The organism is Nocardia sp. NPDC058519 (assembly GCF_042719755.1).
GTDB lineage: Bacteria > Actinomycetota > Actinomycetes > Mycobacteriales > Mycobacteriaceae > Nocardia.
This window is the reverse complement of the sequence record NZ_JBHXNK010000011.1, coordinates 56,023-171,365: the sequence shown is the minus strand read 5'-3', so window position 1 is coordinate 171,365 and position 115,343 is coordinate 56,023. Positions and strand designations below refer to the sequence as shown.

Annotated in this window: 75 protein-coding genes, 1 tRNA gene and 1 pseudogene (2 of these 77 only partly in view); 32 read left to right on the top strand and 45 right to left on the bottom strand. The window is 67.9% G+C overall.

Annotation, left to right across the window (positions count from 1 at the left end):
* Positions 1-67 carry the end of an inositol monophosphatase family protein gene (locus ACFWPK_RS15475; protein WP_378915889.1) on the top strand. 728 nt of this gene lie to the left of the window's left edge, so the window shows 67 of its 795 coding nt (coding positions 729-795); the start codon falls outside the window, past its left edge; its stop codon occupies positions 65-67.
* 177 nt (positions 68-244) lie between these two features.
* Here the strand turns inward: ACFWPK_RS15475 and ACFWPK_RS15470 are convergent, their stop codons facing one another.
* The 4 genes from ACFWPK_RS15470 to rplN are packed head-to-tail and all read right to left on the bottom strand — an operon-like array spanning position 245 to position 1,688.
* Entirely contained in the window at positions 245-430 is a 186-nt protein-coding gene (locus tag ACFWPK_RS15470) for a type Z 30S ribosomal protein S14 (protein WP_056818387.1), read from the bottom strand.
* A 4-nt stretch (positions 431-434) separates the two neighbouring features.
* Positions 435-998, bottom strand: coding sequence for a 50S ribosomal protein L5 (rplE, locus tag ACFWPK_RS15465; RefSeq protein WP_056818389.1), 564 nt, complete (start codon positions 996-998; stop codon positions 435-437).
* 1 nt (position 999) lies between these two features.
* Positions 1,000-1,317, bottom strand: coding sequence for a 50S ribosomal protein L24 (gene rplX / locus ACFWPK_RS15460; RefSeq protein ID WP_056818391.1), 318 nt, complete (start codon positions 1,315-1,317; stop codon positions 1,000-1,002).
* 2 nt (positions 1,318-1,319) lie between these two features.
* Positions 1,320-1,688, bottom strand: a complete 369-nt coding sequence (gene rplN / locus ACFWPK_RS15455) for a 50S ribosomal protein L14 (protein WP_056818394.1) — start codon at positions 1,686-1,688, stop codon at positions 1,320-1,322.
* A gap of 303 nt (positions 1,689-1,991) precedes the next feature.
* On the opposite strand from rplN, the gene ACFWPK_RS15450 reads away from it, so the two are divergent.
* The 8 genes from ACFWPK_RS15450 (at position 1,992) to ACFWPK_RS15415 (ending at position 17,391) form a co-directional block, all read left to right on the top strand.
* Positions 1,992-4,025: a M13 family metallopeptidase gene (locus ACFWPK_RS15450; protein WP_378915887.1), complete on the top strand. Its 2,034-nt coding sequence runs from the start codon at positions 1,992-1,994 to the stop codon at positions 4,023-4,025.
* 81 nt (positions 4,026-4,106) lie between these two features.
* The gene (locus ACFWPK_RS15445) at positions 4,107-5,084 is read left to right on the top strand and encodes an ABC transporter substrate-binding protein (RefSeq protein WP_378915885.1); all 978 of its coding nucleotides are present in this window, start codon (positions 4,107-4,109) and stop codon (positions 5,082-5,084) included.
* 38 nt (positions 5,085-5,122) lie between these two features.
* The gene (locus tag ACFWPK_RS15440) at positions 5,123-6,472 is read left to right on the top strand and encodes a SagB family peptide dehydrogenase (protein WP_378915883.1); all 1,350 of its coding nucleotides are present in this window, start codon (positions 5,123-5,125) and stop codon (positions 6,470-6,472) included.
* 108 nt (positions 6,473-6,580) lie between these two features.
* Complete coding sequence (locus ACFWPK_RS15435; RefSeq protein WP_378915881.1) at positions 6,581-8,041, top strand: phospholipase D-like domain-containing protein; 1,461 nt, start codon at positions 6,581-6,583, stop codon at positions 8,039-8,041.
* A 156-nt stretch (positions 8,042-8,197) separates the two neighbouring features.
* A complete protein-coding gene (locus ACFWPK_RS15430; RefSeq protein WP_378915878.1) occupies positions 8,198-8,713 on the top strand; it encodes a YbaB/EbfC family DNA-binding protein in 516 nt (171 codons plus the stop codon).
* Positions 8,714-8,831: 118 nt separating this feature from the next.
* Entirely contained in the window at positions 8,832-9,029 is a 198-nt protein-coding gene (locus ACFWPK_RS15425) for a hypothetical protein (RefSeq protein WP_378915876.1), read from the top strand.
* On the top strand, positions 9,030-16,283 hold the full coding sequence (locus ACFWPK_RS15420) for a toxin glutamine deamidase domain-containing protein (protein ID WP_378915874.1): 7,254 nt from the start codon (positions 9,030-9,032) through the stop codon (positions 16,281-16,283).
* A 10-nt stretch (positions 16,284-16,293) separates the two neighbouring features.
* Entirely contained in the window at positions 16,294-17,391 is a 1,098-nt protein-coding gene (locus ACFWPK_RS15415) for a hypothetical protein (protein WP_378915872.1), read from the top strand.
* Between the two features lie 184 nt (positions 17,392-17,575).
* Here ACFWPK_RS15415 and ACFWPK_RS15410 read toward each other — a convergent pair whose 3' ends face one another.
* Positions 17,576-17,749, bottom strand: a complete 174-nt coding sequence (locus ACFWPK_RS15410; RefSeq protein ID WP_378915870.1) for a hypothetical protein — start codon at positions 17,747-17,749, stop codon at positions 17,576-17,578.
* Here ACFWPK_RS15410 and ACFWPK_RS15405 point away from each other — a divergent pair.
* Positions 17,666-17,980, top strand: a complete 315-nt coding sequence (locus ACFWPK_RS15405; RefSeq protein ID WP_378915914.1) for an ESX secretion-associated protein EspG — start codon at positions 17,666-17,668, stop codon at positions 17,978-17,980. The genes ACFWPK_RS15410 and ACFWPK_RS15405 overlap by 84 nt on opposite strands.
* A gap of 129 nt (positions 17,981-18,109) precedes the next feature.
* Here the strand turns inward: ACFWPK_RS15405 and ACFWPK_RS15400 are convergent, their stop codons facing one another.
* The 3 genes from ACFWPK_RS15400 to ACFWPK_RS15390 all read right to left on the bottom strand — a co-directional run bounded on the left by ACFWPK_RS15400 (position 18,110) and on the right by ACFWPK_RS15390 (position 19,249).
* The gene (locus ACFWPK_RS15400; protein ID WP_378915868.1) at positions 18,110-18,517 is read right to left on the bottom strand and encodes a PIN domain-containing protein; all 408 of its coding nucleotides are present in this window, start codon (positions 18,515-18,517) and stop codon (positions 18,110-18,112) included.
* Positions 18,514-18,783, bottom strand: a complete 270-nt coding sequence (locus ACFWPK_RS15395; RefSeq protein WP_378915865.1) for a hypothetical protein — start codon at positions 18,781-18,783, stop codon at positions 18,514-18,516. The genes ACFWPK_RS15400 and ACFWPK_RS15395 overlap by 4 nt, the downstream gene beginning before the upstream one ends.
* A 64-nt stretch (positions 18,784-18,847) precedes the next feature.
* Entirely contained in the window at positions 18,848-19,249 is a 402-nt protein-coding gene (locus tag ACFWPK_RS15390) for a MerR family transcriptional regulator (protein ID WP_378915863.1), read from the bottom strand.
* Positions 19,250-19,298: 49 nt separating this feature from the next.
* Here ACFWPK_RS15390 and ACFWPK_RS15385 point away from each other — a divergent pair, with 49 nt between their 5' ends.
* On the top strand, positions 19,299-20,177 hold the full coding sequence (locus tag ACFWPK_RS15385) for an NAD(P)-dependent oxidoreductase (RefSeq protein ID WP_378915861.1): 879 nt from the start codon (positions 19,299-19,301) through the stop codon (positions 20,175-20,177).
* 12 nt (positions 20,178-20,189) lie between these two features.
* On the opposite strand, the gene ACFWPK_RS15380 is transcribed toward ACFWPK_RS15385, so the two are convergent.
* The 5 genes from ACFWPK_RS15380 to ACFWPK_RS15360 are packed head-to-tail and all read right to left on the bottom strand — an operon-like array spanning position 20,190 to position 35,065.
* On the bottom strand, positions 20,190-24,752 hold the full coding sequence (locus ACFWPK_RS15380) for an amino acid adenylation domain-containing protein (protein WP_378915859.1): 4,563 nt from the start codon (positions 24,750-24,752) through the stop codon (positions 20,190-20,192).
* Positions 24,753-24,795: 43 nt separating this feature from the next.
* A complete protein-coding gene (locus ACFWPK_RS15375; protein ID WP_378915856.1) occupies positions 24,796-29,895 on the bottom strand; it encodes an amino acid adenylation domain-containing protein in 5,100 nt (1,699 codons plus the stop codon).
* A 13-nt stretch (positions 29,896-29,908) separates the two neighbouring features.
* On the bottom strand, positions 29,909-33,010 hold the full coding sequence (nbtC, locus tag ACFWPK_RS15370) for a nocobactin polyketide synthase NbtC (RefSeq protein ID WP_378915854.1): 3,102 nt from the start codon (positions 33,008-33,010) through the stop codon (positions 29,909-29,911).
* The gene (locus ACFWPK_RS15365; RefSeq protein ID WP_378915851.1) at positions 33,003-34,316 is read right to left on the bottom strand and encodes a polyketide synthase; all 1,314 of its coding nucleotides are present in this window, start codon (positions 34,314-34,316) and stop codon (positions 33,003-33,005) included. The genes nbtC and ACFWPK_RS15365 overlap by 8 nt, the downstream gene beginning before the upstream one ends.
* A complete protein-coding gene (locus ACFWPK_RS15360; RefSeq protein ID WP_378915849.1) occupies positions 34,313-35,065 on the bottom strand; it encodes a thioesterase II family protein in 753 nt (250 codons plus the stop codon). Before ACFWPK_RS15360 ends, ACFWPK_RS15365 begins: the two co-directional genes overlap by 4 nt.
* A 256-nt stretch (positions 35,066-35,321) precedes the next feature.
* On the opposite strand from ACFWPK_RS15360, the gene ACFWPK_RS15355 reads away from it, so the two are divergent.
* The gene (locus ACFWPK_RS15355) at positions 35,322-35,984 is read left to right on the top strand and encodes a GNAT family N-acetyltransferase (RefSeq protein ID WP_378915912.1); all 663 of its coding nucleotides are present in this window, start codon (positions 35,322-35,324) and stop codon (positions 35,982-35,984) included.
* A gap of 70 nt (positions 35,985-36,054) precedes the next feature.
* Here ACFWPK_RS15355 and ACFWPK_RS15350 read toward each other — a convergent pair whose 3' ends face one another.
* Positions 36,055-37,326 (bottom strand): SidA/IucD/PvdA family monooxygenase, encoded by a 1,272-nt coding sequence (locus ACFWPK_RS15350; RefSeq protein WP_378915847.1) that lies wholly within the window; start codon positions 37,324-37,326, stop codon positions 36,055-36,057.
* 103 nt (positions 37,327-37,429) lie between these two features.
* Here ACFWPK_RS15350 and ACFWPK_RS15345 point away from each other — a divergent pair, with 103 nt between their 5' ends.
* The 3 genes from ACFWPK_RS15345 to ACFWPK_RS15335 all read left to right on the top strand — a co-directional run bounded on the left by ACFWPK_RS15345 (position 37,430) and on the right by ACFWPK_RS15335 (position 39,972).
* Positions 37,430-38,137: a siderophore-interacting protein gene (locus ACFWPK_RS15345; RefSeq protein WP_378915846.1), complete on the top strand. Its 708-nt coding sequence runs from the start codon at positions 37,430-37,432 to the stop codon at positions 38,135-38,137.
* Positions 38,138-38,266: 129 nt separating this feature from the next.
* On the top strand, positions 38,267-38,686 hold the full coding sequence (locus ACFWPK_RS15340; RefSeq protein WP_378915844.1) for a TIGR03667 family PPOX class F420-dependent oxidoreductase: 420 nt from the start codon (positions 38,267-38,269) through the stop codon (positions 38,684-38,686).
* 74 nt (positions 38,687-38,760) lie between these two features.
* Positions 38,761-39,972 carry a pyridoxal phosphate-dependent aminotransferase gene (locus ACFWPK_RS15335; RefSeq protein WP_378915841.1) on the top strand — a complete coding sequence of 404 codons (1,212 nt, stop codon included), beginning with the start codon at positions 38,761-38,763 and terminating at the stop codon, positions 39,970-39,972.
* A 159-nt stretch (positions 39,973-40,131) separates the two neighbouring features.
* Here the strand turns inward: ACFWPK_RS15335 and ACFWPK_RS15330 are convergent, their stop codons facing one another.
* Positions 40,132-40,971, bottom strand: coding sequence for an NmrA family NAD(P)-binding protein (locus ACFWPK_RS15330; protein ID WP_378915838.1), 840 nt, complete (start codon positions 40,969-40,971; stop codon positions 40,132-40,134).
* A complete protein-coding gene (locus tag ACFWPK_RS15325) occupies positions 40,968-41,393 on the bottom strand; it encodes a nuclear transport factor 2 family protein (protein WP_378915836.1) in 426 nt (141 codons plus the stop codon). The genes ACFWPK_RS15330 and ACFWPK_RS15325 overlap by 4 nt, the downstream gene beginning before the upstream one ends.
* An 89-nt stretch (positions 41,394-41,482) precedes the next feature.
* On the opposite strand from ACFWPK_RS15325, the gene ACFWPK_RS15320 reads away from it, so the two are divergent.
* Positions 41,483-42,091, top strand: coding sequence for a TetR/AcrR family transcriptional regulator (locus ACFWPK_RS15320; RefSeq protein WP_378915835.1), 609 nt, complete (start codon positions 41,483-41,485; stop codon positions 42,089-42,091).
* A gap of 101 nt (positions 42,092-42,192) precedes the next feature.
* On the opposite strand, the gene ACFWPK_RS15315 is transcribed toward ACFWPK_RS15320, so the two are convergent.
* Together ACFWPK_RS15315 and ACFWPK_RS15310 are read right to left on the bottom strand one after the other, a co-directional pair.
* Positions 42,193-43,929, bottom strand: coding sequence for an ABC transporter ATP-binding protein (locus tag ACFWPK_RS15315; protein WP_378915833.1), 1,737 nt, complete (start codon positions 43,927-43,929; stop codon positions 42,193-42,195).
* Positions 43,926-45,758: an ABC transporter ATP-binding protein gene (locus ACFWPK_RS15310; RefSeq protein WP_378915830.1), complete on the bottom strand. Its 1,833-nt coding sequence runs from the start codon at positions 45,756-45,758 to the stop codon at positions 43,926-43,928. Before ACFWPK_RS15310 ends, ACFWPK_RS15315 begins: the two co-directional genes overlap by 4 nt.
* A gap of 181 nt (positions 45,759-45,939) precedes the next feature.
* Between ACFWPK_RS15310 and ACFWPK_RS15305 the strand changes: the two genes are divergently transcribed.
* The 5 genes from ACFWPK_RS15305 to ACFWPK_RS15285 all read left to right on the top strand — a co-directional run bounded on the left by ACFWPK_RS15305 (position 45,940) and on the right by ACFWPK_RS15285 (position 50,715).
* Positions 45,940-46,131 (top strand): hypothetical protein, encoded by a 192-nt coding sequence (locus tag ACFWPK_RS15305; protein ID WP_056818457.1) that lies wholly within the window; start codon positions 45,940-45,942, stop codon positions 46,129-46,131.
* Between the two features lie 35 nt (positions 46,132-46,166).
* Complete coding sequence (locus ACFWPK_RS15300) at positions 46,167-46,742, top strand: putative glycolipid-binding domain-containing protein (protein WP_378915828.1); 576 nt, start codon at positions 46,167-46,169, stop codon at positions 46,740-46,742.
* A 45-nt stretch (positions 46,743-46,787) separates the two neighbouring features.
* Positions 46,788-47,729, top strand: a complete 942-nt coding sequence (locus tag ACFWPK_RS15295) for an RluA family pseudouridine synthase (protein WP_378915826.1) — start codon at positions 46,788-46,790, stop codon at positions 47,727-47,729.
* Between the two features lie 128 nt (positions 47,730-47,857).
* Positions 47,858-48,592 carry a type II CAAX prenyl endopeptidase Rce1 family protein gene (locus tag ACFWPK_RS15290; RefSeq protein WP_378915823.1) on the top strand — a complete coding sequence of 245 codons (735 nt, stop codon included), beginning with the start codon at positions 47,858-47,860 and terminating at the stop codon, positions 48,590-48,592.
* Between the two features lie 182 nt (positions 48,593-48,774).
* A complete protein-coding gene (locus ACFWPK_RS15285; RefSeq protein WP_378915821.1) occupies positions 48,775-50,715 on the top strand; it encodes a hypothetical protein in 1,941 nt (646 codons plus the stop codon).
* 12 nt (positions 50,716-50,727) lie between these two features.
* Here ACFWPK_RS15285 and ACFWPK_RS15280 read toward each other — a convergent pair whose 3' ends face one another.
* From ACFWPK_RS15280 to rpsJ, 12 genes are all read right to left on the bottom strand, one after another.
* Complete coding sequence (locus ACFWPK_RS15280; protein WP_378915819.1) at positions 50,728-51,930, bottom strand: MFS transporter; 1,203 nt, start codon at positions 51,928-51,930, stop codon at positions 50,728-50,730.
* Positions 51,931-52,053: 123 nt separating this feature from the next.
* Positions 52,054-52,323, bottom strand: a complete 270-nt coding sequence (rpsQ, locus tag ACFWPK_RS15275; RefSeq protein WP_056818470.1) for a 30S ribosomal protein S17 — start codon at positions 52,321-52,323, stop codon at positions 52,054-52,056.
* Entirely contained in the window at positions 52,320-52,559 is a 240-nt protein-coding gene (gene rpmC, locus ACFWPK_RS15270) for a 50S ribosomal protein L29 (RefSeq protein ID WP_378598401.1), read from the bottom strand. Before rpmC ends, rpsQ begins: the two co-directional genes overlap by 4 nt.
* Positions 52,559-52,975, bottom strand: a complete 417-nt coding sequence (gene rplP, locus ACFWPK_RS15265) for a 50S ribosomal protein L16 (RefSeq protein WP_056818475.1) — start codon at positions 52,973-52,975, stop codon at positions 52,559-52,561. The genes rpmC and rplP overlap by 1 nt, the downstream gene beginning before the upstream one ends.
* A gap of 3 nt (positions 52,976-52,978) precedes the next feature.
* Positions 52,979-53,773, bottom strand: coding sequence for a 30S ribosomal protein S3 (gene rpsC / locus ACFWPK_RS15260; RefSeq protein ID WP_266296840.1), 795 nt, complete (start codon positions 53,771-53,773; stop codon positions 52,979-52,981).
* On the bottom strand, positions 53,774-54,175 hold the full coding sequence (rplV, locus tag ACFWPK_RS15255) for a 50S ribosomal protein L22 (protein ID WP_067448312.1): 402 nt from the start codon (positions 54,173-54,175) through the stop codon (positions 53,774-53,776).
* Positions 54,172-54,453, bottom strand: a complete 282-nt coding sequence (gene rpsS, locus ACFWPK_RS15250; RefSeq protein WP_056818481.1) for a 30S ribosomal protein S19 — start codon at positions 54,451-54,453, stop codon at positions 54,172-54,174. The genes rplV and rpsS overlap by 4 nt, the downstream gene beginning before the upstream one ends.
* Positions 54,454-54,467: 14 nt before the next feature.
* On the bottom strand, positions 54,468-55,304 hold the full coding sequence (gene rplB / locus ACFWPK_RS15245; RefSeq protein ID WP_378915816.1) for a 50S ribosomal protein L2: 837 nt from the start codon (positions 55,302-55,304) through the stop codon (positions 54,468-54,470).
* Positions 55,305-55,336: 32 nt separating this feature from the next.
* Positions 55,337-55,642: a 50S ribosomal protein L23 gene (gene rplW / locus ACFWPK_RS15240; protein ID WP_067448314.1), complete on the bottom strand. Its 306-nt coding sequence runs from the start codon at positions 55,640-55,642 to the stop codon at positions 55,337-55,339.
* Positions 55,639-56,313: a 50S ribosomal protein L4 gene (rplD, locus tag ACFWPK_RS15235; RefSeq protein WP_101464455.1), complete on the bottom strand. Its 675-nt coding sequence runs from the start codon at positions 56,311-56,313 to the stop codon at positions 55,639-55,641. The genes rplW and rplD overlap by 4 nt, the downstream gene beginning before the upstream one ends.
* Complete coding sequence (gene rplC, locus ACFWPK_RS15230; RefSeq protein WP_378915814.1) at positions 56,310-56,975, bottom strand: 50S ribosomal protein L3; 666 nt, start codon at positions 56,973-56,975, stop codon at positions 56,310-56,312. The genes rplD and rplC overlap by 4 nt, the downstream gene beginning before the upstream one ends.
* Positions 56,976-56,992: 17 nt before the next feature.
* A complete protein-coding gene (gene rpsJ / locus ACFWPK_RS15225; protein ID WP_040804197.1) occupies positions 56,993-57,298 on the bottom strand; it encodes a 30S ribosomal protein S10 in 306 nt (101 codons plus the stop codon).
* Positions 57,299-57,854: 556 nt separating this feature from the next.
* Between rpsJ and ACFWPK_RS15220 the strand changes: the two genes are divergently transcribed.
* The 5 genes from ACFWPK_RS15220 (at position 57,855) to ACFWPK_RS15200 (ending at position 61,718) form a co-directional block, all read left to right on the top strand.
* Entirely contained in the window at positions 57,855-58,331 is a 477-nt protein-coding gene (locus ACFWPK_RS15220; RefSeq protein WP_378915813.1) for a hotdog fold domain-containing protein, read from the top strand.
* Between the two features lie 70 nt (positions 58,332-58,401).
* On the top strand, positions 58,402-58,962 hold the full coding sequence (locus ACFWPK_RS15215) for a Uma2 family endonuclease (protein ID WP_378915812.1): 561 nt from the start codon (positions 58,402-58,404) through the stop codon (positions 58,960-58,962).
* A gap of 68 nt (positions 58,963-59,030) precedes the next feature.
* Entirely contained in the window at positions 59,031-59,231 is a 201-nt protein-coding gene (locus ACFWPK_RS15210; protein WP_378915810.1) for a DUF4162 domain-containing protein, read from the top strand.
* Positions 59,228-60,457, top strand: a complete 1,230-nt coding sequence (locus ACFWPK_RS15205; protein ID WP_378915808.1) for an ABC transporter permease — start codon at positions 59,228-59,230, stop codon at positions 60,455-60,457. The genes ACFWPK_RS15210 and ACFWPK_RS15205 overlap by 4 nt, the downstream gene beginning before the upstream one ends.
* A gap of 76 nt (positions 60,458-60,533) precedes the next feature.
* Positions 60,534-61,718: a lycopene cyclase family protein gene (locus ACFWPK_RS15200; protein WP_378915806.1), complete on the top strand. Its 1,185-nt coding sequence runs from the start codon at positions 60,534-60,536 to the stop codon at positions 61,716-61,718.
* A 56-nt stretch (positions 61,719-61,774) separates the two neighbouring features.
* Here ACFWPK_RS15200 and ACFWPK_RS15195 read toward each other — a convergent pair whose 3' ends face one another.
* Genes ACFWPK_RS15195 through ACFWPK_RS15185 form a run of 3 tightly spaced genes read right to left on the bottom strand, consistent with a single transcriptional unit; the run spans position 61,775 to position 64,427 of the window.
* Positions 61,775-62,620 carry an ABC transporter permease gene (locus tag ACFWPK_RS15195; protein ID WP_378915804.1) on the bottom strand — a complete coding sequence of 282 codons (846 nt, stop codon included), beginning with the start codon at positions 62,618-62,620 and terminating at the stop codon, positions 61,775-61,777.
* Positions 62,617-63,426 carry an ABC transporter permease gene (locus tag ACFWPK_RS15190; RefSeq protein ID WP_378915801.1) on the bottom strand — a complete coding sequence of 270 codons (810 nt, stop codon included), beginning with the start codon at positions 63,424-63,426 and terminating at the stop codon, positions 62,617-62,619. The genes ACFWPK_RS15195 and ACFWPK_RS15190 overlap by 4 nt, the downstream gene beginning before the upstream one ends.
* Positions 63,426-64,427: an ATP-binding cassette domain-containing protein gene (locus ACFWPK_RS15185; RefSeq protein WP_378915798.1), complete on the bottom strand. Its 1,002-nt coding sequence runs from the start codon at positions 64,425-64,427 to the stop codon at positions 63,426-63,428. The genes ACFWPK_RS15190 and ACFWPK_RS15185 overlap by 1 nt, the downstream gene beginning before the upstream one ends.
* Positions 64,428-64,742: 315 nt before the next feature.
* On the opposite strand from ACFWPK_RS15185, the gene ACFWPK_RS15180 reads away from it, so the two are divergent.
* The gene (locus tag ACFWPK_RS15180; protein ID WP_378915795.1) at positions 64,743-66,254 is read left to right on the top strand and encodes an aldehyde dehydrogenase family protein; all 1,512 of its coding nucleotides are present in this window, start codon (positions 64,743-64,745) and stop codon (positions 66,252-66,254) included.
* Positions 66,255-66,258: 4 nt separating this feature from the next.
* On the opposite strand, the gene ACFWPK_RS15175 is transcribed toward ACFWPK_RS15180, so the two are convergent.
* From ACFWPK_RS15175 to ACFWPK_RS15140, 8 genes and pseudogenes are all read right to left on the bottom strand, one after another.
* On the bottom strand, positions 66,259-67,497 hold the full coding sequence (locus ACFWPK_RS15175) for a TetR/AcrR family transcriptional regulator (protein WP_378915793.1): 1,239 nt from the start codon (positions 67,495-67,497) through the stop codon (positions 66,259-66,261).
* A 145-nt stretch (positions 67,498-67,642) separates the two neighbouring features.
* Entirely contained in the window at positions 67,643-68,665 is a 1,023-nt protein-coding gene (locus tag ACFWPK_RS15170) for an alpha/beta hydrolase (protein ID WP_378915909.1), read from the bottom strand.
* A gap of 244 nt (positions 68,666-68,909) precedes the next feature.
* The gene (locus tag ACFWPK_RS15165) at positions 68,910-85,880 is read right to left on the bottom strand and encodes an amino acid adenylation domain-containing protein (RefSeq protein ID WP_378915791.1); all 16,971 of its coding nucleotides are present in this window, start codon (positions 85,878-85,880) and stop codon (positions 68,910-68,912) included.
* A complete protein-coding gene (locus ACFWPK_RS15160) occupies positions 85,826-85,951 on the bottom strand; it encodes a hypothetical protein (protein WP_378915915.1) in 126 nt (41 codons plus the stop codon). The genes ACFWPK_RS15165 and ACFWPK_RS15160 overlap by 55 nt, the downstream gene beginning before the upstream one ends.
* Positions 85,952-93,406: an amino acid adenylation domain-containing protein gene (locus tag ACFWPK_RS15155; RefSeq protein WP_378915788.1), complete on the bottom strand. Its 7,455-nt coding sequence runs from the start codon at positions 93,404-93,406 to the stop codon at positions 85,952-85,954.
* Positions 93,407-93,547: 141 nt separating this feature from the next.
* A pseudogene (locus ACFWPK_RS15150) lies at positions 93,548-99,358 on the bottom strand (amino acid adenylation domain-containing protein); the annotation flags it as partial.
* Positions 99,359-99,454: 96 nt separating this feature from the next.
* Entirely contained in the window at positions 99,455-106,828 is a 7,374-nt protein-coding gene (locus ACFWPK_RS15145; RefSeq protein WP_378915786.1) for an amino acid adenylation domain-containing protein, read from the bottom strand.
* A gap of 235 nt (positions 106,829-107,063) precedes the next feature.
* Positions 107,064-107,930 carry a M23 family metallopeptidase gene (locus tag ACFWPK_RS15140; RefSeq protein ID WP_378915784.1) on the bottom strand — a complete coding sequence of 289 codons (867 nt, stop codon included), beginning with the start codon at positions 107,928-107,930 and terminating at the stop codon, positions 107,064-107,066.
* A 267-nt stretch (positions 107,931-108,197) separates the two neighbouring features.
* Here ACFWPK_RS15140 and ACFWPK_RS15135 point away from each other — a divergent pair, with 267 nt between their 5' ends.
* Together ACFWPK_RS15135 and ACFWPK_RS15130 are read left to right on the top strand one after the other, a co-directional pair.
* Positions 108,198-109,244 (top strand): NAD(P)H-dependent flavin oxidoreductase, encoded by a 1,047-nt coding sequence (locus ACFWPK_RS15135; RefSeq protein ID WP_378915782.1) that lies wholly within the window; start codon positions 108,198-108,200, stop codon positions 109,242-109,244.
* Between the two features lie 71 nt (positions 109,245-109,315).
* Positions 109,316-109,708, top strand: a complete 393-nt coding sequence (locus ACFWPK_RS15130; RefSeq protein WP_378915780.1) for an SCO5389 family protein — start codon at positions 109,316-109,318, stop codon at positions 109,706-109,708.
* A gap of 51 nt (positions 109,709-109,759) precedes the next feature.
* On the opposite strand, the gene ACFWPK_RS15125 is transcribed toward ACFWPK_RS15130, so the two are convergent.
* Complete coding sequence (locus ACFWPK_RS15125) at positions 109,760-111,394, bottom strand: long-chain fatty acid--CoA ligase (protein ID WP_378915778.1); 1,635 nt, start codon at positions 111,392-111,394, stop codon at positions 109,760-109,762.
* Between the two features lie 110 nt (positions 111,395-111,504).
* Positions 111,505-111,885 carry an ArsR/SmtB family transcription factor gene (locus ACFWPK_RS15120; RefSeq protein ID WP_378915775.1) on the bottom strand — a complete coding sequence of 127 codons (381 nt, stop codon included), beginning with the start codon at positions 111,883-111,885 and terminating at the stop codon, positions 111,505-111,507.
* A 52-nt stretch (positions 111,886-111,937) separates the two neighbouring features.
* Here ACFWPK_RS15120 and ACFWPK_RS15115 point away from each other — a divergent pair, with 52 nt between their 5' ends.
* The 3 genes from ACFWPK_RS15115 to ACFWPK_RS15105 all read left to right on the top strand — a co-directional run bounded on the left by ACFWPK_RS15115 (position 111,938) and on the right by ACFWPK_RS15105 (position 114,193).
* Complete coding sequence (locus ACFWPK_RS15115) at positions 111,938-113,077, top strand: acyl-CoA dehydrogenase family protein (protein WP_378915773.1); 1,140 nt, start codon at positions 111,938-111,940, stop codon at positions 113,075-113,077.
* Between the two features lie 186 nt (positions 113,078-113,263).
* Positions 113,264-114,043 (top strand): DUF1542 domain-containing protein, encoded by a 780-nt coding sequence (locus ACFWPK_RS15110; protein WP_378915771.1) that lies wholly within the window; start codon positions 113,264-113,266, stop codon positions 114,041-114,043.
* 74 nt (positions 114,044-114,117) lie between these two features.
* A tRNA-Arg gene (locus ACFWPK_RS15105) sits at positions 114,118-114,193 on the top strand.
* A 309-nt stretch (positions 114,194-114,502) separates the two neighbouring features.
* Here the strand turns inward: ACFWPK_RS15105 and ACFWPK_RS15100 are convergent.
* Both ACFWPK_RS15100 and ACFWPK_RS15095 read right to left on the bottom strand, forming a co-directional pair.
* Complete coding sequence (locus ACFWPK_RS15100; RefSeq protein WP_378915770.1) at positions 114,503-114,679, bottom strand: hypothetical protein; 177 nt, start codon at positions 114,677-114,679, stop codon at positions 114,503-114,505.
* A 226-nt stretch (positions 114,680-114,905) separates the two neighbouring features.
* Positions 114,906-115,343 carry the 3' portion of a pentapeptide repeat-containing protein gene (locus ACFWPK_RS15095; protein ID WP_378915768.1) on the bottom strand. 225 nt of this gene lie beyond the right edge of the window, so the window shows 438 of its 663 coding nt (coding positions 226-663); its start codon lies off the right edge, out of view — the gene reads right to left on this strand; the stop codon is at positions 114,906-114,908.

Genomic DNA, 115,343 nt, shown 5'->3' with positions numbered 1-115,343 from the left:
TATTGGATGTGCGAGTTCCGCGCTCGCACTTGTGATCGCCGATCTGTTCGCACAACGATCCGCCTGACGCTCTCACCGCTGAGCTTCGCCGAACTCGATCACGTCGGACGACGTGAACTGGGACGCGAGCACGCCAGGTCGATGATCGACGACCTCTGAACGCGCGAAGGCACGGACTCCCATCGGAAGTCCGTGCCTTCGTACGATATTCGCCTAGGCGGGTGCGCTCACGAGGAGCGCAAGCTCACCAGGAGCTCTTGTGCACGCCCGGGAGCTCACCGCGGTGCGCCATTTCGCGGACGCAGATACGGCACAGGCCGAACTTGCGGTAGACCGCGTGCGGGCGACCGCAACGCTGGCAGCGGGTGTAGGCGCGGACGGCGAACTTAGGCTTGGCCTCCGCCTTGATGCGCAGTGCTTTCTTAGCCATGTGCTCAGTTCTCCTTGAACGGGAAGCCGAGGTGCTTCAGCAGCGCGCGGCCTTCTTCGTTGTTGGTCGCGGTGGTGACCACGGTGATGTCCATACCGCGCGGGCGGTCGATGGAATCCACGTCGATCTCGTGGAACATCGACTGCTCGCTGAGGCCGAACGTGTAGTTGCCGTTGCCGTCGAACTGCTTCGGCGACAGGCCGCGGAAGTCGCGGATACGGGGCAGCGCGATGGACACGAGACGGTCCAGGAACTCCCACATACGGTCGCCACGAAGGGTGACCTTCGCGCCGATCGGCATGCCCTCACGCAGCTTGAACTGCGCGATCGACTTGGTGGCCTTACGGATTTCGGGCTTCTGGCCGGTGATCAGCTCGAGGTCCTTGACGGCACCGTTGATCAGCTTCGCGTCACGGGCGGCGTCGCCGACACCCATGTTCACGACGACCTTGACGACGCCGGGGATCTGCATCACGTTGGCGTATTCGAACTCGCCGTTCAGCGCGTCCTTGATCTCGGCGCGGTAGCGCGCCTTCAGCCGGGGCTGAGTCTGCTCAGAGGTGGTCATGTCAGATGTCCTTCCCGTTTTTACGGGAGATCCGGACGCGCTTGCCGGACTCTTCGTCGGTGCGGTAGCCGACGCGAGTCGGGTTACCGTCGGAGTCGACGACCATCACGTTGGAAACCTGGATGGGGGCTTCCTGGGTGACGATGCCACCCGAGGACGCGCCACGCTGGTTCGCGGAGTCCGCAACGTGCTTCTTGATGCGGTTCACGCCTTCGACGAGAACCTTGCCGGTCGCCGGGAAGGCCTGAATGACCTTGCCCTTGGCGCCCTTGTCCTTGCCCGAAATGACGAGCACGGTGTCACCCTTGTGCACCTTCATAGTCAGAGCACCTCCGGGGCCAGCGAAACGATCTTCATGAAGCGCTTGTCACGCAGCTCGCGGCCGACCGGGCCGAAGATGCGGGTGCCACGAGGGTCGTTGTCCGGCTTGATCAGCACGGCAGCGTTCTCGTCGAACTTGATGTAGGAACCGTCCGGACGACGACGCTCCTTGGTCGTGCGAACGACGACAGCCTTGACGACGTCGCCCTTCTTCACGTTGGCGCCGGGGATGGCGTCCTTCACGGTGGCGACGATGATGTCACCGATACCGGCATAGCGACGCGACGAGCCACCGAGCACGCGGATGCAAAGGATTTCCTTCGCTCCGGTGTTGTCGGCGACGCGCAGTCGCGACTCCTGCTGAATCACTTCAGCACCTCCTGGACCTGGATGTATACGTACGCCGGATTGCCGACCCGACGCACATGGTCAGTTACCCACCGGACGCGCGCCTGCCAGCGGAAATACCTTCCACTGGGGGTTCACTGCCGGATTGCGAGGGCATAGCTCCCGCAGGCAACCGTTCTAGTGTAGGTGAACCCCCAGGGCGAATCGAATCGGGGTCGACCTGCGTCGCTACCCCGCCGAAGACAGCGTCGCGCCGGTAGCCTGTGCGAGCTGGATCGCAACAAGCATCGGGGTGCGGGCATCGCATCGGGGAAGGAACAATCTGTGACATCGTCCGGTCGTCCGTCGTTGGATCGTCGCGCATTCCTGATCGCCATGGGCCTGGTCCCGGTGGCCGCAGCGCTGGCGTCGTGTTCCTCCGACGCTCCCGAAGTGCAGCTCACCGGCGTCGACCTGGGCGGCGGCGACCCCACCATCCGCCCGCAGGACGACCTGTACCGCCATGTCAACGGCACCTGGCTGCGCGATTACCAGCTCCCGCCCGACAAGGCCTCGGTCGGCGCGATCACCGATGCCAACGACCGGACACTGGACCAGCTGCGCGCGATCATCGAGGGCATTTCCGATCCCGAGCACGGCACTGAGGCGCAGCAGATCAAGGATCTCTACGACGCGCGCCTGAACCTCGATGAGATCGAACGCCTCGGTATCACGCCCTTGACCGGCCTGTTCGCCGCGATCGACAAGGCGGCGGGCAAGCCCGAGCTGGCGAGGGTGATGGCCGAGGCGCCGATCGCCGGGCTGATCGGGATGGGTATCAGCATCGACCGCAAGAACTCCAAGGCCTATATCCCCAGCGTCGGCCAGTCCGGGCTCATCCTGAGCGAGCAGTACTACCGCAAGCCCGAGTTCGCCGCCCAGCTCGTGGCCTATCAGACCTACCTCCAGCAGCTGGCCGCCGGCCTCGGCCTTGCCGATCCGGCCGGGTTGGCGCAGCGGATGCTCGATCTGGAGAAGCGGATCGCCGCCGCGCACTGGGACAGCGTGCGCCTGCGCAATACCGACGCCACCTACAACCTGATGAGCTGGCAGGAACTCACCGCGCTCGGCCCGCAGTTCGACTGGGATCCGTGGCTGGCCGGGATGACCGATCGGCCCAAGTCGCTGTTCGACAAGATGGTGGTCGGTCAGCCGTCGTTCGTCACCGCGGCCGCGCAGCTGTGGGCCGAGGTCGACATCGCCCAGTGGCGCGACTACCTCAAGATGCACGTGGCCGATTCCTATGCCCGCTTCCTGCCCAAGCCCATCGCCGACGCGCGCTTCGAGTTCTTCGGCCGGGTGATGAGCGGGCTGGAGGAGAAGCCGGAGATGTGGCGCTCCGCGGTGGGTGTGGTCGACAGCAACCTCGGCGAACCGCTCGGAAAACTGTACGTGGACAAGCACTTCCCGCCCGCGGCCAAGGAGCGCGCGCTGGAGATGGTCGCCGACCTCACCGCCGCCTACCGCGACAACTTCACCAATTCGACCTGGATGACCCAGCCCACCCGCGAGGCCTCGATCGCCAAGCTGGACAAGATCGCCACCCAGATCGGCTACCCGGACAAGTGGGTCGACTACTCGTCGGTGCAGATCACACGCGGCAAACTGATCGAATCCCTGTTGGCCATCAACGCTTTCGAGTCCAAGCGCGCGTTCGCGCGCCTCGGCACCGAGGTGGACAAGATGGAGTGGAGCATGTCGCCGCAGACGGTGAATGCCTACTACAGCCCCACCACCAACCAGATCGTCTTCCCGGCCGCCTATCTGCAGCCCCCGTTCTTCGACAAGGACGCCCAGGCCGCGGTCAACTACGGCGCGGTGGGTTCCACGATCGGCCACGAGATCGGGCACGGCTTCGACGACCAGGGCTCCAAGTACGACGGCGACGGCAACCGTCGCGACTGGTGGACGCCCGAGGATCTCGCGGCGTTCGGCGCCAAGACCCAGCAGATCATCGCCCAGTACGACGTGCTCGTTCCGGAGGGCGCGCCCGAGGGCCAGCACGTGAACGGCGCGCTGACCGTCGGCGAGAATCTGGCCGACCTGCGCGGCCTGCAGATCGCGCTGGCCGCCTATCAGAAGGTGGCCCAGCGGTCCGGCGAGCAGCCCGACTTCCGGAGCATGTTCTTCTCGTGGGCGCGGCAGTGGCGCGACAAGCAGACCGAGGAGGCGACCCTGCAGGGTTTGCAGGACACCCACTCCCCCAACGAGTTCCGCTGCAACCAGGTGGTTCGCAATATCGCCGAGTTCTACACCACCTTCGAGGTGAAGGAAGGCGACAAGCTGTTCATGCCACAGGACCAGCGCGTCGCGCTCTAGGGGCACAGCTTCCCTCCGAAAAGCGACGTAGGTTAGCCTAGGCTGACTTACGCTGGAACTTGCTCTACGGAGGGTGCACCCATGACGACTGTTCGGACTTCGCGCGGCTGGCGGCGCGCGGCGGTTGCCGCGCTCGCCGGTGCCCTCGCCTTTGGCGTGGTCGCCTGCGGTTCCACCGAGGACGAGGCCGCATCGGGCGAAGCGGTGACCATCACCCACGCCCGCGGCGAGACCACCGTCCCCGGTACCCCGAAGAAGATCGTGGCGCTGGGCAACCAGTGGCTCGACAGCTCGCTGGCGCTCGGCGTGGTCCCGGTCGGCTACATCGACAACGTCTCCGCGGTGTCCAAGAGCACCCCGCCGTGGACGCCGGAGTCCCTGAAGACCGCCACCGCCCTCAACACCACCGGCAATATCGCCGAGCAGGTCGCGGCGCTCGAGCCGGACCTGATCCTGGTCGACCCGTTCATCGCCGATCAGAAGACCTACGACGATCTGTCCAAGGTCGCCCCGACCCTGCCCGCACTGACCAAGGACGCCGTCACCCCGTGGCAGGACCAGGTCACCGTGCTGGGCAAGGTGCTGCACAAGGAGTCCGACGCGAGCGCGGTGATCAAGAAGGTCGACGACAAGGTCGCCGCCATCGCGACCGCCAACCCCGGCCTGAAGGGCAAGACCTTCGCCAGCACCTGGCTCGCGAGCCCCGCGCAGCTGATGGTGCTGACCGACCCCAACGACGGTTCGGCCAAGGTGTTCACCGCACTCGGCATGGGCATCCCGGCCAACCTCACCGCACTGCCCGCCAACCAGGGCCGCCTTGCGCTGTCGCCGGAGAAGGTCGACGAGCTCACCGCCGACCTGCTGCTGGCCGGTTACTCCCCCGGCCTCGACGAGAAGTACCGGCAGCTGCCGGGTTACGCCGATCTGCCGTCGGTGCGCAAGGGTTCGGTCGTGTTCCTGACCACGCAGGAGATCAGCGCGATCAACCAGCCGAGCGCGCTGTCGGTGCCGTACATGCTGGATAAGCTCGAGCCCGCCTTCGCCGCCGCCGCGAAATAGGTTCTGCCCAGACCGGTTCTACCCCCGAGGATTTCACCGTGCTCGCCTCCGCTTACCCCGCCCAGACTCGCTTCGCCCTGCGTGCGGGCGTCACCTGCCTCACGACTCCCGCCGGCGCGGTGCTGCTGAACCCGCCGCGCAACGAGAAGCTGACCGGTCTGGGCGCGGGGGCGCTGCGGGCGCTGAAAACCCTGAACCAGGGCCCGGCGACCGCGGCGGAGATGGCGACCGCGGCGGCGGGCGACGACATCACCGCCCTGATGCGCAAGCTCACCGACGGCGGCTGGCTATCGGTGACAGTCCGCGACGGCGGCCGCGACCTCTACAGCATCCGGCCCTTCGCCGACCCCGCCCCGCGCCCCGCGGTGGCCTTGCCCACCTGGTCGGCGACCCTGTCGAAATTCGCTGTCCTGCACCGCGACAACCAGGGCTTCGTGCTCGAACACCCCCAGTCGTGGTGCGACCTGCGCATCCACGACCCCCGCCTGCTCGCCCTGCTCGACGGCCCGCTCGCCGCCGATTCCCCGGTCCCCGCCGCCGTGAAGACCCAGTTCATGGCCGACCTGCAGTGGTGCGGTTTCCTGGTCGACGGCGACGAGGAGGAGCGCGAGTTCACCACCCGCTCCTGGAACACCCCCGACCTGTGGTTCCACCGCCGCAGCACCCTCGGCGCCCGCACGGTGACCTGGGACGACTTCGGCCCCACCCGCTGGGCCGACGGCCAGTTCCCCGAATTACCTTTGCGCCGTGCGTCATTCGACGGCGAGCCGGTCGCCTTGGCGAAGCCGGACCTGGTGTCGCTGCGGGTATCGGATCCGAGCCTGGCCGCCACCATCGAAGACCGCGTCTCCACCCGCGCCTTCGACGACGCCGCCCCCATCACCTCGGTTCAATTGGGCGAGTTGCTGTTCCGCACCGCCCGCACCCGAGACGACGGCTCCCGCCCCTACCCCTCCGGCGGCGGCGCCTACGAACTCGAGATCTACCCCGTGGTGCGCAATGTGGCAGGCCTGGAAAACGGCATGTACCACTACGATTCGACCGACCACGCCCTGCGCCCGGTCGCCCCCACCGACGCCCCCGCCGTCCAGAAGCTCCTCAAATCCACCTCGGCGACCCTGGCGGGCGGCGCGCAACCCCAAGTCCTGCTGCTGGTTTCGGCCCGCGCAGGCCGCGTCATGTGGAGCTACGAACAGGTCGCCTACGCCAACATCCTCAAGCACGTCGGCGTCCTCATGCAGACCGTCTACCTGACCGCCACCGCCATGAACCTCGGCGTCGTCGCCCAGGGCTTCAGCGACACCTCCGCCTTCGCCGCGGCCACCGGCCTCGACGAACTCGAAGAGTGCAACGTCGGCAGCATCATCGTGGGCTCAACGGCCCGCTGATCCGGCCATCGCATCGAGTACCGGCCGGCCGATCCTCCGGACTCGTGACCTCTCACGCGACCGTTTCGAGAACGGTCGGCAGGCGCGCCCCGTGAGTAACCTGTCGGGGTGAGTGGCGGCGATGAGATCGTGGTGGCGGGGCAGACGTGCTGGCGGATCGAACAGGCGAATCGAGTACGCCCGATCGTCGACGCTGCTGACTATTTCCGGACCGCCAAGGCGGCGATGCTGGGTGCGCGGCATCAGATCATGTTGATCGGGTGGGATTTCGACAGCCGAATCGAACTCGAGCGCGGCGATCCCACGGTGCCGGGGCCCAACCGGCTCGGGGACTTCCTGGCCTGGCTGGTGCAGCGGACACCCGGACTCGACGTGTATCTGCTCAAGTGGAACATCGGCATGCTCTATGGGCTGCAACGCGGGATGGTGCCGATCAGCATCACCAACTGGCTGACCGAACAGCGACTGCATCTGATGGCGGATTCGCGGCATCCGGTGGGCTCCGCGCAGCACGAGAAGATCGTGGTGATCGACGACGCGTTCGCGTTCTGCGGTGGCATCGACATGACGGCGCAGCGGTGGGACACGCGTGAACATCCCGCCCACGATGCGCGGCGTCGTGACCCCGGGGAGCGTGAGCACGGACCCTGGCACGATGTGACCACCGCCGTGGAGGGGCCGGTGGCGCGGGCGCTGGGTGAACTCTCACGAGAACGGTGGGTGAGCGCCGGTGGTTCGCCGGTGGAACCGACGCAAGGCGAGGTCGGGGAGATCTGGCCGGACTTCCTTGTGCCGACCTTCACCGATGTGCGGGTCGCCATCGCGCGCAGCAGGCCGGAATACGGGGACTGCACGGAAGTAAGGGAAGTCGAAGCCTGCTATCTGCGGCTGATTCGGTGCGCGCGTTCGCTGATCTACATCGAAACCCAGTACCTGGCGTCGCGGGTGATCGTGGAGGCGATCATCGAGCGACTCGCCGACCCGGATTGCCCGGAGATCGTGCTCGTGTTGCCACGCAATGCCGGCGGGTGGCTCGAACAGAAGGCGATGGACGGTGCACGGCAGCGGCTACTGCGGCTGCTCTGGCATGCCGATGCGCATCAACGATTCCGCGTCTACTACCCGGTGGCCGAAGACGGTAGCCCGATCTATGTGCATGCCAAGGTATTCGTGATGGACGACCGGGTATTGCGGATCGGGTCGTCGAACCTGAACAACCGGTCGATGGGGTTCGACTCGGAATGCGATCTGGTGATCGACCGGGAATTGCAGGGACACGACGTGGCACCGGAGATCCGGCAGTTGCGTACGGATCTGGTTGCCGAGCATCTGGGCTGCCGAGTCGAGGATATCGGGGACGGCTCGTTGATCGAGGTCATCGAGCGGTTGCGCGGCGAGACAGGCCGGACTTTGACGCCGTTCGACCGCGAGGAGATCGCCGAGGAGGAGAGCATCTTCGCCGACAGTGAATTGCTCGACCCGGAAGGCCGGGCCGAAGCTGGGCCGACATGGGCGAAAAAACTGCGGCGTAAGGCGAAGGGACGTCTGGCCGGTGGCGCCGACCGCTGAGCCCCACCTCCGACGGCGGACATCTCGGCCGGAGTCGAATACTTCGGCTTCGTGAAGATCCACACCCACGCACGAGACGTACATCACATCATGCAACCCCCAGCGCCTCCCGCGCGTCCAATCTATCGACGTGCATTCCGACAGATCGAGGATCTCATGAACGACGACTGGTCGACGCCGACGCGGGCTTCCAACGATGCGTTGCGCGCGCAGATCGATTCGATGCTGGATACCTATACCGCCGAGAAATCGGCGCTGCTCGATGCTCAGTCCCAGGCCACCCAGCTCGTCACCGTCTGGTCGGCGGACAGCTTGGTCCGCGCCTCCGGCACCATCGCGGGGATCTCGGAGGTCCACATCGAGCCGGATGCCTTCAAACGATCGACCCCGGAATCCCTCGGCCGATCGGTGACCGAGGCGATCGCCCAGGTGGCCGCGCAAGCCGCCCAGACCCAACAGCAAGCGCTCGCCCCACTGGCGGACATGAGCTCGAACATGCCGGACCTGCCCGATCTGATCCCGGGCGCCCCCAGCATGAAAGACCTCGTCGCCCAGCTGACCCCGCCACCGCCACCGGCCCCCGAACCGGTCACGGACGCACGCCACCGCCTCGTCGATGACACCGACGACGACGAGGGCGAATACTTCCGCAACCGTGGATACCTCCGATGAGCTCGCTGAAGGCCGACCCGCAAGCGCTGCGCGGCACCCAGCCGTCGTTCACCTCGGTCGCCGACACGATCACCACCGGCGCCCAGAAGCTGGCGGCGGTGATCGCGGCGGAGGGTGAGTGTGGGGTAACGACGAGATCGGCGAGTCGTTCGCCAAGAACTACACCCCCGGCGTCGAGCCCGGCCAGAAGGCGGTGACCGGCCTGGCGACGGTGATGACCAAGCTGGGCGAGAACATGGTCACCGTCGCCGAAGCGCTGCAGGCCCAGGACACCACACGTGCCGGTGAGATCGACAAGGCCACGGGGTCGCTGTAAATGGGCATCGAGATCCCCGACGAGCTGGCCTGGGTAGCCAAATACATTCTCGGCGCGGGTGATTGGCCAGAAGGCGACGAAACAGCCATGCGCCGGGTCGCCGATGGGTGGACCGCCATGGCGAGCACCCTCGATACCGTCGACGACAATGCCGCACTCGCGCTGAACGCCGCTCTGACAGCGCTGTCGGAAGGCGAAACCCACACCGCCATCACCACTTTCCGCGACAAACTGCTGTCGGGCGACGAAGCGACCTTCGCCGCGGTCCGCAAGTGGTGCGAAAAACAGGCCGAGCTACTCGAAGACGGCGCCAACGACATCGAACACACCAAACTGGTGATCATCGCGACGATGATCATCGCCGCGGTGGAGATCGGTGCGGCGATCGCGACCTCGTGGACAGGTGTCGGCGCCGTAGCCGGTGTGGCCGCCCGGGTGGCCGCCCAAGTGGCGGTGCGCGTAGCGATCAAACAGCTCATCGCCCGCATGCTCACCCGCGGTGCCGCGAAAGCCGCAGCCCGATTGGCCCTGCGTGGCGCCGCATTCGAAGCACTGGAGGAGGGCGGCACCGACCTCGGCGCACGCTTGATCCAGGTAGCGAAGGGCGACCGTTCGGCCGACAAATTCGGCTGGACCGACCTCGGCCTTGCCACCTTCGGCGGCGCGGTCGGCGGCGCGGCGGGCGGGCTACTCGGCGGCGGCACCGGCGCACTAGGCGATGTCGCGTCCTCGACGGCAGGCAAACTCGCAGGCAAGGTCGTCGGCGGCACCGTCACCGAACTGGGCGCCGACCTCTCCGCCCAAGTCGCTACAGCCGGAGTAGGCGCGGCCTTCCTCGGCCGGGAATTCGAACTGGATGTGGGCGTAGACACCTTCACCAGCGCGGGAGCAGGTGGCGTCCAGAGCGCGCTGGAATCCAGCAGTCACGGCGGAAACAGCACGGCCCCCACCGTTCCCGATGTCGGCACCGACGTTCCCGGCGCCACCACGCCCGCGGGGACCGATACCCCCTCCGGTGATCAGAGCCCGAACGGATCCGGCAACAACACCCCGAACGCACCGACGAGTCCGAACAGCGGCGACACCGGCGGGTCGACGAACCCAGCATCCACGGCTCCTACCGGGGACGGTGCGACTCCGCAAGGCGAAAACACCCAAGCACCAGGCGAATCCGCACCCACAAACCCGAATGACAACGGCGCAACTCCGCCCGCTGGTGACTCGGCACCGTCGAACCCGAACAGCAACGGATCCACCGGAACCCCCGACGCCGGGGAAACCTCACCCTCGTCCAACGGATCCCCCTCCGCCGGAGACCCGACGCCGTCCAGCCCGAACGACAACGGGTCCAACCCGACCCCGCCGACCGGCGACACCACACCATCGAACCCGGGCAGCGACACCCCCACCGGAACGCCCCAGACCGGCGACTCGCCGTCGACCCCGAACAGCAGCGCCCCGGCCGAAACACCATCGACCGGCGACACCTCGCCCTCGGACAATCCCGCGAACACATCGCCCACCGGCGAGACCACACCCAACCCGACCGGCTTATCACTGCACCTCCCGAACCAGGATTCGTCGCCCCAGCCGAACGCCCCCACCGACAACAGCCCGAATACCACTACCGGACAACAGAACCCGACTCCGAGCGACAACGGGCAATCGAACACCACACCGGCGAATCCTCAACCCACACCCGCACCGACAGCACCCACCGCCCCGACCACCACACCCGACTCGACCACCCAACAACCGACCACATCACCCCCCGCTGCAACCACTACCCAGGAGTCGACCCCTCAGCAATCGCCGACCTCGACTCCCGCCGCAACAACCACTTCGCCGACCCCCACCACCACACCGACGAACAACCCCACCCACTCCGACACAACCCGTCCGTCCTCCACGGACACATCGACAGCGACCGCCACCACAACCACGGCTCCCCCAACTCAAACCGCGAACGCCACAACAACACCCACCACGTCAACCCCGCCTCCCACCGCCACACCGACATCCACGCCGGCACCCCCGATCAACCAAACCCCGACGTCAGCACCGTCATCCGTCAGACCGGCGACATCAGCTCCGGCAGCCACCGGATCCCCGAACATCCCGCACTCGGCCTCATCGACGACACCGTCACCTGCCGGGCCCTCGAGCACCCCCGCAACTACTCCGAACCAAGCCAGTGCACCGGCAACCATCCCGCCATCGTCATCGCCGCCTCAACAGCAGCCTCTCGGCACCAGTCCCACTGCGCCGAACTCACCGAACACCCATCAACTATTCGGTCCCAACCCCACACCGACCAGCAGTCCCAACACACCGAACACCACCAACCAGCCGCCGCGAAATCAAGCTCGCGAACTTCGGGAATCGCTGCGCAATCTGCCATCTCAGGACGGCCGCACCACCGCGGTCGACGCCAATCGGAGCCCATTCGTCCAGCGTCCACCGGCCTACCGAATCCGCCGCTTCCACCTCGGTGGCAACCAATGGGTTGCCGTCGCCACGATCCGCGCCCACATCCCTGACGCCCACTCGATGTCGCCCAGCGAACTGCGCCAAGCGGTGGAGAGCATCCAGGCAACCGTCGACGCGACGTTCAACAACGGCAGTCGTCTGCTCAGCGGTGACCAATTCCTGGTCGACGTGGAATTCACCACCGATCCGGCGACCGCCGACACAACCCTGGCTCCCGATCAGCCATCCAGCACCGCCAACGCGCTCCGCGATCACATGGGCTTGTTCCCCGCCGCGCCCGGCCAGACCCTGAGTCCGAACGATCTTCGCGAGATCAGCAACGACATCGCCCGCGCGAATACACCTGCGCGTTTCAGCGACCCCGCCGATTCCAGGGTGATCGATCATCGCGAACTCGCCGATGTCGAGGATCCCGCGCATCAGGCTCGGGTCGAAGACTCCCTCCGCGCGGGTAACAGCTTTATCCAGGGCGCAGACCCACGTACCCACCCGTACGGGCAATTGACCAACGATGGCGGACGCACCGTTCCCGGCCGCGGCAACAACTGCCTCGACTGCTCGCTGTCTGCCTTGTCATCGTTCTACGGCCTTCCTCGAGTGTCCGCACCCCGGTGGCCCGACCAATTGCCGAATGGTCAGCCGGACAACGTGTCAGGAGAGTGGAACGGACGCAACCGTGCCGCAGCATGCCTGGGCGCGAACTGGGCGTCGTATTCTGGAATGCCGATTCCGGACCAATACCAGGCCTTGCACAACTACATCGCCGGCCTCGGCCCTGGTTCTGCGGCAATGGTCGGAACCAGGTGGCATGCGCGTGATCAGAACGGCAACAAGCTCTACAACAACGACGGCTCACCGGTGTTCCGCGGCGGTCACGCCACAGTGATCGTCTTCCCACCGGGAGCAACAGGCCCGGTGTGGTGGGATCCGCAGTCCGGGCAGACATTCGACGCTCCACCGGCATACCTGACCAACGACTCGGCGGCGTTGGAGTGCATACCCATCGACGCAAACGGAGGATCGCCCCATGGCGGAACCAGTACCCACCAGGGAACAGGCCAGACATTTGCTGGCCCAAGTGTTCGGTCCGAGCCAGGAGTACAGCATCCTGGAGGGCAAACACGGCTGGATATGTCAGCCGATGCTGTCGCCGGAGGAGGACGCCCAGCGGGGAATGGGCTTGGGGAACTACGTGATCAACAAACTTACGGGGGTGATCACGGCGCACTCGAGCATGGCGATGCCGGTGATCGCGGAGGAATTCGACGCGGCGACGGAAGCGGGCCTACCGCCCCAGGGCTACCAGGTGTATCCGAAACAGCGCCGAATTCACCTGACACGCAGGTTCGAGGACCAGAACACGATCGTGTACCGAGTACACCTGACCTTCTTGGAGAGCCCGGACGATCCGGGGATAACCCAGGAAGTCGAGATCACCAAGAATCCGATCCGTCACCGGCCGACCGACCGAGTGTCAGCGGTCGCGACGTCGTGGGCGTACGAACAGAGCCGGAACACGGGGACATGGCCCGCGGAGGGGACGATCGAGCAGTAGGCGATCGACCGAGCGACTCCACGGCGCCGACGTCGCAGTCATCAGTCAACCAGGCCCAGACTTCGCCACCTGCGCCAACCAACACACCGCCGTCGACCCCTGGGACATCACCGGTTCCCGCCGACAGCACAACACCCGCTTCTCACCAGTCGTCCACTCCGACACAATCAACCCCGACCCCGCAGCAGGTAGACAACGCCAACCAGGCACGCACAGCCCGCGAGAACCTGCGTTCGCAGCACCCTGACGGAGGAGTGCGCCCGGTCACCAACCCACAAGGTGGCCGCGAGGGCAGCGTGGAGTCAGCAGCGCAACGGCACGTGGCCGACAATGGAGACATTCGAGGTGTAGGAATAACGAGCGTCCCGGACACCAACCCGTCGACCTCATCTCCCACAACTTCCACACCACCGTCGACCCCACCATCTGCGCCAGCAGGCCCGTCGAGCCTCCCGGCACCCCCTCCGAGCCCAGACACCACACCGACGCCGCAGTCACCTTCTACATCGCTCACGCCGGAGTCAACTGCACCTTCACCTGCCGGTGGATCACCGTATATCGAGGCTGGTGGCGCCAGGCGACCTCGCAATGCCTACGACACCGAGGCGCAGGATGCCTGGGCCAACAACGCTTACGACCACATCCGCAGTACCGATGCCGACCTCGACGGTATGGTCGCCGGACTCGCTGATGTGCCAAGGCATGACGGCTCGGTGGGATTCGGCAGGGCCGAACTCGAGCGCATCAAAAACCACCTCTTCAGGGAAGAGCACCCGCTATCGATCACCGACGATGACGGTAAGGACATCGGGATCGAATATCGACGATACGACGCATATGCCGATATCGCCGAAGCTTGGATGCGGATGTCCCTCGGCCGAGCAACCCCCGACGACATCGTCCTGCTAGAGCATGAGCTGGCCGAAGCGCAATATTATGAAAGCCATCCCGGGGCGCCGTATCAGGAAGCTCACCAGTTCGCCAATCTGAGCTTCAACTGGGAAGCGATGCAGCACTCTCATACTGGCGAGAACATCGATGAATGGAGTTCAGTCTATGGCAATGTATCTGGTGTTCCGGCTGGAGTCGGAGACCGACCAGGAAGTGACGTACCGGTTCGGCGGGGCGGATCACAATCTCAATCGGTCCCTGACAATCAACAAGGCGGACTACTCGGTGAAGGTCGCGGACGGGAAGGAGGACGCGATGGCAGTGAGAACAGCAGGCACCGCGATGACTCGTCACCGTCAGGACGGAGTCTGGATCAAGGCGGGCAACTTCCAAGCCTGAACAACCCCCCGCCGCGCCAATCCGGCGGTCACAACAGCGCCGGAAATCAACCGCCGAACTCACCGCCGAACGCCGCTGGCCCCTCGCCGGACTCGGCGCCGCCTCAACGTCCAGCTGTTCCGGCTGCTGCTGACAGCACAGCCGTTACCCCGGTACAACAGGGCCCGATTGCGGCGCCGCCGCGCACACAACAAACCGCAGTTCCCCAACCGGCGGACAGGCGTTCCCACGAAGTCCACCGGGCTGACATCGCCGCGTCTATCGAGGACCCGAGTCCACCACGAACCCCGCCGACCAGTGATTCGAATAACCCGTCGTCCGCGCCGCGCTCGCCACAAGACCTCGAGAACGCCGCGAGGTCCAGGAGCGCGCGCGAACGGATCCGCGCCAGCGCCACTACGGGGAACGGATCTACTCAAATCAGAAATCAGAACAGTGGCAGGTCATTTCAAGTCCGCCGCGTACCTGACTTCTTCGGACAACCACTAACTCTCCTCCGTATCGCCGTTCACTTCAGCGGAAGCGCGTCGCTGAACCCACACACCATCAGAGAACTGAGCGAACGCGCTCAGTTGGCAACGGACCTCGCCTTCAACGGCGGCCACCAGTTCATCAACGGTGAGTGGGTCATGGTCGACCTCGTCCCGGTCGACAATCCGGCTGACGCCGACATGCAGGTGCGGGTGGACGACTCCGGGGCGCCCGGGACCACTCATCCGGACGCAGACATACCCGCCATTACCTCACGGTTGCGTGAGCAGCTCGGCCTTGAACCGACCACTGACACTCTGTCAGCCAGCGATCTTCGGCAGGTCAGCAGCGACATTGATCGGGCTGCCTTTGCCGCTTCGACTGCCCCACCGTGGCAGGCCAATTCGTTTGTCAGCAATACGGATTTCGCAACGAACAGCCGAAGCGCACCCCCGGTAGCTTCATTGCCGAACAACAGTGGACGGCCCCCTCATCGACCCGACTTCCGCGCGCCAGAATCGAATACGCCCACGCGGCCGAACACGCCACCGGCGCCATCTTTCACAAGCCCGACCAGCGCCCCGTTCAGTACAGCAGCGCCACATTCCGAGTCGCAACCACCGCGGGATTATCAGTCATGGGGCGCACCTAATCCCAACCACAGACCGTCCCGATCCAGCGGCCCGCGACCGTCTTGGCGCAGACTACTCGGATTACCTTCGCGTGCCCCTGCTGTAAACACACCCGCTTCCGCTCCATCCAGGAACACACCCGTTCCACCTCCACACCGACCGTCCGCGCTTCCTACAACGACCCCTGCTGTAAACACACCCGCCCCCGCTCCATCCAGGAACACACCCGCTCCAACTCCACACCGACCGCCCGCCATTCCTACAACGCCCGACAACAGTCGACAAGAACGAGCCGAGGATGAATTCGGAGCGACGGCGTACCGCGCAGGACCTCCGTTCCAAACGCAAGACATGCATCATCAATATGTTGGCGAACATCTTCCCGGAAATACGGTGTGGGAAACTCCGCCCTCGAACGTTGAGTATCTCGACGAGCAAGCGCGTCGTCCGTTCCGCATCGAGATTCGAGATGGGATCCTATACAACTCGAACGGCCAACGGTTCGACACCACTGTAGGTCGTTCATCATGGGGCATCTCCGGGCGCGCAATCTTCGTGATGGATCAGAATGGCAATCTCTACGCCGCGCTGGAACATGCCCCTGGCCGATTCAATCATTCAAGTTTCCTAGCCGGCTCACCCGTAGCCGCTGCCGGCGAACTTGTTGTAATCAATGGGGTGATACAGACGCTCAGCGACTCGAGTGGACATTACCGACCAGAACGGGGTCATACATTGCAGGCCATCGACCATATCCGCAGGCTGGGGATCCAGCTCACCACCGACCAAATCCGGCTCGAAGCATCGCGGCACTGAAGGGATTCTGATGGATTATTGGAATGGAATAGTTCAGAGAATCTTCTATCGAATTCAGTTCGAACCAGATTTGAATGAGGAATTAGCATCACGTATTGCCAATGCATTGTTGGTCGAACCGATCGAAACCCTGACCGCAGCCGAGGAATACACCGCCCTGGCCGACGGCCTTCGCCGGCAGGCGCCGTTGCCAAGCCTTGTTCCGATGCGCCAACCACCAACTGAGTTACGCAACTTCCTACTGCGAGTCGTCGAAGGCATGGACTCGATGCGACCGTGGCCGACACCCCCGTACGTTGAATTGCCAGTCGATGACCTGTCCAATTTTCAAAACTTCCGACCCATTGCCCGACTTGCACTGTCGGTCAATGAGGTCGAAGGTAGGATTTCTCGGATATTCAATCGCGATAGTGAGGATGGCCCGTTCTTACTGCTGCGCCTTAATTCTGGCGCCACTGTCGGATTCTTCTCGCCCTACTGGGAAGGAAGCGACGACGTCCTGGTCGCAAGTGGAAGCGCGGACCGCGACCCCGTGGAAGTTCTCCGAGAGCTGACCGACACCGATCGATTGGAACCGGAGATAATTTTCCATATCGACAGCAATGATGCACCGCCTTCGCCGCTTTCAACCCGCTACGAGACGACACCAATTCTGCCGCCATTCCGGGGAGAGCATCTCGCAGGAAATGATGTCTGGGAAGGAAAGCAGGTTGAATATCTCGACGACAACAAGCGCAGAGATTTTCGACTATTCGGCTACAATGGCTTGCTGCACAACAGCAAGGGCGACTTGTTCGACACCGCCTCAGCGCAAACTTTGTGGACCCCCCAGGGCGGTCGAGCAATCTTTGCAATGGACAAGGACGGCTATCTGTACTCGGCGCCATACCATATCATCGGCGAATTCCATCATTCGAGCTTCTTGGCCGGCGAGCCCGTCGCCGGCGCAGGCGAAATTGCAGCTAGCCAGGGAAAGATCGTGCTGATCAGCGATCACAGCACCCACTACCAGCCGGCACGAAAATACACCCGGCAGGTAGTCGATAGTTTACGCCGACAAGGTGTCGCTGTCGCCGACAATCAAATCGAGTACCACTACGCAGACTAAGCAGAAGTGGCACGGTGGGCCCGCCGATCCGCTCGGACAGGGCGACTTTCGTGGATTTCAACGAACTCGGATGATGCTGCGGGAATTCGGTGGTGCTCCAGCCGTCGCCATGCTGGTCGACCAGCGGATCACGGTGAGGGCCGCGATGACGATATCTGTGAGGTGGAGCGAGTTGGTGCGTTGCTCACGCGGCGGCATAAAGGACCTCGGCGTCGGCGAGGATGTCATCGCGAATCGACGGCGGATAGTTGCGTAGGGTCGGGTTGGGCGCAGGCTGGAGAGCGACCTCGACACCGCCACCTACGCGCGGCACCCCACGCGCCTGTCCCCCGTCGAACAGACGCAACGATTCTTCCACCGCCCCCGCACCAGTACCGGCGAAATCACCGTCTACCCCGGCTACCAGGTGGACTCGCGCCCCACCACCGACGGCAAACCCTTTCTCTGGCTGGACTATCCGAACGACGGCCGCTACCTCATCCAGCACCGCGACGCCGACAACTTCACCGTCATCCCCGGCCCACCCACCGAACTCCAGCACCGCCTGTCCAAGCACATCGCGATGTTCACCGAACGAAGGCGCGGATAACATCGGCCAGAAACAGGTATCAGCGGTGTTACTAACATCAGCGATACCGAGTTCTGAGCCGCATCGGCGCGACACCGAGGGCGACGTCGGCACTCGCGCTACCTGCGCAGGCCATCGTCGCGATGATCGCTATACGTCGACGATCAGGACGCGATCTCCGCAGAGTCGCTCCCAATCATCACGGTCGGATGTGAGAACGACTGGCGGTCCAGGGCTGCGCAGCGCCATCGCCGCCACCAGCGAGTCGATCGCGTATTTGTGTCCGTGTAAACCGCCTGCCTCACGCAGCAGACGCACCGCATCGAGCGAATCAGCCTGGGTTACCTCCTCGACTCGCAGCCGCGAAAGCAACCAGCTCAGCCTGCCCATGTCCGTCTTTCCATGAACGGCTTCGACGATAGTCAGCACCGATACCCGTACAGGAATGCTGTTCCGCCTGGCTGCTTCGATGCGAGCGGTGAGCGGTCTGTCATGCCGCAGCAACAGCGACAGAGCCTCGGAATCCAGGACTACCGACCGAACATTCCGTTCCGTCACGCGGCTCCCTGTTCGGAGCCCTTGGCGCCGTGTCCGAAAAGCTCCTCAGCTGCGGCTTGCACCTCCGCATCGGTGAGCGGCTCGTGGCTCGACTCGAAGTCCGAGACGATCTCCCCGAGCCCGTCCATCTCGAGTTGGTGCCGCACCGCTTCGGCGACATACGCCGAGAGGCCGCGCTTGCCCGTCCGGTCGCGGACCGCGGACAGGAGATCCGATGGCATCGACACCGAGACGTTGGTGGTGGCGCCGGGACGAGCGGTAGTCATAGCCAAATTGTACTACATGAACTATTACACCTCGACCCGCCTCGACGGTGTCGCCATAAATTGTTCAGGCTGGAACTGGTTCGGTTCCGTCGAAGGGTGGGTAGGTGTCGCTGGTTGTGCGTTCGGCGGCGGCGATGTAGACGGTGAGTGCTTCTCGGGATCGGGTGAGGCGGTCGATTTGGTCGTCGAGGCGGTGGAGGCGGGTTCGCATGGCGGAGAGCAGTTCTGGGCAGGCGGGCAGGGTGGGGGTTTCGCCTTCCGCGCAGGGTAGGAGGTAGGCGATGTCGTCGGAGGACAGGCCTGCGCCGAGTAGGTGGCGGATCTGTTGCACGCGGAGCAGGGCGGTTTCGTCGTATTCGCGGTAGCCGTTGGGGCTGCGGTCAGCGGCCATCAGGCCCTGGGCCTCGTAGTAGCGCAGTTGGTGGGCGTTGACGCCCGTGCGGGTACTCAGTTCACCGATTCGCATCGCAACCTCACTTGACCTTCATACCGGTATCAACGTTGATGATGCTGCCATGAACAACGCAACCGAAACATCTGTGACCGTCATCGGGCTCGGGCTCATGGGTCAGTCGCTCGCCGGCGCGTTTCTCGCCGCCGGACATCCCACCACCGTATGGAATCGGACGTCTACCAAGGCCGACCGGCTGATCGCCGAGGGTGCGCGGCTCGCGCCGACCATCGGTGACGCGCTGCGGGCAGGCTCGATCACCATCATCTGCGTCACCGACTACCCGGCCGTGCGTGAACTGTTCGGCACCAACGATGTCGAGGGCACGACCTTGCTCAACCTGACTTCGGGCGACTCGGCGCAGGCCCGCGAGACCGCCCGCTGGTTCGCGCAGCGCGGCGCCAACTACCTGAACGGCGCGATCATGGCCATCCCCCAGGCGATCGGAACCCCCGACGCGGTGATTCTGCACAGCGGTCCACAGGCGTACTCCGGCGCCCACCGGTCAACGCTCGAGGCGCTGGGCACCGTCACCTATCTCGGCGCCGACCACGGCCTCGCCTCCCTGTACGACGTGGCGGGCCTGACCATGATGTGGAGCATCCTCAACGCCTGGCTCCAGGGCACCGCGATGCTCAGAACCGCCGGTGTCGACGCCGCGACGTTCGCCCCGTTCGCGCAGCTGATGGCGACCGGAGTGGCCACTTGGCTGCCCGGTTATGCCGAGCAGATCGACAGCGGATCGTTCCCCGCCGAGGTGGCGGCCCTGGAGACCGACGCGCGAACGATGGCCCACCTGATCGAGGAGTGCGAGGCGCTCGGCGTCAACGCCGAACTCCCGAAGCTGATGAAGGCGATGGCGGACCGGTCGATCGCCGCGGGGCACGGCGGGGAGCAGTATCCCGTGCTGATCGAAGAGTTCGCCAAGCCACACCATGGCTGACAACACCGCGCGCTAGCGGTCGAGCACCTCGGCGAGGGTGGTGATCGCCAGCTCCCAGAGTTCGGCGAAGCGGGCAGCCTGGGCTTCCGTGAAGAGAGCGGTGCTCCAGCGGAAGTTCGTGGTGAGGGCGGAGCCTTCGGGAGTGGCGCCGATGCCCGCGATGACGTCTACCGCGTAGCGCAGGGGAAGGTCTGGTTCCGGGTCGAGTGGGAGCGCGGTGTCGTGTTCGCCGACGAGCAGCGACCAGGGGTCGGTCTCGTTGCCGCTCAGGTCGATTCGGCCGAGGTAGTTGAATTCGACCTGCGGTTCGGCGGCGGTGCGGAGTTCCTCGGCACGGTTGACGTAGCGGAGGAGACCGTAATCGAGTCCCTGGTTAGGGATTTCGCGCAGGTGGGTCGCGACCGAATCGACCAGGGTTCGGGCGGCAGCCGGGTCCGATTGTGCGCGTGAGACATCCACCGCGTTGTCGCCGACGCCGAGGCGGACGGGGAAGACGCTGGTGAACCAGCCGAGGGTGTTGGCCGTGTCGGTGCCGAGGGTGGTGTCGGCGCGGCCATGGCCTTCCATGGCGATCAATGCGCCTGCGGCCGGGTCGTTTCCGTTCTCGGCGTGGAGCGAGGCCATGGTCATGGTGAGGGCGGTGAGAAGGAATTCGCGGACGCCCTCGTCCTTGCCGACGCGGTTGAGGAGACGCTCGGTGACCGCGACCGGAGTCGCTACCGTGCTCACGCGCAGGCTGGACCAGGTGTCGGTGGCCGGTGCGGGGTGCCGGGAGCCGAGTGCGGCGTCGGGCTCGCGGACCTGTGTGGTCCAGTAGTCGCGCTGGGCAAGGGCTTCCGGCTCGGACGCGCGCTGCCACATGGCCTCGGACCACTGCCGGTACGAGGTGAACTCGGGCAGCATCTTCGGCGTCACGCCCGCTTGGATCTGCTGCCAGGCGGCGGCCAGCGCGTCGAGCATGATGTGCCAGGACACGACGTCGACCGCGAGGTGGTGCACGCTGAGCAGCAGGATGTCACGATCCGCGAACCACACGGCCCGCACCATGTCACCGCCGCGCGGGTCGATCGCGTCATTGGCGATCCGCGCGTATTCCGTGATGGCCGTGTCGAGTTCGGCGCCGCTGAGGCCTCGCGGCGCTTCGATGACGACGTCGGCGGCGTTCGCGGCACCGGGCGCGCGCGTGAGCATGCGCGGGCCGTCCGGCGTATCGGTGAGCACCGCACGCAGGGTGTCGTGCCCGTCGAGCAGTGCTTGCAGCGTGGCTTCCAGTGCGGCCCGGTCGATTCCGGCGGGCAGGCGAAGCAGCGCGGCCTGGGTGAAGCGGCGGTAGTTGCCGTATTCGTACATCCAGGAGACCACCGGCAGCGGCGGGATCACACCGTAGGCGTCGGCGCCGGATTGCGCGGCGGCGGCCGGTGCGTCATCGACGGCGGCGGCGAGTTCACGAATAGTCGGGCAGGCCAGCACCATTCGTGGATTGAGAGCGAGGCCGCGGCGGCGGGCCTTGTTGACGAGCGAGATCGCGACGATGCTGTCGACGCCGAGTTCGTAGAAGTCGGCGTCGATACCGGGTGCGCGACCGTCGAAGAGTTCGGCGAAGAGCTCGCTGAGCGCGATCTCCGTGGGTGTCACGGCGGCCGCGTTGTTGTCGGCGGCCGACAGCGACTGCTCGGCGAGCTCGTTCAGCGCGTGGCTGTCGAGCTTGCCGTTGACGTTCACCGGCAGCTGCTCCATCACGACGATGCGCGCGGGAATCATGTACGCGGGCAAGCGTTGTGCGAGGTCGGCGCGCACCCGGCTGACGATCACCGCGCGACCGGCCTTGCCGACGACGAAGCCGACCAGCGACGCACCACCCGCACGGCGCACCACAGTCACCGCGGCGGTGTCGATATCGGCGGAGCGCCGCAGCGCGGTCTCGATCTCGCCGACCTCGATGCGATAGCCGCGCACCTTCACCTGGGCGTCGGCGCGGCCGAGGTAGCCGAAACGGCCACCGGGAAGCCTGCGCACGAGGTCACCGGTGCGGTACATGCGCTCGCCGGGGCGCGTCGGGTCGGCGACGAAACGGTCCGCCGTGATGGCCGGTTTGCCGAGGTAGCCGCGCGCGAGCTGCACGCCGGACAGGTAGAGCTCGCCGACGATGCCGCGCGGGACCGGTCGCAGCCGGGAGTCGAGCACGTAGCCGACCATGCCGCCGTTGGCGGTGCCGATCGTCGGGATTTCCGAGGTGGCGACGGGTGCGACCACGGCTTCGACGGTCGTCTCGGTGGGGCCGTAGCAGTTGTACACAGCCGTCCCCGGCAGGGCGCGCAGTCGCGCCCACAGCGCGGTGTCGATGGCCTCGCCGCCGAGAGCGAGCACCGGCAGTGCGCGGTCGAGCAGGCCCGCTGCCGCCAGCTGCGCGAGCATCGACGGGGTGGTGTCGATCATGTCGATGTCGAATTCGGCCATCCCGGAGACGATTCGGTGCGCGTCGCGCATCTCCTCGGCATCGAACAGGTGCAGGGCCTGGCCGGCGAAGAAGCCGACCATCGGCTGCCAGGAAGCATCGAAGCCGAGCGACCAGGCGTGCGCGATCCGCAGGGGGCGGCCGAGCTCGGCCATCGCCGGGCGGTAGAAGCGCTCCAGGTGATCGGCGAAATATCCCGCCAGCGCGGCGTTCGTGCCGACGACGCCCTTGGGTTCGCCGGTCGAACCGGAGGTGAAGATGATGTAGGCGCTGTGGTCGAGTTCGCGGTGGACCGCGGGTGCCTGCGCGGGGCGGGCGGCGATCCGGTCTACGACAGCGGGAGCGTCCAGCGTCAGCATCTGGACAGGCGTCACGATGTCGCCGTCCACAGACAGTGCGTCGAGGTTCGTACCGTCGAGCAGTGCGCGGTCCTCGCTGAGGACCACGGCCAGCGTCGGGTTGGATTGGCGCAGAATCGACTCGATACGGCTCGCGGGCAGCGAGATGTCCACCGGCACGTAGGCGGCGCCCGCGGCGAACGTCGCCAGAATGGCGATGATCGACCGAGTGCCACGCGGAAGCATCAGGGCGACGACAGTTTCCGGGCCGACGCCGTGGGCGACGAACTCACCCGCCATCCGGCAAGCCTCGTCGTGCAGCGCCCGGTAGGTGAAGACCTCGCCCTTGGTTGTGGTGAGCGCGATCGCGTCCGGTGCCGCCGCGGCCTGCTGCTCGAACAGTTCCCATGGCGTCGCCGTCGGCGCGGCCGCGATATCCGTTGCGGCGCTCTGGAGTTCGGCGTGCTCGGCCTCGGTGAGCAGGTCGATCGCCTCGGTGGTCGCGGTGGCGTCGAGGGTCGGCAGGGTGCGCAGGACGGTCAGCATGCGCGCGCCGAGGTCGGCGGGGTCGAGGTGACCGAGGAGGGCGGGAATCGCTTCGACCAGGACGAGGAGTTCGCCGTCGCTCAGGTGGGAGACCACCGTGAGCGGGTAGTGGGCGAGGCTTTCCATCTCGATCGGACGGAACCGGGCGCCGTCGGGGGCGGTGACCGTCTGGATGGCGTCGTCGATGGGGGCGTTCTCGAAGACGAACAGGGTGTCGAACAGGGCACCATGGCCCGCCGCGCGCTGCAGCGTCGAAAGGCTGAGGTAGCCGATATCACGCATGGTGGCCGAATCACGTTGCAGACGTGCGCATTGCGCGACGACCGGTTCGGCGGAATCGAGGCGGTGCACGACGGGGACGGTGTTGATGAACAGCCCGACCATGCCTTCGACGCCCGTGAGCTTCTCGGGGCGGCCGGAGATGGTGGTGCCGTAGACGACATCGCGGCGGTCGGCGACGCGGCCGAGCAGCAGCGTCCAGGCGAACTGGACAGCGGTGTTCAGCGTCATCCCGTTGGTGCGCGCCCACTGCTGTAGTTGCGCGGTCTCGGAGGTGGACAACCGGAGTCGCGTGGTCTGCGGAACGGCGGAGCCGCGCTCGCCGGTGCCGTCGGCCAGCACCAGCGGTGCGCTCACCTGCTGCAGGTACTCGGCCCAGCGGCGGGCCGCGGCGTCGTGGTCCTGGGCACCGAGCCAGCCGATGTAGTCACGGTAGGGACGAGGCGCAGGCAGCCCGTCGAGGGTGCCGCCCGCCCGGTAGACGGCGAGCAGTTCGGTGAAGAACACCGCGACCGCCCAGCCGTCCATGAGGATGTGATGGGCGGTCAGGATCATCCGCCTGCGCGGCTCGGGCGCATCGGTGACGTCGAGCAGCAGCACCCGCAGCGCGGGACCGCGACTCAGCGCGAACGGGACGCGGCGCTCGGATTCGGCGATCGAGTCGAATTCCGTGGAGAGCGCGTCCCGTTCGACCCACGGCAGTTCCGCGCGCGACGGGATGATCTGCACCGGCTTGGGCACATCGGTGTCCCAGAACGCGGCACGCAGGTTCGGATGACGGTCCAGCATGGCCTGCGCACTGCGGTGGAGCAGGTCGGTGTCGAGCGGGCCGTCGATATCGACCACGAATTGCATCGTGTACAGGTCGATCTCGGTGCCCGTCAGCCGGGACAGGGAGAACAGCCCCTCCTGCAGCGGGCTCAGCGCGAGTACGTCTTCGATCTGCGGCGCACTCATGCTGCGTCCCGTCCTAACTGCTCGTTCATACCGACGTTCGTGCTCATCCCTGTGCGGACCAGGAGGCGGTCAGCGCGGACAGGGCGTCGGCTTCCAGGCCCGACGCGCTCATCGGCGCGTGCGAAACCTGTTCTGGCTCATCGGCTTGCGTCGCCCCACCGGCGGCGGCGTCGACGGCGGCGGCCAATTCGGTGATGGTGGCGCATTCGAAGACCATCTGCGGCGACAGCGGCAGCCCGAGGGCATCGGCGCGGGCCGACCACTGGATGGAGATGACGCTGTCACCACCGAGGGCGAAGAAGTTGTCCTCGCCGACGACCTCGTCGATTTCCAGCAGTTCCTCGATCAGTGCGATCAGAGTGCGCTCGGTGCCGGAGTCGGTCGCCGCACCGGTGGCGACGACCCCAGCCGCGATCGGGGCGGGCGGGGCCAGCAGTCGCTCGAGATCCGCGGCAGGCAGCACCCGCAGGTCGGCGACCGGCAGGTCGGGTGTCTCGGCGAAGGCACGCAGGGTGGCGGCGAGCGCGTCGGCGATCAGCGCGGCCGTGGCCGGGTCGTACAGATCGGCATTCACCACGACGCGGACATCCATGCCGCCGTCGGCGGTCACGTTCAGGCTCAGGTTCAGATCCAGGAACGAGACGTCGAAGTCGGCGGGCAGCACGGTGACAGTCGTTTCGCCTGCGGAGGCGAACGGCAACGTGGCCGGCGCCCAATCGGCACCACGGAAGTGGATCATGCTCTGGAACAGCGGGTTCCGCGCCCGTGAGCGACGCGGGTTGAGCGCTTCGACCAGTCGCTCGATCGGCAGCTCCTGGTGGGCATTGGCGTCGAGCACCACATTGCGCGCCCGAATCACGGTGTCGCGCAGGGTCGGTGCGTTCGACAGGTCGTTGCGCAGCACGACCATGTTGGCGAACAACCCGATCAGGGTGGTCGTCGCCGGATCGGTGCGCGCCGCGACGGGCGTGCCGAGGGTGATGTCGGTGCCACCGCCGAGTGCGTGCAGCAGGGTGGCGACCGCGGCCTGGCAGACCATGAATTCGGTGGCGCCGCTGCGGATCGCGAGCGATTCCAGTCCGGAGCGAACGGCGGCGGGCAAGGAGAAGCTCACCACTTCACCGCGCTTGCCGAGCACCGGCGGACGCTGCCGATCGTGGGCGACCGCGATCTCCTCGGGGACGTCGGCGAGCGCGGCACGCCAGTAGTCGATCTGGTCGGTGGCGAACTCGCTCGGCGCGGCCTGGTCGAACAGTTCACGCTGCCACAGCGCGTAGTCGGCGAACTGGACCGGCAGCGCCGCCCAGCTCGGGGCGCCGCCCTGCTCGCTGCGAGCCCGGTAGGCGGTGGTGAGGTCGTCGAGCAGCACGCCGAAGGACGCGTGGTCGGCGACGATGTGGTGCACCAGCAGCGAGAGCACGTGGGTGTCGGCGTCTAGCACGAGCAGTTCGGCGCGGATCAGCGGCTCACCGTCGAGGGTGAAGTGGTAGCAGGCGATCTCGGCGAGGGCCTCGGTGAGCTGGTCGGCGGCGACCTCGCGAACCGGCAGCGGGACCGGCGTGGCGGGGTGCACCACCTGGTAGGGCACGCCATCGTGTTCGGGGAAGGTGGTGCGCAGCGACTCGTGCCTGGCGAGGATGTCATCGAGCGCGGCGCGCAGGGCCGCGATGTCGAGTGCGCCGTCGAAGCGCATGGTCAGCGGCAGGTTGCCGACCGAGCCCGCACCCTCCATCCGGTACTGGAACCACATCGCCAGCTGCGAGTACGACAGCGGAATGCGCTCGCCACGCGGGCGCCCACCGATCGCGGGACGGCTGGACCGCCCCGGTTCGGCGGCCGCGGTATCCGCGGTCGCGGTCGTGCTCTCGGTAGCGGGGGCGTCATCGAAATCGTTGTCGACGGCGTCGAGGTCGATGTCGAATTCGGCCAGGAAGCGGGCGACGAGGTTGGCGGCGAGCGCGGCGGGGGTCGGGCTGTCGAAGACGACGCGCACGTCCAGCTCGATGCCGAACTCCGCGCGGACCTGGGCGACCAGGCGGGCCGCGAGCAGCGAGTGGCCGCCGAGCTCGAAGAAGGAGTCTTCGGCGCCGACCTCGTCGAGGTCGAACAGGGCGCCGAACAGGGCGCAGACCTTGTGTTCGGTGGCGGTGGCCGGAGCGCGGTGGGTGCGCACGGCGGCGGAGGTGGCGGCGGGCAGCGCGCGCTTGTCGAGCTTGCCGTTCACGGTGAGCGGGATCTCGCTGATCACCGCGAAACCGCTGGGCACCATGTATTCCGGCAGCGCGTTCGCCGCGAAGGCGTGCACCTGCTCGAGGTCGACTGAATCACCGGCGGGTACCACGTAGGCGGCCAGCAGCGCGCCGATCGCCGGATCCTCGGTCACCACGACGACGCAGTGCGCCACGTCGGGGTGCGCGGCGATCGCGGCCTCGACCTCGCCGAGTTCGATGCGGAATCCACGCACCTTCACCTGCTCGTCGGCGCGACCGACGAACTCGAGCTCACCGAAGCTGTTGCGGCGCACCAGGTCACCGGAGCGATACATGCGCGCGCCCGCCGCGGGGCCGGCCTCGGCCTCGGCGAACGGGTCGGCGACGAATCGCTGCGCGCTCAGCGCGGGACGGTCGAGATAGCCGCGGGCGAGCTGATCGCCACCGAGGTAGAGCTCACCGACGACACCGTCGGGCACCAGCTGCAGCGCCTCGTCGAGGACGTAGGTGTAGACGTTGCGGTTGGGGATGCCGATCGGCACCACACCGGTGCCCTGGGGCCCCGCGACCGGCATATGGGTCGAACAGACCACCGCCTCGGTCGGTCCGTAGTGATTGCGGAGTTCGGCCTCGAGAGTGTTGAAGAACCGGTCGGCGACCTCACCGGGCAGCGCCTCGCCACCGACGGGAATCTGGCGCAGCGACTGCCATTCGCTGATCTCGGGCAGCAGCAGGAACGTGCTCAGCATCGACGGCACCATGTGCAGCACGGTCACCTGACGGCGACTGATGAGGTCGGCGACATAGCGGATATCGCGGAAAGCGTTGGGCTTGGGCACGATCAGCTGCGCGCCGACGGTGAGGGTGATCGCGATATCGACCAGCGAGGCGTCGAAGCTGACCGACGACGACTGCATCAGGCGGTCGGCGGCGGTCATGTTCCAGTCGGCGGTGAAGCAGACGATGTGTTCGGCGATCGCGTTGTGCGGCACCGGAACACCCTTGGGCTTGCCGGTGGAACCGGAGGTGTAGATGACATAGGCGAGGTTCGCGGGCAGCAGCGGACGCACACGCTCGGCGTCGGTGGGTGCGGTCGCGGGCAGCTGCGCCGCCATCTCCTCCGCGGCGGCCAATTCGACCGCACCGAGCAATAATCGAGGCTTCGCGTCCTGCACCAGGTACTCGATGCGATCGTCCGGGTAGGCCGGGTCGATCGGCAGGTAGGCGCCACCTGCCTTCAACACCGCGAGCACCGCGACGATGAATTCCACCGAGATGCCGAAGCGAAGGCCGACGAGATCTTCGGTACCGATGCCCTGCCCGATCAGCCAGTGCGCCAGGCGATTCGCTCGGGCGTGCAGCGCGGCGTAGGTCAGCTCGGTGTCGTCGGAGAGCAGGGCGAGCGCGTCGGGGGTGGCGGCCGCGGCTGATTCCAGCAGGGTGACAAGGGTTTTCGCGGGTTCGTCGACGAGAACGCCGTGCGAGCGGTCGAGCAGCACCGCGCGGTCGGCCGCACCGAGCATGTCAAGGTTGGCGAGTCTGCGCCGCGGTTCGCGCAACGCGCTGTCGAGGAGCTGACCGAAGTGCGCGAGCAGCTGGTCGATGAGGGCTTCGGCGAGCACATCGGTCTGGTACTCGGCCTCCACCACCGCGGTGCCGTCGGCCTCGAGCACGATGGCAAGTGCCAGCGGCACCTGCGCGCTCGCCGCACCGAGTTCGAGCTGGGTGGAGGTGACGCCGTCGATGGCGAAACCGTCGGCGCTCTTGCGCACCGAGAAACCGAGGCGGACCAGCTGGTCCAAGCCGTCGCGACCGGCCACCCGATCCGGGTTCGCTTCGCGGACAACACGATCTATGCCCACGCCGCGGTGGGCGAAGGCGCCGGTGCAGGTGTCGCGCACCGAGGCGACGAGCTGGGCGAAGTCGGCCTGGGCGCCCATGGTGGCGCGCAGCAGCAGGGTGTTGCCGAAGTAGCCGATGAGCTGTTCGGTGCCCGCGGGACGGTCGGTCACCGGGATGGAGACGAGGAAGTCGTCGGCGGCGGTGTAGCGGTGGATCAGGGCGTCGAAACCGGCGAGCAGCACCATGAACGGGGTCGCGGCCTGCTCACGCGCGAACTGTTCGGTGCGGGTGACGAGCTCTGCCGGGAGACGGTGGGTGCGACGCTGGGCGTTGCGGCCAGGGGATGCCGAGGCGGAGCCGGGCAGTTCGAGGGGTTCGGGCAGCGGGCGCAGCGCGGCACGCCAGAAGTCGACGTCGGCTTCGGCCGGTTCGGCGGTGGGAGCGATCGCGGCGAACTGGACGGTGTCGAGCCCGGACGGCGCGGCCGAGCTTCGGTAGGCGGCGTTCAGCTCCGCGAAGAACACGGCCCAGGAGTCGTCGTCCCAGCAGATGTGGTGGATGGTGAAGAGCACGATGTGCTCGTCGGCGGCGGTGCGGATCAGGGTCGCGCGCAGCGGGAGTTCGGTGCCGAGGGCGAAGGGGCGGCCGAACTCGCGCTGAGCCAGCACCTCCACCCGCAGGTCACGGCCTGATTCCGCGATATCGGTGAGGTCGTGGGTCGACCAATCGGCGCGTGCGTCCTCGGTGAACACCTGGAACGGAGAGCCGTCGGCATCCGCGCCGTAGGTGGTGCGGAGGATGTCGTGGCGAGCGACGACCGTGTCGAACGCGGCGTGCAGGCGGTCGGCGTCGAGCGGGCCGGAGAGGCGGTAGGCGACGCAGATATTCAGGGCGGTGTCGTCGGCGTCGCGGGTCTGCAGGAACCACATGCGGCGCTGGCCGGGGGTCAGCGCGCGCCGCTCCCCCGCCGGGATCCGTGGTACCGCGACGGGTTCGGCGTGCACAACCGACATGCCGCGTTCGCGCAGCTTCTGCTGGAGCAGCAGTTTGCGGCGATCCGCGACAGACAGGGTGGCTTCGGTGTCAGACATGTTCTTCGGCCCCTCAGCCCTGGTTGGTGTTCTGTGCCATGAGCAGCACGACATCGTCGAGCGATGCGCCGCCGAGAATCGCCGCGACCGGCAGATCGCGATCCAGCTCCGCCTTCACGCGCTTGCGGAAGTCCAAGGCCTGCAAGGAATCGAGGCCGAGCGCGACCAACGGCATGGTGGCGTCGATGGATTCGGCGCTGTCGCCGCCGATCACCTTGAGCAGCTCGGTGCGCATGCGCAGGTCGAGCGGGAAGCTGTCGGTGGATACGACTGGCGCTTGAGCGGCGGCCGGAACCACACTCACCACGTCGGCGGGCGCCTGTGTCACCTGTGGTGCGGGCGTGGCGGATTCGAGCCCGGTGAGCACGCTGGCCTGGCCGAACGCTCCGAGCACCTCGCGCAGGAAGTCCCAGTCGGCGGCGATGATCATGCCGTCGCGAACCGGTGTGGCGAGCCCGGCCTCGATCGCGTCGGCGGGCACCATCGGGAACACACCGGCCTCTTCGACCCGGGCGAACCCGGCATCGTCGAGCGGACCGGCCACACTCCACAGACCCCACTGCAGGCTCGCGGCGGCGATGCCACGGGCGCGGAGCCTGCGGGCCGCCACGTCGAGCATGCGGTTGGTCATCGCGTACAGGACCTGCCCGCGTCCGCCCAGCGTCGCCGCCATCGACGAGCACAGCAGGACCCGGCAGTCCACGGTCAGCGGGACCGCGTCGATCAGGTTGTCCAGGCCGCGCAGCTTCGCCGCGGCGGCGGTGCGCACGGCGTCCTCGGTGATCTGCGCGAGTTCGGCGTCCACGTAGTTGACCGCGGCGTGAATCACCAGATCCACGGGGCGATCAGCGATCTCGGCACCGAAGGCCGCCGCGGCGTCGACGTCGCTGACATCGCAGGACCGGACCACGATCTCGGTCGCACCGATACCGCGCAGCCGGGCCAGTTCCGGTGCCAGCGCATCGGTTTCGCCACTGCGGCTCAGCAGCGTGATCCGGCCCGCGCCCGTGCGCGCCAAGTGATCGGCGAAGCGCAGACCCAGCTGACCGGTACCGCCGACGATCACCACATGATCGAGCTCTGTTCCCAGCGAACCGGTTTCGCTGGTCGTATCGACGACCAGCCGCTTCACGAACAGCTTGCCCGCCCGCAGCGCCAGCTCGGCCTCGCCGCTGGAGTGCACCGCACCGACGATCTTGGCGGCCTGCGCGGGAGCGGATTCGTTCGCGGCGAGATCGAGATGGCGGAAGTGGATGCCCGGGTGTTCGATTCCGACACTGCGGAATCCGGCGCTGACGCCCGACTGGAACAGCCCGGGAATCGGGTCACCGTCGTGCACGGTCTCGCCGCCGGCGGTGAGCAGCCAGCACTCGCCGCCCGGTCGCAGCGCGGCCAGCGCAGGCGCCCATGCGCGTTCGGCATAGAACTCGACCAGCGCGTCGACAGCACCGGCGCTGTTGTCGGAGTGGCTCGCCGGCAGCAGCACGATCACGGCATCGGCCGGGAGTTCGTCGTGCCCACCGGCACCGGCGACGCGGGCCTCGGCGCCGTGCCGGTCCGCCGCGGTGAGCAACGCGGCGGCCAGCTCGGAGCATTCGCCGGTGTGATCGACGATGAGCAGGTTGCGCGGTGCGGTCAGCGCGCGGCGTTGCAGCGGCGTCCACTGTTCCACCAGCCGTTGGGGTTTCGGCGTGGTGACCACGAGTTCGGCGGGAGTCTCGTTGGTGCCGAGCGGGGCCCAGAGACGCTTGGGGCTGGTGACGGTGTGCGGGAAATCGCGCAGCGGGAGCGCGACGGTGTCGTCGACGCGCAGCGCGTCCCAGCGGTAGTCGATGTCGAGGACCGCGACCTGGGCGAGACTGCGGGTGAACTCGGACAGGCCGTCCGCGGTCCGCAGCGAGGTGCCGAGGACACGGAAATCGCGGGCGGGCAGGCCGGGCCGGTTCGGGACAAGGCCGAGGTTCTCCTGGATGGCCAGTTGCAGCACGGGGTGTTCGGCGACCTCGATCAGCAGGTCGACACCGTCACTGCCCGCGCTCACCACGGCCCGGTCGAACCGGACGCGGTTGCGCAGGTTCCAGTACCAGTACTCCTCCTGCTTGAGGTCGGGCGTGATCATCTCGCCGAGAGTCGCTCCGTAGCAAGGGATCTCGGAGGCGGTGAAGTTCGGTGCGCTCATCTCGTCACCGAGGAAGCCTTCGAACTCGGTCCGTACCTCGGCGACGATGGAGGTGTGTGCCGGGAAGGCGACCCGGATCTCCCGCGCGAACTGGCCGCGCGCGGTGGCCGCGGCCACCAGATCGACAACGGCGCCGCGTTCACCGGAGATGGCGATGATGTGCGGCGAGTTGACGACCGCGAGTTCGGCCCACCCCGAGTGCCGCGCCATCAGCGCTTCCACACTTTCGCGGTCCATCCCGAAGACCGCCATCGAATAGCCGCGCGGGGACAGCCGGTCCGCGAGCAGGGCGCGATGGGTCACCGCGAGCACCGAATCGCGCAGCGTCATCACACCGGAGACCGCGCCCGCGGCGAGCTCGCCCTGGCTGTGGCCGACGGTCGCGTGCGGGTCGACACCCGCCGCTCGCCACAGCGCGGCCAGGCCCGTCATGTGGAACATCAACGCGGGCTGCACTTCCCACACCGTGTCCTCGTACTGCCCCTCGTGGCCGAGCAGGTAGTGCAGCGGCTGGGAATGCCCGAAGCGTTCGGCATGGATGGCGGCACACTCGTCGACGACGGCGCGGTAGGCGGCCGACAGCTCGTAGAACACCGCGCCCATGCCGGGCCGCTGGCTGCCCTGACCAGGGAAGACGAAGCCGATCTTGCGGGCGCTCGCGGCGGTGTCGCCACGGACCACCGAGGGGTGGTCGGTATCGGAAACGATCGCGTCGAGCGCGGCCAACAGGTCGGCCCGCGCTGTCGCCAGCACCAGCACACGACGACGGCGCGGCACACGCGTGCGGAACAGCATGTCCGCCAGGCGTTCCGCGGTGACCTCTGGATGCTCGACGAGGTAATCACGCACGGCGGCGGCCTCGGCGCGCAGTCCATCGACACTGTCGGAGGACAGCAGGACGGGAACGCGGCCGTCCGGCAAGCGGTACTCAGCCATGGTTGGTCTCCTCCAGCACCGGCAGGCCGACGATGGCGTGCGCATTGGTTCCCGCGACACCGAACGAGGACACCGCGGCGTAGCGCAGGCCGTCCGCGCGTGGCGCCCAGTCGGTGAGTTCGGCGGCGAGCCGCAAACTGGTTGCTTCCCAGTCGATATCGGTGGTGGGCGCGTCGGCCCACAGGCTCGGTGCGATGGTGCCGTGCGCGCCGCACAGCACCACCTTGATCAGCCCGAGCATCCCCGAAGCCGCCTGGGCGTGCCCGGTGTTGGACTTCACCGAACCCAGCAGCGGGGCGTCGACGCGGTCAGGATTGCCGTATGTCGCTGCCAGCGCGGTCAATTCGAGTGGATCGCCGACGGCGGTGCCGGTGCCGTGACCTTCGATCAGGCCGATGTCGTCGGCGCTGACCCCGGCCGCGGCGACGGTGTCCTCGATCAGGCGCTGCTGAGCGCTCGCGCTGGGTACCGCGATCGGCGCGCCCGCGCCGTTGTGGTTGACCCGCGAACCGAGCAGCTGACCATAGATCCGGTGGCCCAGGGCCTTCGCCCGTGATTCCCGTTCCAGCACAATGACTCCCGCGCCTTCGGCCCACAGCGTCCCGGTCGGGTCGGCGGCGTAGGAACGGCAGTGGCCGTCGGTGGCGAGGGCGTTGTTCTTGGAGAACTCGTAGAACGCGCCGGGCGAACCCATCACGCACACCCCGCCCGCGAGCGCCCAGTTGCACTCGCCCGCGCGGATCGCCGAGGCCGCCTGATGCACGGCGGTCAGCGACGACGCGCACGCGGTATCCACGCTGATCGAGGGACCGATCAGGCCGAGCCCGTGCGAGATCCGCCCGGCCACCGCACCGAGCGCGGTGCCGGTCGCGCGATAGCCGCTGTACTCGTTCACCGAACCCACCCGCGGCCCGTACTCGACCGTGGAGACACCCATCCACACACCGGCCGAATCACCGTCCAGCGCACCGGGATTGATGCCCGCGTGCTCGAGCGCACGCCAGGCCACCCGCATGGCCACCCGCTGCTGCGGATCCATGGCCACCGCTTCGCGCGGGGTGATGCCGAAGAACTGCGCGTCGAACTCGGTCGCGCCGTCGAGGAAGCCGCCCGCGTCGCGGACCGGCGCCCAGCCCTCCAGCCTGCCGAGGGCGAACAGTTCGTCGAGCGGCCAGTCACGGTCGCGCGGGAAGGGGCCGATCAGCTCACGTCCGGACGCGAGGGCAGACCAGAAATCGGGCAGGTTGTCGATGCCGCCGGGGGCTTCTACACCCATCCCGACGATCACGATGGGATCAGAGTTCATCGCGCGAGCGCCTGGCCGACGAGCGCCTCGGCGATGCCGTCGATGTTCTCGTCGATGTAGAAGTGGCCGCCCGCGAACAGGTTGACCTCGATCTCGGCGGTGGTGTTCTGCTCCCAGCCGTAGAGATCGCGCGGGCCGACGAACGGGTCGTCGTCACCACCGAGCACCAGCACGGGCGTCGCGACAGCCACGTCGGGGCCGCAGGAATAGGCGTCGAAGGCGCGGTAGTCGGCCTTCAGCACCGGCAGCGCCATCCGCATCACTTCACGGCTGGCCATCACGTCGGCGCCGGTGCCGTTGAGCGCGGCCATGTGGTCGAGCAATTCGTCATCCTCGGTGGGATGGCCAGGGAGCTCGGCGATTCGGTGCGGTGCGGCGGCCGCGGAGACCACCAGCAAACGCACGGACAACCCCGCGGCCTCCGCCAAACGGATGAACTCGAACGCGACGATGGAGCCCATGCTGTGGCCGAAGACGGTCAGCGGTGCGCCGGTGTTGTGCGCGGAGTCGCGGAAGGCTTCGAAGGCACCGGCGGCCAGCTCGGGCAGGGTCTGTGCGGCGGCTTCGCGCGCACGGTCCTGACGGCCGGGGTATTGCACGATCACGGTGTCGAAATCGGCGGCCATACGCTTGGCGAATACCCGGTAGGCCGAGGCGCCGGCACCCGCGTGCGGGAAGACGATCAGCGGCGGTAGGGAATCGGTCCTGGGGGCCTGAAATTGCCTGATCCAGCCGAGTTCTCTTGCCATGTCGCTCTCCCTCACCGGCCGCGCAAAGCTACGCGGCCGTTTCGCACTATCCAACGCCGCGCTCACGCACGGGCCCGCCCGGCGCAGTCGTCCGGGACCGGGGCGAATCCTGTTGTACCCGAATCCGACCCGAATCGGAGACGGCCCGGCTATTACCGGGCGATCGGTCGGGCAACAGTAACACCCAGCCATTAGTATAGGCTAGCCTTACCAATCGAGGTGACCAAGGTTACGATTGAAACGGAGCACGAGCAAGATGAACCCCGCCGGGACCCCCACCGCGCTACCCCGCGAGCAGACCGATCTGCCCGCCGAGGTGGCCGCCACGCCCGCGCCCGTGCTGCCCGTCTTCGCGGCACCGTTCAGCTTGCGCCTGGCCGATCCCGACGGCACCGACCCCGAACTGCTCGCCGAATGGATGGCCCGCCCGCACCTGCTCGAATCGTGGGAACAGGACTGGGACGCCGAGCGCCGCCGCGAGAACTTCCGCGTTCAGCTGGCCGGAACCTATTCCCGCCCTTGCATTCTCAGCCTGGACTTCGCCGTGCTCGGCGAGCCCGAACACGGTGTCCGCGATATCGCGTACCTGGAGTTCTATCGCGCCGCCAAGGATGAGGTCGGCCGTTTCTACGACAGCGACCCCGGCGATATCGGCTTCCACATCGCCACCGCCGACACCGCGGTGATCGGCAAGGGCATCATGTCGGCCTGGATCTCCACCATGACCACCGCCGTCTTCGCGGCCGATCCCGATTGCCGACGCGTTCTCGGCGATCCCGACCACCGCAACGTGGCGATCGGGCGCAGTCTGGCCAAGGCCGGGTTCCAGCTGATCGGCGAGATCGATGTCCGCCCCGATCGGCGGATCGCCTTGCATTACGTTCCACGCACTCCGGACGATGTGGTCGCGCCGCGCTGAGCACAAGAATCTGAGCAAAAGAGCCCCTTCCCGTCGAGTTCTCGACTGGAAGGGGCTCTTTCGTGCGAGCTCAGCGAGCGACAGCGGTGGCCCGTGCCCGAGCGGGCACCGTCTGTAGCACCCGGTCCGAGAGTTCGCCGAGGCAACTGAGATTCGGGAATCCCGGTCCCTGCGCCATCGCGGCCATGTTCGGGAGATAGAGCTTCCCGCCGAGCCCGGTGACGGCCAGGTCGTAGCCGATCGACGATTCGATCCGCGACTGCGTCAACGCTCCGCCGACGGCGAGTTCGAGCAGATCCGCGGTCCGCTGATCGAACATCTCGAGGAACCACAGCGGCTGACCACCGGTGGCATCCACCACCAGATCGAAGTTGTGCACCTGATCGGCCCGCAACTCGTTGCTCAGCGTCAACGCCAGCGATTCACCCTGCGGCGCGACCTTGGTGACCCGGCCCTGCAAGTGGTGAACGCGGTTGTCGCCCAGCAGGCTTTCCTGCACGCGCACCGAGAACACCCCGCGGTCGGTGCGCCGGATCACGTCGCGGCGTTCCTGAATACTCAGCGCCGCCCACTTCACGGGATCGCTGAACAGCGAGTTCTCGAAGAAGCTCTCGCCGCGGGTGTAGAGGGTGGCCAGCGGGGAGATCACCGAGATGGTGAGCATCTCGTGGCGAACCAGCTCGTCCAGCGCCGAGCCGCCGGTCTCGCCGCCACCGATCACCGCGGCGCGCGAGGCGGCGGGCAGCGTGCGTTTGCCCGCCCGGTCCCAGAATTCGGCGATGCTGAGCACGCGTGGATGATCGAGGAGCGCGCGGCTGCTGCGGCCGGGGCCGGTGATCATCAGGCCGTCGGCGGTCAGCTCGCTGCGGGCGCCGTCGGCGTCGACCACGTCGACCTGCCACTGCTCACCATCGCCGTGACTGATTCGCTCCACGCGCCCGAGCACCAGCTCGAGGTCGATGGACTTCGCCACCCACTGTAAGTACTTGGCCCACACATGGTGCTGCGGGCTCGGCCTGCCGCGGTCGATCCACTCGGCGTAGGTGCCGTGTTCGATCAGGAACGTGGTCCAGCTGAAAGCGGCCATCGCATGGTCGATGTCGCGGTTACGGCCGCGCGCCCAGGTGGAGTGGTACGGGAAACCGACGTCCTTCTCCGGGCTGGTGCCGAGACGGTGCTGCCCGTCGGTCCAGCCGCCGGTGGGTAGCCAGTTACCGCCGACCGCATGCGCCTCGACCACGACAACGCGCGGAGCGGGCATCCCGAGCGAGCGCAGAACGTGCGATTTAGTCGCCACCGCAAGGGCTTTCGGCCCCGCACCGACTACCAGGAGGGTTTCCACCGGTTCGTTCTCCGCTCTCTTACGCACAACCTATATTTGCATAGGCTTACCTTATTAAACCACCGGGGCGGACAAACAAGTGTCGTTAGGCTAACCTAACGACATGGGTAAGGGATTGAATGGTCTGATAACCAAGGCCTGGGGCGGCGCCGACTACCAGCTGACGGTGACGTCCAACGAGCAGATCACCGACAAGTTCATCCGCATCGGCTTCACCGCGGGCGGCCTGCTCGCCGACCACCCGGTGCATCCGACCCAGTGGATCCGCCTGTGGATTCCCGACGCGACCAGCGACAAGCTGCACCACCGCGGCTACACACTGGTCGACCAGAACCCCGACGCAGACACGATGAGCATCGACTTCGCCCTGCACAACGGTCCGGCGGCCGACTGGGCCCGCCGCGCGAAGCCGGGCGACCTGCTCGACGCCACCGTGCTCGGTTCGGACTTCCAGCTCCCCGAGCAGACACCCAGCGAGTACGTGATCTTCGGCGACACCGCCTCGCTGCCCGCCATCAACTCGTTGCTCGACGCCATCGGCGACACCCCCGCGCGCGTCTGGCTGGAATGGCAGTACGAGTCCGACCAGGCCATCCCGGTCAGCAACAAGCCCCACCACACCCTCACCTGGCTCCAGCGCGTCGACGACGGCCGCCTGCTGCGCGAGGCCGCACAGGAGATCACCTGCGTTCCAGGGACTTATGGCTGGGTCACCTGCGACGGGCACACCACCCGCTCGATCGTGAAGACCCTCAAGACCCAGCACGCCCTGCCCAAGACCTCGATCAAGGCGCAGGCCTACTGGAAGTAACAGTTCCCCCGGATGAATCCGGGGGCCACACGGACCGGTTCCGTGGTAGGCCGCGAGGCGGGTAGCGGCGCGGCTGGATTTCGGTAAGGGTGGAGGCGGAAGTTGTCCCCTGCCTGCGAGGAGAACACCGTGTCCATTCTCGATGCCGCCACCCCCTTCGGCGAAGAGGTCGGCAAGCGGCTGGCCGTGGAATCCGTTATCTGGCTGACTACCGTCGGCGCGAACACCACGCCTCAGCCGAATCCGGTGTGGTTCCACTGGGAGAACGACGAGTTCCTGATCTTCACCATGCCAGAGGCGAAGAGACTGCGGCATATCGCCGAGAATCCGCGGGTGTCGCTGAACTTCAACAGCACCGACTCCGGCGGTGAGGTGGCGGTCTTCACCGGCACAGCCCGAGTGGGCGAAGCACCGACCGAGGCCGAAATCGCCCACTATGTACGCAAATACACCAAGGGCTTCGTCAGTATCAAGATGACCGAATCGGAATTCTTCGAGGCCTACTCGGTGCCGATCCGCGTCACCCCGGAGCGACTGCGCGGCTTCTGAACTGCCGCGGTAGGGGTGCCGGATCCCGGCGAGTACTGTGGCGAGCTCCGTCCGTATCACGGTGGGGAGCCGACATGCAGTTCAAACAGTCGAGCAAGCTCGCGAACGTTTCCTATGAAATCCGCGGCCCGATAGCCGAGCACGCCGCTCGGCTGGAGGTCGAGGGACACCGGGTGGTCAAGCTCAATACCGGTAACCCGATGCAATTCGGGTTCGACGCACCGTCGGAGCTGCTGCGCGACATCATCGCCAACCTGCCGATGTCGGCGGGCTACGCGACCTCGAAGGGATTGCTGCCCGCCCGGCGCGCGGTGGTGCAGTACTACGAGGGCCGCGGGGTGGACGACCTCGATATCGAGAACGTCTTCCTCGGCAACGGCGCCTCCGAGCTCATCATGATGGCGATGACCGCGCTGATCGAGAACGGCGACGAAGTCCTCGTCCCCGCACCGGACTTCCCGCTGTGGACCGCCGCGGTGCATCTCAACGGCGGCAAAGCGGTGCACTACCTGTGCGATGAGGGCGCCGACTGGTATCCCGACATCGCCGATATCGCGGCCAAGATCACCGACCGCACGCGGGCCATCGTGATCATCAACCCGAACAACCCGACCGGTGCGGTGTATCCGACCGAGGTGCTCGAGCAGATGCTCGAGCTGGCCCGTCAGCACAATCTGATCGTGTGCTCCGACGAGATCTACGACAAGATCCTCTACGACGACGTCACCCACACCGTCACCGCCTCGCTCGCACCCGACCTGCTGTGTCTGACGTTCAACGGTTTGTCCAAGGCCTACCGGCTCGCCGGTTTCCGGTCCGGCTGGCTCACCGTGTCCGGGCCGACCCGTCATGCCGAGAGCTACCTCGAAGGCCTGACGATGCTGTCCGGGTTGCGGCTGTGCGCGAATGTGCCCGCGCAGCAAGCCGTTCAGGCAGCGCTGGGCGGGCACCAGAGCATTCACGAACTCACCCTGCCCGGTGGGCGACTACTCGAACAGCGCGATCGCGCCTGGACTGCCCTCAACGCGATTCCGGGTGTGTCGTGCGTGAAGCCCAAGGGCGCGCTGTACGCGTTCCCCAAACTCGACCGTGCGACCTATGGGATCGACAACGACGAGAAGTTCGTGCTGGATCTCTTGCTGGCGACCAAGATTCACGTGGTGCAGGGCACCGGCTTCAACTGGCCCTCGCCCGACCACTTCCGCATCGTCACCCTGCCGCAGGCCGATGAGCTCGACCAGATCATCGGCCGGATCGGCGAATTCCTCTCGACCTACCACCAGTAATACGCCCCTGAGCGGTACGACCGCCATCGCCAGGGCTGCCGTGTGCGGACCAATCGGAGTCTTGCATCAGATGAAATTGCAATCAGATGTACGGAAGGAGACGCCGCGGGCGGCGAACCCGGCGATCATCGACTGCCACCAGCGTCTACATCAGCTGCTTCATCGCATTTCCCTTTCGCAGAGGGCTCGGAAGGCCCGCGCGGGCTGACCGGTGAGGCGCTGGACATCGTCGGTGACGCGGTCCTCCGCCCCTTCGGCAATGGCACGGTCCATGCCGGCCAACATCACGGCGAACTCCACCGGTACCAGAGCCGTGAGGCGTTCGCGAAACTGGTCGTAGGACAAACGGCGGTGGGTCACGGGCCGACCGGTGACCTCGGTGACGATCGAGGCGATGTCGTCGTAGCTGAGGGTCTCAGGTCCGGTGAGGACGAGGTCGGTGTTGGGGGCTTGCCAGTTGGTCAGGGCGTGGGCGGCGACGGCCGCGATGTCCTCGGCGTCGACGAAGCCGACCCGGCCGCTGTCGGTCGCGGTCCAGATAATGCCGTCTTCATGGATGCTGAGCGCGTGGGCGTGTGTGCCGGTGAAGTTCTGCATGAACCACGAGGGCCGCAGCACCGCCCACTGTTCGAACAGATCGGGCAGAGCCTGGTGCACCGTTCCCACTCCAGGGCCGCCCTTGGGTATGGCCGAGGAACTCAGCAGCACCGCGCGGTGCACGCCGCCGGTGCGGGCCTGCTGGAGGAAAGGCAGCATGACTGCCGCCGGGTCGGGCTCGCCCACGGGCGGTATGAGATAGACGCGGTCGACGCCATCGAGGGCGGCAGTGTGGGTAGCGGGGTCGTACCAGTCGAAGAGGACCGGCTCAGCGCCGGGGACCGCGGTGGCTTGACGGCTGGCCGCTTTGACACGATGACCGGCGGCTGTCAGCTGCGCTGTGGTGCGGCTGCCGGTGGTGCCGGTGGCGCCGATGACCAAAGTGGTGCCGGTGGTTGTCATCGGCTGCTTCCGGTGAAGTCGGTGCTGGGTTCAAGGACGGCGAGGGGGTTCCAGTAGTCACGGTAGGAGGTGATGCGCCCGTCCTGAACCGTGACGACGGCGATGTAGGTCATGTCGAAGGGAGCGTCGGTCTGCACCAGACGGCCGACACCGCGCATCTCGACCACGATGGTCTCCGGATCGGTGGTCTGGTGGATCCGTAGGTCAGGGAAGTCGTGCACATCGATGTGATCGGGGTAGTTGCGCATGTAGGCCGCGATGGCCTCCTTGCCCTCCAGCCGCTCAGGCCAGCCCGGTGCGGCGAAGGGGAACTCCATGATGCCGCCCTCGGCCCACAGGCTTACCCACCCGGCGATGTTCTTGTCCAGTAGCAGCCTCAGGCTGTGGCGGTAGAGATCCGCCGGAGAAGTCGGTGCGGACATTTGGTCTCCTTCCATCGCATAGAATGCGGACCTAAGGTCCGCTTTTGACAATACGGACCCGGGGTCCGTTTTGCAAATGGAGGAATCGCATGCCCGAGCACAAGATCCGCAAGGACGCCGCCCGTAACCGGAATGCCGTCCTCGCGGCCGCCGACACTCTCTTCGCCCGTGGCGAGAGCCCCGACGACATCACCATGGCCGACATCGCAGCAGCGGCGGGCGTCGGCAAGGGCACGCTCTTCCGGGCTTTCGGCGACCGTGCCGGGCTGCTCCGCGCGCTGTACGAGGCACGACTCGAACCGATCAGGAAAGCCATCGAATCCGGACCACCACCCTTGGGGCCCGCCACCCCACCGCACCAGCGCGTGCCCGCCCTGCTCGACGCTGTCTTGTGTTTCAAACTCGACAACCGGCGCCTCGCGCTTGCCCTGGAGGAAAGCGGGAGCAGCAGCCCGTATCAGGCCGAGCATTACGTACGGTGGCACGGCTTGGTCCAAGCCGTACTGGAGCAGATCCCCGGCCTGACCGACAGCGACTTCACCGCCCACGCCATGCTCGCCGCCACCCGCGCCGACCTCGTCGAGCAATTGGCCGGACAAGAGCGCATGACGCGCGAAAGGATGCGGACGCAGCTGGCGAACTTCGCCAACAGGGTCCTGGTCTCCGACTCACAACAGGGGTTGGTCGCCGAGCCCTGATCGAGAATCGGGCGGCCAGAACATGACCACGGTCAACCCACAGCCAGTGGCTGTTCCCCGGCCGCCTCGGCGGTGTCGCAACACCGCCAAGGTTCCCGTAGTCAGGCGGGGACGGGCTCCAGGCGCCAGCCCGTTGCCCGTTCGCGCTCGTTCCAGAAGGCGGCGTAGCGGCCGTTCAGGGCGAGAAGCTCCGCGTGCGTACCGCGTTCGGAGATGCGGCCCTTGTCCAGGAACAGGATCTGGTCGGCGTGGGCGATCGTCGAGAGACGGTGCGCGACGACGAGAACCGTTTTGTCCCTGGTGAGTTCGTGGATTCCACGGACCACGACGGCTTCGCTGTGCGGGTCGAGCGCGCTGGTCGCCTCGTCGAGCAGCACGATCGGGGCGTCCTTGAGCAGGGCGCGCGCGATCGAGACCCGTTGACGCTCACCGCCGGACAGCGAGGTGCCACCTTCGCCGACCGTGGTGTCGAAACCGTCGGGCAGCCGCTCGACGATCTCGTCGACCCTGGCGGCTTCGGCCGCGCGCCGCAGGTCGTCGTCGTCCGCGTCGGGTTTGCCGATGCGGATGTTGTCGGCGACCGAGCGGTTGAACAGGTATACGTTCTGGAAAACCAGGGCGAGCTGGTCGAGCAGGGTGTCCGAAGGCTGCTGACGCACATCGTGTTCGCCGACCGACACCACGCCGGAGTCCACGTCGTAGAAGCGGGCGGCGAGGCGGAGCAGGGTGGTCTTGCCGGAGCCGCTCGGTCCGACGATGGCGGTGGTGGTGCCTGCCGGGACCGTGAAGGTCAGGTCGGACAGGACCGGTTCGTCGGCGCGGTAACCGAAGCTCACCTCGTCGAAGACCACCGCGGGCGCACCGGGCGTGACCGGCTCGGTGGGACTCGGCAGGGGCGATTCGGCCAGCAGGTCGGTGATGCGATCCGCGGCCGCGGCGGCCGAGCGCAGGGCGGTGCCCAGCTGGGCGGCCTGGTTCACCGGTTCGATGAAGCGCGCGCTCACCGCGATCAGCGCGATCGCGGCGGCGGCCGAGACCGAACCGTCGGTCACCTGCACGACCGCGATGTAGGCCAGCACCAGGAACACGGCCTGGACGAACAGCGCGAAGACGATCAGGCCGGGCACCGTCGCGACCATCATCTTCAGCACGGCCGAACGTTGCTGCACCAGTGCGGAATCCAGCTTCTTGTTCCCGGCGCCGACGGCACCGAAGGCCCGCAGCACCGGCTGTGCCTGCGCGAATTCGACTACCCGCGAATCGGCTTCGGCCGCGGCGGTGTGCAGGCGCGCGTCGGCGCCGGTGTAGGCGCGGTTCGCGAGATTGTTCACCAGGTAGAGCACCGGCGCGGCGAGCAACATCGCCACCCCGATCCGCCAGTCGATGAACAGCATGCCGATCGCGACGACCAGCGGCACGATGATGCCGGTGAGCACCTTGGCGAGCAGGTAGGCGATCAGGCCCTGCATCTCGCGGACCTGCTCGACCATCACGCGGGAGAGCGGGCCCGCGTCGCGGTCTTCGAACCAGCCCAGCGGCAACGCGTTCAGCTGATCGCCGAGGCGGGTCTGCAGACCACGCTGCATGCCGAGACCGATGCGCAGACCGATCACGGCCTGCGCGAAACCGAACACCACCACGCCGGCCACGGCGGCGGTCATCCCCAGCGCCCACAGCCAGGCACCGTTCAGGTTGTCACCGAACAGCGCTTCCAGCACGGGGACCAGCAGCAGGTAGGCGATCGCCTGGAAGAACGCCTGGAGCACGATAACGGCGAGCAGGCGCGGGATCAGCGGGGCGAACTCGTCGGGGACGAGGCGGAAAACCTTGCGAATCATCGTGTTTCCTCCACCAGGGCCAGCGTGCCGAGCGCGGCTTCGTTGATCTCCCACAGCTGCTGGTACAGCCCGCTCGCGGCCCGCAACTCGGGGTGCGTGCCCTGTTCGACGATGGCGCCGTTGTCCAGCACCAGGATTCGGTCCACACCGGTGATGGTGTGCAGGCGGTGCGCGATCACCAGGACTGTGCGTCCGGCGACCAGGGCCGCCAGCGCGTCCTGGACCGCGGCCTCGGATTCGGGATCGGCGAAGGCGGTGGCCTCGTCGAGGACGAGCACCGGGGTGTCGGCCAGCAGGGCGCGGGCGATCGAAAGGCGCTGTGCCTCACCGCCGGACAGAGTGGCGTCGACACCGATCTCGGAGTCGTAGCCGCGGGGCAGCGCCAGGATCCGATCGTGGATCTGGGCGGCCCTGGTGGCGCGCTCGATGGCTTCTTGATCGGCGTCGGGACTGGCCAGCAGGAGGTTCTCGCGGATCGAACCGCGGATCAGGCGGACATCCTGGAAGACGAATCCGACGGTGCGGTACAGCTCTTCGCTGGTGAACTCGCGAATATCGCGGCCGTCGATGGTGATTCGGCCCGCGCCGACGTCGTAGAAGCGGGGCAGCAGTTTCGCCAGTGTCGACTTGCCGGAACCACTCGGGCCGACCAGGGCGGTGATCGTGCCGGGAGTCAGTTCGAGGTCGATGCCGCGCAGCACGTCATGGCCGGTGCGGTAGGCGAATTCCACGCCTTCGAAGCGGACGATCCCGGTCTGGGCGGTGGCTTCGGTCGCGACGGTTTCCAGTTCCGGTGTCTGCATCAGTTCGTGCAGACGCAGCGCCGCGGCACCACCGGCGCGCAGGGCCTGCGAACCGTAGCCGAGGCCGAGCAGCGAACTGCCGATACCCAGCCCTACCAGCAGGAACGGCAACATGTCCAGCGGATCCACCCAGCCGAGGCCGACTCCGGCGAGCCCGCCGAGGACCACCACCAGCATGACGAACACCGGCATCACCACGATGTCGGAGGCCGACTGCACGCGGATGATCGGCATCTTCATCCGATGCGCGGCCTTGACCTGACCGTCGACGGCGTCCTGGAACTCCTTGTGCGCCTTGCCCGCCTGACCGAACGCCCGCACCACCTGGATGCCGTCGACGAACTCGATGGTCGCCTCGACGGTGCGGCGCTCCCAGCGGGTGTAGACCGCGAGGCGGTCGCGGCCGTCGCGGTCCATGATCTTGCCGAACAGGACGAAGTAGGCGATCAGCGGAATCAGCAGCACCAGGGTGAGCCGCCAGTCGACGGTGAACAGGTAGCCGAGGGTCACCAGCGGCACCACCAGTGCGCCGACGAACTCGAGCCGCGCGTGCGCGACCAGGTAGTGCAGGGCCTCGACGTCGTCGCGCAGGTAGTTCTTGACCTCGCCGGAGCTGCGCTCGCCGAACCAGCCGAGCGGTACCCGGGTGAGCTTGCTCGCGAGCAGTCGGCGCAGGGTGAGCTGGTAGCCGGCATCGACCGCGTGCGACCACGTCAGCGCGACGGCCTGCAGCAGCGCCCGCGCCACGAGCACGATCACGGCCGCGCCGAACAGCCACCACACACGGTCGGTGTCGACCGGGGTGTTCAGCAGTTCACGGCAGGCCGCCACGATCAGCAGGAACGGGACCACCGAGCAGACCGACGCCACGGCCACGATCAGGCTCGCCACCGTGAGCATGCCCGATACCGGTGCCAGAATCTCCTTGCGCGCCTGCGCTTCCCGCTGCTTCTGCGCTTTCGCTGCCGCCTTGGGCAGCCGGTTCCCCGACTCCGCCCCCGGCGGCGGCGCTACCTGCACCGTCATATCGTTCTCGCCTCTCGACCTGTCCGCGGCAACTCCGCCAAAGGTAGGTTAGCCTAAGTTGAGCGGTTGTGGCCGACCGGGGAAGGTTGCGTGAACTGCCAGTCAACCCGTCGGCAATTCGCTTTTTCGGGCGTAATTTCCTCCGTACCTCTTGATCTCGTGTAGCGGTGGGAGAACGAAAATGTTTGTCACGTCAATCATTTCAGCAATTGCCGACTGCCATTCCGATCCTGGAAAGCTGTCGCCTGAACAAGCGCATCGGGCGATGCAGATACATCTGGAATGCAGCGTCGACCTGTGCCGGGTCCGACGGCGTGCGCGCCAAGTCCTCGTCGAAGCGAAACTGATGGTGCTCGATCAGCGGGCGGGCTAGCGATTGGTCAGTGGAATCGGGGGAATGCGTTTCTCATGTTCACTCCCCTGCCACCTTCGGCTGCCTGGTTACATCGCGACGCGCGCACCGGATTCGAAGTGACGTATTTCCACGATGATGCGCGCGGAGTTGTCATCGAGGGGTGTGCGACGGCGGTCGAGGACGGGATCGTCTGGGCGATCGACTATCGGCTGCGCCTCGACGGGAGCTGGCATACGCGGTCGGCACAGATCGTCGGGCGATATCCCGAAGGCAGGCGAGCGGTGAACGTGCAGTCCGACGGGTCGGGGCGCTGGCAGGTCGACGGCGCGCCCGCGCCCGAACTCGACGGGTGTCTCGATATCGATCTCGAGGCGTCGGCGTTCACCAATGCCTTGCCGGTGCATCGCCTCGGGCTCGCTGTCGGTGACGCCGCCGACGCGCCAGCGGTCTATCTGCGGGCCGCCGACCTCACGGCGGCCCGATTACCGCAGCACTATCGCCGAATCGCCGATGGGGGCGGTCAGCGCTACGACTACACCGCTCCCGACTTCGACTTCCAGGCCACCCTGGACTACGACGAAGCGGGTCTGATCGTCGACTACCCGGGACTCGCGACGCGCGCCGCCTGAACCCCACGGCGGATCGCGATCACCGGACAGACCACACTTGGTCCTATGCGACGTAGGCAGCAGCCGCCGCTGCCGAAACGGCACGGCTTGGATCCCGCCCGACTCCGGCTCCCGGAGGACGGGCAGTGGGTGACCGTGCGCGACCATCTCGTCGAACGGTTGCCCCGGGTGGATCCGGCCAGAATCGACGCGATGCTGGTGGCGGGCGAGATCGTGGATCTGGCGGGTCCGCTGGCACCGGACGCGCCGTTCGTGCCGGGCAGTGCCGTGTGGTTCCACCGCGATCTGCCCACCGAGACCGAGGTGCCCTTCGAGATCGGCATCGTGCACCGCGACGACGACATCCTCGTGATCGACAAGCCGCACTTCCTCGCGACGATCCCGCGTGGCCAGCACATCTTGCAGACCGCGCTTGTGCGGTTGCGCAACGAGCTCGAACTGCCCGACCTGATCCCGGCGCACCGACTGGACCGGGTCACCGCGGGCCTGCTGCTGTTCGTGGTGAATCCGGCGCGCCGCGGGGCCTATCAGACGATGTTCCACCGCAAGACCGTGCGCAAGGAGTACGAGGCCATCGCGCCCCACGATCCCGCGCTCGAGCTGCCGCGGATCGTGCGCAGCCGGATCATCAAAGAGAAGCAGGTCCTCGCCGCTTTCGAGGTGGACGGTGAGCCCAATGCAGAGACCGAGGTGGAGCTGGTCGAGCACCGCGACGGCCTCGGGCGCTATCGCCTTCGCCCGCACACCGGGCGAACCCATCAGCTGCGGCTGCATATGAACGGGCTCGGCGTGCCGATTCTCGGCGACGATTTCTATCCGGTGATCACCGATAAATCGGTCGACGATTACACCCGGCCGTTGCAATTGCTGGCGGCTTCGCTCGAATTCACGGATCCGATCAGCGCGGTGCCACGGCGGTTCGAGACCCGGCGCACACTGCAGGCGTGGACCGATATGGCCGGATGGTCCGGATCGGCTGTCGAGTAGCTCACACGGCGATGAATCCTGCTCGATCTTGGTGGGCGTACTCCGGGCCGCTCAACGCTGGGGTCGGTGGGTTGTCCCGCATTCACCGGACCGTTTTCATTTCGTGATATTTCCGTACACTCGGTCGGGTGCCCGTACCCGCCATCGCCGATTCCCGGCCGAAGCTGCATGCCTACATCGATATCGCGGTGGTTGTCGTCGTGCTGGCAGGCACCAATCTGATCGCGCATTTCACGACAGCCTGGGCCAACATCGTCATCGTCCCCATCGCCGCCTTCGCGCTCTTGGCGCTGATGCGCAAACGCGGACTCGGCTGGTCCGAACTCGGACTCTCACCGAGGCACTGGAAGCGCGGCACGGTGTACGCGCTCGGCGCGGTCGGGATCGTGCTGACCGCGGTCGCGATCGGCGCTCTCCTACCGCTCACCAGGCCGTTCTTCCTCGCCGATCGGTACGCGACGATTTCCGGCGCCCTGATCGCGTCGATGATCGTCATCCCGTTGCAGACGGTGATTCCCGAAGAACTCGCCTTCCGCGGCGTACTGCACGGCACCCTCGATCGGGTCCTCGGCGTCCGTGGGCTCTTCGCGGCCGGATCGCTGATGTTCGGCCTCTGGCACATCGCCTCCTCGTTCGGCCTGACCTCCGGTAACAAGGGCCTGGCCGGCATCGTCGGTGGCGGCCTGCTCGGCCAGCTCGCCGGAATCGCCCTCGCCGTCGCCGCAACCGCCGCCGCCGGCGTCGTGTTCACCTGGTTGCGCCGCCGCAGCGGCAGTCTGCTCGCCCCGATCGCCCTGCACTGGTCGCTCAACGGGGCGGGCGCGCTCGCGGCGGCCCTCGTCTGGCACACCGCCCTGCGCTGAACCGGCGCGCCGAAAAACGGCTGCTCCGCGACGATTCCGAATTCCGAATTCCGGCGTGTCGCTGCCGGGAATTCGGCGGAATCGACCCGTTGTCGTTGACCGGGGCACGGTCGGCGTTTACGCTCTCTGGCAATCACACATATGTTCGATAGTCCATATGTTCGAGTGGCGGAAGGCGCGATATGTCCGACGATCGGTTGAGCGAGAATGCCGCGATCGCGCCGAACACCGAGATCACCGCGCTCGCCCAGCAGGTCGCGACGGCCCGCGACAAGCTCCCCCTGCAACACGACACCGCCCTCTACGACGCCCTCTCCGACGACGAGATCCGCGCGGAACGCGAGCTGGCCGAATGGATCCGGGCCCAGCGCCGTAAACAGCGGCGCCGCGCCATCGTCGACGAACTCGCCGCCGACCAGCGCGACCGGCGCACCGGCACGCTCATCCGCCGCACCGACGAAGCCGACGCGCGCTGGCATCGCAAGGCATTGGCCGCCCGACGGCGGGTCTCCAGTGCCGATGCCCGGCTCGCGCAGCTGTATCGGCGGGCGGAGTGGTCATCGCGCGCGCTGATCGCCGTCGTCATCCTCGGGATGGTGTGGGCGGGCGTCAACGTGCAGCACAACCTCGTGCCCAGCGGTGACATGAGCGACCCGCTCTACTGGCTCAGCTTCGGCATCGAGGCGATGATCTCGATCCCGATCATCGTCATCATGATCGCCGCCACCACCGCCGCCCGCTGGGGCCGCGAACTCGAACGCGGCAAGGTACTCGTGTTCGAACTCGCCCTGCTCGGCACCACCGTCGCCCTCAACGCGGGCCCCCACCTGGCCTCCGGATCCTTCGGTCGCGCAGCCGAATTCGCCATCGCCCCGGTGATGGTGGGTGTGGTGATCTGGCTGCACGCCTGGGTGTCGGCACGGTACGCGATATTGATCGAGAGCGCCTCGGTGGAATTGCCAGGGGACACGAGCTACTCCCCCGCCGAGCGGATGATGTCGCCGACTCTGACGCCGACATCGGAAGGTGCGCTTCACGGTATCGAGACCCTCGGGCGCACACCGATGAACGGCGTCGCACCACACGCGACTGGTCAGCTCCACGCTTCGTCAGCCGCTACGGAATCGACAGAGCAGCAGATGGCCGCCACGGGTCCTGTCAACGGCAAGATCGGTGAACCCGTCTCCCCCGCAGCCGAATTGGATAGCGAGACTGTCGCCCCGCCCGCGGAAACGACCGCAGTGCGTCACGAAACAGCTGCCCAGCCGGTCGCTTCGGAGCCCGCCCAGACCGTGGATCCGCTGGTCGCCGAGGCCGAACGAATCGCCGCGGCGGCGGCCGAGCGCAGCTACCCGCACGGACTTCGCCGCCCCTCCACCGACAAGCCGAACGCCCCCGGCACTCTCGAACTCATCCACAAGGCGGCCGCCGACCATCGCCGCAACGGCACCGAGCACGCCACCCGAACCAACGGTGCCGCCTCGACCTTGCGGCGAATACCGGTCACCACCGCCACGCAGTCCACCGCGGGCGAAGCGACCGGCACCGACCCGGTTCCCGAGGCGACGATGCACGCCGGCACCGTCGCCCGTGACCCTGATGGCGACACTCCACCGATCACCGATCCGGTAGCGGTGCACAACGATCCACAGCCTCCCGCCGCGGAGCCGGAGCAGCTGACGCTCACCGCCGAACCCACCGAGCAACCGCCGGTCCTGCCGACAGAGCCCGCCCAGATCGAACCTGTGGCAACCGAGCGGGCAGCGGCGAAACCCGCACCGAGCCCGACCCCCGAGCCGGTCCGCGTTGCCCCCGACCCCATCCCGGCCGCACCCGAGCCGGTCGACGTGGACGTCACCCTCGACGAAGACGACGAAGACCTCCCGTCCCCCGACGACTTCGACTTCGACGAAGACACCGAGGTCCGTGCCCTGGCACGCCAGATCGCCCACCGCAGCCCCCTGCGCCTGACCCTCGAGCAGATCGAAGAGATCCTCGAGCTCACCGACCAATCCTGGTCGGCCCGCAGCATCGGCAGCGAAGTCGGCGTCCCCAGCAGCACTGTCACCAACATCGTCGAATTCGCCCACAAGATCCGCCAGCCCTACGCCTTCACCGGCTGACCACGGATACCGCTATCGCACAGTCGGATCCACGACCGTTGCCGATCCCGCGACAACCTTCGTAGCGCCCCGCCATCCGATCCACACGGCGAATCCCGCCCCCACCGCGATACCGAACAGGCCGGCAACCCCGAAACCGACTCTGGCACCGCCGATCTCGATCATCGCCCCGCCGAGCACGCTGCCGAACGCACCACCAAGCGTCATCGCCGCACCGTGCCAACCGATCGCTTCTCCACGACCGCCCTCGGGAACGATGCGGCTCAACTGATCGATCGCCGCGGTCAGCGCAGGCGCGCACAGCAGACCGGCGATGAATCCGGTGATACCGAGCGTCAGCGGTCCGGTCGCGATCGCCAGGGGCACCGTCACCACGCCGAGCGCGATCAACAATCTGTCGGCGGGAATCGGACGGCGCAGCGCACCGTAGACCAGACCGCCCACCAACGAGCCGAGCCCCCACACCGCCAGGATCACCCCGAGCCACTGCTGGGCGCCGAAGCCGCGCACCGCCGAGACGAAGGTGAGCTCCGAGGCCGACAGCACGCAGATCGCCGCGGCGGCGACACCACACAGCGCGACGAAATCGGCGCGGAACCAGGCGCGACGAGCAACGCGCTCGACTCCGCTCGCACCGGAGTCCGAGCGCAGCAACGGGTTCCACAGCCACAGCACGACACCGGCGAACACCATGCACATCTGCGCGCCGAACAGCGCGGCGGTCGTCGACCAGTACACCGCGGCGGCCACCCCGAGGACCGGACCGATCATGAACGCCGTCTCGACCGACACCGACTCCAGGGCCAGCGCGGGCTGACGCTGCCGTTCCGTCGTCGCGGCGATGATCGCCAGCCGCACCACACTGAACACCGGCACGTCGTAGAGCCCGGACACCCCCGCGAGGATCAACAGCGGCAGATATCCGGCAAAGGGCGCGATCGACCAGCACACGACGCCGAGCACGATCGCGGGAGCGACGGTGGCCCGCAACCCGTATCGGTCGAGCATCTGCCCACGCCACGGCCCACTCACCGAGACACAGACCGTCACCACCATCGCCAGCGATCCCGCCTGCAACCACGACCCGTGCAGCGTCTCGACCACATGGAGGGCGAGCAGGACCGCCCCGGCGAAATGCGGAATCCGCACCAAGACACCGAGCAACAAGATGTTGCGCACCGCCCCGATCGACAGCACGTCGCGATAGGCCCGCATCGACAAAGCGTGGCAGCCGCGATCCCGCACCGCCACCGAATTTCACCGGCAACGACGAAGGCCCGCCTCCCAGCAGGGAAACGGGCCTTCGTAGCAACGATCTCGATGGATCGAGGAGGGACCTTACTTGGCCTTCTCCAGGACCTCGACCAGACGCCAGCGCTTGGTGGCCGACAGCGGACGGGTCTCCATCAGCTGAACGTGGTCGCCGACGTGGGCGATCTCGTTCTCGTCATGCGCCTTCACCTTGGAGGTGGTGCGAATGATCTTGCCGTAGAGCTTGTGCCGGTGACGGTCTTCCAGCTCGACGACGATCGTCTTGTTCATCTTGTCCGAGACGACGTAGCCGCTACGAACCTTGCGGCTGTTGCGCTCTTCGGTGTTCTCGCTCATGCCGCATCTCCCTTGCCAGCCGGTGCCGTGGCCAGCCCGAGCTCGCGCTCACGCATGACCGTGTAGATGCGCGCGATCTCGTGACGAACGACGCGCAGTCGACGGTTGTTGTCGAGCTGACCCGTCGCCATCTGGAAACGCAGGTTGAAGAGCTCTTCCTTGCTTTCGCGCAGTTTGGCCACGAGCTCTTCTTCGTTGAGCTCACGGAGCTCTGCGGCCGGTGTTTCGGTAGCCATCAGAACTGCTCCTCCCTGGTCACGATCCTGCATTTCATGGGGAGCTTGTGCATCGCGCGGCGCAGGGCCTCACGAGCGGTCTCCTCGTTGGGGTAAGACATCTCGAACATGACCCGACCGGGCTTCACGTTCGCGACCCACCACTCCGGCGAACCCTTACCGGAACCCATGCGGGTTTCGGCCGGCTTCTTCGTGAGCGGACGGTCGGGGTAGATGTTGATCCAGATCTTGCCGCCACGCTTGATGTGGCGGGTCATTGCGATACGCGCCGACTCGATCTGACGGTTGGTGACGTAGGCGGGCTCGAGAGCCTGGATGCCGTACTCACCGAAGGCCACCGCGGTGCCGCCCTTGGCCATGCCGGAGCGACCGGGGTGGTGCTGCTTGCGGTGCTTGACCCTACGGGGCATCAGCATGCGTCAGCCCTCCTTGTTCTCTGCCGGAGCCTCCGCCACTGCAGTGGCGGCGCGACCGACCTCGGTGCTGGTCGCGGTGGTGCCAGTGGCGCCGGACCGACGAGGGCGGCTCGGACGCTCGCGACGCGGGCGCTCCGGAGCAGCAGCGGCGGCGGTCAGTTCACGACGACCACCGACGATGTCACCCTTGTAGATCCAGACCTTCACACCGATGCGACCGAAGGTGGTCTTGGCCTCGTAGAGGCCGTAGTCGATGTCCGCACGCAGCGTGTGCAGCGGAACGCGACCTTCACGGTAGAACTCCGAGCGCGACATTTCGGCGCCACCGAGGCGGCCCGAGCACTGCACGCGGATGCCCTTGACGTTCGGCGAACGCATGGCCGACTGAATGGCCTTACGCATCGCACGACGGAACGCCACACGGTTGGACAGCTGCTCGGCAACACCCTGAGCAACCAGCTGCGCATCCGACTCGGGGTTCTTGACCTCGAGGATGTTCAGCTGAACCTGCTTCTTGGTGAGCTTCTCCAGCTCGGCGCGGATGCGATCGGCTTCCGCGCCACGACGACCGATCACGATGCCGGGACGCGCGGTGTGGATATCCACACGGACGCGATCACGGGTGCGCTCGATCTCGACCTTCGAGATGCCTGCCCGCTCCATGCCAGTGGCGAGGAGCTTGCGGATCTGAACGTCTTCCTTCACGTATTCCGCGTACTGCTTGTCCGCGTACCAACGCGACTTCCAGTCGGTGGTGATACCGAGGCGGAAGCCATGGGGGTTAATTTTCTGTCCCATTTACTTTGCCCCTCCCTTCCGGCGGCTACGAGTGGCAGCGCCGGTGGTGGGCACGCTCTCGACCTCGATGGTGATGTGGCTGGTGCGCTTGCGAATCCGGAACGCACGGCCCTGGGCCCGCGGCTGGAAACGCTTCATGGTGGCGCCCTCGTCGACAAAAGCAGTCGAGATGACCAGGGTGGCCGGGTTGAGGCCGAGGTTGTTCTCGGCGTTCGCCGCGGCCGAAGCCACGACCTTGGCCACGGGCTCGCTGGCAGCCTGCGGTGCGAACCGCAGGATCGCCAGCGCGTCCTCGACGCTCTTGCCGCGGACCAGGTCCACGACTCGACGGGCCTTCATCGGGGTGACCCGAACGTGCTTGGCGGTTGCGCGTGCAGTCGGGTTCTGAATGGTTTCAGTCATCGCCGCTTGCTCTTCCGGTCGTCCTTGACGTGGCTCTTGAACGTCCTGGTCGGCGCGAACTCACCGAGCTTGTGGCCGACCATGTTGTCCGAGATGAACACCGGAACGTGCTTGCGACCGTCGTGGACGGCGAAAGTGTGTCCGATGAAATCGGGGATGATGGTCGAGCGACGCGACCAGGTCTTGATGACCTGCTTCGTGCCCTTTTCGTTCTGCACGTCCACCTTCGCGAGGAGGTGGTCGTCGACGAACGGGCCCTTCTTGAGGCTGCGTGGCATTTCTTACCTCCTCCTTAGCGCTTCTTGCCGGTCTTACGACGGCGAACGATGAGCTTGTCACTCGGGCGGTTGGGCTTGCGGGTGCGGCCCTCAGGCTGACCCCACGGGGAGACCGGGTGGCGACCACCGGAGGTCTTACCCTCACCACCACCGTGCGGGTGGTCGACCGGGTTCATGACGACACCACGGACGGTAGGACGACGGCCCTTCCAGCGCATACGGCCGGCCTTGCCCCAGTTGATGTTCGACTGCTCGGCGTTGCCGACCTCGCCGACGGTGGCGCGGCAGCGCACGTCGACACGGCGGATTTCACCGGAGGGCATACGAAGGGTCGCGTACGGCCCTTCCTTGCCAAGCAGCTGAATGCTCATTCCGGCGGAACGAGCCATCTTGGCGCCGCCGCCCGGACGCAGCTCCACGTTGTGAATCGTGGTACCGGTCGGGATGTTGCGCAGCGGCAGGTTGTTACCCGGCTTGATGTCGGCCGTGGGGCCGGACTCGATCGGGCTGCCCTGCTTGATGCCCTTCGGCGCGATGATGTAGCGCTTCTCGCCGTCGGCAAAGTGCAGCAGTGCGATGTTGGCGGTGCGGTTGGGGTCGTACTCGATGTGAGCGACCTTGGCCGGGATGCCGTCCTTGTCCAGTCGACGGAAGTCGATGACGCGGTAGGCACGCTTGTGACCGCCACCGCGGTGACGCGTGGTGATGCGACCGTGCGCGTTACGACCACCGGACTTGGTGAGCGGGCGCAGCAGCGACTTCTCCGGCGTCGACCGGGTGATCTCGGCGAAGTCCGAGACGCTGGAGCCACGACGGCCCGGCGTTGTCGGCTTGTACTTACGGATTGCCATGAGTTCTTCTCGCTTTCTGGAGTCCCAGGCGCTTACGCGACCGGTCCTCCGAAGATCTCGATGGGCTTGCTATCGGCCGAGAGGGTCACGAGTGCGCGCTTGGTGTCCTTGCGCTTTCCGTAACCGAATTTGGTCCGCTTGCGCTTGCCCTGACGGTTGGCGGTATTGACGCTGGTGACCTTGACGCCGAAAACCTTCTCAACGGCGATCTTGATCTGCGTCTTGTTCGAATCCGGGTGCACCAGGAAGGTGTAGGTGCCTTCCTCGATCAGCCCATAGGACTTCTCCGAGATGACCGGTGCGAGCAGGATGTCGCGGGGGTCGGCGATGGTGCTCACTTGCTCTCCTCCTGGGCCGCCTCGGCGGGACCGTGAACGAAAGCGTTCAGGGCCTCGACGCTGAACACCACGTCGTCGCTGTTGAGCACGTCGTAGGTGTTGAGCTGATCCGGGGCGATCGGCAGCACGTTCTGCAGGTTCGCCACGCTCTTCCACGCGGCGACGTCCTCGCGGCCGACGACGACCAGGAACTTCTTGCGGCCCGAGAGCTCGGCCAGGAAGTCCTTGGCAATCTTGGTCGACGGGTTCTGACCCGAGACCAGTTCGGTGATCACGTGGATGCGCTCGTTGCGGGCCCGGTCGGAGAGGGCACCGCGCAGGGCGGCGGCCTTCATCTTCTTGGGGGTCCGCTGGCTGTAGTCACGCGGCTGCGGGCCGTGGACGGTGCCACCGCCGGCGAACTGCGGCGCACGGGTCGAGCCCTGACGGGCGCGGCCGGTGCCCTTCTGGCGGTACGGCTTCTTGCCACCACCGGAGACCTCGCCACGAGTCTTCGTGGAGTGGGTGCCCTGGCGAGCGGCGGCCAGCTGCGCGATGACGACCTGGTGCATCAGCGCGACGTTGGCGGTCACGTCGAAGATCTCCGAGGGGAGTTCGACGGTGCCTTCGGTCTTGCCGCCTGCGGCCTTAACGGTCAGCGTCAGGTTGGCCTTCTTGTCGAGGCTGGTCATGCGTGCGCACCACCCTTCACGGCGCTCTTGACGATCACGATGTTGCCCTTGCGGCCGGGGATAGCACCCTTGACCAGGAGCAAACCGTTCTCGGCATCGACCTTGTGAACCGAGAGGTTCTGCGTGGTGACGCGGTCGTTACCCATACGGCCCGACATGCGCATGCCCTTGAACACGCGGCCGGGAGTGGCACAGCCACCGATGGAACCCGGGCGACGGTGCACAGCCTGCGCACCGTGCGAGGCGCCCTGGCCCTTGAAGCCGTGACGCTTCATGGTGCCGGCGAAGCCCTTGCCCTTGCTGATTCCGGTCACGTCGACGTAGGTGCCCTCTTCGAAGACATCAGCCGAGAGTTCCTGGCCGATCTCGAAGGTGGAGGCATCCGCGACGCGGATCTCGGTGACGTGGCGGCGCGGGGTGACACCGGCCTTGGCGAACTGGCCGGAAGTCGGCTTGTTCACCTTGCGCGGGTCGATGGCGCCGAAAGCGATCTGCACGGCCGAATAGCCGTCGCGCTCCACGGTACGAATCTGGGTGACCACGTTCGGGCCCGCCTTGATGACGGTGACCGGGACGACGCGGTTCTTCTCGTCGAAGACCTGGGTCATGCCGAGCTTGGTGCCCAGGATGCCGGCTGCGGGCCGGTTCTTGTTGTCAGTCATTGTGTCTCGAGTCCCCGTCACTGAATGTTGACGTCGACGCTGGCCGGCAGGTCGATGCGCATCAGCGCGTCAACCGTCTTCGGCGTCGGGTCGAGGATGTCGATGAGGCGTTTGTGCGTGCGCATCTCGAAGTGTTCGCGCGAGTCCTTGTACTTGTGCGGCGAACGGATGACGCAGTAGATGTTCTTCTCGGTCGGCAACGGCACAGGCCCGACCACACGGGCGCCGGTGCGGGTCACCGTTTCCACGATCTTGCGCGCTGACGCGTCGATCGCCTCGTGGTCATAGGCCTTGAGCCTGATGCGGATCTTTTGTCCCGCCACGCTAAGTGTCCTTTTCTCCGCTTTCCTTCGTGGTCACAGGAGCTGGCTCCCGCACCACCCTCAATTTGCACAGCCCGAACACAGAAAGACGCCTCAGCGTGGTTTCCCACTAAAGACCCGCAACCAGGGCGCACCAAAAAGGCACTACCTAGTCCTCGCCGCTGTTCATCTGTCATGGTTCTCCGGTCCACGCGGTCGGGCGTGTCGCCCTAACGCTTATTCTCCGACCCCGGTCATCTGCTCACCTTGGGCCGGAAGTGCGTGGTCCCGAACGTATCCACACCGGCGAACCGGCGAGATACAAACTACTGCTCCCCTCGCCCAGGCCAACCGCTCCGAAGAGTGGGGATCCTGCGCAAGGCAACCCGAACAGTATGCACCATGCCGACGACGTCCTTCAAATCGGGGGTCATGAGGTATCGATCACGCCACCAAAGGGGCTACTACCTGGACCGCACCGCCGGCTGGGCTGTACCGCGCAATGGTAGCTGGCCTGTCGCCGCGCCTGGTCACCGGAGGGTTCCCAGATAACTTACTTCTGAGTAAGATAGCTGGCATGACACAGGAAACCGCGACCTACCGCGGCTGGAAGAAGCTGCCCGACAACCGCATCGGACACGCGCTGTTCTCGCTCGGCATGGTCGCCCGGGTCCCCTACTTCGGCACCGTGCTGCCCCAGGTGGTTCGCCTCGAACCAGGCATCTGCGAGGTGACCTCGCCGAAGTGGTTCGGCATCCACAATCACCTCGGCACCTTCCACGCGATCGCGGCCTGCAATCTCGCCGAGGTGGCGATGGGCATGCTCAGCGAGGCCACCGTCCCCACCACCCATCGCTGGATCCCCAAGTCGATGAACGTCCAGTACCTGGCCAAGGCGGAATCGGGCCTGCGCGCGGTCGCGAAACTCGACGAGATCCCGGACTTCGACGCCATCACCACGGGCCGGGAACTGACCGTCCCCGTCTCGATCTACGACAAGGACGGCATCGAGGTCGTCCACGCCGACATCACCACCTGGGTGACGCCGCGCTGACCCGGCGAAAGGTATAGGCACCGAGCTGCGACGTGGCAGACTTGAGCGGCAAGGACGAGGGAGGTGACACATGACCGCACCATGGCCCGACCACCTGTTGACCTTGGATGATTGGGATGCGCGTGCCGAGGACAACAGCCGGATGTACGAGCTCGTGGAGGGGGTACTCGTTGTGTCGCCACGTCCGACCTCGATTCATCAGCGCGTGATCACGCGCCTGGCGTGGCAGCTCGAGCAGCAGCTTCCCTTGGATCTCGAGCCGCTCGGCGAGGTCGAAGTAGTCATAGATCCCAGACCGCCTGCCACAGTTCGAGTCCCCGATCTTTGTGTTGTCCCCGCACTCTCCGACGCGGTTGCACGCTGGACCGCCGATGAGGTCATGCTCGCTGTCGAGGTTCTTTCGCCCGGCACCCGCCGCACCGATCGGATCACGAAGTTCGCTGAGTACGCCGAGGCCTGCATCGAGAACTACTGGCTGGTCGATATCGAAGCGCCGGTGACGGTTACCGCCTACGTGCTGGTCGGCGAGCACTACGAACTCGTCGCCGAAGCATCGCTTCCCACCCGTTTCGGGCTGGCAGGCACGTCCGTACTGATCGATCCTGCGGCGCTCGTCGCGCCGCGCGGATAGGACCTTGCCGCGAACAGTGGTCGGGCAGGGCTCGGTCGAACAGCTGAGGTGGCTCGCGGTATCGGCTGGTGCTCGACGGTGATCCGGGGTGGTTACGGGAGTATCCGGGGGTTCGGGTGGTCGAGAGTGCCGGGCCGGGCGTGTTGTTCGAGGTCGACGGCACTGGCACCGATGGGGTGCTGAAGGAGGCGCTGTCGCGGGGGTCGGTGCGGGAGTTCGCCGAAGTGCGGCCGACGGTCGCCGAGATCTACCGGGAGGTGACGAAGTGAGAGGTCAGAGCCCGGAGACGGCTCCTCGCACGGCCACGGTGAACCCCGTCAGCACGAGTGCGTCGCGCAGCGTGTGGCGGATCGTCGCGGCCAGGGAGATCGTGGTGAAGCTGCGTGACCGCAACTTCGTCATCTCGACCGTGGTGACGATCGTGGCGATCGTCGCGTCCCTGGCCATCAGCGGGTTCCTCAGCAGCAGGCCCGACAAGGTGGACGTGGCGATCGCCGGTTCGGACACCTCGGTCGTGGTCGATACGGCCAATACCCTGGCTGCGGGCACCGACACCACCTTCACCGCGCGTCCCGTCACCGACCGGGCCGCGGTCGAGCAGCTGGTCCGCGAGGACGAGGTCGATGTGGGCCTGGTGCCCGCCGAACCGAGCGGGTGGCAGCTGATCGGCAAGACCGCCGAGGACGATGACGCCACCACCTACATCACCGCCGCCGCGCAGCAGATCGCGTTGCAGCGCAATGCCGCCGCCGCGGGCGTCTCGCTCGAGGAGCTGGGCCGGGGCGCGACGGTGACCTATGACCTGCTCGAGCGGGGCTCGATCGACCCTGGGCTCGCCAAGATCGTCTCGTTCGTCTTCGCGTTCCTGTTCTATCTGGCGTCGGTGATGTTCGGCATGTCCATCGCGCAGAGCGTGGTCGAGGAGAAGCAGAACCGGATCGTGGAGATCCTGGCCAGTGCGATGCCGTTGCGGCAGTTGCTGATCGGCAAGGTGGCGGGCAACGCGACACTGGCGTTCGCGCAGCTCGCCCTGTTCGCCGGGGCGGGGCTGGCCGGGTTGGCGATGACCGGCAAGGGCGCTCAGCTGGGCCAGATCGCCGGGGCGGCGGGCTGGTTCATCGTGTTCTTCCTCGTCGGCTTCCTCGCCCTGGCCAGTCTCTGGGCTGTCGCGGGCGCGCTCGCCACTCGCAGCGAGGACCTCCAGTCCACCTCGACGCCGCTCGGGATGCTCATCATGATCGTGCTGTTCGCGGGCATCTTCCTCACCGGCACCGCCCGCGTCATCGCCTCGTACGTCCCGGTCATGTCCATCGTCGCCATGCCGGCCCGCCTGGCCGACGGCACCGCCGGGTGGTGGGAACCCTTCCTCGCCCTCGCCCTGATGGCCGTGGCCACCTACGGCATCGTCGTGATCGCCGAGAAGATCTACCGCCGGTCCCTCATGCAGACCCAGGGCCGTCTGACGATGCGCCAGGCGCTGGCGCTGGAGGACTAGCCACCGCACCGAGACGAAGTGAGTACCGGGTCACAGGGTGCTTGCGTGGCGCCGACGCTGCCGATTGAATGCGGACGTGAGCGTTGCGCGGGAATTCGATATCTGTGTGGTCGGGCTCGGACCGGCTGGGCGGGGGCTGGCGCATCGGGCCGCGGTGGCCGGGTTGCGGGTCGCGGCGGTGGATCCTCGGCCTGAGCGACTGTTTCCCCCGACCTTTTCCTGCTGGGTGGACGAGCTGCCGGAGTGGTTGCCCGCGAGTGCGATCGCGCAGCTGATCGCGGCGCCGACGGTGTGGACCAAGGGTGAACATCGGATCGAGCGGCCCTATTGCGTGTTGTCGAAGGCTGGGTTGCACGCGGCGCTGGCACTCGATGACGCGACCGTTTTCGCGGATCGGGCGCAGCGGGTGGATGCGCACGAGGTGGAGCTCACCGACGGCACGGTGATCGCCGCGGGGGCGGTGTTCGATACGCGGGGGCTGCCGATATTGGGCCGGCGCAGGGCCGCTTCGGCGCACGGGATCTTCGTGGACGCGGAGACCGCGGCGCCGATGGTCGCCGAAGGCGAAGGGCTGCTGCTGGATTGGCGGCCGGAGAACGGGGCTGGCCCTGATGAGCCGCCGTCGTTCCTCTACGCGGTGCCGCTCGGGGATGGAACGGTGATCTTCGAGGAAACAAGCCTCGGGTTGCGTGGCGGGATGCCGCAGCACGAGCTACGCAAGCGCACCTTGACCAGGCTCGCGGCGCACGGCATCCAGCTCACCGGCGACGAACCGCACGAAGCCGCCCACTATCCCCTCGACCAGCCGCCCCCGAAGAAGGGCACTGCGGTGGCGGTGCCCTTCGGCTCACGCGGCGGGATGATGCACCCGTGCACCGGCTACAGCGTGGCCGACTCACTCGCGCTGGCCGACACCGCCGTCGCCGCGGTGCGGCGCGGCGAGAACCCGATCGAAGCTCTCTGGCCGTGGCGGGCCAGGGCCGTGTACTGGATGCGCATGCGCGGCCTGTGGGGTCTCGGCCGGCTCACCACCGACCAGTCCATCGCCATGTTCGACGCCTTCTTCACCGAATCCGAACGCGGCCAGCGCGCGCTGCTCTCGGCCCACGACGACTACACCGCGCTCGGCGCCGCCCTGTTCAACACCGTCGCCCACACCTGGCCGTTCCGCTGGCGCTACGACCTCGTCGGCTGGACCAACCGCGACCGCTGGCTCGACTACCCCTTCGCCCCCGCCGAAATCGACTCACCCCGCCCATAACGCACTGATCGCCGCCACAGAATTCGTGGCGGCGATCAGCGTTCGACGGCTCGGTCTCAGGACGATTCGGCGGCCTTCTTGTAGCCGACGATCGCCGGATAGGCGAAGACCGCGATCATCCCCACCGTCCATGCGACGGTCTTGAGCAGCGGTTCAGCGACGGGCCCACCGTAGGACAGCCCCTTCATCGCATCGATCGCACAGCTCATCGGCTGATTCGCGACCACATCCTGCAACCAGGTCGGGTAGGCGAAGACCGGAACGAAGCCGGTGTTGAAGAACATCAGCAGCGTGTTGAGGATGCCGATGAGGCTGATCAGCATCACGCCCTCGGTGATCGTGGCCAGCGCCGTCACCATCACCGCGAACCCGATGCCGAACAGCACCGGCACCAGCACCAGCGCGATATTGGCGAACGGGTCCTCCATGAACAGGAACCCCAGCGGCACCGCGACGAGCAGCACGATCACCGTGGTGATCAGAATGCGCAGCATCTCGGCGAACAGCCGACCGGTGAGCAGCGAAGCCTTGTTCAGCGGCATCGTATAGAACCGGCTGAGCAGCCCCGATGCCTTCTCCCGCTTGAATCCGAGCGCACTCACCACCGCGCCGGTCATGGCCGCGACCAGGGTCAGCAGCGCGGCCTGGCCGTAGATGCTGGGGGCACCGGTGGCCGCGGTGATCGAGTCACCGAGCACGATGCGGAACATCAGCAGGGTCACCGCCGGGTAGGCGATGGTCTGGATGGTCGTCGACGGGTCACGCAACCACACCATCAGCAGCCGTTTGGTCTGGATGAGGCTGTGGGTGAACCACACCGACACCGAACCCTCCGGCTTGGCGTGCACCACCGGCAGGTCGGCCGCGGCCTCCTCGACCGACGCCTTCTCGATTGTTGTCATGATCGCCTCACACTCGCCCACACAGCCAGTGGGAGGAAGAAAACAGCCAGTCCGCCGAGCCACGCCAGCGATACCCACGTGCCTGCCCAGCTCAGATGGCCCGCAGCCATATCGCTGAGCGTCTGGGCGAACTGGGAGATCGGCTGGTTGCGCGCGAACGGGCGCACCCACGACGGGAAGCTGGCCTCTGGCACGAACCCGGTCGACATCATGCCGAAGATCAGAATCGGCAGGGTGAGGGCCTGGCTGAGCGCCTCGGGGTTCTTGGTCAGGCTGCCGAGCGCGTCGGCGCCGAGCGTGAGCACCACGCCGACGGTCAGCGCGAATCCGCAGAACGCGAGCGCCTGCAACCAGCCGCCGGTGAACCGGAAGCCGATCACATAGCCGTAGCCCACGGTCGCGATCAGCGAGACGATCGACCGCACCAGACCCGCGCAGATGCGCGACATCAGCGGAACCAGCGAGCCGATCGGCATGGTCTGGAGTCGAGTACTCAACCCGGTGAGCGCTTCGAACGCCGCGAGCTGCGCGTTCGACATCATCGTCATGGCCATCGTCTGCAGCACGACGATCGGCATCACGTACTGCGCGTAATCGATGCCCTGGACCTTCATCACGTACCGCAACGGCAGGTAGAAGGCCACGGTGACCACGAGCGGGGTGAGCACCGCGACGATCAGCTCACCCTTGGTGGCCATGGTGTGCACGATGCGCCCGGTCAGCGCGCGCCACTGCGCGAAGCTGCTCGGGTGCACAGCGGGAAGCTCGGCGAACAACGTGTTCGCCGCGGGGGTGGAGACGCTCACTAGTGGCCGCCCGAATGACCGGTGATCGAGAGGAACACGTCGTCGAGCGAGGGCCTGCGCAGGGCGATGTCGGCCAGGTCGATGCCCGCGTTGTCGAGCCTGCGCAGCGCCTCGGCGAGGGTGGCGGCGCCGTCGGCCGCGGGGATGGACACCTTGTCGGCGCCGTCGATATCGGCGGCGACGGCGGCCGGGACCAGATCACCGAGTGCCTGCACGGTCGCCGGGAGGCGGCTCGGGTCGAGCGGGACGATCTCGCAGTAGCTGCCGCCGGTCTTGGCCTTGAGCTGGTCGGCGGTGCCTTCCGCGATGACCGTGCCCTTGTCGATGACGATGATGTTGTCGCTGAGCACGTCGGCCTCTTCGAGGTACTGCGTGGTGAGCAACACCGTGATGCCCTGATTCTTGAGCGCGGTCACCAGATCCCACACGCCCTGACGGCTGCGCGGGTCGAGGCCGGTGGTCGGCTCGTCGAGGAACACCACTTCGGGCCGCACGACCAGCCCGCAGGCGATGTCGACGCGACGGCGCATGCCGCCGGAGTAGTTCCGCACGGCCCGCTTACCCGCGCTGACCAGGTCGAATTCTTCGAGCAGCACCTCGGCGCGCTTGCGGGCGGCCGACTTGGTCAAGCCCATCAGCCGACCGAACAGCTCGAGGTTCTCCCGGCCGGTCAGGTTCTCGTCGAGCGCGGCGTACTGGCCGGTCATCATGATCGCGCGGCGCACGCCCGCGGCGTCGGTGAGCACGTCGTGCCCGGCGACCACGGCGGTGCCGGAGTCGGGGCGAAGCAGCGTCGACAGGACCTTCACCATGGTGGTCTTGCCCGCACCGTTGGGTCCGAGGATGCCGAGCACACTGGCCTTTTCGGCCTGGAAACTGATGCCCTGCAGGGCGTGCACGTCACCGAACGACTTGCGCACGTCGGACACCAGCACCGCGGGTTCACTGTCGCGCGACGCGACATCACCTGCGGGCGAATCCACTGAGATCGAACTCGGCATCAACTCTCCACCATCGGCCGGGTGCGCACGGCCTGAACGAGACGAGCGCACGCGGAAAAAATCTTCCCGGTAAGTGATCCATACCGTTCGGCGCGATGTTACCGGTCCGGCGGTTTTCCCGGCCCGGGTCCGCGTTGACGCGCCCGGTTTGCCGGGCGTTCTTCGCCGACCGCGGTGGTGTTACGTTTCTCACGTGGGCAGTGCAAGGGCAGTGCGCCGACCTTGTCGGCCGGGCTGTGCACCCATACGCTGACAGCGGGGAAACACTCGTCTCACCGGCCCGCGTGCGGGCATGTTCGATCTGGGGAGGTGACCATGGTCGAGTCGGCTTCTACCGCCGCCGCGCCTACGGGTCGATCCGATGTGCTGACGGCATTCGATCCGCGCACCGGTGAACAGCTCGCGCAGTATCCCGTGCAGGGCACGGCCGAGGTCACCCGTGCGGTGCGCACCGCACGCGCCACCCAGAACTGGTGGGGGGAACTGGCTTTCGGCGACCGCAAGCGCCTGCTGCTCGAATGGCGCCGCCAGATCGCCCGCAACGCAGGCGAATTGGTGGAGATCCTGCGCAGCGAGACCGGCAAACCGGAAGCCGACGCCACTCTGGAAGTGATGCTGGCGGTGGAGAACCTGGATTGGGCCGCCCGCAATGCCGAGCGCACCCTCGGCAGGAAACGCCTGTCCACCGGCTGGTTGACCCGCAATCAGCACGCGTCCGTCGGCTATCTGCCGCTGGGTGTGATCGGGGTGCTCGGCGCGTGGAACAACCCGGTGTTCACGCCGATGGGTTCGATCGCCTACGCCATGGCGGCCGGCAACGCGGTGGTGTTCAATCCACACGAACTCAGCACCGGCGTCGGCACCTGGCTGGCCGACAGCTGGGCCGCGGTATCGCCCGAACAACCGGTGCTGCAAGCGGTTACCGGAAATTCGCGGACCGCCACCGCCCTGTGCAAGGCCGGGGTGAACAAGATCGCCTACGCCGGGCCCGAAGCACGCGGACGCGAGGTGATCGCGCTGTGCGCCCAGACGCTGACGCCGGTGGTCGTGGAGAACAGCGGCAAGGGCAGCATGATCGTGCACGTCGATGCGGTGCTCGACGCGGCCGCGGAGGCGGCGGTATTCGGCGCGATGGCCAACGCCGGGCAGAACTCCTCGGGCATCCAGCGCTGTTATGTCGCCGATTCGGTGTTCGACGATTTTCTGGCCAAAGTGGCCGAGCGGGCGGCGAAGCTGCGTCCCGGCGCCGACAACCGCTCCTCCTACGGGCCGATGATCAATGCCACCCAGGTCGACGTGGTGCGCAAACAGGTCCGCGACGCGCTCGCCCGCGGCGGGCACGCGGTGCTCGGCGGGCTCGATTCGTTCCGCGACCCGTATGTGGAACCGATCGTGCTGGCCGAGGTTCCCGAGGACAGCATCGCGATCACCGGCGAAGGGATCGGCCCGGTGCTCGTGGTGAACCGGGTCGCCGATCTGGCCGACGCGGTCACCCGGGTCAACGCGGCGGGCAACGGCATCGCCGTCACCATCTTCACCCTCGATATCCCCAGCGCCGAACTCATCGCCGAACAGATCGAAGTCGGTGTGGTGATGGTGAATTCGTCGACCGCGTTCACCGGGATCCCGGCGCTGCCGTTCGGCGGTGTCGGCGAATACGGCCAGGGGCACAGCCACGGTCAACAGGGTCTGCGCGAATACAGCCGCACGATGTCGATCGCGCGCAGGCGCTACCGGGCGCCGATCCGGCTGTCCACCTTCGACCGTCGCCCAGGGCATTTACAGGCGGCGAAAGCGCTGTTCCGCTTACGCCACGGCCGCGGCTGACCCGCTAGTTCCCGTCCGCCGAGCCGCTGCCGAGCAGCACCGCGTCGGTGAGGGCGGCCAGGCGGGCCAGCTGTTCGGGACGCGAGTCGAAGCGCAGCAGCCGACCGACATCGATGATCTGGCCGACGGCGGCGTGCACGCGGAAACGGGCTTCGATCTGGTCGCCGTCGAGCAGGTTCGCCCATTCGAGGATGTTCTGCCGCTGGATGGCGCGCAGGCGGTGCTGCTCGGCCTGCGGGAGGTTGCTGAACTCCGCGTAGTAGACCGGCATGATCTCGGGCGTCGCGAAGGTGAGGCGGGCGTGCTGGTCGGCGATGCGGCGGGCGGCGTCGGCGCGGTCCTCGCCCTCGGCCAGTGCCTCGCCGATCGCGACCGCGAGCCGATCGGCGGTGCGATGGAAGGCCGCCGCGAGCAGATCGGCCTTGCTGTCGAAGTGGCGGTACACGCTGGAGGCGTTGATGCCGACGGCGGCGCCGATCTCCTCGATGCCCGATTCGTGATACCCGTTGCGGCCGAAGATCCGGATCGCCTCGGTGAGCAGCTGTTCACGTTTCGAGGTGACCGGCAAGCCACGTGGCTGCTTGTCGGGCTCGGCCTCGGCCGGGGTCGGCGGCAGCTCGGCGCGCACGATCGCCCACGCCATCTCGAGCTGCACCGCGAGCATGCGTCCGTGCGAGAGGGTGGTGCGGTGCGCGGCGATACTTGCCAGCGAACTCAGCGCGCCGACCGCGAGCAGGATGACATCGTCGGCGCTCGCCTCCGGCCGCACTTCGGCGACCCGCGCGGCGACATTCGCCTCGAGTTCGCGATAGAACGCGCGAATGCGCACCCGGTCTTCGCGCTCGAGGTAGCGGCGCTCCCAGCGGTAGAGCCCCGCCTCGCGGCGGATGTCGATATTGCGTTCGGCGACGGCGGTGAGCACCGCGTCGAGCCTGGCTTCGGGGCTCAGCGCCGGATCGTCGGCCGCGGCCGCGACATCGCGCAAACCCCGGGCACCCTCCTCGGCGGCGGCGACGAGCAGCGCGTATTTGTTGGCGAAGTGGCGGTACAGCGCGGGTCCGGAGATGCCGACCTCAGCGGCGATCTCGTCCACGCCGACCGGGTAGTAACCACGCGCGCTGAACGCACGGGCGGCGGCCCGCATGATCTGCATCTTGCGGTCCTTCGGCCTGCGGCGCACGACGCGGGCAGGTGCGATCGTCGGCTCGCGGGCCTGTTCGGCCTCACTGCGATCGGCGACCATGCACTCACTTTCTGTTGCGCGAACCGGATTGGACCAGTCAACCTAAGTTAACCACAATTCGCAAACGGCGAGGGCAGGACGAGGAAATGGAACCGCCCCGGCAGCGACGTACTCGCTACCGGGGCGGTTCGGGAGAAACCGGCGTCTAGAGGCCGAGCCCGCGAGCCAGCGTCGGCCACGACAGCTTCAGCTCGTCCTTCCAGTAGCCCCAGGAGTGGGTGCCGTTGGGGCGGAAGTTGAAGGTCGCCGGGATACCCAGCTCGTTGAGCCGGTTGGCCAGGTTGTGCGTGCAGTAGTTGGTGCCCGCCTCGATGACGCCACCGATGACGATCTGGTTGGCCAGGCCGTAGGCACCGGGCAGCGCGTACGGGCCATCGAGGGTGTCGTACGGGCCGGGCAGGCCGTTGCCGGTGGAGACGTAGAGATCGACGCCCCGCAAACCCTCGGCATTCACGTACGGGTCGTTCTCGACCCATTCCGCAGAGCCCTGCGGACCCCACATGTTCATGGTGTCGCCGCCGCCCCAGGTCTCGACCGTGACCTTCACGAACTCCGAGCCGACGGGGTCGGAGGTCTGCGCGCAACCACTGTAGGCCGCGGCCGCCTTGTAGAGGCCGGGCTTGGCGATCGGCAGCGCGAGCACGGTAGTGCCCGAGGTGGACAGACCCGCGATGGCATTCACGCCGTTGGTGCCGAGCGCGCCGTCGACCAGTGGCGGCAGTTCCTCGGTGAAGAAGGTCTTCCACTTGTTGCGCCCGAGGACCGGGTCGTCGGCGATCCAGTCGGTGTAGTAGCTCCACGAGCCACCGATCGGCTGGATGACGTTGACGTTCTTGTCGCCGAGGAACTCGAGCGCATCGGTCTTGGCCACCCACGAGGCCGAATCCTCGCCGCCGCCCGCACCGTTGAGCAGGTACAGGGTGGGGCGCGGGACCGAGGCGTCGGCGGGGCGCTGCACGTCGACGATGATGTTCTGGTCCATGGCCGCGGAGTACACGTGCAGTCGCAGACTGCGCGAGTCCTTCACCTCGGCCTTGACGATCTTGGAGCCGTCGTCGGAGACGGGGTTGGCCAGCAGGCTCTTGGAATCGATGATCGGGTCAGCTGATGCCGGGCTCGTGCCGATACCGGACATCAGTCCCGCCGCCACTGCCGTTGCCGCGATCATCGCCGCGGCCCTGGAGCCACGACGCCGGGTGGGCCGACGCATCAATTTCGCACCTTCGCTTCGTCTCGAATTCCGACTCGGTCCGTGCTCCCAACAGGGCACGAAGTTGCAACACGCCAGACCCTACGGGTTATCCGGTAGTTACAACAGGGGTAATCGTTACAACAGCGCGGTCACATCATGCCTCACCGGCACCGCTGATGTCATCGCGCCCCTGCGCAATGTGATTGCGCCCGGGTTGATGTCACCGCGCTCCGGCCGCACGATCACCGGCATCGAGCAACTCCGCCAGCCGTGGCCCGATCTCGGCCAGCGCCTGTGGCGAGGTCATCTGATCATGCACCACCGCGACCGGCCGATCACGCACCGCGCCGTCGACATACGGTGCCCAATTCGCCGCCGCCGCCTCGTGTCCGAGCGCGCTGAAGTACTCGAGCCTGCCGCGGAACACCGCGGGCCGGTGCTCGGCGATCAACTCGGCCGAGCGCACCGCGCTGCGATAGATCCGGCGCACCCGCTCCGGAGTGAGCACGGCCATGTTGGCCGGGATGATCGCGTGCAGCGCGGCCAGTGCGTCCTCGCTGAGTTCGCGCACGCCCGCGGCGGGCAGCGCCGCGCTGATGTCGACACCGAGTTCGGCGAGCGCGTCGCGGACCGCGGTGTGGAAATCGGGGACGTCGATATCGGGGTGGGAATCCAGCATCGCCAGCAGCGACACCTGCTCCCCCGCCGCCTGGAGTTCGGTGGCGACGGCGTGGGCGAGCACACCGCCCAGCGACCAGCCCATCAGCCGGTACGGCCCGTGCGGTTGCTGGGTCCTGATCTCGGCGGCGTAGCGGCGCGCCATCTCGGCGAGCGTGCCCGGCAGATAGCCCGCCTCGCTCAGCGCGGGCGACTGTAGGCCGAAGATCGGCCGCCGTGCCGGAATGTACTGCGCCAGCCCGGCATAGCACCAGGACAGCCCGTACATCGGGTGGATGCAGAACAGCGCGCCGCCCGCCTCGGTGCCGTGCGGCACCCGGTTGCGGATGGCCAGCAGGACACCGAGGGCGTCGTCGGATTCGAGGTCGGCGGTGAGGTCGGGGTCGCCGCCCGCCGACTGGGTGGCGTCGATCCGGGCGGCCAGCGCGGCGACGGTGGCGTCGGTGAAGAACCACTGCACCCGCACCTCGGCGCCCACCCTGGTGCGCAACCGGCTGATCGCCTTGGTGGCGACCAGGGAGTTTCCACCGAGTTCGAAGAAGTCGTCGTCGAGGCCGACCTTGCCCGCGCCGAGCACCTCCGCGTAGACCTCGGCGACGGCACGCTGCAACGGCGTGGTCGGCGGGCGGTAGGCGCGGGTGGTGAAGGCGGGCACGGGCAGGGCCTTGCGGTCGAGCTTGCCGCTGGCATTGAGCGGCAGGGCCTTCAGAGTCACCAGGCTCGCCGGAACCATGTACGACGGCAGAGCCGCCCTGGCGTGGGCGAGCAATGCCGATTGATCGAAACCGGCTGTGGTGGCGCCGCTTTCGATCGAGTAGCCCTCGGGGCGAGCCGCCGCGCGAGCTTCCTCGACCGGCACCTCGGCAGGCACCACGTAGCCGACCAGGCGATCACCCGTCGGGCCGTGCACCAGCGCGACCGCGGCGTGCCGGACACTGTGGTGGTCGCGCAGGACGGCCTCGACTTCACCGAGTTCGATGCGCTGACCGCGCAGTTTCACCTGGAAGTCACTGCGGCCCAGGTATTCCAGGCTCTCGTCGGCGGTCCAGCGCACGACGTCGCCGGTGCGATAGAGCCTGCCGCCGCCGGGATGGGCGACGAAGCGTTCGGCGGTGAGCGTGGGAGCACCGAGGTAGCCACGGGCCAGCTGCACACCTTCCAGGTACAACTCCCCCGCGGTGCCGGGTGGGACCGGTCGCAGCTGACGATCCAGCACATGGACGCGCGTATTGGCGACCGGTACGCCGATCGGAATGCCAACGGCGGGACCGGCTTCGACCTGCGCCGCGGTGACCACGGTGGCTTCGGCGGGCCCGTACCAGTTGACCAGCGTCGCCGCGGGCAGCACCTGAGCGAACCGGCGGGCGGTCGAGGACGACAGCGCCTCGCCCGCCGCGAATACCCGCCGCAGCGAGGGGAATTCGCCGCTGTTGCGATCGGCGAGGAAGGCGTCGAGCATCGCAGGCACGAAATGCACGGTGGTGACGGCGCGTTCGGTGATCACCTCTGCCAGGTAGGCCGGGTCACGGTGACCGTCGGGGGCGGCGATCACCACGGTGGCGCCGGTATGCAACGGCCACAACAACTCCCAGGTGGAGATGTCGAAGGTGACCGGGGTCTTGTGCAGGACCACGTCGCCGGGGCCGTGCGGGTAGGTGCGCTGCGCCCAGCGGAACTGGTTGACCAGCTGCCGGTGGGTCAGCATCACGCCCTTGGGCGTTCCGGTGGACCCGGACGTGTGGATGACGTAGGCGAGATTGTCCGCCGTCGGCAGCTCGAGCTCCGCCACTGCACCACTGACAGCGTCGATTTCGATGACCGGCAGGCCAGAGGTCGTCGTGAATCCGGCGGTGGCGAGCACACAGATCGGGGCGGCCGCGGCCAGCACGCGCTCGGTCCGTTCGGCCGGATGGTCCGGGTCGACCGGCACGTAGGCCGCCCCGGTCCGCAGCACCGCGTAGATCGCGGTCACCAGGTCGATACCGCGCCGCATGGCGACCGCGACGAGCGTCTCCGGCCCTGCGCCACGTGCACGGAGGGCGCCGGCGAGTTCGCGTGCGCGCTCGTCGAATTCCGCGTAGGTGTAGGTGGTTTCACCGTCGATCAGCGCGGTGGCGTGCGGTGTGCGCTTGACCTGCGCGTCGAACAAGGACAGCAGAGTTGCCTCGTCGAGCAGTTCGGGCGCGTCGGTGGCATTGACCGTCGCCAGGGTCGCGCGCTCCTCCGCGAGCAGCACATCGATCTCGGCGATCCTGGCCTGCGGGCTGGCGGTGAATCTCGCCAGCAACATCGAAAAGCGTTGAGCCATGGCGTGTGCGGTGTCCTCGCCGAACACATCGCGCAGGTACTTCACCGATACCCGGAGCTGGCCGTCGGCGACAACCTGCACGGTCAGCGGGTAGTGGGTGCCGTTGGCGGCGTCCATCCCGGTGACGGCGGCCGACCCGGACGCGGCCTGCGCGAGCCCTTCGCGGTCGACCGGGAACGACTCGAAGACGACGAGCGAATCGAACAGTGCGTCGATGCCTGCGATCTCCTGGATCTCACCGAGACCCAGGTAGTGGTGGTCGAGCAGCGCGGCCTGATCGTCTTGCAGTCTGCGCAGCAACTCGGCGACGGTATCGCCGGGATGCAACCGCACCCGGACGGGAATCGCGTTGAGGAACAGCCCGACCATCCGCTCCACACCGTCGAGCTCGGCCGGCCTGCCCGAGACGGTGGCGCCGAACACCACGTCGTCGCGATCGACCAACCGTGCGATGAGCAGACCCCATGCCGCCTGGACCACGGTGTTCACCGTGACACCGAGGCTCGCGGCGAGCTCGCTCAGCGCGGTGGTGTCGGCCTGTGAGAGGGCGAAGCCGGTTTCACCTGTGCCCGTGGCGATCTCGCGGCCCTGATCGACGGGCGCGAGCGGTGTGGGCTCGGCCAGGCCGGTGAGCGCGGTGCGCCATGCCGTCCTGGCGGCTTCGAGATCCTGATCGACGAGCCAGGCCAGGTAGTCGCGGTAGGGCGCGACCTTCGACAGGCGCCTGCTCCGACCGCCTACCACGTACGCGGTGAGCAGTTCCTGCAGCAGCAGTGGTGTCGACCAGCCGTCGATCAGGATGTGGTGGCTGGTGACCAGCAGATGGGCGGTCCCGGCGGTGCGTACCAAGGTGAACCGCAGCAGCGGCGCGGCGGCCATATCGAAGTGCGCGGCCAGGTCGGCGGCGCGAATTCGCTGGTAGGCGGCGTCGTCGGCGTCGATCACCCGCCACGGCACGTCGATATCGTCGAGCACCACCTGGAGCGGGGTGCCCGCGGCGTCGGTGGCGAACGCGACGCGCAGGTTGTCGTGCCGGTCGAGCACGGCCTGCGCCGCCTCGTGCAGCCGCTCGGCGTCAACGGACAGGTCGAGGTCGAGAACGAACTGGGTGATGTAGGGGTCGACCGAGTTCTCCGCGAGCAGCGCGTGGAACAGCATCCCCGACTGCAGCGGGGTTACCGGCCACACGTCACTGAGCAGCGGGTAGCGGCGGGCCAGTCGCGTCAGTTCGGTCTGGCCCAGCCGCACCAGCGGGAAGTCCGAGGGCGTGAATCCACCCGCGCCGGGCCGCAATCCGTGTTCGGCGAGGCCACCGAGCGCGCGGATCCAGTGTTCGGCAAAGGCTTTGACCGCGTCCGCGGTGAGTACGGCGGTGGCGAAGTCGAATCGGGCGACCAGCCCGTCGTCGGTGGCGTCGACGGTGAGCACCAGCGCCAGGTCGTCGGCGGCGACATCGGTGTGCACACGCGCCGGGCGCAGGTCGCGCAGGCGCACCGCGAATCGGCCGCGGTCCAGCGCGCGTACACCGTCGGAGGTCTCGGCGTCGAGGTAGCGGAGCAGGCCGAAACCGGCGCCGTGGGCGGGAACCGCGCGGCGCAGTTCCTTGATCTGGGCCAAGGCCGTCCCCGCGGCGGGACCGCCGACGAGCGCGTCGGCGACATCGACCCCATCCAGGCGCAGTGCCAGCGGATAGTCGGTGGTGAACCCGCCGACCACATTCTCGGCGTCGGCCCGGCCGAGCAGGCGCTGGTCGGCGCGTAGCCGCACCACCGTGCCGATCACCCGCGCCACGGCGGTGTCGGCCGCGGTGTGCAGGGCCAGCGCGGCGGCGGTGAGCAGCACCTCGTCGACGGTGGCGCGGTAGGCGTCGGCGACCGTGCGCACCGCGGTGGTGCCCTCACCGGTGATGCTCAGCGAGACCCTGTTGCGCTGGTGCAGATCGGCGGATTCGCCTGCCCTGGAACGGATCGCGCGGTGCCAGTATTCACGTTCGACGCGCGCCGCGGCCGTGGACGGATATTCGGCGAGCCGCCGGACCAGGTCGCCGAGTCCGGCATCGGGGGCGGCGGGTGCGGCGTGGCGGCCGCGGCTCCATGCCGAGGTCAGCTGGTCGACCACCGCGCGCCACGAACTCTCGTCGAGGACAAGGGCATTCGCGACGACGACCAGGGTGGCCGAGCTACCGGCGTCGCCGGTGAGCACGAAGTGGATATTGCGGCCCTCGTCCGGGTCGAGCGCGGCGGCGGCCGCGGCGACGATGTCGTCGACGGGCAGCGAGGACTCACCGTCTTCGGAGTCGAGCCTGCGGAAGGCGTCGCCGGTGCGTTCGTCGGCCGGCGGGATGCGCAGCACCGGTGTGTCGCCGGTGCGGTCGAGCAGCGCCCACAGCATCGGATGCTGGTTCATCACCGCGGCCGCGGCGGCCGCGACGGCCGCGTCCGGGCACTCGGCCGGTACCTCGAGCACCACCGCGCGGGGTTCGACCGCGGTCTCCCCCGCTTCGGTGAGCTGAGCGGCGGTCGCGGTGAGCGGGAGCGAGGCGGACGGGGCGCTCGGTTCGACGGTGATTTCGGCGCGTCCGGCGAGCGCGGCGACGGTGCGCGCTTCGAACAGGTCACGCGGTCGCAGCGTGACTCCGGCCGACGCGGCCCGCGACACCACTTGGATGGCGGTGATGCTGTCGCCGCCGAGGGCGAAGAAGTCGTCGTCCAGGCCGACCCGGTCATGGCCGAGGACATCGGCGATCACCCGCGCGACGGCCTTTTCGGCGGCGGTGCGAGGCGCGCGGTGTTCGCTGCGAACGGCGCCCGGGTCCGGGAGTGCGCGCCGGTCCAGCTTGCCGACGGCAGTCAGCGGGATTTCGTCGAGGACGATGATCGCGGCGGGGACCATGTAGTCGGGCAACACCTGTGCGGCGAGCGCGGTGAGCTCGGCGGTGTCGAGGTGTTGGCCGTGATCGGCCAGGACGTAGGAGACGAGCATGGTCGAACCGGTGCCGTTGTCGCGGCCGAGCGTGGTGACCCAGGCGACGCCGGGCGCGGCGGCCAGCACTGCGTCGATCTCGCCGAGTTCGATGCGCAGGCCACGGATCTTGACCTGGAAGTCGTTGCGGCCCACGAACTCCAAGACATCGCCGCACCGGCGGACCAGGTCGCCGGTGCGGTAGAGGCGTGCACCGGCGGTGCTGCCCGTTTTCCCAGCGGTGACCGGTGCAGATTCGGCCTCGAGGGTGCCGGTAGGTGCGGGGGCGCCAGGCTGATCGGCGAAGGGGTCGGCGATGAAGCGCGACGCCGTCAGGGCGGGGCGTCGGTGGTAGCCGCGGGCGAGCTGGATACCACCGAGGTAGAGCTCACCGGTGACGCCTTCGGGGACCGGGCGCAGGCGTTCGTCGAGGATCAGGGTGCGGATGCCGCGGATCGGGCCGCCCATGTTCACGGCGTCGCCTGGGTGCAGTACGTCGCTGATGGTGGTCATGATGGTGGTTTCGGTGGGGCCGTAGCCGACGTGGAGGTGCCGCTGCGGCAGCGTGTTCCAGCGTGCGACGAGCTCGGCAGGCACAATCTCGCCGCCGACGGCGACTGCGCGCAGCCCCGGCACGCCGTCGGGATCGAGGGTGGCCAGGACCGCGGGGGTGAGGAAGGTGTGGGTGACACCTTCGGTGCGGATCAGTTCGGCGAGTTCGGTGCCGCCGACGGAACCGGCGGGGGCTACCACGAGGGTGCCCGCGCCACCGATGGCGAGCATCAGATCCAGCATCGACGCATCGAATGATGGTGAGGCGAAAGCCAGTGCGCGCGTGGTGGAATCGAGGCCGAAGCGCTGCTTCTGCTCGGCGCAGTAGTTGGCGAGTCCGGCGTGGGTGACGACAACACCCTTGGGCAGGCCGGTCGAGCCGGAGGTGTAGACCATGTAGGCGGCGTTGCCGGTGCGCGGCGGCGCCAGCAGTTCGATTTCGCGCAGGCCGACGGTCGCGCAGGCGGCGATCTCGGCGGTGAACGCCCGATCGTCGAGCGCGACCCAGCCGCCGTCGCCGGGCAGCGCGGGCAATCCGGCGAGTTCGGCGACGAGGGTGATGCCGAAGGCAGCCCCCGAGTCGGTGACCATGTGGCTGATCCGCTCGGCGGGGTAGCCGGGGTCGATCGGCACGATCACCGCGCCGGTGCGCGCGATCGCCCACACCGCGAGCACCGATTCGACCGAGCGCCGAATCGCTACGGCGACAGCGACTTCCGGGCCGGCGCCACGAGCGATGAGACCGCGGGCCAGCTGGTTGGCGGCGGCGTCGAGTTCGGTGTAGGCGAATCCGCGACCGTCACCCCGCAGGGCGATGCCGGTCGGATTGGCGCGCACCGCGTCGTCCATCAACTGCGCGAGCGTGCGTTCCGGCTCGGCCGCCGGGCCCGCGAACGTGGTTTGCGCGAGGAACTCGGCCGGGTCGAGCAGGTCGATATCGCCGACGGCGAGGTCGGGGTCGGCGGCCACGGCGGCGAGCAGACGGACGAAGCGCTGACCGAAGCCGCGCACGGTCGTCGCGTCGAACAAGTCTGTCGCGTAGCCGAATTCGGCGTGCATGCCACCGTTGTCCTGCTGCTCACGCACGGTGAGCAACAGGTCGAACTTGGCCTCGGCGGTGCGGGCGTCCAGCGCGCCCACCGTGATCCCCGGCAGTTCGAAGGCGACCGGGGCGAGGTTCTCGAACGACAGGGCTACCTGGAACAGCGGATGCCTGCCCGCCGACCTGGCGGGCTGGATCGCGTCGACCACCCGCTCGAACGGGACGTCGGCGTGGGCGAAGGCGCGCAGATCGGTGTCGCGGGTCTGCGTGAGCAGTGCGGTGAACGGCTCGCTCTCGGTGATCCGGCTGCGCAGCACCAGGGTGTTGACGAACATGCCGACCAGATCGTCGAGCTCACGGGCACCACGGCCTGCGATCGGGGTGCCGATGGCGACGTCGTCGGTGCCACTGAGCCTGGCGAGCAGCACCGCGAGCGCGGCCTGCACGACCATGAACACCGTGACACCCTGCGCGCGGGCCAGCCCGGCGAGTTGGGCGTGCAGTGCGGCGTCGATCTCGAAGGTGCTGGTGGCACCGGCGAAGGACTGCACCGCCTGGCGTGGACGGTCGGCGGGCAGCGCGATTTCCTCGGGCAGCCCGGCGAGCTCGTCGTGCCAATAGGCCAGCTGTGCGGCGGCCGTGGAAGTGGGATCGGATTCGTCACCGAGTGAGTCCCGTTGCCACACCGCGTAATCGGCGTACTGCAGCGGCAGCGGCGACCAAGCCGGCGACGCGCCTGCCGTGCGCGCGGTGTAGGCGAGGACGAGGTCGCGGGTGAGCGGCCCCATGGAGAATCCGTCGGCGCTGATGTGGTGGGCGACGAAGACCAGGACGTGGTCGTCGGCGCCGAGGCGCAGCAGTCGCAGCCGGACCGGGGGCTCGGCGGTGACGTCGAATCCGGTGGCGACGGTTCGGCGCACCTCGTCGGCGAGGTCGTCGGGGGCGAGCTCGACCGGTGTCAGGTCGACGCGCACCGCATCGGGCGCGAGCACATCCTGGACCGGCACATCCCCACGCGCCGGATAGCGGGTGCGCAGTACCTCGTGCCGGGCGAACAGGTCGGCCACGGCGAGACCGAGGGCAGTCAGGTCGAGGGCGCCGGTGAGGCGGATCGCGGCCGGGATGTTGTAGACGGTGGCGTCGGGATCGAGCCGGTTGAGCAGCCACATCCGCTGCTGGGCCAGCGACAACGGCACCCGCTGCGGGCGCGGTCCGGCGAGCAGCCGCGGCGTGGTGGCTTCTTCCGACCGGTGCACACGCAGTGCGAGATCGGCCACCGTCGGCGCCTCGAACAGCAACCGGACGCCGACCGCGCGATCGAGCGACGCCCCGATCCGGGCCGCCGCCCTGGTGGCGAGCAGCGAGTTGCCGCCGAGGGCGAAGAAGTCGTCATCGGCGCCGACGGAGGCGACACCGAGGATCTCGCCGTAGACCTCCGCGACCAACTGTTCGGTGGGGGTCGCGGGGGCACGGAAGGTCGCGGCCTCGAATACCGGCGCGGGCAACGCCTTTCGATCCAGCTTGCCGTTGATCGTGTACGGCAGCTCGTCGAGGACGACGAACGCATCGGGCACCAGATACGTCGGCAGCTTGTCCCGCAGCGCGGACTTCAGCTGTGCGACATCGAGATCCGCGCCGACCACGTAGGCGACCAGCCGATCACCGAAGTGGGCGTCGGTGCGGGCCAGCACCGCGGTCTGCGTCACCGCGGGCAGCCCGAGAAGAACAGCCTCCACCTCGCCCGGCTCGACCCGGAACCCACGGACCTTCACCTGGAAGTCACTGCGGCCCAGGTAGATCAGCTCGCCGCCGTCCGAGACGGTCGCGGGACCACCGGTGGTACGGGCGACGAGGTCGCCCGTGCGGTACATGCGCGCGCCGGGCTCGAAGGGGTCGGCGACGAAGCGTTCGGCGGTCAGGGCCGCCTTGCGCAGGTAGCCGCGAGCCAGCTGGACGCCGCCGAGGTAGAGCTCACCCCTGATACCGGGTGCGACGGGACGCAGGCGCTCGTCGAGGACGTAGACGCGGCTGTTCCATTCGGGGCCACCGATCGGAACGGTCAGCACATCGGCGGTGGTGACACGGTGGTCGGTGATCGAGACGGCGGCCTCGGTGGGGCCGTACAGGTTGTCGATCCTGGTGCCGGGCAACGCATTCAGCAGTCGCTGTGCCAGCGCGGCGGGCAGGGATTCGCCGATCGCGAGGATGCGGGTCAACGCGACGGCGCCACTGGCGGGCCCGGTGCCGTTCTCGTCGTGCGAGTACGACTCCCAGTAACCAGATAGTGCGTCGAGCAGGGACGGCACCGCGGTCAGAGTGGTCACGCCCGCGTCGGTGATGAGGGCGTCCAGGTAGGCCGGGTCGCGGTGGCCGTCGGGGGCGGCGATCACCAGGCGGCCACCGCAGACGGCGGCGGACCAGAATTCCCATACCGACAGGTCGAAGGTGGCGGGGGTCTTCAGCAGGAACACATCGGACGCGGTCGTGCCGAACTCACCGCGCAGCCATTGCAGCTGGTTGATCACCGCCGCGTGCGGCACCGCCACGCCCTTGGGTCGACCCGTGGAGCCGGAGGTGAAGATGACGTAGGCGGTGTTCTCCGGGTGCAGCGGCGCACGGCGGTCGGCGTCGGTGATCGGGCTGGGATCGGCGGAGACGATCACCGGGTGGTCGACCCGCACCACGGGCGCGGCGTCGGTGCGGAAACCGTTGGTGAGCACGCAGATCGGGGCGGCCGTGTGGAGGATGTAGTCGGTGCGATCGGCGGGCTGGTCGGGGTCGATGGGCACGTAGGCACCGCCGGACCTGGTCACCGCGTACATGGCGACCACGAGATCGATCGAACGCGGCAGGGCGAGCGCCACGAGTGACTCCGGACCGACCCCGATCGAGATCAGGTGGCGCGCGAGCTTGTTCACCCGCGAGTCGAACTCGGCGTAGGTGAGCTCGAGGCGACCCTCTGGCAGATCGGCGACGAGCGCGATGGCTTCGGGGCGGGCGACCATCGGCAGGTCGGCCAGGGTTCCACCGGGAACAGCGAGATCGGCCGCACCGCTGACAATTTCGGATGCCCGCTCAGCGGCGGTACGAAGGTCGACGTCGCCGACCACCACGGCGGGCTCGCGCACCACCGCGTCGAGCAGCAGCGTCAACCGGTCGGCGAAGGCCGTCACGGTCGCGGCGTCGAAGAGGTCGGTGGCGTAGGTGAAGAAGCCCTCGATGCCGGTGGGTGCGCCGTCGGCGTCGTAACCGTCGCCGACGATCAGGTGCAGATCGAATTGCGACACCGCGAGTTCCGCGGCGACCGGCGCGATCCGCAAGCCGGGTAGCTCCAGTTCGGCACGGTCCACGTTCTGGAAGGACAGACCCACCTGGAACAGCGGATGACGCGCGGTGGAGCGCGGCGGATCGAGCACCTCGACCAGCCGCTCGAACGGAATATCGGCGGCGGCGAACGCGGCGAGATCGCTCGCGCGCTGAGCGGCGAGCAGCTCGGCGAAGGTGGCGCCACCGTCGTAGCGGGTGCGCAGGACGACGGTGTTGACGAACATGCCGATCAGATCGTCGAGTTCGCGCTCACCACGCCCGGCGACGGGAGTACCCACCGCCACCTCGGCGGTACCGGAGAGCCGAGCCAGCAGCACGGCGAACGCGGTGTGCAACACCATGAATACGGTCGCGCCACACTCGCGCGCGATCCGGGCGAGCGCGGCATGGGTATCGGCATCGATGCGTACCGGCACCCGCCCACCCGCGAGTGAGGCGACAGCGGGCCGCGGGTAGTCGGCGGGCAGTTCCAGCAGATCCGGCAGGTCGGCGAGTTCGGAACGCCAGAACGAGAGCTGCTGGGCGGCAGCGGAATCCGGGTCGTCCTCCGCGCCGAGCCGGTCCAGCTGCCACAGCGCGTAATCGGCGTACTGCACCGGCAGCGGCGACCGATCGGGGGCGTGGCCCGCGGCGCGGGCGAGGTAGGCGGTGGTCACATCGCGCACGAGCGGCGACATCGAGGAGGCGTCGGCGGCGATGTGGTGCACCACCACGGCGAGCACGTACTCGGTGGGCGCGTCCGGCCCGCTTCCGGTGATGTCGAGCAACCGGACCCGCAGCGGGACCTCGGTCGTCACATCGAACGTGGTCGACGCGAGCGCGGTGACCTCGGCCATCAGCGCTGTCGCGTGATCCGCACCGATCCGGTGCACGGTGACGTCGAGGTCCACCTCGTCGACCGGCAGGATCCGCTGAATCGGGCCGTCGGCGGTGTCGGGGTAGATCGTGCGCAGGACCTCGTGGCGGGCGAGCACGTCGCGCAGGGCGGTGGTCAGGGCCGCGACATCGAGGGTGCCGGTCAGGCGTAGCGCGAAGGGGAGGTTGTAGGCGGCGGCTCCGTCGTCGGCGCCCTGGTCGAAGCGGTTGAGGAACCACATGCGGCGCTGGGCGGGCGAGAGGGGTAGCTCGTCGGGGCGGGGCAGGGTGCCGAGGCCGCTGGCCGGTTCCGCCACCGCGTCGAGGTCGAGGATCGCGGCGAGTCCCGCGACGGTGGGGGTTTCGAAGAGCGTGCGCACGGCGACGCGACCACCGGTGGCGGCACCGAGACGGGCGACCAGGCGGGTGGCGATCAGCGAGTTGCCGCCCAGCGCGAAGAAGTCGTCGTCCGCGCCGATGTCGTTGCGGCCGAGCACTTCCCCGAACAGATCCGCGACGAGCCGCTCCTGCGCGGTGCTCGGCGCGCGGAACGCCCGCGCGGTGAAGCTCGGCGCAGGCAGCGCCTTGCGGTCGAGTTTGCCGCTGGGGTTGAGCGGCAGCTCGCCGAGCACGGTGATCGACGCCGGAACCATATAGACCGGAAGGGTTTTCGAGGCGGCCGCCTGCAGCCGGTCCGGCTCGGCGGCGTGGCCGGGGGCGGGCACCACGTAGGCGACCAGCTGGTCGCCCAGCTCGGTCGAGACGACCAATGCCACTGCCTGGCTGACGGATTCGTGCGCCAGCAGCGCGGTCTCGATCTCGCCCAGCTCGATCCGCTGACCACGGAACTTCACCTGGAAGTCGATGCGCCCCAAGTAGTCGAGCCGGTGGGGCGCGTTCGAGGTGGGCCGACGCCACACCACCAGGTCGCCGGTGCGATACATGCGCGCGCCCATCGCGGGGCCGAATCCGGACCCCCTGGCCGACCCGCTGCCGAAAGCCGAGGCGAACGGGTCGGCGACGAATCGATCGGCGGTCAGGCCGGGTCGCGCGACGTAACCACGGGCGAGCTGATCACCCGCGAGATAGAGCTCACCGGCGATGCCAGGTGGCACCGGCCGCAGCCGCTCGTCGAGGACGTAGACGCGAGAGTTCCACTGCGGCAAGCCGATCGGCACCGAACGCTCGCCCGGTCGCGCGGGCCAGTAGGTCACCGAGACAGCGGCCTCGGTCGGGCCGTACAGGTTGTGCAACCTGGCCGAGCTGATCGCGGCCATGGCGTCGACGGTCTCGGCGGGGAGCGCCTCGCCGATGACGAAGATCTCGCGCAGCGACTCCAGGTCGGCGTGGCTCCCGGACCCGGCGTCCGCCGCTGCCTGCGCGGCGAACATCGTGAGCATCGACGGGACGAAGTCGGTGACGGTGACCTTGTGTTCGCCGATCAGATCGATCAGGTAGGCGGGGTCGCGGTGGCCGTCGGGCGTGGCGAGCACCAGTTTCGCGCCGACGCGCAGCGGCATGAAGTAGCCCCACAGCGATACGTCGAAGGTGGTCGCGGTCTTCTGCAGGTACACATCACCCAGCGCGAGTGGGTATTTCGCCAGCATCCACACCAGCTGGTTGTGGATGGCGGCATGCGAGACCGCGACGCCCTTGGGCTTGCCGGTGGAACCCGAGGTGAAGATGACGTAGGCCGGGTGGTCGGGGTGCAGCGGAGCGCGCAATTCCGACGCGAGCACCGGATCACCCGGTACGCCCGTGAAATCGAGTTCGTCGAGCAACAGCAACGGGGTGCCGGGTGCGACGGCGATGGCGTCGGCGCGGGTGCTCAGTACGCAGGCGGGCTGGGCGGTGTCGAGGATGTAGGCGATGCGCTCGGCCGGATGGTCGGGATCCAGCGGCACGTAGGCGCCACCGGCGGTGAGCACCGCGTACATGCCGATCACCAATTCCGGTGAACGCCGGATAGCCAGGCCGACAAGGCTTTCCGGGCCGACGCCCTGCTCGATCAGCAGCCGGGCGAGGGCATTCACGCGTGCGTCGAACTGCCGGTAGGTCAGCTCCGTGTCCGCGTAGACCAGTGCGGTGGCGTCCGGATGCATCTGCACCGCACGGCGATACGCGTCGAGCATCGGTTCCGGCGGCACCGGATGAGCGGTCTCGTTCCAGTTCACCAGGGTCTGCTCGCGCTCGACGTCGGTGAGCAGGTCGATCTCGGCGATCGCGAGATCGGCGTCGGTGGCGACCGCATCGAGCAGGCGGGTGAACCGGGCGGCCAGGGTTTCGATGGTGTCGGCATCGAACAGATCGGTGGCGTAGTTGAACGACGCGGCCATCGGCTCGGCCGGATCGGCGCCGGGCACGATCGTGAGCTGCAAGTCGAAACGTGCCACCGCACCACCGAATTCGACGGCGGTGGCGTCCAGGCCGGGTAGGCGCAGGTTCGGCAGGTCAAGGTTCTGGAAGAACAGGGCAACCTGGAACAGCGGGTGATGGGCCTGCGAGCGAACCGGATCGAGCAGTTCGACCAGGCGCTCGAACGGCAGGTCCGCGTGGGCGAAGGCGGCGAGGTCGGCGCGTTTGGTCGCGCGCAGCAGTTCGGCGAAGCTCGCGCGCGGGTCGAGGCGTGAACGCAGGACCAGCGTGTTGACGAACATGCCGATCAGGTCGTCGAGTTCACGGGCACCGCGCCCGGCCACCGGGGTACCGATGGCGATGTCGTCGGTGTGCGCGACGCGACCGAGCAGCACCGCGAAAGCCGCGTGCACGACCATGAATTCGGAGGTGCCGCTGCGCTGGGCGAGTGTGGCGAGCGCGGTGTGCACCGGCGCCGGGATCTGGAAGCCGAATTCGGCGCCGCGGCCGGTGAATACGGGCGGGCGCGGGCGATCGGTGGGCAGGTCGAGCCGGTCGGGCAGACCCGCGAGCGCGCCACGCCAGTGCGAAATCTGAGCGGTGGCAACCGAATCGGGGTCGGCTTCGGAACCGAGCAGTTCGCGATGCCACAGCGTGTAATCGGCGTACTGCACCGGCAGCGGCTGCCACCTGGGCCGCGAACGGTTGCGACGAGCGAGGTAGGCACCGAGCAGATCACGCAGCAGCGGTGCGACCGAGGCACCGTCGGCGGTGATGTGGTGCAGGGCCACGGCGAGCACATGATCCTGCGGCCCGAGCTCGGCCAGCGCCACCCGGAACGGCACACCGGCGGCGACATCGAACCCCGTACCGGCGAATTCGGCCAGCCACAGCGGTAATTCGTCCTCGGTGAGCGAGTCGACCAGCACATCGGGGACAGCTTCGGCCATCGGGAGGACGACCTGGTGGCCGACACCGTCGACCACGGCGCCGTCATCGGCGGAGCGCGCACCACGCTCGTCGGCGGTGTAGACCGGGTACCACGTGCGCAGGGATTCGTGCCGGCTCACCAGGTCCGACAGCGCCGCGTGCAGTGCGCGCGGGTCGAACGGTCCGGACAGGCGCAGCGCGAACGGGATCGTCTCGGCCGTGGAACCCGGATCGAATTGGTTGAGGAACCACATCCGCTGTTGCGCGGGCGAGAGCGGGATCAGCTCGGGACGCCCACGAGGCGTCAGCGGCGCGTGCCCGCCCGCACCCTTCAGCGGCTCGAGCAGCACAGCGAGTCCCGCGACGGTGGGACTTTCGAAGACATGCCCCGCGGGCACCCGCGCCGAGAGCTCCGCACCGAGGCGCGCCGCTGCCCGGGTGGCGAGCAGTGAATTGCCGCCGAGGGCGAAGAAGTCGTCATCGGCGCCCACCGGGTTCTCCGGCGCGAGCAATTCGGTGAAGATGTGCGCCACGAGCTCTTCCATCGCCCCGGAGGGCGCACGGAATTCCTCGGCACGCAGGGTCGGTGCGGGCAGCGCGGCCCGGTCGAGTTTGCCGACCGGAGTCAGGGGAATGGTGTCGAGCACGGTCAGCGCGGTCGGCACCATGTGCGCGGGCAGACCGACCTTGGCGTGCTCGAACAGCTGGTCGGTGTCGATTCGCGCGCCGGGTGCGGCGTGCACGTACGCGGCGAGAATCGTTGTGCCGTTGTCGAGTTCGTGCCCGACGGTCACCGCGAAGTCGACGGTGTGGTGCTCGGTCAGCACGGTGTCGATCTCACCGAGCTCGATCCGGAAACCGCGCACCTTCACCTGGAAGTCGTTGCGCCCCACGAACTCGATCGCACCGTCCACCCGGCGGCGTACCAGGTCGCCGGTGCGGTACATCCGCCCATCGCCCCCGGCGAAGGGATCGACCACGAAGCGCGAGGCGGTCAAACCAGGCTGACGGTGATAGCCACGCGCCAGCCCGTTGCCGGCGATGTACAGCTCGCCGATCATCCCGTCGGGCACCCGGACCAGGCGCTCGTCGAGCACGTACTCGGTCACCCCGCGCAGCGGCGCCCCGATGTTCATCGTGTCGCCGACCACCAGCGGCACGCTGATATTCGTCACGATGGTGGTCTCGGTCGGGCCGTAACAGTCGTGGAACCGGCGCGAATCCGTGGCCCAGCGCCGGATCAGGTCCGGCGGACACGCCTCGCCACCGGTGGTGACCACGGCCAGCGCGTCCAGCCCGGCCGGATCGAGCGAGGCCAGCGCGGCGGTGGTGATGAACATGTGCGTGACGGCCTCGCGGCGCAGTACCTCGGCCAGCTCGGCGCCGCCGAGAATGCCCGCGGGCACGAGCACCATCGTGGCCCCGGCACCCACCGCCATCAGCAGTTCGAGGACGGCCGCGTCGAACGAGGGCGAGGCGAAATGCAGGGTGCGCGAGGTCGGCTCGATCGCGTAGTGCGCGCGCTGCTCGGCGCAGTACCCGGCCAGCCCGGCGTGGGTCACCACCACGCCCTTGGGCAGGCCGGTGGAACCGGACGTGTACACCACGTAGGCGGGGTGCTGTAGCCGCAGCGGGCGCACCCGGTCGGCGAAGGTCACCGGATCACCGGGCTGATCGTCGGTGGCGCGACGCACGGCGTCGTCGTCGAGGCACAACCAATCGAGCGCGCCGGGCAACCGGTCCACCGCCGCACCGACCGCGACGCCGAGCACCGCACCGGAATCGCCGAGCATGTGGCTCACTCGCGCGGGCGGATAGTTCGGGTCGACCGGCAGGAACGCCGCGCCCGTCTTGGTCACGGCCCACATGGCCAGCACCGATTCCGGCGAACGCGGTATGCCGACGGCCACCACGTCCTCGGGACCGACACCGCGGGCGATCAGCAGCCGGGCCAGCCGGTTGGACCGTTCGTCGAGCTCGGCGTAGGTCCAGTGCACCGGCGCGGACACGCCGTCGTCCCACGACAGCGCGAGGCCACCGGGGTTGGATTCCACCGCCACGGACAGCAGTTGCGGCAGCGACTTCCCGCGCTGCCTGGCACGGGCGCCGGACGCCCGGTTTGCCCGGGTCACGACAGTTCCATCCGATCGTCGGAGTCGACTTGCCGTTGCCCGGTCATGCACACCTCGTACTGATATCGACGCGCACTGCCACGTTCGCGCACCGCGCGCGGACCAGCCAGTGTTCGTTCCACCTATCCATCCATCCCGACCACCGTGCGCCGCTCGCGCGGCTGCCCGGCGTTGCCGATCATCTCACTGAGCGCGACAATCCTCGCACCTGTCCCGTCGCCGGGTTCGGCGACGGCCACCGCGGCCTCGGTGAACACGTGACTCACCTCGTCCGCACCCCCCTGGTCTGCCCCCATCACCAGCGTCGCACCCGCGATCGCGGCCGCGACGATCTCGAGCACGCCCGCCACCGAATCCGGTCTGCCCGCCGCTCGCGTGCGTGATTCGAAATTGAGCCCGGTGCGCTCGGCGACCTGCTCGGCCGCGGTCGCCAGCTCGTCGTAGCTCAGCGTGCGGCCACCGCCGACGAAGGCCACGTCGTCACCGCGCAGGGCGCGGGTGCGGTGGGCGTAGCCGATCGGGCGCGGTGATTCCGCGGCCAGTTCGGCGCGCAACGCCGGGTCGGCGAGGTCGTACCAGTCCAGGCCGTCGGGTGCGTCGAGGATATCGATGGTCAGGCCGAGTTTCACCTCGAGGCTGCCCGGCAGGCCCGCGTCCATCGTCATCAATGGCACCACCGCGGCACCGGCCTTGAGCACCGCCCAGGTCGCGATCGCCGCGTCCACCCCGCGGTCGAGGCGGACCGCGACTCCGGTGCCGGGTCCGGCGCCGCGGGCGATGAGCGAGCGAGCCAATTGTGAGGAGCGGGCGTCGAATTCGGCGTACACGATCTCGGATTCACCCAGATCGAGGGCGGGCGCGTCCGGGTCCTCCTCCACCGCCGAGGCCAGTTCCTGCGCCAGCGCGGCACCGTTGGCCGACGGCGTCGGCGCATAGGCCGCGGCGGTCAGTTCGCGTTCGCGTTCCCTGGCGTCGCGCAGGTCGATATCGCCGACTCGCACCGCGGGATCGGCGACGACCGCGGTGACGATCTCGGTGAGCCCGCGTGCGAAAGCCGCGACCGTGTGCTCGTCGAAAAGGTCGGTGGCGTAGGTGAACACGACGCCGATCTCGTCGGGTTCACCGGTCGCGGACAGGCGCGGTTCCACATTGACCTGGAGGTCGAACTTGGCGGGCCGGGCCGCGAGGTCCATCGCCTCGATGGTGAGGCCGGGCAGGCGAAGCACGGGTGTCTCGTTGTTGTGGAACGAGAGCACCACCTGGAACAGCGGGTTGTGCGACACGGTGCCGGTCGGGGCCACTTCCTCGACGACGCGCTCGAACGGCAGGTCGGCGTTGGCGAACGCGGCGAGGCCGACTTCGCGGGCGGCGCTGACCAATTCGTCGAATCCGTGGCGCGGGTCGACTTCGGTGCGCAGGGTCAGGGTGTTGACGAACATGCCGACCAGGTCGTCGAGTTCGGGTTCGCCGCGGCCTGCGATCGGGGTGCCGATCGCGATATCGGTGCTGCCCGAGATCCGGGCGAGCAGCACGGCCAGTGCCGCGTGCACGACCATGAACAGCGACGCGTTGTGCCTGCGGGCGATCTCGGCGAGGCCGGCGTGCACGTCGGCGGGCAGGGTGGTGCTCACGTCGGCGCCGCGCAGCGAGGCGTGCGAGGGGCGCGGATGGTCGTGCGGGAGTTCGACCGTGCCGGACTGCCCGGACAGGGTGTGGCGCCAGAATCCCAGCTGCCTCGCGGCGGTGGAATTCTCATCCGATTCCGAACCGAGTACCTCGCGCTGCCACAGCGCGTAGTCGGCGTACTGCACGGGCAGTGGCGCCCAGGCGGGTGAGCGGCCTTCGACGCGGGCCCGGTAGGCGATCACCAGGTCACGGGCCAGCGGAGCGAGGGAGGCACCGTCGGCGATGATGTGCTGCACCACCACGGCGAGCACATATTCCTCCTCGGCGAGCGGGTCGTCGGCGGGGGACGTGAACAGCCCGGCGCGCAACGGAACTCGCTCGGCGACGTCGAATCCGCCTGCGAGCAGCCGGATTACCCGCTCGCGCGGATCGTCGCACTCCTCGAGCGCGAGGCCGTTCGGCAACACGGCACTGACGGGCAGAATCTCCTGGTACGGAACGGCGTCGGCGTCATCGGCCGGGAACCGGGTGCGCAGTGCCTCGTGCCGTTCGAGTACATCGGCGACGGCATAGCGCAGCGCCGAGGTGTCGAGCGCGCCGCGCAGCCGCAGGACCAGGGGGATGTTGTAGGCCGGTGAGTCGGGGTCGATGCGGTTGAGCAACCACATCCGCTGCTGCGCGGGCGAGAGCGGAATGACGCCACGATCCTGCGCCGGGATCAGCGGCGGTCGTGGCGCGGCCACCGAACCCGGGCGAACGCGGGCGGCGAGCGAGCCGACGGTCGGCGCCTCGAACAGGTCACGCACCACCAGATCGGTGCTGAGCGCGTGGTCGATGCGGGCGATGGCCCTCGTGGCCAGCAGCGAGTTGCCGCCGCGGTCGAAGAAGTTGTCGTCGAGGCCGATCTCTGGCACGCCGAGCAGGGTCGCGAACACCCCGGCCACGCTGAGTTCGATGGGAGTGGTCGGCGCGCGGAAGGTGGTGGCGGCGGTGAACTCCGGTGCGGGCAGTGCGGCCCGGTCGAGCTTGCCGTTGGTGGTCATCGGCAGTTCCGGTACCACCACGACCGCGTCGGGAACCATGTAGCCGGTGAGGAATTCGGCGACGGCGGCACGCACGTGCACCGGGTCGAGGGCGGTGGCCGAGTCCACGACGGGCTCGACTACACCGGTGGCCGCGACGACGTAGGCGATCAGGCGATCACCGGCGTGTTCGTCGGCACGAACGATGACCGCCGACTGCCCGACGCCGGGAACGCGGAGCAGGGCGGCCTCGATCTCGCCCGGTTCGATCCGGAAACCGCGCAATTGGACCTGCTGGTCGCCGCGGCCGCCGTATTCGAGGGTGGGGGTGCCACGGAACCCGATCCAGCGGCCGAGGTCGCCGGAGCGGTAGCGGCGGGCACCCGGCTCGCCGAACGGATCGGCGACGAAACGGGTGGCGGTGAGGCCCGGCTTGCCGAGGTAGCCGCGCGAGAGTTGGTTGCCCGCGATGTAGAGCTCACCCGCGACGCCGAAGGGCACCGGGCGCAGACGGTCATCGAGGACGACCACCGACAACCCGGGCAGCGCGCGGCCGATCAGGCTGCCGGGTAGTTCGGCGGCATAGTCACGCCGCGCTACGTCCGCATCCGCTCCCCCGCTGTGGCCGGAGTCGGCACCGGCTCCCGCCCGGTCGGCCACGAGTTCCGCGGTTCGCGAGGTCAGGACCTGGTGGGAGACATGGACGGTCGTCTCGGTGATGCCGTACATGTTGACGAGTTCCGGTGCGCCCGGGCCGTTTCCGTAGCGGTCGTACCAGCGGTTGAGCTTGCGGGGGTCTAAAGCCTCGCCACCGAAGACCACGTAGCGCAGCGGCAGCGGGGTGGCGCCCGCGGCTTGCGCGGCACGGTCGGCTTCGTCGAGCTGGGCGAAGGCGGTGGGGGTCTGGCTCAGCACCGTCACGTGTTCACGGGCCAGCAGTTCGCGGAATTCGATCGGCGACCGGGAGGTCAGGTGGTCGACGACGACGACCGACGAGCCGCCTGCCAGCGCGCACCACAGTTCCCAGACCGAGAAGTCGAAGGCGAAGGAGTGGAACACCGACCACACATCGTCGACGTCGAAGGTGAACAGCATCTGGGCGTTGGCGAACAGCTCGAGCACATTGCGATGGGTCACGCCGACGCCCTTGGGCAGGCCGGTGGAACCCGAGGTGTAGATGACGTACGCGAGGTGATCCGGGCGCAGCGGGGCGCGACGTTCGCCGGGATGCAGGGGCGCGTCGGTGTAGACGGGCTGCTCGTCGAGCAGCACCACGGGCAGGTCGGCCAGCGGTGTCAGCAGTTCGCGCTCGGCCGAGGTCGTCAGCAGCACAGCGGGTTTCGCGTCCGCGACGATGTAGCCGAGGCGCTGCGCGGGGTAGCCGGAGTCGATCGGCAGATAGCCCGCACCCGACAGGAGCACCGCGAGCAGCGCGACCGGCAGCTCCTCGGTGCGCGGAACAGCAACGGCCACCAGCGTTTCCGGGCCCGCGCCCTGCGCGATGAGCGCCCGGGCGAGCGCCGATGCCCGGCCGAGGAGGTCGGCGAAAGTGAGGGACCGCTCCCCCGCCCTGATCGCGATCGCCTCGGGCCGCTGATGCGCCTGAGCGGTGATCAGGTCGGCGAGAGTCACCTCGGGAACCGTGATGCCGGGCGAATGGCCCTCGCGCAGAACGAGTTCACGCTCACCGGGGGCGAGCACGTCGATATCGCCGACCGGCTTCGCCGGTTCGGCTACCACCGCGGCGAGGACCCGCGCCCAGCGGTCGGCGAAGTCGGCGACCGTGCCGCGGTCGAAGAGGTCTGTGGCATAGACGAAAGTGGCCGCCATGCCCTGCGGTGCGCCGTCGGCGCCGATGTGTTCGGCGAGTTCCACCTGCAGGTCGAACTTCGCCAGCGGCACCGTGAAGTCGGCGGCAGAGACGGCGAGGCCGGGCAGCGCGAGGTCGGTGCGGGCCAGGTTCTGGAAGGTCAGCATCACCTGGAACAGCGGGTGCCTCGCGGTCGAACGCACCGGCTCCAGCAGATCGACGAGCCGCTCGAACGGCACGTCGGCGTGCCCGAAGGCCGCGAGATCGCGCGATCTGACCTCGGTGAGCAACTCGGCGAAGTTCGCCGCCGGATTCACCTCGGTGCGCAGGACCAGCGTGTTGACGAACATGCCGATCAGCTCGTCGAGCGCCTGTTCGCCGCGACCGGCGACCGGGGTACCGATCGCGATGTCGCGGGTGCCGGAGAGCCGGGCCAGCAGCATGGCCAGCGCGGTGTGCACAACCATGAACAGCGTGGCGTTGTGCTCGCGGGCCAGCGCGGACAGACCGGCGTGCACCGAGGCGGGCACCTGAACGCTCAGCGACCCGCCTGTCCGGTTCGACACGGCGGGACGCGGGCGGTCGGTGGGCAGTTCGAGCTGTTCGGGCAGGCCGGACAGGGTCTTTCGCCAGAAGGCGACTTGCGCGGCGAGCAGCGAATCCGGGTCGTGCTCGGCGCCGAGCAGTTCGCGCTGCCACAGCGTGTAGTCGACGTACTGCACCGGCAGCGGCGGCCACTGCGGCGCGCCGCCCCCGCGCCGTTCGGCGTAGGCGGTGAGCAGATCCCTGGTCAGCGGCGCGAAGGAGAATCCGTCGGCGGCGATGTGGTGCACCACGCAGACGACGACGTGCTCGTTGTCCGAGATGGCCAGCACCCGCACCCGCACCGGCGGACCGGCGGTGACGTCGAAGCCGGTCAGCGCCGCGGCTCCGATCGCCTCGGTGAGCCCGTCCTCGGCCACCTCGATGACCTCGAACTCGGGCACCGCGGCAGGGTCGCCCGCCGCCAGCACCAGCTGGTGACCTTCGCCGTCGAGCACCCCGCCGAACCCATCGGAACCGACGCCGTCGGACACCGGGTAGACCGTGCGGAGCACTTCGTGGCGCGCGATCAGGTCGGCGATCGCGGCGCGCAGGGCGGGCAGGTCGAGGCGGCCGGAGAGCCGGACCGCGACCGGGATGTTGTCCACTGCCGACGCGGGATCGAAGCGGTTGAGGAACCACATCCGCTGCTGGGCATACGACAGCGGCACCAGCTCGGGGCGCGGACGCGAGGTGAGCGGGAGCGCGTGCGCCGTAAGCCGTTGCTGCTCGGCCCGATTGGCGAGTGCGGCGACGGTCGGCGCCTCGAAGACCGCCTGCACCGGCACCCGCACGTCCAGCGCGGCACCGATGCGGGCGACAGCCTGAGCGGCGAGCAGCGAGTCGCCACCCAGTTCGAAGAAGTCGTCGTCGGCGCCGACCCGGCCCGCGCCGTCACGCAGCAACAGCGCGGCGAACACATCGGCCACCACCTGTTCGGCAGGGGTGGCGGGCGCGCGGAAGCCGCGCGCGGTGAACACCGGCGTCGGCAGCGCGGCGCGATCGAGCTTGCCGACCGAGGTGAGCGGCAGCGCGTCGAGGACCATGATGACCGACGGAATCATGTACGCGGGCAGCGATTCCGCGAGGAATTCCGCCAGCGCCCCGGTGTCGACCGTACGGCCGGCGCGCGGCAGCACATAGGCGACCAGCGCCGTCGCGCCCGATGGCATCGTCTTGCCCAGCGTCACCGCGTAATCGAGGTCGGTGTGGGCGGTGAGGGCGTTGTCGATCTCGCCGAGCTCGATCCGGAAACCGCGCACCTTCACCTGGAAGTCGGTGCGGCCCAGGTATTCCAGCGTGCCGTCGTGTTCGAATCGGCGCACCAGGTCGCCGGTGCGATACAGCCTGCCCGGCCCGAACGGCGAGGCGACGAAACGTTCCGAAGTGAGCCCCGGCCTGCCCAGATACCCCTGCGCGAGCGCGGGGCCGGACAGGTACAGCTCGCCGACCACCCCGGCGGGCACCGGCCGCAACCGCGCGTCGAGCACGTACAGGCCCATGCCGGGCACCGCGGTGCCGATGGTGATCGGCGCGTGCGCCCGCAGCGCCGTGGTGCTGGTGGCGAGGATCGTGGCCTCGGTGGGCCCGTACCCGTTGTAGAACGCACGCCCGCCGGTTGCCCAGCGGCCGACCAGCTCCGGACCGAACCGATCGCCCGCGACGATCACGGTGCCCAGATCCGGCAGCCCGGCGGGGTCGACGGACTCGAGCGCGCCAGGGGTGATCAGCAGGTGGGTGATGCGTTCGCGGCGGAGCAGGTCCGACAGTTCGAAACCGCCGAACACCCGTGGCGGCGAGATCACCAGCGTCGCACCTACACCGAACGGCAGCAGCAGCTCGAGTACCGACACATCGAAGTTCGGCGAGCAAACATGCAGCACGCGCGAATCGAGCTCGACGCCATAGTGTTCGCGCTCGGCGGCGACCAGCGTGGCCAGCCCGGTATGGGTGACCACGACACCCTTGGGCTTGCCGGTGGAGCCGGAGGTGTAGATGACGTAGGCGGGATGACATTCGTCGATCGGGCGGACCCGATCGGCGTAGCTCACCGCATGCCCGGGGCGCACGGCGATGCGTTCGGCGACCACGGGGTCATCGAGTTCGATCCAGTACGCGGTGGTGCCGAGGCAGGCGCGATGGGCCGCGGTGGTCAGGCCGATGGTCGCGCCGGAGTCGGCGACGATGTGGGCGATCCGGTCGGCCGGATAGGCCGGGTCGACCGGCACGTACGCGGCGCCGGTCTTGGCGATGGCCCACACCGCGAGCACGGATTCGATCGAGCGGGCGATGGCGATCGCGACGACGTCGCCCGCACCCATGCCACGGTCGATGAGTTCACGTGCCAGGCGCGAGGATTGCTCGTCGAGCTCGCGATAAGTGAGGTGTTGTTCCGCGCCGGGCATCCCGGTCGGGTTGTAGCGCAGCGCGATCGAATCGGCCGCGGACTCGACGGCGGCCGTGAGCAGCTGACCGAACAACGGTGCGCCGGTAGCACGTCGGCGGCCGGCACGGCCCGTGCGGCGGGGGGTTTCCACAGACCAATACACCTCTCGCGTCCGGCGGCCGAGTCGGACACAGCATAGCCACACCTACATAGCCATTGCCGACCGTCGCCGAGGTGTGCGCCACGACACACCAACTCTATCGCAACAGGATCGTAATGCCCATGGAGTCCGTTACGGACGTGTATCGCCGGATCCGCTCGCACCCGCGACGACCTGCGCGATTACCGGTCCCGACGTGGCTACCGCCACAGCCGCGAGCAGCTGCTGATGAGTGGCATCGACCGGGTGGTCAGCAATGATCCCGCTGACGAACGGCCGCCATCGCGAGGCGCCGTCCCCCAGCTTTTGGGGGGTCCGCATGGCGGTGAAATAGGTGACATCGCCCTCGAATCGGGCGTGTTCGAGCTCGGTGAGCAGTGCCACCGAGTGCAGCGCGCCACGGTACATGCCGACGAATTGGGTGCGCGAGATCGGCGTGTCTCCCGCCAGCGCGGCGTGTAGCGATTCGAGTGCCGCATCGCCGAGGTCGGTGAGCCGCTCGGGTAGCTGCTGCTCGGGTATGCCGAGTTCGACGAGCACATGCCGCAATTCGGTACCGAAATCGGCGAGTGCGGCGCCGGGCAGGCTGTCGAGCATCGTCAGCGACGCCACCGTCTCGCCCTCGGCTTGCAGTCGGGTCGCGACGGCCTGCGCGAGCACGCCACCGAGGGACCAACCGAGCAGCTGATACGGGCCGTGCGGTTGGACGCCACGGATCTCGGCCAGATAACGGTCGATGAGTTCCCCGGCCGAAGTGGGCCGGAATTCCGGGTCGCTCAGCGCGGGTGACTGGATGCCGACAACGGGCTGATCGTCGGGCAGATGCGGCACCAGGCTCGCGTAGGCCCATGCCAGGCCGGAGACCGGGTGCACACAGATCAGCGGCGGGCGGGTGCCGCGGCGGGCGATCGGGAGCACGACCGAGAGTGCGGCTTCGAGGTCGGTGGCGGCGGCTGGGCCGTCGCTGATTCTCGTCGCGAGACCGGCGACGGTCGGGTCGGCGAAGAACGCGGCGACGGTGAGTTCGACGCCGGTGTGTTCGCGTAGGTGGTGCACGACGCGGGTGGCCAGCAGCGAGTTGCCGCCGAGGGCGAAGAAGTCGTCGTCCAGGCCGGGGGTCGGCGCGCCGAGGACCTCGGTGAAGACGGCGGCCACGGCGATCTCGTGAGCTGTCTCGGGTGCGCGGTAGCGGCGCGGTGCGAGTACCGGCTCCGGGAGTGCGGCTCTGTCGAGTTTGCCGTTCGCGTTCAGCGGAAGGTGGTCGAGAACAACGAAGGCGGCGGGGACCATATAGGACGGGAGTACCTGCGCCACAGCGGCTTTGGCATCCGCGGGGGTGAGCGTTTCGCCGGGCGCGGGAACAACATAGGCGACGAGTCGGTCGCCGAGTTGCGGATCCGTCGTGGCGATGACCGCTGCCTGGGCGATTCGCGGCGCGGCGAGCAGGGCGGCTTCGATCTCACCGAGTTCGATGCGGAAGCCGCGGATCTTCACCTGGAAGTCGGTGCGCCCTCGGTATTCGAGTTCGCCGTCGGCGGTCCAGGCGACGAGGTCGCCCGTGCGGTACATGCGTGCGCCCGACCCGGCGAAGGGATTGGCGACGAAGCGGTCGGCGGTGAGGTCGGGGCGGGCGTGGTAACCGCGGGCGAGCTGCGCACCTGCGAGATACAGCTCACCCGCGACACCTACCGGAACCGGCCGCAGACGGGCGTCGAGAACGTAGACGCCGCTGTTCCATTCGGGTCGGCCGATCGGGACCGTGGTGCGATCGGCGGTGGTGACGCGGTGGTCGGTGATCGAGACCGCGGCTTCGGTGGGGCCGTACAGGTTGTGCAGTGCCGCCGGGGTCGCCGCCAGGAAACGCTGGGCGGTCGCGGCGGGCAGGGCCTCGCCGATGGCCAGTACGCGGCGCAGCGAATTCGGCAGGGCACCAGCGGATTCGGTGAGCAGGGCGTCGAGCATCGAGGGCACTACATGCAGGGTTGTCACCGATTGCGCGGCGAGTACGCGCAGCAGGTGGGCGGGGTCGCGGTGGCCGTCGGGAGCGGTGATCACCAGGCGACCACCGCAGATGGCGGCCGACCAGAATTCCCAGACCGAGAGGTCGAAGGTGGCGGCGGTCTTCAACAGCACCGAGTCGTCGCGGCCGAGGCCGAACGCTGCTGTCTTCCAGAGCAACTGGTTGACGATCGCGCCGTGCGAGACGGCCACACCCTTCGGCTTGCCGGTCGAGCCGGAGGTGAAGATGAGGTAGGCCGTGTTCGCCGGACGCAGCACGCCGATGCGCTCGCTCGCGACGATCGGCGCGGTCGAGACCGCGGATCCATCGATCGTGTCGATCGCGATCAACGGCGCCGAGGCACCATCGAATCCGTCACGCGTGGTGGTCAATACGCAGGCGGGCGCCGCGGTATCTAGGACGTGCGCCACGCGGTCGGCGGGCTGATCCGGATCCACCGGGACGTAGGCGGCGCCGGCCTGTGTCACCGCGTACATGGCGACGACCAGGTCGGTGGAGCGTCTGATCGCCAGGGCCACGCGGTCCTCGACTCCCACACCCCGCGTGATCAGGTGTCGTGCAAGCTGATTCACACGAGCGGCGAGCTCACGGTAGGTGAGCTGTGCGCCGTCGGCATCGACGAGCGCGACGCCATCGGGGTCGGCTGCCACGGTATCGGCGAACAGGGAGGCGAGCGTCGCGGGCGGGCAAGGGTGGCCGGTTGCGTTCCAGTCGTGCAGGATTCGTTCCCGCTCCGCAGAGGAGAGTAGTTCGATCTCGTCGACGGGGCGATCGGGCGCGGAGGCGATCGCGGTGAGAACCCGCGCGAAACGGTCCGCGTAGGTCTGGGCGGTCGAGGCATCGAACAGGTCGGTGGCATAGGTGAATACGCCGCTGATCCCCTGCGCGACACCGGCACTGTCGTAGGCATCGGCGACGATGGCGTGCAGATCGAACTGGGACACCGCGAGGTCCACATCGACGCCCTCGACCGCGGTCTCACCGAGTTCGAGGCCGCTCCGGCTGAGGTTCTGGAAGGACAGACCGACCTGGAACAGCGGATGACGGGCCGTGGAGCGGGCGGGGTTGATCGCCTCGACGAGGCGCTCGAACGGGAGGTCAGCGTTCGCGAACACCTGCAGGTCGGTATCACGTTGGCGGGCGAGGAGTTCGGTGAACGACTCGCCTGCTGCGAGGGTGGTGCGGAAGACCAGGGTGTTGACGAACATGCCGATCAGGTCGTCGAGCGCGGCCTCGCCGCGGCCTGCGATAGGAGTACCGACCGCCAGATCGTCGGTGCCCGCCAGCCTCGCCAGGGTCACCGCGAGTGCGGTGTGCACGACCATGAACAGCGTGGCACCCTGGTTGCGCGCCAAAGCCAGTAGCGCGCGGTGGGTTTCGGCGTCGATTTCGATCGGCACGCGACCACCGGCGAAGGACTGCACGGCGGGGCGTGGCCGGTCGGCGGGCAGGTCGAGCTGGTCGGGCAGCGCGGCCAGCGCATCACGCCAGTAGGCGAGCTGGGCCGAGGCCAGCGACTGCGGGTCGTCCTCGCTGCCGAGCAAGGCGCGCTGCCACAGCGCGTAGTCGGCGTACTGCACGGTCAGCGGCGCCCACTCCGGGGCGCTGCCCGCCGAGCGTGCCGCGTAGGCGAGCATGAGGTCCCTGGTCAGCGGCGTGAGCGAAGAACCGTCACCGGCGATGTGGTGCACGACCACCGCGAGCACCGATTCGCCTGCGTCGAGCTCGAACAGCGCGACCCGCAACGGCACCTGGCCCCGCACGTCGAACCCGGACGAACCGAACTCGTGCATGGCGGCGGTGAGCTGATCGAGCGCGATCGAGCGCACCTCGAGCCGCGGCGTCGCCTCGGTCTCGGCCAGGATCTGCTGGATCGGCCCGTCGTCGGTCTCGGGGTAGATCGTGCGCAGGGTTTCGTGCCGGGCGACGAGGTCGGCCACGGCAGCGCGCAGCGCCTCGACGTCGATGGCGCCGTGCAGCCGCACCGCCATCGGGATGTTGTAGGCGACCGATCCCGGGTCGAACTGATTGAGGAACCACATCCGCTGCTGGGCCAGCGACAGCGGGATCCGCGCGGGCCGCTCCCCCGCCGCCAGCGCGGGCCGGGCACCCGCACCGGCGGATTCGGCGAGTCGCCGTGCCAGTGTCTCCACCGTCGACGCCTCGAACAGCAGCCGGACCGGGAAGTCGGTGTCCAGTGCGGCGCCGAGGCGGGCGGCGACCTGGGTGGCCATCAGCGAGTTGCCGCCGAGGGCGAAGAAGTCGTCGTCGAGGCCGAGCTGGGTGTCGCCGAGGTCGAGCACCCGGGCGAAGGTGCCCGCCACGATCTGCTCCACCGGTGTGGTGAGAGCACGGAATTCGGCGTGTTCGAGGACCGGTGCGGGCAGTGCCCTTCGGTCGAGTTTGCCGACCGGGGTGAGCGGGATGGTGTCGAGTTCCATCAGCACGGTCGGCACCATGTGCGCGGGCAGACTGCGCTCGGCGAAGGCGGTGAGTGCGGCTGCATCGACGGCCGCACCCGGCGCCGCGTGCACGTAGGACACCAGAATTGTCGCGCCGCTGTCGAGTTCGTGGCCGACGGTGGCGGCGAAGTCGAGGCTGGCGTGCGCCGAGAGCACCGCGTCGATCTCGCCGAGTTCGATGCGGAAACCGCGGATCTTGACCTGGAAGTCGTTGCGGCCCACATAGTCCAGTGAGCCGTCGGCGGTCCAGCGGACCAGGTCGCCGGTGCGGTAGAGGCGAGAACCGGTCGGGTCGAACGGATTCGCGACATATCGCGAGGAGGTGAGTCCGGGGCGGGCGTGATAGCCGCGGGTCAGCTGGGCGCCGGTGATGTAGAGCTCGCCGGTGACGCCGGGCGGAACGGGGCCGAGCCGGTCGTCGAGAACATATTCGGCCACGCCGTTGATCGGACCGCCGATGGTCATCGGATCGCCCGGTTTCAGCGGCACACTGATATTGGTGACGATGGTCGTCTCGGTGGGCCCGTACACATTGAGGAACTCGCGCAGGGTGCCGTCGGCGAGCGGAATCGCCCAGCGCCGCAACAGATCCGGCGGAACAGCCTCACCACCGACCGCGACCACACGGAAGTCGTCGAGCCCGTCCGGATCGATCGAGGCCAGCGCGGCCGGGGTGATGAAACCGTGGCTCACCCGCTCGCGGCGAAGCAAGGCGGCCAGATCGTCGCCGCCGTACACGCTCGGGTCGACGATCACCATCGTGGCGCCCGCCCCGATCGCCAGCAGCAGCTCGAGCAGCGAGGCGTCGAACGACGGCGAGGCGAAGTGCAGAGTGCGCGAGGTGGACTCGACACCGTAATGCCGCCGCTGTTCCTCGCTGAAGCCGGCGAGCCCGGCCTGGGTCACCGCGACACCCTTGGGCAGGCCGGTGGAGCCGGAGGTGTAGATGAGGTAGGCAAGGTCCTCGGCCCGTACCGGACGCAGCCGGTCGGCCGCGGTGACCGCTTCGCCGGAGATGCCATCGAGCCGGTCGGCGGCCGTTCCGATCATCTCGGCATCGAGTTCGAGCCACCGCACCTGGGCGGGGAGGCCGTCGGCAACGGCCGCGACGGTCAGGCCGAAGACCGCACCCGAGTCGGTGACCATGTGGGCCACACGGTCCGGAGGGTAGTTCGGGTCGACCGGGACGAAGCCCGCGCCGGTCTTGGTGACGGCCCAGACCGCGAGGACGGATTCGATGGAGCGCGGTATTCCGATGGCCACCAGGTCGCCCGCGCCGATGCCGCGGCCGATCAGCAGGCGGGCGATGCGGTTGGAGCGCTCATCGAGTTCGGCGTAGGTGAGGCTGCCGATGGTGTGGGTCGCGTCGGCGAGGACCACCGCGAGACCGTCGGGGTTGGTCTCGACCGCGGTGGCCAGCAGCTGTGCCAGCGCGGTGACGCGCGGGCGACGAGTACGAACCGGTCGGGTTCTTGCCGGTCGTGTCATAGCTGCTCCACCTCACCCATCACCGAAACTTGTTGCCCCGCACCGAGCCCCGCGCCGTGAGCGCGGGGTTCACGCCACCGGAGCGCGCAGATCTCCGAGCACCAGCACTACCTCGGCCGCACCCCGGTTGCCCGGTTCGGCATCGTCGGCGATCAACGCCTGCAGATCGCCGAGCTCGGTGGTGTCGACCGCCTCGAGCCCCGCCCGATCACCGAACAGGTGGGTTACCCACTCCTCGGCCAGTGCGGCCGACAATCCGTTGGTGGCACCGGCTGCCGACGCAGCAGCGAGGCCGACGGCGGGCTCGGCCGCGGGGACCAGGACCATCGAGGCACCCGCCACGCCTGCCGCGACCGGCTCGACCAGCGCGGCGAAGGTGTCGACGGCGCCGTAACCGAAGGTTCGCGCTTCGAAGGTCAGGTCGGTGCCCGCGCGCACCTGCGCACCCGCCGTGGCGAGTTCGTCGTAGCTGCGGGTGTCGTCGGCGCCGACGAAGGCCGGGTCGCCGCCGCGCAGGGCACGGGTGCGGTCGGCGTAGGTCACCGGGCGGGCGGACCGGGTGGACAGTTCGGTCTTGATCGCCGGGTCGTCGAGTGAGATCCAGTCGACGCCACGGGGTTCGCCGACGGTGATACCCAGCTTCACGGCGGGTTCGGCGGGCAGCTCGGCACCGGTCACCGGGACCACGGCCGCGCCTGCCTTGAGGATCGCCCAGACCGCGGTGGCCCAGTCGATGCCGCGCGGAAGATCAACGGCCACCGCGTCTCCGGGGCCGAAACCCCGGCCGATCAGCAGGCGGGCCAGGCGTGCGGAGCGGGCGTCGAGCTGGTCGTAGGTCAGCGCGTCGTCGCCCCAGACGAGGGCAGGACCGTCGGGGTCGTCCTCGGCGGCGGCGGTGAAGGCCTGCGCGAGAGTGGTGCCGCCCGACGGTGTGCTCGGCACGGGAGCCTGTGCCGCGCCGGCGAGCAGCCGGGCGCGTTCGGACTCGTCGAGGATGTCGATATCGCCGATGCGGATCTGCGGGTCGGCGGCGACGGCGGTCAGGATGCGGGCGAAGCGGGCACCGATGCTGCGCACGGTGGCCTCGTCGAACAGGTCGGTGGCGTAGTTGAACAGGGCGACCAGCTCGCCGGGTTCACCGGCGGCGGTGAAGCGGGGTTCGACGTCCACCTGCAGGTCGAACTTCGCCGCGACCGCGGTTTCCAGCGCGTTCACGGTGAGACCGGGCAGTTCGAGCGCGGCCGCCTCGTTGTTGCTGAAGGTGAGCGCCACCTGGAACAGCGGGCTCTGCGCACTGCCCCGGCCCGGCGCGACGACCTCGGCGACCCGCTCGAACGGCAGGTCGGCATTGGCGAACGCGCCGAGATCGGTCTCGCGTGCCACGTCGACGGCCTCGTCGAAGGAACCGGCCGGATCGAGCGCGGTGCGCAGCGTCAAGGTGTTGACGAACATGCCGACCAGGTCATCGAGCGCCCGTTCACCACGCCCGGCGACAGCGGTGCCGATGGCGATATCGGAGGTGCCAGACAAACGGCCGAGCAGCACGGCCAGCGCCGCGTGCACCACCATGAACAGCGACGACTTGTGCTCGCGCGCAAGGTGATTCAGCGCGGTGTGCACCTCGGCAGGCAGACGCAGCTCGGTGGTGGCACCGACCAGGGTCGGCACGGTGGGACGCGGGCGGTCCTGCGGCAGCTCCAGCAGCGGGGGAACGTCGGCCAGCTGCTCGCGCCAGTAGTCGAGCTGCGCGGCGGCCAGGGATTGCGGCTGAGCGTCGTCACCGACGACGGCCCGTTGCCACAGCGCGAAGTCGGCGTACTGGACGTCGAGCGGTGCCCATCCCGGGCTCTGCTGCGCGGCGCGGGCAACGTAGGCGGTCATCAGGTCGCGGGCGAGCGGCGCCAGCGAGGCACCGTCAGCCGAGATGTGGTGCACCACAACGACGAGCAGCCAGTCTGCCGAAGTTCCATCCGTCAGCAACGCCGCACGCAGCGGAACCTCACGCGTCACATCGAAACCCGCACCGGCCAATTCGGCCGCGCGAGTGAGAATATCGGTGGTCGTCTCGACCTGGAGGCCACCCGGCAGCGCGTCTGCCACGGAAAGAATCTCCTGCACGGGCATCCCATCGGCAGCGGCGCCGACAGACGCCACCCGACCGGCCACGGCAGAATCAGCGCCACCGGACACCGGGAAGTACGTGCGCAGTGATTCGTGTCTGCCGAGCACGTCCGTGACCGCGGCATCGAGAGCGGCCAGGTCCAGCTCGCCGGTGAGGCGGATCGCGAATGGGATGTTGTACGAGCCCGAAGCGGGGTCGAGCTGGTTGAGCACCCACATGCGCTGCTGTGCCAGCGACAGCGGAATCCGTTGCGGGCGTTCGGTAGCGACCAGCGGCGGACGTACAGCGGCACCGCTCGCACCACCGATGCGCGCGGCAAGGGCCGACACGGTGGGTGTCTCGAACAGATCGCGGATGGCGAGGTGGGCGTCGAGTGCCTCGTTGATGCGGGCGATCGCGCGGGTGGCCAGCAGCGAGTTGCCGCCGAGGGCGAAGTAATCGTCGTCGGCGCCCACGCGGGCCATGCCGAGCAGTTCCGCGAAGACCCCGGCGACGATCTCCTCGGCGGGCGTGGCGGGCGCGCGGAACTCGCCCGCGGTGAAGGCAGGGGCGGGCAGCGCCTTGCGGTCGAGCTTGCCGCTCGGGTTCAGCGGGAAGCTGTCCAGCACCGTGACAACGGTCGGAACCATGTAGGAGGGCAGCGATTCCGCGACGGCCGTACGCAGCGCCGCGGGGTCCGGCTGTTCGCCGGGGCGCGCCACCACATAGGCGACCAGATGCTGGCCCGATGCGGTGTCGAGCACCAATGCCACGGACTGGCTGATCACGTCCTGCGCGAGCAGTGCGGTCTCGATCTCACCGAGCTCGATGCGCTGACCACGGAACTTCACCTGGAAGTCGGTGCGGCCCAGGTATTCCAGCGCGGGCTCGGCCGACGCCGCACCCCAGCGCACGAGGTCGCCGGAGCGGTACATCCGCGCGCCGGGCTCGAAGGGGTTGGCGACGAACCGATCCGCGGTCAGACCGGGGCGGGCGACATAGCCGCGCGCGAGCTGGTCACCGGCCAGGTACAACTCGCCGACCACTCCGGCGGGCACCGGGCGCAGCCGCGAATCCAGCACGTAGACACGGGTATTCCACTCCGGCACGCCCATCGGCACCGAACCGCGATCGGAATCGCCTGCGGGCCAACGCGTCACGGTGACAGCAGCTTCGGTAGGTCCGTACAGGTTGTGCACCCGCGCCGTGGAGACGCGGGCCACGTCGGCGACGGTCTCGGTGGGCAGCGCCTCACCGGCGGCGAAGACCGCGCGCAGGCTCGGAATAGAACCGGCGCTGGTGTGCGCCGCGAACACCGAGAGCATCGAGGGAACGAAGTCGGTGAGCGTCACACGCTGCGCCGCGATGGTTTCGGCGAGGTACACCGGGTCGCGGTGTCCGTCGTGGGTCGACACGACCAGCTTCGCGCCGGTCCGCAGCGGCAGGAAGTAACCCCACAGCGACACGTCGAAGGTGGCAGGCGTCTTCTGCAGGTACACATCCGACGGACCGATCCCGTACTCGGCGCCCATGTACACCATCTGGTTGACGATCGCCGCGTGCGACACCGCCACACCCTTGGGCCGCCCGGTGGAACCGGAGGTGAAGATGACATAGGCCGGGTTCTCGGGCCGAACCGGCTCGGCCAACTCGACCGGCGCGGCCGAGAACTCCTCGAGCGCAACGGAATCCACCAGGATCACCGGCACACCCGCGGGGACCTCGATCGCATCCGCGGCGGTGCTCAGGACTGCGGCGGGCGCGGCGGTATCGAGAATGTGCGCGATGCGATCGGCCGGATGATCCGGGTCGATCGGCACATACGCCCCACCGGCGGTCACGATCGCGTACATCCCGACCACCAGATCGAGCGAGCGCCGCACCGCGAGCCCGACCAGCGATTCGGGACCAACACCCTGCGTGATCAGCAACCGGGCGAGCCGGTTGACCCGCTCGTCGAACTCCCGATAGGTCAGCTCGGCGCCCTCATAGGCGACAGCGACGGCATCGGGATGGTCGGCAACCGCACGCCGATAGCCGTCGAGCAGCAGCTCCGGTGCGAGGTCGTGGCGAGTGTCGTTCCACTGCACCAGGATTCGGTCCAGCTCGGCAGGCTCCATGAGCTCGATCGCGCCGAGCGGCTCGGCCGGTGCGGCGACGATCCCGGCCAGCAGCCGCTGGAACCGGTCGGCGAACCCGGCGATGGTGTCCGCGTCGAACAGGTCGGTGGCATAGGTGAGCCCGACCGCGATGCCGTGCGGCGCACCGTGACGATCGGTGTCCTCCACCATCTCGAACTGCAGGTCGAACTTGGCGAACGGCATGGTCAGCTCGACGCCCGCGACGGTCAGCCCGGGTAGCTCCAGGGCGGTGCGCGCCATGTTCTGGAAGGCGAGCATCACCTGGAACAGCGGATGCCGTGCGGTCGAACGGGCCGGGTCGAGCAGCTCGACCAATCGCTCGAAGGGCACGTCGGCGTGGCCGAACGCCGCGACATCGACCGCGCGGGTCCGAGCGAGCAGCTCTTCGAAGCCGGCTGCCGGGTCTACCTCGGTGCGCAGCACCAGAGTGTTGACGAACATGCCGATCAGGTCATCGAGCGCGGCGTCACCACGACCGGCGACGGGGGTACCGATGGCGATATCGGTGCTGCCCGACAGCCTGGCCAGCAGTGCCGCCAGTGCCGCGTGCACCACCATGAACAGCGTCGAATTGTGTGTGCGCGCAAGCTGATCCAGCCCGGCGTGCACCTGCGCGGGAATCCGGAAGTCCAGGCTCGCGCCACGGTAGGAGGCGGTCGCGGGTCGTGGCCGGTCGATCGGCAGCTCGAGCTGATCGGGCACACCGGCGAGCTGGGTGCGCCAGAAGTCGATCTGCTGGGTCAGGATCGACTCCGGGTCGTCCTCGGTGCCGAGCACCGCGCGCTGCCAGAGCGTGAAATCGGCGTACTGGACGGCCAATTCGGGCCAGCCCGGCGCGGTGCCCGCACTGCGCTTGACGTAGGCGGTCATCAGGTCGCGAGTGAGCGGGCCCATCGACACACCGTCACCGGCGATGTGGTGCATCACGCAGACCAGTACGTGCTCGGTCGCGCTCAGCCGCAGCAGGCGCAGCCGCAGCGGCGGGGCGACGGTGACGTCGAAGCCCGCGCCGACGGTCTCGGTGACCAACTCGGCGATCGCGTCCTCGCCTGCGTCGTCCGCCGCGAGGGTGGGCACCGCGCGCGGGTCCGACAGCGGCAGCACCAGCTGCGTGCCGACCCCGTCGACCGGCGGATACATCGTGCGCAGCACCTCGTGGCGCGCCACCAGGTCGGTGACCGCGACGCGCAACGCGTCGACATCGAGCGCACCCGACAGGCGCACCGCGATCGGCATATTGTTCACGGCACTGGCCGGGTCGAACTGGTTGAGGAACCACATCCGCTGCTGGGCGAACGACAGCGGGATCGAATCGGGGCGCTGCTGCGCGACCAGTTCCTGACCCGAACCGGTGCCGATATGGCGCTCCACGCGTTCGGCCAATCCCGCGACCGTGCTCACCTCGAACAGCAACTGCACCGGCACGCGGGTATCAAGTGCGGCGCCGATGCGCGTGGCGGCCTGCGCGGCCAGCAGCGAGTTACCACCGAGCTCGAAGAAGTCGTCGTCGGCGCCGACCCGGATCTCCTCCGGCGCACCGGCGGTCAGCAACTCGGCGAAGACACCGGCCACCACCTGCTGCACCGGGGTAGCGGGCACACGGAACTCGCGCACCGCGAAAACGGGCTCCGGCAATGCCTTTCGGTCCAGCTTGCCCACCGGCGTCAGCGGGATCCGGTCCAGGACCATGATCGCGGCCGGAATCATGTAGCCGGGCAACGATTCCGCGAGGAACGCATCGAGCGCGGGCACATCGACCGTGGCGCCGGAGCGAGGCATCACATACGAAACCAGCGCTGTCACACCGGAAGGCAGGGTCTTGCCGAGGGTGGCGGCGAAGTCGATGTCGGGGTGCGCGGTGAGCGCGTTGTCGATCTCGCCGAGCTCGATCCGGAAGCCGCGGATCTTCACCTGGAAGTCCGAGCGCCCCATGTATTCGATGACACCGTCACCGGATTCGCTGCGCCGCACCAGGTCCCCGGTGCGGTACAGGCGCGCGTTCGCGTCACCGGATTCGGTGCCGAAGGGGCTGGCGACGAAACGTTCCGCGGTGAGCGCGGGCCGGTTCAGATAGCCCTGTGCCAGTGCGGGACCCGACAGATACAGCTCGCCGATCACGCCCGACGGCACCGGCCGCAGCCGCGAATCCAGCACGAACGCACCGACACCGGCGATCGCGGCACCGATCGTCACCGGCGCGGCCGGGTCCATCGGCGGGGTGCTGGTGGCCAGGATGGTGGCCTCGGTGGGGCCGTAGCCGTTGTAGAACTCACGCTCGCCGACAGCCCAGCGACCGACCAGTTCCGGCCCGAACTTGTCACCCGCGACGACCACCACCTGGAGGTCGTCCAGATCTGCCGGATCGACCGATTCCAGCGCGCCCGGAGTGATGAGCATGTGCGAAACCTGTTCGCGACGCAGCAGATCCGCCAGCTCGAAGCCACCGAACACACCGGGCGGCGCGATCACCAGGGTGGCGCCCGCGGAGAAGGCGAGCAGCAATTCCAGCACCGACACGTCGAAGTTCGGCGAACACACGTGCAGCACGCGCGAGTCGGCGTCGACGCGATAGTGCGCGCGCTCGGCGGCGACCAGACCGGCCAGACCGGTGTGGGTCACCACGACGCCCTTGGGCTTGCCGGTGGAGCCCGAGGTGTAGATGACGTAGGCCGGATGCCGCTCGTCGAGGGTGCGGATCCGGTCGGTGTAGGAGATCGGGTGCGCGGGCTGAGCCGCGATGTGGGTGGCCGTCTCGGCGTCGTCGAGCTCGAGCCAGGTCAGCGCCGTACCGAGCACCTCGCGATGGGTGGCGGTGGTGAGCCCGAGCACCGCGCCGGAGTCGGACACGATGTGGGCGATGCGGTCGGCCGGGTAGTTCGGGTCGACCGGAACGTAGGCGGCGCCGGTCTTGGCGATCGCCCACACGGCGAGCACCGACTCGATGCCGCGGGCGATGCCGATGGCGACCACGTCGCCGGGTCCGATGCCGCGGGCGATGAGCGCGCGGGCCAGCCGCGAGGACTGCTGGTCGAACTCGGAATAGGTGAGCTGACGCTGATCGGCGGGGTCGCCGGACGGGTTGAACCGAACCGCGACCCGATCGGCGGCCGACTCGACGGCCCCCGTCAGCAACTGCCCGAAAGTCGGACTGCTCGATCGGCGACGGCGGTTACCGCGGGCAGAACGACGGGCAGTTTCCATTCGGGTTCATTCACCTCTCATCGAGCCTGTACGCGCGCGGCGATCCCGCACCGTGCAGATCGAGCCATCATATAGACCGACTACACATCAGCCGAGTCAGCGTGCCCCCAGGGCTCGGGGCCCAGAGGAGTATCGGACCGGCCCGCGAACGTGTTGCCGCTTCAACAGCAAAGTGACGGGGCTCATAAGAACCACCGTCACTCGCTCTACGGAGAAAGCTCCGTACTCATACCGCTCAGTGCGCGGAAGGGCCCCACTCCAGCGGCACGCCCTTGGCAGCGAGGTACGGAATCGGGTCCATCTTGCTGCCGCCCTGATCCCAGATCTCGAGGTGCAGGTGCGGGCCGGTGGACTGGCCGCGGTTGCCGACGGTCGCGATGACCTGACCCGCGTTCACCCGCTGACCCTCGCTGACCAGCATTTCGTTGACGTGGCCGTAGACCCCGGTGGTGCCGTCGTCGTGCAGCACCCGCACCCACAGGCCGAAGCCCGACGCCGGGCCAGCCTCGATCACGGTGCCGTTGGACACGGACTTGATCGGGGCGCCGATCGAGTCGGCGAAGTCGAGGCCGTAGTGCATGGCACCCCAGCGGGCGCCGTAGCCGGAGCTGATCGGGCCCGCGACCGGACGCGCGGACTGCGGCGGCGCGACCTGATGCTGGATGCCCTGGAGGATGTCCTCGACCTGCGACAGCGGGCCGGAGATCTCGGGGGGCAGGTTGCCGATGCCGAACGGCGCGGCCACGGGGGCGGCGATCGGCGCGGCGACCGCGTCCACCGGCGCGGGGGTCTCGACGTGCGCGGAGACCTGCTGCGCGGCGACGAGGTCGACATCCTGGCGAGCCGACTCGGGGACGACCGATTCCTTGACGCTGTCGTCGTGGGTCGGCAGCAGCGGCGCGGCGAAGGCCAGCGCCGGGGCGATCTGGGCGGTGACGCCGACCAGTGCGCCCGCGGCGACCGCGGCACTGGCGGCGACCCGCACACGATCCGAACGCGACGCTTCGGCGCGGTGCCTGCTCCTGCTCGGGCTCCGGCCATCCGCGTTCGCAAGCAGAGCCTGCACGGAGATGGATTCGGGACCCACACGGTGCTGCGACAAGATCTCGTCCTAGCGTCCGACAACAAGGAAAACGAAACCGGTCTGCGACCGGCCCGGAGACCGCTTGCGCGGTCCCCACCGCCGACCCGTGTGTAACGGTTCGGCATACGTTGTGACGCGAACTCTACCCGGCCGTGACCATTCCGCAACCTTCCGTCACGAAATCGCAGGTAGATGACGTGCCGCACAGTAACAATCACAGTGCCCAACCCGTCACACGCGCTGTCACCGGGCCTGAACACGGCCCCGACCGACCAGACTCGACCCATGGTGATCGAGACCTTGACTGTCCCCATCGTTGCCGCGCCCATGGCGGGCGGCCCTTCCACACCTGAGTTGGTGGTCGCCGTGGCGGCCGCGGGCGGGTTCGGGCAGCTCGCCGCCGGCTATCTCGGCACCGAGGCGGTGGCAGCGCAGATCGAGGCGACGAGGGCAGCCACCGCGGCGCCGTTCGGCGTGAACCTGTTCGCACCGGGAGCGGTGGCCGATCCGGCCGTTTACGCGACCTACCTCGCCGAACTCGGCGCCGAGTTCCCGCTCGGCACCCCCGAGCACGACACCGACGGATGGGCCGACAAGCTCGATCTCCTCATCGCCGATCCGGTCGCGGTGGTCTCGACGACCTTCGGCTGTCCCACCGCCGTGGAGGTGGACCGGCTGCACGCGGTCGGCTCGGAGGTGTGGGTGACGGTCACCTCGCCCGACGAGGCCCTGATCGCCGTCGACGCGGGCGCCGACGTGCTGATCGCCCAGGGCGCCGAGGCGGGCGGGCATCGCGCGAGCTTCCTCGACGACCCCGCCGACGATCCGACCGACCCACCCGGGCTGCTGACCCTGATCCAGCTGCTCACCGCCGTCACCTCCCGCCCACTCGTCGCGGCGGGCGGGATCGCCACAGGTGCCGGGGTGGCCGGGGTGCTGGCGGCCGGTGCGTCGGCTGCCCAGATCGGCACCGCGCTGCTGCGCTGCCCGGAGGCAGGCACCAACGCGGTGCATCGCGGTGCGATCGGCACGCCGGAACCGACGATGCTCACGCGCGCGTTCACCGGACGTCGCGCCCGCGGGATCCGAAACCGTTTCCTCGTCGAACACACCGCCGACGCGCCGGCCGCCTACCCCGAAATTCATTACGCCACAGCCCCGTTGCGGGCCGCCGCACGGGCAGGCGGCAACACCGACGAAGTGAATCTGTGGGCGGGGCAAGCTCATTCGCTGAGCACCGGGCAACCGGCAAGCGAACTGGTCGCCGACTTGGCCGCCGACGCGAAAAGCGCACTCCGAAAAGCACTTTCGGAACGAATCCAGGGTTATTGACAACGGATATCGTTTAGACTCGGTCCTGGCATCGCATCCCGCCGACCACCCCCAAGCAGGAGGAGAGCGCCATGTCCCTCGATGTTCCCGCCGCACTACTCGAACGCGCCGAACAGGGCGATATCGACGACGCCGAATTCGTCGAATGTGTCCGTATCTCACTGCCTTACGCATGGGAGGTGGTGAGCCGGGTCGCGGACGACCTGCGCACCGGCACCGATGAATACGCCGACAACCGGGTGCCGCCGCCGGACGAGGTGGCCCGCGGACAGCTGCTGCGCGCATTAGCCTCCGACGCCATCCGTGGCGGCCTGGAACGGCATTTCGGCGTGAAGCTGGCCTTCCAGAACTGCCACCGGGTCGCGGCGTTCCCGCTGTCGGCCGTCGGCGGGGAGACCTACACCCGCTACATCAGCCCCCGCGCCCAGCTCCTCAACCAGAGCCCCGAGCTGCGCAACTGCTGATCAACGAAAAGGCGGGCGTGGAATTGCTTCCACGCCCGCCTTTTTGCTGTCTTATACCGTGACGACGTCTAGCTCGCCCTCGGCGTACTGGGCGCGCAGGCGCTTCTTGTCGAACTTGCCGACGCTGGTCTTCGGGACCTCGGCGATGAAGGTCCAGCGCTCGGGCAGCTGCCACTTGGCGAACTTGTCGGCCAGGTAGTCGCGCAGCTCGGTGGCCTCGGCGGCGGCGCCCTCGGCCAGCACGATGGCGACCAGCGGGCGCTCGTCCCACTTCTCGTCGGGCACACCGATGACCGCGGCTTCGGCAACGGCCGGGTGGCCCATCACCGAATTCTCCAGGTCCACCGAGGAGATCCACTCGCCACCGGACTTGATGACGTCCTTGGAGCGGTCGACCAGGGTGAGGTAGCCGTTGGGGCTGATCTTGCCGACATCGCCGGTGCGCAGCCAGCCGTCGTCGAACTTGTCCGGGTCGATCTCCGCGCCGGAGGGCGAGTAGTAGGAGCCGGTGATCCACGCGCCGCGGACCTCGAGCTCGCCGAGCGACTCACCGTCGTTCGGGACGACCTTGCCGTCGTCGCCGACCAGCCGGGCCTCGACGTTGGCCGGGAAACGGCCCTGGGTGTAGCGGTACTCCCAGGCATCCTCATCGCTGACACCGGCGGGCGCGTGCGCGACGCTGCCCAGCGGGGAGGTCTCGGTCATGCCCCACGCGTGCAGGATGCGCACGCCGTGCTTCTCCTCGAACGCGCGCATCATCGCGGGCGGCACCGCGGAACCACCGACAACAGCGGTGCGCAGGTGCGAGATGTCCTGCGGTGCGGCGGAAAGCGCGGCCAGCACGCCACCCCAGATGGTGGGCACCGCTGCGGCGAAGGTCGGCTTCTCGGCGGCCATCATCTCCAGCAGCGGGGCAGGCTGCAGGAAGCGGTCCGGCATCAGGATGTTGGCGCCCGACATCAGCGCCGCGTACGGCAGGCCCCACGCGTTGGCGTGGAACAGCGGCACGATCGCGAGCACGTAGTCCGAGCCCTGGAAACCCATGCCATTGGGCGAGTTCACCTGCATGGCGTGCAGCCAGTTGGAGCGGTGCGAGTAGACGACGCCCTTGGGGTCGCCGGTGGTGCCGGAGGTGTAACACATCGCGGCGGCCGAACGCTCGTCGATGACCGGGAAGTCGAAGTCGGCGGACTGGGCGTCGAGCAGCTCGCGGTAGGAGTGCACGGTGACGCCCTCGGGCGCGGTGAGCGCGGCGGCATCGCCGTTGACGACGATCACGTGCCGCACGGTCTTCAGATTCGGCAGGTACTGCGCGAAGAGCGGCAGCAGCGTGCCGTCGACGAGCACGACCTTGTCCTCGGCATGGTTGGCGACGAAGACCAGCTGCTCGGGGAACAGGCGGATGTTGAGCGCGTGCAGCACCGAGCCCATCGCGGGCACCGCGATGTAGGCGACCATGTGCTCGTTGTTGTTCCACATGAAGGTGCCGACGCGGTCGCCCTCTTCGATGCCGAGCCCACGCAGCGCGTTGGCCAGGCGGGCGGAATCCGCACCCAGCTCGCGGTAGGTCATGGTGCGAACACCGTCTCCGGTCCATGTGGACACAGTCGAATCGCCCTGGAAAGTCGCGGCATAGTTGAGCAGTTTGGCCAGTGATAGCTGGTCGTCCTGCATGGTGCTCAGCATCGGTGCTCCTTCAGTCCCTGCCGTGGCATGAGCCACGTCACAACGGATGCTACCGAAAGGTTTGAACCTCGCAATCGTTTCCTCCGACAACATTCCTGCAGGTCGGCTGGTCATCGCGAACCAGGTGGCTCCGCGTGCGGGGGCTGACCATCGGGCCCTCTATGGTGCGATGGCACACCGGGACCGGCATGTTCGGCGTTGTGCACGGCGTCGACGACCAGGCTGCGGACGTGGTCGTTGTCGAGGCTGTAGAAGATGGTTGTCCCCTCGCGGCGGGTGCGCACGAGCCGGGCCATGCGCAGTTTCGCCAGATGCTGGGACACCGAGGGACCCGGCTTGCCGACCCGGCTCGCCAGTTCGTTCACCGAGAGTTCCCGATCGGCCAGCGCCCACAGGACTTGGACCCTGGTCGGGTCGGCCAGCATCCGGAACACCTCGACCACCAGCCCCACCTGATCCTCGGCGAGGGGTGAATGAGCATCTGCATTCATGCGCAGATAATAGATCCATGGCGGCGGGTGGGCCCGAAGTACTGTGACGAGCATGGCTGTTGACCGGATGCTGCCCACCGACGAGGCGCGCGAACTGATCGAACTGACCCGCGACATCGCCGACAAGGTGCTGGAGCCGCGCGTCGCCGAGAGCGAGAAGACCGGCGTCTTCCCCGACGGCGTCTTCCCCGCACTCGGTGCGGCCGGGCTGCTCAGCCTGCCGTACCCGGAGGAATTCGGCGGCGGTGCGCAGCCGTACGAGGTATACCTGCAGGTGCTCGAGGAAATCGCGAGCCGCTGGGCCGCCGTTGCCGTCGCGGTGAGCGTGCACGGCCTGTCCTGCCACCCACTGTTCACCTACGGCACCGACGAACAGAAGCAGCAGTGGCTCGAGCGCATGCTGTCGGGCGAAACCATCGGCGCCTACAGCCTTTCCGAGGCGCACGCCGGTTCCGACGCGGCCGCCCTGCGCTGCCGCGCCACCCCCGTCGACGGCGGCTACAACCTCAACGGCACCAAGGCCTGGATCACCAACGGCGGCCGCGCCGACTTCTACACCCTGTTCGCCCGCACCGGCGAGGGTTCGCGCGGCATCTCCTGCTTCCTGGTCCCCGCCGAAACCGAGGGCCTGAGCTTCGGCAAGCCCGAGGAGAAGATGGGCCTGCGCGGCATCCCCACCACCACCGCCGCCTACGACGACGCGTTCCTGCCCACCGAGCGGCGCATCGGCGAAGAGGGACAAGGACTTTCGATCGCCTTCAGCGCACTCGACGCGGGCCGGCTCGGCATCGCCGCCGTCGCCACCGGTGTCGCCCAGCGCGCACTCGACGAAGCGGTCGCCTACGCCAAGGAACGAGAAGCCTTCGGCCGCAAGATCATCGACCACCAGGGTCTCGGCTTCGTCCTCGCCGACATGGCCGCCGCCGTCGACACCGCCCGCGCCACCTACCTCGACGCCGCCCGCCGCCGCGACGCGGGCCTGTCGTATTCGCGCCAGGCCTCGGTCGCCAAACTTGTCGCCACCGACGCGGCCATGAAGGTGACCACCGACGCGGTCCAGGTCTTCGGCGGCTACGGCTACACCCAGGACTTCCCCGTCGAGCGCTACATGCGCGAAGCGAAGGTCATGCAGATCTTCGAAGGAACCAACCAGATCCAGCGCCTGGTAATCGCCCGCCACCTCGCCGGATAGCTCTGTCATTTGGAGCGCTGGCGCGCTCGAGCGGGGCCCTTCGGACCCCTTTCGGTAAGAACACATCAGGATCACCGGAGAGGGTGAGCAAATCAGCAACGCGCTGATCATCGAGGGTTGATGCGTTCGGGCAACCGTTCAGTAAACTGGACAGCATCTCGAGACCTCGACGAAATGAGGCACGTGATGCTGTGGTGGCTGGTTGTGATCGTGATCGTGTGCGTAGGTGCTCTGCTGTACCTGCGCGCCGAACAGAACAAGCGCAACGCGCGCGAACTCGAGGAGGCGCAGGCCGACGCGAGGGCGTCGATCGAGCGGCTCGGCGGGCAGGTCTACCAACTGACCCCGCGCAACGAGGCCGCCCGGCAGGCGTTGGCCGACGCGTCCGAACGGTACAACGCCGCGGGTGGCCAGATCGACCGCGCGAGCTCGCCCGTCCACGCCCAGCTGGCCAAGCAGTCCGCCCTGGAAGGCCTCTACTACATTCGCGCCGCCCGCACCGCGATGGACATGGACCCCGGCCCCCCGATCCCGGCCATCGACGGCCAGGACATCGCCGGCCAGGTCGACGAGAAGCGCACCATCGCCCACAACGGCCGCCCCATCACCGCTTCGCCCTCCCCCTCCGCGGGCACCCCGAACTACTTCCCCGGCGGTCGCGTGGCAGGTCGCCCCGTCCCCGCCGGGTGGTATTCCGAGCCGTGGTGGAAGCCCGCGCTGATCGCCGGAGCCTGGGGCGCCGGGTCGGCATTGCTGTTCACGACGTTGTTCGCCGGAATGGGCGGAGTCGGCTACGACGCGCAGGCTTTCGAGGACGGCACCGGCGAAGCGGCCATCGACCAGGACCCCGGCTACGACCAGGGCGGATACGACCCCGGCAACCCCGATACCGGTTACGACAGCAACGACGGTTTCGACAGCGGCAGCGGTTTCGACAGCGGCGGCGGCGGTTTCGACGCCTTCTGATCTCCACCCAACGGCCCTACGCCACCGAACCCACCCCCACGCTATACTCAGCTCGGCCAGCCGAATCTGGCCACGCCTTCGTAGCTCAGGGGATAGAGCAACCCTCTCCTAAAGGGTAGGTCGCAGGTTCGAATCCTGCCGAGGGCACCACACCAGACCGAGGCCCCACCCAATGTCCTAAAGGGTAGGTCGCAGGTTCGAATCCTGCCGAGGGCACAAACCTGCGACACTAATTTCGCAGGTCAACGGCCGTTTCCTCGCGATTCCGACAAAGGTCGCACACGAAAGTCCAGGTCAGGCGCGTTCATCCCTCTGGAGTGGCAGGGCACAGCGAACCTGGGAATGCACGCATCGGTACACGGGATATCAGCGACCGGGCCTCTCACCGACACCGATTAGTCCCGGCACCATGTCCTTCGCGGCGCAGCGGCCGGTTCCACGGACTTGGCCAGCTGTGCATCATCGGCTCGAGAACACCCCGGTGCCGAAGCACCCGATCCAGTCCACCTCGATGGTGAGCCGATAGAGGTGGTCGACGGCGAAAGGTCTTCGTCCCGTTGCGAACCCGCCGATTGTGATGACCACGACCGGTTGTTCCGGGCCGCGCCCGAGGTCGGGCACAGCGCCCGTGGCCATCTGGCCGCCACCGGTTCCGACTCCCCGCCCCGTCCCAAGCCTGGTCGGATCGACATCGATCGTGGCATGTATCGGGGCTGTGACCGGCAGCGCGCCCAGAATCCTCCGTGAGTCCATTCGTCGGCCGCGCGGCGGTGGATTCGGTGCGGGCTGTCTCGGCGGATCGTTCCGGTTTGCGGTGCATGCGGTTCTTTTCGGCATCTTTACGGGTAGGTGCGCCGGGAAGTCACGATCGAATGGTGACATCCACAGCTCCATTTTCGCTGAACCATTTCTTAAGCTCGAGACCCGCGAGAACCATAGCCGATTTCACTCCGACATCCACTGGACCAATTATGGACCCCGAAGCGCCTGCCACCGAACATCCGCCCATTCGTGCGTCCGAAAAGTCTGTCGAAGAAAACTCGCAGCCTCGCAGATCGGCGGATCCGAGATCGGCATCCGCAAAGCTTGCGCTCCGCAAGTCAGCACCAACCAGATTTGCATGCCGGAAGTCCGAATCCTCGAAGACCGCGCTCTGAAGACGGGCATCACAGAAAATACCACCAGATGCCGAACAGCCACGACCTTCGACCTTGCGGAGATCGCTACGACTGAAATCAGCATTACGCAAATCGGCCGAAATCATCCACGCTGTATACAGATCCACATCGGATACACATGC

What these genes read in the sequence shown, in the direction of transcription:
- ACFWPK_RS15470 (WP_056818387.1), bottom strand. Translation starts at nt 430, where the DNA reads ATGGCTAAGAAAGCACTGCGCATCAAGGCGGAGGCCAAGCCTAAGTTC.
- rplE (WP_056818389.1), bottom strand. Translation starts at nt 998, where the DNA reads ATGACCACCTCTGAGCAGACTCAGCCCCGGCTGAAGGCGCGCTACCGC.
- rplX (WP_056818391.1), bottom strand. Translation starts at nt 1,317, where the DNA reads ATGAAGGTGCACAAGGGTGACACCGTGCTCGTCATTTCGGGCAAGGAC.
- ACFWPK_RS15445 (WP_378915885.1), top strand. Translation starts at nt 4,107, where the DNA reads ATGACGACTGTTCGGACTTCGCGCGGCTGGCGGCGCGCGGCGGTTGCC.
- ACFWPK_RS15430 (WP_378915878.1), top strand. Translation starts at nt 8,198, where the DNA reads ATGAACGACGACTGGTCGACGCCGACGCGGGCTTCCAACGATGCGTTG.
- ACFWPK_RS15420 (WP_378915874.1), top strand. Translation starts at nt 9,030, where the DNA reads ATGGGCATCGAGATCCCCGACGAGCTGGCCTGGGTAGCCAAATACATT.
- ACFWPK_RS15415 (WP_378915872.1), top strand. Translation starts at nt 16,294, where the DNA reads ATGGATTATTGGAATGGAATAGTTCAGAGAATCTTCTATCGAATTCAG.
- ACFWPK_RS15395 (WP_378915865.1), bottom strand. Translation starts at nt 18,783, where the DNA reads ATGACTACCGCTCGTCCCGGCGCCACCACCAACGTCTCGGTGTCGATG.
- ACFWPK_RS15390 (WP_378915863.1), bottom strand. Translation starts at nt 19,249, where the DNA reads ATGCGAATCGGTGAACTGAGTACCCGCACGGGCGTCAACGCCCACCAA.
- ACFWPK_RS15385 (WP_378915861.1), top strand. Translation starts at nt 19,299, where the DNA reads ATGAACAACGCAACCGAAACATCTGTGACCGTCATCGGGCTCGGGCTC.
- ACFWPK_RS15380 (WP_378915859.1), bottom strand. Translation starts at nt 24,752, where the DNA reads ATGAGTGCGCCGCAGATCGAAGACGTACTCGCGCTGAGCCCGCTGCAG.
- ACFWPK_RS15375 (WP_378915856.1), bottom strand. Translation starts at nt 29,895, where the DNA reads ATGTCTGACACCGAAGCCACCCTGTCTGTCGCGGATCGCCGCAAACTG.
- nbtC (WP_378915854.1), bottom strand. Translation starts at nt 33,010, where the DNA reads ATGGCTGAGTACCGCTTGCCGGACGGCCGCGTTCCCGTCCTGCTGTCC.
- ACFWPK_RS15365 (WP_378915851.1), bottom strand. Translation starts at nt 34,316, where the DNA reads ATGAACTCTGATCCCATCGTGATCGTCGGGATGGGTGTAGAAGCCCCC.
- ACFWPK_RS15360 (WP_378915849.1), bottom strand. Translation starts at nt 35,065, where the DNA reads ATGGCAAGAGAACTCGGCTGGATCAGGCAATTTCAGGCCCCCAGGACC.
- ACFWPK_RS15355 (WP_378915912.1), top strand. Translation starts at nt 35,322, where the DNA reads ATGAACCCCGCCGGGACCCCCACCGCGCTACCCCGCGAGCAGACCGAT.
- ACFWPK_RS15345 (WP_378915846.1), top strand. Translation starts at nt 37,430, where the DNA reads ATGGGTAAGGGATTGAATGGTCTGATAACCAAGGCCTGGGGCGGCGCC.
- ACFWPK_RS15335 (WP_378915841.1), top strand. Translation starts at nt 38,761, where the DNA reads ATGCAGTTCAAACAGTCGAGCAAGCTCGCGAACGTTTCCTATGAAATC.
- ACFWPK_RS15330 (WP_378915838.1), bottom strand. Translation starts at nt 40,971, where the DNA reads ATGACAACCACCGGCACCACTTTGGTCATCGGCGCCACCGGCACCACC.
- ACFWPK_RS15325 (WP_378915836.1), bottom strand. Translation starts at nt 41,393, where the DNA reads ATGTCCGCACCGACTTCTCCGGCGGATCTCTACCGCCACAGCCTGAGG.
- ACFWPK_RS15320 (WP_378915835.1), top strand. Translation starts at nt 41,483, where the DNA reads ATGCCCGAGCACAAGATCCGCAAGGACGCCGCCCGTAACCGGAATGCC.
- ACFWPK_RS15315 (WP_378915833.1), bottom strand. Translation starts at nt 43,929, where the DNA reads ATGATTCGCAAGGTTTTCCGCCTCGTCCCCGACGAGTTCGCCCCGCTG.
- ACFWPK_RS15310 (WP_378915830.1), bottom strand. Translation starts at nt 45,758, where the DNA reads ATGACGGTGCAGGTAGCGCCGCCGCCGGGGGCGGAGTCGGGGAACCGG.
- ACFWPK_RS15305 (WP_056818457.1), top strand. Translation starts at nt 45,940, where the DNA reads ATGTTTGTCACGTCAATCATTTCAGCAATTGCCGACTGCCATTCCGAT.
- ACFWPK_RS15300 (WP_378915828.1), top strand. Translation starts at nt 46,167, where the DNA reads ATGTTCACTCCCCTGCCACCTTCGGCTGCCTGGTTACATCGCGACGCG.
- ACFWPK_RS15295 (WP_378915826.1), top strand. Translation starts at nt 46,788, where the DNA reads ATGCGACGTAGGCAGCAGCCGCCGCTGCCGAAACGGCACGGCTTGGAT.
- ACFWPK_RS15285 (WP_378915821.1), top strand. Translation starts at nt 48,775, where the DNA reads ATGTCCGACGATCGGTTGAGCGAGAATGCCGCGATCGCGCCGAACACC.
- ACFWPK_RS15280 (WP_378915819.1), bottom strand. Translation starts at nt 51,930, where the DNA reads ATGCGGGCCTATCGCGACGTGCTGTCGATCGGGGCGGTGCGCAACATC.
- rpsQ (WP_056818470.1), bottom strand. Translation starts at nt 52,323, where the DNA reads ATGAGCGAGAACACCGAAGAGCGCAACAGCCGCAAGGTTCGTAGCGGC.
- rpmC (WP_378598401.1), bottom strand. Translation starts at nt 52,559, where the DNA reads ATGGCTACCGAAACACCGGCCGCAGAGCTCCGTGAGCTCAACGAAGAA.
- rplP (WP_056818475.1), bottom strand. Translation starts at nt 52,975, where the DNA reads ATGCTGATGCCCCGTAGGGTCAAGCACCGCAAGCAGCACCACCCCGGT.
- rpsC (WP_266296840.1), bottom strand. Translation starts at nt 53,773, where the DNA reads ATGGGACAGAAAATTAACCCCCATGGCTTCCGCCTCGGTATCACCACC.
- rplV (WP_067448312.1), bottom strand. Translation starts at nt 54,175, where the DNA reads ATGACTGAAACCATTCAGAACCCGACTGCACGCGCAACCGCCAAGCAC.
- rpsS (WP_056818481.1), bottom strand. Translation starts at nt 54,453, where the DNA reads ATGCCACGCAGCCTCAAGAAGGGCCCGTTCGTCGACGACCACCTCCTC.
- rplB (WP_378915816.1), bottom strand. Translation starts at nt 55,304, where the DNA reads ATGGCAATCCGTAAGTACAAGCCGACAACGCCGGGCCGTCGTGGCTCC.
- rplD (WP_101464455.1), bottom strand. Translation starts at nt 56,313, where the DNA reads ATGACCAGCCTCGACAAGAAGGCCAACCTGACGCTGACCGTTAAGGCC.
- rplC (WP_378915814.1), bottom strand. Translation starts at nt 56,975, where the DNA reads ATGACTGACAACAAGAACCGGCCCGCAGCCGGCATCCTGGGCACCAAG.
- ACFWPK_RS15220 (WP_378915813.1), top strand. Translation starts at nt 57,855, where the DNA reads ATGACACAGGAAACCGCGACCTACCGCGGCTGGAAGAAGCTGCCCGAC.
- ACFWPK_RS15215 (WP_378915812.1), top strand. Translation starts at nt 58,402, where the DNA reads ATGACCGCACCATGGCCCGACCACCTGTTGACCTTGGATGATTGGGAT.
- ACFWPK_RS15195 (WP_378915804.1), bottom strand. Translation starts at nt 62,620, where the DNA reads ATGACAACAATCGAGAAGGCGTCGGTCGAGGAGGCCGCGGCCGACCTG.
- ACFWPK_RS15185 (WP_378915798.1), bottom strand. Translation starts at nt 64,427, where the DNA reads ATGCCGAGTTCGATCTCAGTGGATTCGCCCGCAGGTGATGTCGCGTCG.
- ACFWPK_RS15180 (WP_378915795.1), top strand. Translation starts at nt 64,743, where the DNA reads ATGGTCGAGTCGGCTTCTACCGCCGCCGCGCCTACGGGTCGATCCGAT.
- ACFWPK_RS15175 (WP_378915793.1), bottom strand. Translation starts at nt 67,497, where the DNA reads ATGGTCGCCGATCGCAGTGAGGCCGAACAGGCCCGCGAGCCGACGATC.
- ACFWPK_RS15170 (WP_378915909.1), bottom strand. Translation starts at nt 68,665, where the DNA reads ATGATCGCGGCAACGGCAGTGGCGGCGGGACTGATGTCCGGTATCGGC.
- ACFWPK_RS15145 (WP_378915786.1), bottom strand. Translation starts at nt 106,828, where the DNA reads ATGGAAACTGCCCGTCGTTCTGCCCGCGGTAACCGCCGTCGCCGATCG.
- ACFWPK_RS15135 (WP_378915782.1), top strand. Translation starts at nt 108,198, where the DNA reads ATGGTGATCGAGACCTTGACTGTCCCCATCGTTGCCGCGCCCATGGCG.
- ACFWPK_RS15130 (WP_378915780.1), top strand. Translation starts at nt 109,316, where the DNA reads ATGTCCCTCGATGTTCCCGCCGCACTACTCGAACGCGCCGAACAGGGC.
- ACFWPK_RS15125 (WP_378915778.1), bottom strand. Translation starts at nt 111,394, where the DNA reads ATGCTGAGCACCATGCAGGACGACCAGCTATCACTGGCCAAACTGCTC.
- ACFWPK_RS15120 (WP_378915775.1), bottom strand. Translation starts at nt 111,885, where the DNA reads ATGAATGCAGATGCTCATTCACCCCTCGCCGAGGATCAGGTGGGGCTG.
- ACFWPK_RS15115 (WP_378915773.1), top strand. Translation starts at nt 111,938, where the DNA reads ATGGCTGTTGACCGGATGCTGCCCACCGACGAGGCGCGCGAACTGATC.
- ACFWPK_RS15110 (WP_378915771.1), top strand. Translation starts at nt 113,264, where the DNA reads ATGCTGTGGTGGCTGGTTGTGATCGTGATCGTGTGCGTAGGTGCTCTG.
- ACFWPK_RS15100 (WP_378915770.1), bottom strand. Translation starts at nt 114,679, where the DNA reads ATGGCCACGGGCGCTGTGCCCGACCTCGGGCGCGGCCCGGAACAACCG.